Genomic DNA, 115,343 nt, shown 5'->3' on the forward strand with positions numbered 1-115,343 from the left:
GTGGCGGTTTCACTTTGGCAGCAATGTATCGGACGACTACAGGACGAGCTTTCCGCTCAGCAATTCAGTATGTGGATCAGACCGTTACAAGCCGAAATGGATGGGGAAACTCTAGTGCTGTATGCACCGAATCGATTCGTACTCGATTGGGTGAGAGATAAGTACCTCAATACCATCAATCAGTTCTTCACCGAACAGATGGGTAGCGACGCCCCCAAGCTGCGTTTCGACATCGGCAGTCGCCCTGCGAGCAAACCGGCTGCGCCGGCTGCCTCGACCAAGAGCCCAGTTGCACCCGCGGCAAAATCCGCAAGCAAGCCGTCATTTAATAGCAACGAACCCGCGGCCACGGCGAATCATAGAAGCAATATGAACCCCACCTACCAGTTCGACAACTTCGTCGAGGGTAAGTCTAACCAGCTGGGTAAGGCGGCCGCCTTGCAGGTGTCTGAAAATCCAGGTGGCGCCTATAATCCCTTGTTCCTCTATGGTGGCACGGGTCTGGGTAAGACCCACCTGCTGCACGCTGTAGGTAATGGCATCATCAAGAACAATCCGAATGCCAAGGTGGTCTACATGCATTCCGAGCGCTTCGTGCAGGATATGGTGAAGGCGCTGCAGAACAACGCGATCGAAGAGTTCAAACGTTACTACCGTAGCGTCGATGCGCTGTTTATCGATGATATTCAATTCTTTGCTAACAAAGACAGATCCCAGGAAGAGTTCTTTCATACCTTTAATGCCCTGCTAGAGGGTAATCATCAGGTGATCCTGACTTCAGATCGCTACCCCAAGGAGATCGACGGGGTGGAAGATCGCCTCAAGTCCCGCTTCGGTTGGGGTCTGACGGTGGCCATCGAGCCACCCGAGTTGGAGACCCGCGTGGCGATCCTGATGCGTAAGGCCCAGGAGAGTGGTATCAACCTGCCCGATGAGGTGGCCTTCTTTATTGCCAAGCGTCTGCGATCTAACGTTCGTGAGCTAGAAGGCGCGCTGAATAGGGTGATCGCCAACGCCAACTTTACCGGACGTCCGATCACTATCGATTTTGTGCGTGAAGCCCTAAGAGATCTCTTGGCTCTGCAGGAAAAATTGGTCACTATAGACAACATTCAGAAAACCGTAGCTGAATACTATAAGATCAAGATGGCCGACATGCTGTCGAAGCGCCGCTCACGCAGCGTTGCCAGACCGAGACAGATGGCGATGGCGTTGTCGAAAGAGTTAACTAACCAGAGTTTGCCCGAGATTGGCGATGCCTTTGGTGGCCGTGATCATACGACAGTGCTACACGCCTGTCGCAAAATTGCCCAGCTACGTGAAGAAAGTCATGACATTAAAGAAGATTATGCTAACTTAATCCGTACGCTATCTTCATAAACTCTGGGAAATTGAAACTGATGAAATTTTCAATTGATAGGGATGCCCTATTAAAGCCGCTTCAACTCGTGAGTGGGGCGGTGGAGAGACGACATAACTTACCTATTCTGGCAAACCTTTTAGTTGAAGTAAGTGATCACTCACTTAAGTTGACCGGTACCGATTTAGAGGTCGAATTAGTCGGCCAGGCACAACTGCAGGGCGAGGTCCAAGAGGGTCGCACCACAGTACCGGCAAAGAAATTTCTCGATATCGTTAAGTCTCTTCCCGATCAAGTCGAACTCAAGATAGAGCAGCAGGACAACCGTCTATTGCTGCGCTCGGGACGCAGCCGTTTTACCCTGGCGACCCTACCGGCCGAAGAGTATCCCAATGTGGATGCCTTCCAGGCCGACATCGAATTTACCCTCAAGCAGGGCACCCTGAAGTCGCTGATCGATGCGACTCAGTTCTCCATGGCTAACCAGGATGTGCGTTACTACCTGAATGGTCTGCTGCTGGAAACCGAAGGCAACGTGCTGCGTGCCATCGCCACCGATGGTCACCGTCTGGCCTTGAGTCACCGCATGGTGCAAGACTCTCTGCCGGAGAAGCAGGTGATCGTGCCGCGCAAAGGCGTATTAGAGCTGCAGCGTCTGTTCGAAGGTGAAGATCTGGATGTGACCCTGTCTATCGGTGAAAACGCCATTCGTGCCACGACTCAGAGCGCCGTGTTTACCAGTAAGCTGGTGGATGGTCGCTTCCCTGACTATCGTCGTGTGTTGCCTAAGGGCGGTGACAAGATCGTTATCGCCAGCCGTAACCATCTCAAGCAGGCGCTGCTGCGTGCCTCTATTCTCTCGAACGAGAAGTTCCGCGGTGTGCGCGTGCAGCTGGAGCAGAACCTGATTAAGATCACCGCCAACAACCCCGAGCAGGAAGAGGCGGAAGAGATCCTCGATATCGAATATGACAACGCACCGCTAGAGATCGGCTTCAACGTCAGCTATCTCCTGGACGTGCTCAACAACCTACCATCGGATGACGTGCGCATCACGCTGATCGATGGTAACTCCAGCGCCCTGATCGAAAATCACGTCGAAGAAGATTCTATGTACGTCGTGATGCCGATGCGTCTCTAGTCTTAAGTTATGCACGCCCGCAAGGGCGTGCATCTTCTTAGATGGCCCTTGAGCCATTGCCATGAGTATTAGATGAGTTTATCTCGCCTTCATATCGATTCCTTTCGTAATATCGCCAGTGCCCAGTTGCAGCTCGGTGACGGCCTGAATCTAATCTATGGCCAGAACGGCAGCGGTAAGACGAGTATTCTCGAGGCCATCTTCTTTCTGGGGATGGGGCGCTCCTTTCGCAGTCACCTGTCTCAGCGAGTAATTCAGAACGATCAGGACAAGCTGACCCTGTTTGCCCAGCTCGAGCAGGGTGAGCAGGAGACCAAGATAGGGCTTAGGCGTTATCGCTCGGGTGAAACCGAGGTCAAAATGAACGGCGAAAAGGTGAAACGTCTGTCCACCTTAGCCGAAACTTTGCCCATTCAGGTGATCACGCCGGAGAGTTTTTCATTGCTTTTTGAGGGGCCAAAATCCCGTCGTCAGTTTATCGACTGGGGCGCCTTTCATACCGACAAGAGTTTCTATACTGCCTGGGCAAATGTAAGGCGAATTTTAAAGCATAGAAATCAGATGCTTAAAAGCGAAACCCCTTATCAACAGATTCAATTTTGGGATAAGGAATTGGTGCGCTATGCCGAAATCGTGACTGAGATACGAAAGCGATATGTAGGCTCGTTAAATGAACGACTTAAGGGTATAATCGAAGAGTTTTTACCTCAGGTTGATGTTAAGGTTTCCTTTACCCGAGGCTGGGATAGTAAAACTGATTATCAGACCCTGTTGCAGGCACAATATCCCAGAGATTTAGCGGCGGGACACACGGCCAGTGGTCCTCATAAGGCCGACCTGAGATTAAGGGTCGGCACTTTGCCGGTACAAGATGCCCTGTCCCGAGGGCAATTAAAGTTGCTTGTATGCGCACTGCGTATTGCACAGGGAAAGTTGCTCAAACAACAAATAGATAAAAACAGTATTTATCTGGTGGACGATCTGCCATCGGAATTGGATGCTAGGCACAGGCAACTCTTGCTGCAGCAGCTAAGCGATACGGGCGCACAAGTCTTTGTCACCGCCATCGAGCCTGCGGCAATAATGGATTCGTTAAACACGCCACCCGTTAAGGTGTTCCATGTGGAACAAGGGCGTGTAACGGTAATTGAATAACCGACGAGAGAATAATATGTCAGAGAATAGTTACGATTCTTCGAGTATTAAGGTACTAAAGGGCCTTGATGCGGTACGGAAGAGACCTGGGATGTATATTGGTGACACCGACGACGGTACGGGTCTGCATCACATGGTGTTCGAAGTGGTCGATAACTCTATCGATGAGGCGTTAGCGGGCTACTGTAATGACGTGATCATTACTATCCATGCCGACGGTTCGGTATCGGTAAAGGATGACGGACGTGGTATTCCTGTTGCTATCCACCCAGAAGAGGGGGTATCGGCGGCTCAGGTTATTATGACGGTACTGCACGCCGGCGGTAAGTTCGACGATAACTCTTATAAAGTATCTGGTGGTCTGCACGGCGTGGGTGTGTCAGTGGTTAACGCCCTGTCTGAGAAGCTTAAGCTGACCATTCGCCGTGACGGCAAGCTGTATGAACAGTTCTACACCATGGGTGAGCCCGATGCGCCTATCGCCGAGATAGGCGAAGCCACCAATACGGGTACTGAGATCCGTTTCTGGCCAAGTGCCGAGACCTTCTCGGACACTCTTTTCCATTTCGATATTCTGGCTAAGCGTGTTCGCGAGCTGTCATTCCTTAACTCGGGCGTAGGTATTCGCCTGATCGACGAGCGCGACAACAAGGATGAGTTTTTCAAGTATGAAGGCGGTATCAGTGCATTCGTCGATTACCTCAATCTGAACAAGACCCCGGTCAACAAAGAGATCTTCCACTTCGTGCAGGAGCGTGAAGACGGTATCACAGTAGAAGTGGCGATGCAGTGGAACGACGGCTTCCAGGAAAACATCTTCTGTTTCACCAACAACATTCCTCAGCGCGATGGTGGTACTCACCTTGCCGGTTTCCGTGCCGCCTTAACCCGTAACCTCAACAGTTACATGGACAAGGAAGGCTTTAACAAGAAAGGCAAGACCTCTGCCACCGGCGATGACGCCCGCGAAGGTCTGACCGCCGTTATCTCGGTTAAGGTACCTGATCCTAAGTTCAGCTCTCAGACCAAAGATAAGCTGGTATCGAGCGAAGTGAAGTCGGCCGTTGAGCAGACCATGGGCGAGAAGCTGGGTGACTACCTGCTGGAGAATCCTAACGAGGCTAAGCTGATCGTCGGTAAGATCATCGATGCGGCCCGTGCCCGTGAAGCGGCGCGTAAGGCCCGTGAGATGACCCGTCGTAAAGGCGCATTAGATTTAGGTGGTCTGCCAGGTAAGTTGGCGGATTGCCAGGAGAAAGACCCAGCGCTTTCTGAAATTTACATAGTGGAGGGTGACTCTGCGGGTGGTAGTGCCAAGCAGGGTCGTAACCGTAAGAACCAGGCAATTCTGCCGCTTAAGGGTAAGATCCTTAACGTTGAGAAGGCCCGTTTCGACAAGATGCTCTCTTCACAGGAAGTAGCGACCCTGATCACTGCCTTGGGCTGTGGTATCGGCCGCGACGAGTATGATCCCGACAAGACGCGTTATCACAACATTGTCATCATGACAGATGCTGACGTCGACGGCTCGCACATTCGTACCTTGCTGTTGACCTTCTTCTTCCGTCAAATGCCAGAGCTTATCGAGCGTGGCTATGTATTTATCGCCCAGCCGCCACTGTACAAGGTGAAGAAGGGTAAGCAGGAACAGTACCTGAAAGATGATCCGGCACTGACCGAATACCTGACTAACCTGGCCCTGGACGGTGGTGAGATCCATCCGTCTCAAGACGCACCGGCCATGTCTGGCGCGCCACTAGAGAAGTTGGTGTATCAGTACCGCGAAGTGGAAGCGATTTTCGATCGTCTCGAGCAGCGTTTCCCTATCATGTTGACCGAGCGCATGCTGTATCAACCTGGCTTGAGCAATGATATCCTGGCCGACGAAGCCAAGGTGAAACAGTGGTGCGACAACTATGTGGCAGCCCTGACGGAAGCAGAATCGGGTGGCTTCATCTTCAGCGCCGAGGCTTTCCTCGACCCAGAGCGTCAGGTCTATCTGCCTAAGGTGACGGTACGTAAGCATGGTATCGATACCCACTACCTGTTCTCTTATGACTTCCTGCAGTCGAGCGACTACCAGCGTATGACGGCCCTGGCCGAGGCGCTTGAAGGTCTGATCGAAGAGGGCGGTTATGTGAAGCGTGGCGAGCGCATGAAGGAAATTTCTTCATTCGTCGACGCCCTGGATTGGCTGATGAACGACTCTAAGCGTGGCCTCTACATCCAGCGCTACAAAGGATTGGGTGAGATGAACCCAGAGCAGCTGTGGGAAACCACCATGGATCCTGAGTCGCGTCGTATGCTTAAGGTGACTATCGAAGATGCCATTGCCGCCGACCAGCTGTTTACCTGTCTGATGGGTGATCAGGTTGAGCCGCGTCGTGACTTCATCGAGTCTAACGCCCTTAACGTGGCCAACCTGGACGTATAACGGCTAGCGAGTTTTAAAAGCCCCGGTCTTCCGGGGCTTTTTTGTATCTGCGCCAAGGCTTTACATCTTAAGACTTGCCTATTAGGTTAATCTATTGGGTTTCGCGAAAAGGATGTCGACGATGAAAAATGCTTATCTTGCCGTGCTGTCTACCTTGTTACTCGCCTTAGGCTTTGGCCTGTTCCTTGGCGATACAGATAAAGGGGTCACGAGGGAGCAAGGTGCGATGCAGGAGCAGGTAAAACATCTGCATGCACAGGATGAAGCCGACATTAAGGCAGCTATCGTAGACAATCAGTCTCCATTAGAACAGGACTCAAAGATCAGCCTGTCAAACGGTCAGCCTGATGCTGATTTAGCATCGGCAGATCAGCAGAATAGTTCGACAAGGTCCACTTCTTTATCCTCTTACCGAGTAACGCCCTCTCAGGCGGAATATGCCAGCTTAATGGAGCTGTACCTGGCAGCCGAGGGCCCTTTCATGCGAGAGGGGACCGCCTACTTTTACGTTGCCAATCAGCAAGAGCCCTATTTCTTGGCATCACCCCCAGAGCTTAACGATTTAATGGCTAACGATACCGACCAATACATAGAGCTTAAGGTCGAGGAGTTTAACCAGATTGATGAGGCCTACGGCGACAATTGGGGTGGTGACTTTACCGAGTTAGTTGTGAATTATCACTATTGCAAGCAGAGTCGCTGTCTGCTGCGAGCCAGTCATGAGTCGGTAACCTTTCTTCGCGATTATGTCGCCCGCTATGAGCAGAGTCATCCGGAGTTAGAGGTCGATAGTATGACAACAGCTGGTGGCGATCTGCTGCTGATTTATCGCCGCCGCTAATTTGTCTTAGACCTTGTCTATATCGAACCTTTGTTAATGATCTAGGCTGGCGCGAATTGCCCTGGCGAACTCAAGTGCCTTCGGGGTGTCACCATGCAGGCAGAGGCTGGTGGCCTGGCAGCTTACCGATTCACCCGTTACCGCCGTCACTTTCTGCTCTTCGACTATGGAGTTAACCTGTTCGAGTACCTTCTGGGCATCTTCGATGAGGGCGCCAGGCCGTGAGCGGGGAGCGAGCCGACCATCGGCGAGGTAGCCGCGATCGGCGAAGGCCTCTTCGATCACCTCAAGGCCGGCGCGTCTCGCCTGAGTCACCAGGGGGCTACCCGCTAGTATCATTAGCTTAAGTCTTGGATTGATTGTCTCTATGACCCGAATAAGAATATCGCCTAGGGTGGGATCCTGGGCCGCATCATTGTACAGGGCACCGTGAGGCTTCACGTGGTGGAGATCGACGCCTAGCTCGTCGCATACGGCCTTTAAGGCGTTAATCTGTTGTAATAGCGAGTTAAAAAGCGGTTCCGCCTCTATGGCTATAGATAGGCGGCCGAAATTGACTCTGTCGGGATAGCTGGGGTGAGCGCCAACCTTTACATGGTGCGCTTTTGCGAGTTTGACCGTCGCCAGCATGCTCTGGCGATCGCCGGCGTGACCGCCGCAGGCGATATTGGCCGAGGTGACCAGTGTCAGCAGCGCCTCGTCTTGTGGGCCTCCCTCGCCGAGGTCGGCGTTGAGGTCGATTCTTAGCGGCTTAACTTCCATCCATTGCCCTTGCTAAACGATAGAAATAGTGTTGCCATTCAAGGTTAGCATCTTCCACCTGATTGGGACTGACATGCTGGAAGCGGATCGCTTGGCCTGCTCTGGCCTGGGCCAGTTTCCAGCGGTCGGCCTCGATCACCATGGCCATTCTCGGGTAGCCGCCGCTGGTCTGGGCATCGGCCTGTAGCACAATAGGTTGGCCACCCGGCGGCAACTGTACCACGCCCGGCAGCACGGCGTGGGAGCGCAGACTCAGATGTTTACCAGAGTCCAGAGACTCGCCTGTCAACCGGGCGCCCATGCGATCATTCTGGGGCGAAACGGTCCAGTGGCCATGCCATAAGGACTTGCGATCTTGCTCGCTGAACTGGCTCATCTCTGGCCCGGGCAGGGCGCGCAGTATGCCGTCGTTGGCCCTGTGCACCGCACCGACCGGGCGACTGAAGTTTGCTTCAGTATGGGGATTCAGGCTAAGAGTATCGCCCGAGGCGAGTTGTCGCCCCTGATGGCCACCGAACCGTCCTGCCAGGAAGGTGCCGTGACCGCCGAGAACCTTGGGGATCTCTATGCCGCCGAGGACTGCCAGGTAGCCCCACACGCCCTGCCTTGGTCCTTTGAGCATCAGGCGTTCCCCCGGATTGACCCGGCCGCGCCAGCCGTGCCACAGGGGTCGGCCGTTTACCTTGCCTTTTATCTCACTCTCTATTCTAGCCTCGAAGGTGGCGCCGCACAGGGCGACCCAACTCGAGGTCTCGAAGGTGATCTCATAGCTGCCGCTGGCGAGTTCGATGGCGGGGGCGTTATCCTCATTGCCCAGCAGGCGGTTGGCCAGGATCAGCGAGAAGCTATCCATGGCGCCGCCACTCGGTACGCCAAGGTGCCCCAGTCCTTGCCTGCCAAGGTCTTGAATGCTGGCCAGGCCGTTTACCCTATCGAGCCGTATCATAGCGCTATCTCCACAGGGGTGAACCGCACTCTGTCACCCGGCTTGAGTAGGCATGGGGTATCGCTGGTGGGATCGAATAGTGCCTGCTGGGTTTGGCCTATGATCTGCCAGCCACCCGGGCTCGCCAGTGGGTAGATACCCGTCTGCTCGCCGCCTATGCCAACGCTGCCTGCGGGAATGGTTAATCTGGGGGTCGCCAGCCTGGGCGTGTGTAAGTGCTTGGGCAGGCCTTCGAGGTAGGCAAACCCTGGTTGAAAGCCGATGAAGAACACCTGATAGCTGGCCTGGCTGTGAAGCTTGACCACTTCTTCTGGGCAGAGGTGATGAAACTGGGCAACAGAGAGCAGATCCGGCCCCCCGTCGCCGCCATAACTTACCGGGATCTCTATGGTGCGGCTGTCGATCTCCTCAGTTGGCGCGCTGTGCCAAAGGGAGTCGAGTTTTGCCTGCAGGGCTTTTAACTGCCTGGTCTCTCTGACGACGATCGTCAGGTTGTTCATGCCCGGGATAGCCTCTTCGACACTGGGTAACTGGCGCAGCTGCTCTGCTATCCAGCACAGCTTAGATTGCACGGCCCAAGAGAGTGCGGCATCGGGCGTGGGATCGAGTACCAGGGCGCGCTCGCCCAGGGGATAGATATTGATCTGCAAAGAGGGGATAAACCTATGACTGTCTCTCATCATTTGAGTCTAACGAGCTTGAGGCGCAATAGCCATCAATAGCATGTCCGGACATAAAAAAACGCACCCCTGAGGATGCGTTTTTTGTTTTTAAGCAGTAACTTATTGCAGCAGCGAGATATCGGCGGCGTGCAGGAACTGGGCTCTGAGCTTAGACAGCAGCGCCAGACGGTTCTGCTTGAGGGCCTCGTCGTCGGCCATCACCATCACATCTTCGAAGAAGGTGTCGACGCTTTCACGCAGGCTAGCCAGTAAGGCCAGTGCCTGTTGGTAGTCGGCGTTGGCAAATAGCGGCTCCAGTTGTGGCTGTAGCTCGTTGAGCTTGCTGGCCAGTGCCTGTTCGGCGCTCTCTTGTAGCAGTTTGCTGTCGATATCGCTGGCGATCTCGCCCTCGACCTTGGCCAGAATGTTCGACACACGCTTGTTGGCTGCGGCCAGTGCGGCGGCCTGTTCTAGGCTTCTGAAGTGAGTAACTGCCTTGATGCGGCTGTCAAAATCGGCCGGCGAGGTTGGACGACGTGCCAGTACCGCCAGGATCACATCGACGCTGATGCCTTGATCTTGGTACCAGGCGCGGAAGCGGCCCATCAGGAATTCCAGTACTTGCTCGGCGGTGTCGGCGTTGCTCAGGTTAGCACCGTGAAGCTCCTGTGCCTTGGCAATCAGATCGACCAGGTCGAGTGGCAAGTTGTTCTCCACACAGATACGCAGGATACCGATAGCCGCGCGGCGCAGGGCGAAAGGATCCGCGGCCCCTTTTGGCGCCTGGCCTATGCCGAAGATACCCACTAAGGTATCGAGTTTCTCCGCCAGTGCGACCGAGATAGAGATAGGCTGAGTCGGCACGCTGTCGCCTGAGAACTTAGGCTTGTACTGCTCTTCGAGGGCAAGGGCAACCGCCTCGGTTTCACCGTCCAGGCGAGCGTAGTGCATGCCCATGGTGCCCTGTAGATCGGTAAATTCCATCACCATGTTGGTCATGAGGTCTGACTTAGAGAGCAGACCCGCACGGCCCGCCTGCTCGTTGTTGGCGCCGATACCCTGGGCGATGAAGGCGGCGAGGGCAGAGATGCGCTCTACTCTGTCTTTGATGGTGCCAAGCTGCTGCTGGAACACTACGGTTTCCAGGCTGGCGAGACGAGATTCCAGGCTATGCTTCTTGTCGGTCTCGAAGAAGAATTCGGCGTCGGCAAGACGTGGACGAACCACCTTCTCGTTACCCGCGATGATCTGTGCCGGATCCTTTGATTCGATATTCGATACGAAGATGAAATGCGGCAGCAGGGTACCCGCCTTGTCGAATACCGGGAAGTATTTCTGATCGCCTTTCATGGTGTAAACCAGGGCTTCGGCCGGTACGTCGAGGAACTTTTCTTCGAAGTTGGCAGTGAGCACTACCGGCCACTCGACCAGAGAGGTCACCTCTTCCAGCAGATCTTCATCGATCTCGGCGATGCCGCCCATGGCGTCGGCTGCCGCCTGAGCGTCGGCCTTGATGATGGCCATGCGCGCCTGATAGTCGGCCATCACCTTGCCCTGGGTTTCCAGCGCGGTGAGGTAGTTATCGGCATGATCCAGTTCCAGAGTGTCGACACCCATGAAGCGGTGGCCGCGGATGGTGCGCGCCGATTCAATGCCCAGCAGTTCGCCAGGGATCAGCTCGTCGCCCATCAGCATGGTGACTGTGTGTACCGGACGGATAAATTGGGTCTTGTTGCTGCCCCAACGCATAGGCTTAGGGATAGGCAGCTTGTCCAGGGCGCGCTGGGCCATCTCGGCTACCAGCGACTTGGTTTCTACACCGACGACCTTGGCCTTGTGTAGTAACCACTCGCCCTTGTCTGTGGTAAGACGCTCGGCCTGTTCGACCGTGATGCCGTTACCACGGGCCCAGCCCATGGCGGCCTTGGTTGGGTTACCATCGGCATCGAAGGCCTGGGCGATTGCCGGACCGCGCTTCTCGACAACCTTGTCTGCCTGGGCGGTCACCAGGGCATTAACCTTTAGGGCCAGACGGCGCGGCGCAGCATACCAGGTTGCCGACTCATAGCTAAGTTCGGCCTTCTGCAGCTCTTCTTCGAAGTTAGCCAGAAAAGATTCGGCTAAGGTGCGCAGCGATTTTGGCGGTAACTCTTCTGTGCCTACTTCAATGAGTAAGTTTTCAAATTTCATCTTAATATACCTCTACTTACACATTGGGAAGCCGAGTGCTTCACGGGCTTGGTAATAGGACTCAGCCACTGACTTGGCCATGGTGCGCACACGCAGGATATAGCGCTGACGCTCGGTGACCGAAATAGCATGACGGGCATCGAGTAGGTTGAAGGCGTGAGAGGCTTTCATTACCTGCTCATAGGCTGGCAAGGGCAGTGGCGTCTCGAGTGCTAGCAGCTCGTTACAGGCCTTCTCACAATCGTCAAACTGCTTGAACAGTACTTCTACGTTGGCGTGTTCGAAGTTATAGGTCGATTGCTCAACCTCATTTTGATGGAACACATCGCCGTACATGATCTTGCCCATAGGACCGTCGGTCCACACCAGATCATAGACGCTGTCGACTTCCTGGATATACATGGCCAGACGCTCGAGACCATAGGTGATCTCACCGGTTACAGGGCTACACTCCAGGCCGCCTACCTGTTGGAAGTAGGTAAACTGAGACACTTCCATGCCGTTTAGCCAGACTTCCCAGCCCAGTCCCCAGGCACCGAGGGTAGGTGATTCCCAGTTGTCTTCCACGAAGCGTACGTCATGGATATTCATGTTGACGCCTAAGGCCTCAAGAGAACCCAGGTAGAGTTCCTGGATATTACTTGGCGACGGCTTAAGTACTACCTGGAACTGGTAGTAGTGCTGCAGACGGTTAGGGTTTTCACCGTAACGACCATCGGTAGGACGACGACATGGCTGAACATAGGCGCTGCTCATCGGCTCAGGGCCAAGAGAACGCAAGAAGGTCATAGGGTGGAAAGTGCCCGCGCCTACTTCCATGTCCAGCGGTTGAACGATGGCGCAACCTTGCTGCGCCCAGTATTCCTGCAGGGTTAAGATGAAACCCTGGAATGTTTTTACGTCATGTTTCGTCGTCATGTCTACTACTGTCAGCTTGTGATAGAAAATGGTTTCGATTATACCTTGTTGAAAAAGGCTTATGTAGGTTATTTTTTACCTTAACGGCGGAAAAATAGGAAAAAACACCATGGATGTAAAGCGTTGTGGCTGGGTCGGCGAGGATCCGCTATATAAGGCGTATCATGACGAGGTTTGGGGACGTCCCGTGTATGACAGTCGGGAGCTGTTTGCCAAGCTCTGTCTCGACGGGCAGCAGGCCGGTCTCTCCTGGATCACCATACTCAAGAAGCAGCAAAATTATGAGGCGGCCTTTGCCGATTTTGACCCCTATGTCATAGCCAAGTTCGACGAGGCAAAGGTAGAGGAATTACTACAAAATCCAGGCATCATTCGTAACAGGCTCAAGGTCAATTCCATCATCAAGAATGCCAAGGGTTACATCGCCTTCGTGGAGCGGGGCAACGACTTCTCCGAGTTTCTCTGGAGTTTCGTCGACGGCCAGCCCAAGCTGAATCATTTTCAACAGCTGGATCAGCTGCCGGCACAGACCCCCGAGTCGGAAGCCATGTCAAAGGCATTGAAAAAGCTTGGATTTAATTTTGTCGGCCCGACTATCTGCTATGCCTTCATGCAGGCGGTGGGCATGGTCAACGACCACACCGCCGACTGTTTTTGTTACCAAGATAAGTCTAACTAAGGTGCTTAGTAACCTTTAAAGCGCATGGTGGAAGGGTCATCTGTCTGTAGGTAGATGGCCTGAAACTGTGTCTCACCCGTGTCGAGTTGGGTCTGCTTGATAAATGCGTAATTTTTATCAAATTCACTCAATTTATCAATGCTTTGTTGGCTGATAGTGTCTGTTGTAAGGCTTAGGGCGCAGATTCTGTCTCCGCAGGCATATTTTTCACTGTATATTGTCTCCGGCAAATGGGTGAGTCTGTCCGCCAGTGCCGTCTGGCGCTGTTGGCTGGTGGCATCATAGTTGTCGAGGGAGTCGATGAGATCGACATAGGCTTCCAGGTCTTTATCAAATAGCTTTTTAATCTGCTCACCATCAACGACCCCCTGTGCGTCAATGATTTGCGCCACCAGCAGCTTGGCCGAGATCTGCTTGTCGTCCTCAACCTCATTCGATTCGGGTGTATCTGTATCGATCTTATTCCCGCCGTCGGTGTCACTCATAAGGCTTACTGTTTCTACCTTGCTGCTTGTTTGAGTCTGGGCCGGAGACTGATGTTGAGCACTCCTGTCCTGGTCAGCCTGAGCGATAGGAATCTTTGGCTCATCTCTTGGCTGAGCATGGTCTGCCTCTAGCATCAAATAGGCGATGGCCGAGGCGGATAATAGTATGAGTAGGGGGAGTTTTAGGGATTTCATTTCCAGCGTCCTTTTGGTTGTGCTCTTCCAGATTGAGCTTTGGTCGATTAGCTTAGGCTAATTTGCTGGCGAGTGTAAATGCAAGATATAAAAAAAGGATGTTCCACGTGAAACATCCTTTTTGCTTTTTAGGTCATTTTTGATCTGTTTTTAAATTTTTCTGAAATTAAAATTTGTGGCTTATCTCTGCCAGATTTTAAAATTGAAAACGTTTAAATTTCGAAGAAAAATGGCTTACGTTTGGTCTTGTCACCATTGAGTTGATTCATCGACTCGGCATCGAACAGCTTACCGTTGACCATGGTGTAACTCACCTTATCTGTGACACGGATATTCTCAAGGGGATTACCGTCGATAACAATCAGGTCGGCAAGCTTACCTGTCTTGATCGAACCGAGTTGATGATCCATGCCGAAGGTTTCCGCCGGGTTGATGGTTGCCGTCTTCAGCACCTCCATGTTGCTCATGCCACCCTGGGCAAACATCCACATCTCCCAATGAGCGGCTAAGCCTTCACGTTGACCGTGCGCACCAATGTTGGGTTTCACACCCAGCTCGTTGAGTTCGTTGGCGACTCTGGCAACGTTGAAGTGGTTATAGTGAGCATCGGGCGCGGTAGGGCGACGCATAGAGCGGGCCTGCAGCAGATCGCTCGGCACATACTTAGACAGGCGAGGGTGAGCCCAGACATCTGTCTTATCGTACCAATAGTTCTCGCCCGAGATACCACCGTAGGCCACGACCAGTGTCGGCGTGTAGTGAACCTCTGTCTGGCTCCAGAACTGTTTGATGTCGCTGTAGATGGCCGCGGCGGGCAGCGAATGCTCTACCGTAGTGTGGCCATCGGCGATCATGGTCAGGTTATGCTGCAGCAGGCTGCCGCCTTCCGGGACTACCATCATCTCGAGTTCTCTAGCTGCGGCAATCACCTGTTGACGCTGGTTGCGTCTTGGCTGGTTATAGCTCTTCACACTGAAGGCGCCCACCTTCTTGAGGCGCTCCAGATGGAACTTGGCGTCGTCCAGCGAGTCGATGTGCGAGGTATAGCCAGGCATGTTGGCACCATAGAGAATCGTCCCGGTAGAGAAGATTCTCGGCCCGACGATATTACCGGCCTTCTGCTGCTCTGAGGCGGCGAAGATCTCTGTGGTGTCGTTTGAAGGGTCGTGAATACTGGTTACCCCAAGTGCCAGATTAGCGTAGAGCTCCCAGTTCTGCTGTGGAATGATCTCATTCTCGCCCTGAGCGCCGTGGGCGTGGGCATCGAACAGGCCTGGCATTATGCTCTTACCCTTGATGTCGATAACCTGTGCACCCTTTGGCACCTGAGTGTTGGCGTCGCCGACGGCGACGATTTTGTTATTCTCGACGATCACCACACCGTTTTCGATCACCTTGTCATCTTCCATGGTGATCACTCGGCCACCGACGAAGGCTATGGTTCCACGTGGAACATCAGCTTGCTTCTCGAAACCAATCTGAGTGATCTTAGGTTCGATAGTCGGCGTTTTCTCATCGGTCTGATAGTCGACGTCGACATCCATCTGGTACAACTCTGGGCCTAGGGTCCAGTAGAGCTGGTCGCTGTCGCCGTTCCAGCTAATGCTTTCACCGGCGCGCACGCTGAGCTGAGTCACAGGGAGATTATCGGCCTTAGGACCTATCTCTATGGTCTCGCCATGCTTGGCAAATGGGGTAACCCACACCTTGAAGCGCTCGGCAAAGGCGAGTTGCTTGCCGTCTGGAGAGACCCTGAATTCGGTGGCATGCTTGCTGGTGTAGTGCACCCGTTTCTGGAAGCCATGCAGGTTGATCGAGGCGAACTGAGGTGTCTCGCCATGATCCATGAAATAAACACGGTCGCTGTCGGCACCAAACTGTGGCTGATAGCCATCGGGGGTGATCTTACGGTTTTCCTTACCCTTGATGTCGACTACATAGAGGCCGGGTTCCTGTGACCAGGTGCGTGGCGTGATATAACCGCCCTTGATCTTACGATAAACCACGAGTTCACCATCGGGCGAGAAGGTGGGCTCTACATATTTGCCTGGTTCTTGGGTCAATGTTTTGCTACGACCGCCTCTGGCATTGATGACACGAACACTACCCTGTTGGTCGTCGTCCCAGGTGGTGAAGACAATCTTCTTACCGTCGCGGGACCACTGAGGATAGAGTTCTCTGACCTGGTCGTCCAAGTCCGTCAAGCGGCTAACCTTACCCTCGGGCAGACGCTTAACCCAGAGTTTGCCCAGGGCTTCATATACCACCTTGTCGCCGTCCGGTGATACCTGCGCCATGCGCAGCATCTTCACGTCGAAGCTATCTTGATCGATATTCTGCTTGAAGCGTACCGATGGCTGTACCGCCAGTTCGGTTTTCACCTTGAAGGGGATCTCTTTGACCGATTTGCTCTCGACGTCCAGACGATTGATCTTACCGCCAGCCCAGAAGACTAACTCCTGGTTGTCGGCTGTCCAGCTCATGGTTGGGTAGACGCCATGGATGGCCCAGGTTTCCTGCATGTCACGATCTAGCTTGTCGTAAAGCTTGGTCTTCTTGCCAGACTTTAGATCCAATAGATAGAGGGTAGATTGGAAACCATCACGTTTGATGTAGGCGAGCTTAGTGCCATCAGGGCTCGGGGTTGGGCGAATCGCGCCGCCAGTGCCTTCGATCAATACCTCTATGTCACCAGTCTGGGTGTCATAGCGTTTGATCTTATAGATGCCTTTCACCGAGTCCTTGGAGTAATGGAAGGTCTTACCCGGGGTGGCATCCTGGCTGAAGTAGACGTAGCGGCCATCTGGTGAGTAGGCGGGTTCGCCTAGGTCTTTCTGCTCGTTGGGGCGCTCTGTTAGCTTAACGCCTGTACCGCCGGCAACGTGATATAGCCAGACTTCGCCAGCTCCCAGGCTGCGGCTGCCGGTAAAGTGTTTGCGGCCTATGAGATATTGAGAATCTGGGCTCCATGCCGGGCTATTGAGCAGGCGGAAGGTTTCCTTGGTGACAGGGCGGGGATCTGTGCCGTCGGCGTTCATCACCCAAATATTGTCGCCGCCATCTTCATCTGAGGTGAAGGCGATGTATTTGCCATCCGGGCTATAGACGGGTTGCATCTGCCAGGCGATACCTTGAGCCAGGGGCTTAGCTTCGCCGCCTTCGATGGGCATCTGATAGATATCACCCAGGAGGTCGAATACTATCTGCTTGCCATCTGGGCTGACACTGACGTTCATCCAGGTGCCTTCGGTGACATCTATCTTAACCTGTTCCAGTGGGGCTTTGGCGGGTGCATTAACCTGCCAGGCCGGAGGCGCATCTTTGTCTGCCGCCCAGGTCGGCAGGGCAAGTGTGAGGGCAATTGCCGCGCATATGGGCGTTAATTTTTGTTTTAGCATAGGAGTTCCCAGTTTCATTATTATCCTTGGTTGGGCGCCTTCGAGTGGCTACAGAGAGGTAGTTGTATACAATCAGTACTAGTTATCGCACAAATTCGATAACAGTAAAACCTAAATTCTGTGACATTTGGTGAATGGTGAGGATAGCCTGGATGGCTTAAATTGGGCTTAAGTTAGATAGGCTGAAAGCCTTGATGAATATATCAAGGGATGGCTAAGTCGGTATTACCTAGCTGCTAAAGTTGTGTAACCGGAAGTGAAATCGGGTTAAAAGTATAAAGACAGCCTAGGTGGCTGCCTGTGGAGGAGATAAAGCTGGGCTAATCGGCTAACTGTACGCTATCGCCGATGCTGATCTCGGCATCGTTGAGTACGCGACAGGTGACGCCGCCGCGCCAGTCTGGTCGCAGGGCCGCCTCGAGTCCAGCATAGGCCATCTCCATTTTCTTACAGGGATCGGTTTCGCCTGTGATCTCCAGTTGTAAGGCGCCTACGTGAATCACCTTGCCGAGATCTTTTTCGCTGAAGCTAATGCCATCTATGAGTAAGTTGGCTCTGCGGGTGGTCCAGGGAAGTTCGGTATCGAGTGCCTCGCAGGCGGCGAGCCATTGCTGCGCCGACAGTAGGGTGACCTGACGTTTACCTGGCTTTCCAAATACATCTTGTGCAACCCCTGTGCTGGTGGTGACGAGTGCCGCCGAGGTTTCCAGCATGGGTCCACCTTTGACTACCTTGTAGCTAATGCCTTGTAAACTTGCCATTTCTATCAATCCTTTTGAATGCCGAATCTCAGTGTAAACCGTGACTCGAACCGCTGGCAAGGGGAATCGGCTGGGGGCCGAGTGCGCATAGGCGCTGGGGAAGGTGCGGGTCGATTAAGGCAGAAGAGCGTGAGCGACTGCCTTAATCGGTGGAACTTGAGTTGGGTTAGAGACCCTTCTTGATCAGATATTGATAAGGCGTCGACTCGGTCTGGCTGGCGATCAGGGTGTGATCCATAAACTCGCAGAAGCTGGGAATGTCACGTGTGGTCGCCGGGTCGTCGGCGATGATCAGCAGGGTCTCTCCCTCGTTCATCTTGCGCACCGATTTTCTCACCATCATCACAGGCTCGGGACAACGTAGTCCCAGGGCGTCGAGTTGGTGTTGTGCTTGTGCGAAAGGGTCGCTCATATCGTAAACCTTAATTGAAGTGAGACCGGATAAAATCGAGGGGGCTAATATTACGCTAGCCGGGCGTTTAAGCCAAGTCGTGCTCCCTGGGTTTGTGATCCTATAAAGGATGTTTCACGTGAAACACCCTGGATTATACCAGAGAGACGAAACGCGCCTGAGTAACATCTTGCAGAGCCGTTGGGGTGAGTTCGATATCCAGGCCGCGGCGTCCACCACTGACATAGATCTGCGCCAGCTGCTGGGCGCTCTCGTCGATAAAGGTGGCAAGTCGTTTCTTCTGCCCAATAGGGCTAACGCCACCTAACACATATCCTGTGCTGCGCTGTACCTTTTCCGGCGCGGCCATGGCAGCCTTCTTGGCTTTCGCCGCCTTCGCCAGTTGTTTCAGGTTGAGCTTCTTGTCTACCGGGATGATGGCGACCACCAGGGTACCGTTATCGAGCTCGGCGACCAGGGTCTTAAAGACCCATTCAAGTGGAAGCTGAAGTTTCTCTGCCGCCTCCAGTCCATAGGCGCCGGCATTGGCGTCGTGTTGATATTCATGGAGACGATAGGGGATCTTGGCCTTATCGAGCATCTTAGTTGCGGGTGTCATGATTCTCTCTTTCTAAGGATTTACGCATCACGCTGACCAATAGGTCTGAGTAGGGAAGTGTAGCGACAAGCTGCCAGCCTAGGCTGTGATAGAGGGCGAGGTTTTTGGCTTCGGTTTGCAGATAGAGGTCGTCTGCATCGAAGGCTAAGGCATATTGTTCGGCAACGGCGATTAACGCTTTAGCTATGCCGAGACCTCGATAAGAGGGGCTTACATAGATGCCGCCGAGCCAGACGCTATCGGCAGGATATTGAGTGCTTTCCTGATACCTGAGCTGGATGGCTCCGACGGGAACATTGTCGTTCATGGCGATCCAAAGTTGGGGAATGCCGGCCAATTGCAGATATTGGCTCAGAGTGTGGGTTAATTCGGCTTGGCTGCGATTCGGCCCCAGGTGACCCCATTCTTCATGATACCAGGTGGCCACTTGGCCTATGGCCTCTGGCTTGTCGATTAACCGAATAATGTCCATATGCCTCCATCTTAAATCAAGCGCCTGATGTTGATATTACAGCAGTGGTGGCGAAGTTAAAGCCAGAAACTATCTTATACCAATCGTATTAAGTAGTTGTTCATTCTAGCTTGTTAAAATGCGCGATAACGGCGTTTGTATTTTTGATTGTAGAATAACTACTTATCTAAAAATCCTGCCTTGTTCTCACGCGTTTTCCCTACGCTATTTCTGACCATCTACTTACTGTGATTGGTATTAGTCGCTTGAGGCGTAAAAGGCCTAATGAGGTAAGTGTGGTCTTGGTGTTTCACGTGAAACAAAAAAAGGAGCGACTGGGTCGCTCCTTTTCTTAGGCAAAACGGTAATGGACGCGTTAGGCGCGTTCGAATACGGTTGCTATGCCTTGGCCCAGACCGATACACATGGTCGCCAGACCTAGGGTCGCATCTTTGCTTTCCATCAGGTTGATCAGCGTGGTCGAGATACGTGCGCCCGAGCAGCCCAGTGGATGTCCCAGGGCGATAGCACCACCGTTGAGGTTCACCTTCTCATCCACCAGATCCATTAGACCAAGATCTTTCACACATGGCAGTGACTGCGCGGCGAAGGCCTCGTTGAGCTCGATAAGGTCGATGTCGTTCATGGTGAGGCCTGCGCGTTGCAACGCCTTCTGGGTGGCTGGTACTGGACCATAGCCCATGATGGCGGCGTCACAACCAGCAACCGCCATAGAGCGGATACGTGCGCGGATTGGCAGACCCAAGGCCTTGGCTTTCTCTTCTTCCATGACCAACATGGCCGAGGCGCCGTCAGACAATGCCGAAGAGGTACCCGCGGTGACAGTACCATTGGCTGGGTCGAATACCGGACGCAGGGTCGCCAGCGATTCAAGAGAAGTCTCGGGACGAATCACCTCGTCATGCATTACCTTGATCAGTGCGCCGTTGGCATCGTGCCCCTCGATAGCATGGATCTCGTTGGCAAAGCGGCCTTCGACCGTTGCCGCGTGGGCACGTTGGTGTGAACGTACCGCAAACTCATCTTGCTGTTGGCGTGTGATGCCGTGCATCTTGCCTAGCATCTCGGCGGTGAGGCCCATCATGCCTGAGGCCTTGGCGACGTTGGTGGCCAGGCCTGGATGGAAGTCGACACCATGGTTCATCGGCACGTGGCCCATGTGTTCGACGCCGCCGACGATAAAGGTATCACCCATGCCTGTCATGATGGCGCGAGCCGCCTGATGAATGGCTTCCATGGAAGACCCACACAGACGGTTTACCGTCACCGCTCCGGCCTGTTTCGGAATGCCCGCCAGTAGCGCCGCGTTACGTGCGATGTTGAAGCCCTGTTCCAGCGTCTGTTGCACACAACCCCAGATCACGTCTTCAATAGTATTAGGATCGAGTTGAGGATTGCGAACCAAGAGGGCCTTCATCAGCTCGGCAGAGAGCGACTCGGCGCGCACGTTTCTGAATACCCCAGCCTTAGAGCGGCCCATGGGAGTACGGATGCAATCTACAATAACTGCTTGTTTCATTATTCTATTCCTTCCGGGTGATTAGGCTAGGTAGTAACTGCCGTTGGTGGCAGCCAGTTCACGCATCTTGTCGGTTACCTGATACAGGCCGCCTAGGTGGGCGTACTGGTCGGCAAGGGCGACGAAGTTAGCGACACCTAAGGTGTCTAGGTAGCGGAACACACCTCCTCTGAATGGAGGGAAACCGAGTCCATAAACAAGTCCCATATCGGCTTCGGCCGGCGTGGCTATGATGCCTTCTTCCAGACAACGAACCGTCTCGATGATCATAGGGATCATGGTGCGGGCGATGATCTCGTCGCTGCTGAACTCCTTCTGCTCACCGAAGGCGTTGCCCAGTAGTTCATAGCTGAGTGGGTCGACCTCTTTCTTCGGCTTGCCACGACGATCTACCGAATATTGGTAGAAGCCTTTGCCATTCTTCTGACCGAAGCGCTCGGCTTCGAACATGACGTCGATGGCGTCTTTGCCTTCTTTAGCCATTCTGTCAGGGAAGCCTTCGGCCATAACGGCCTGGGCGTGATGACCCGTGTCCAGACCAACGACGTCTAGTAGGTAGGCGGGGCCCATAGGCCAACCGAACTGCTTCTCCATCACCTTGTCGATGGCAGCAAAGTCGGCGCCATCTTCTAGCAGGCCGCTGAAGCCGGCGAAGTAGGGGAAGAGTACACGGTTAACGAAGAAGCCTGGGCAGTCGTTGACCACGATAGGCGTCTTGCCCATCTTGGCGGCGTAAGCCACGACAGAGGCAACTGTCTCTTCAGCGCTATGCTCGCCGCGGATCACCTCAACCAGTGGCATCTTGTGTACCGGGTTGAAGAAGTGCATGCCACAGAAGCGCTCTGGTTTCTGCAGGCTCTTGGCCAGCAGATTGATTGAGATGGTGGAGGTGTTAGAGGTGATGATGGCATCTTCGCCCACGACCTGCTCGACTTCCGCCAGTACGGTCGCCTTCACCTTAGGATGTTCCACCACGGCTTCGACCACGACATCGGCTTGCTTGAGCGCGTTGTAGTCCAGGGTTGCCGTGATGTTGTTGAGTACGCCCGCCATCTTGGCCGGTGTCGAGCGACCACGATTGATCTGCGCCGTGAGCAGCTTGGCTGCCTCGTTGAGCCCAAGATCCAATGCCGCCTGATTGATATCTTTCATCACGATCGGCGTGCCCTTGCTGGCGCTTTGGTAGGCGATACCGCCACCCATGATGCCAGCGCCCAGCACGGCGGCTGAGTTAACCGCTTGTGCCTGTTTGGCAGCCTTCTTGGCCTTGCCTTTAACCAGTTGGTCGTTAAGGAAGATACCGATAAGCGCCTTGGCCACGTCTGTCTTGGCTAGCTTGATGAAGGCCTGATGTTCTACCTGTAGTGCCTCGGCGCGCTCGCTCAAGGCGGCCTTCTCGATCACTTCGACAACAGCCATAGGCGCAGGATAGTGTTTACCGGCAACCTTGAACACCATGCCCTTGGCGGTGGCAAATGACATCATGGCTTCCAACTTAGGCAGGGTCAGCGGTGACAGCTTACGCTGACGACGGGCTTGCCAGTCAATCTTCTCGCTGATGGCATCTTGCAGCATCTGGCGCGCCGCCGTTTCCAGCAGTTCTGGGGCAACTACGGCGTCGATGGCACCAACCTTGAGGGCGGCTTCTGGGCGCTGATCTTTACCTGTGGTGATCCACTCAAGTGCGTTGTCGGCACCTATCACGCGAGGCAGACGCACTGTACCGCCAAATCCAGGAATGATGCCCAGCTTTGTCTCTGGCAGGCCGATACGCGCCGAGGTGTCGGCGATACGTAAGTCTGTGGCTAGGATAGTTTCGCAGCCGCCGCCCAGGGCGAAGCCCTTGATGGCCGAGATAGTTGGGAAGGGCAGATCTTCGAGCTTGTTGAACACCTTGTTGGCGTCTTCCAGCCAGCCCTGTAGCACGTTGTCGTCTTGTGCAAAAAGTCCCAGGAATTCTGTGATGTCGGCGCCTACGATAAAGGCATCTTTGCCCGAGGTGAGCATCAGACCCTTAACCCCTTGGGTTTGTGCTAGGGCATCGAGTGCGTCGTTAAGGGAGTTGAGGGTCTCTCGATCAAACTTATTGACTGAGCCCTCGGCGTTAAAACAGAGCCGAGCGATATTGTCTTCAAGTAATTCCACTTGAATCGTAGGACTTTGGTAGATCATTGCTTGCTTCCTTATTGCTTAAAGAGCGCCACCCACTATTAGAATCTTATAGCGTGGGTAAAAATCTCTATCTTACAGCAGGCCATCATTTGACCAGTTGCTGCTCAGTGTGCGTCTAAATCAGATAAATTTCAACACCCAATTTAAACACTTGTTTAATTTTGTTCGATTAGGGGGATTTTTGCCCTTATGTTAGACTCACTAGATCATAGTCGCTGTGCTAAAAATAGGGCCTTGGGATCGCGTTTTTCATCCAAAAGAATGGGGTGCAACCTAGGGCCACAGAAGAATAACAGGAAGCTTATTATGGAAAACTTAGCCACCCTCTATCCCGCCCACATTATTGAACTGAACCGGCGCGTCGCCGAGATCACCGCAAGAGAGCAGTTGGCCGGCTTAGTGATTCATTCGGGTCAGCCTCATCGTCAGTTTCTCGATGATCTGGATTACCCCTTTAAAGTTAATCCGCACTTCAAGGCCTGGCTTCCGGTCATCGATAATCCCCACTGCTGGCTGATCGTCAACGGCCGTGATAAGCCGCAACTCATCTTCTATCGTCCTGTGGATTTTTGGCATAAGGTCGCCGATCTATCAGAGGATTTTTGGACGACCGAGATAGAGATTAAGGTGCTGACCAAGGCCGACAAGGTGGCAGATCTGCTGCCGGGCAAGTTGCAGGAGTGGGCCTATATTGGCGAGCATCTGGATGTCGCCGATGTGCTGGGCTTCGGTAGCCGTAATCCCGAGGCTGTGATGAGCTACCTGCATTATCACAGAGCCAGCAAGACAGCCTATGAGTTGGCCTGCATGCGCCGGGCGAGTGAGATCGGTGTGCGTGGTCATGTGGCGGCCAAGAGTGCCTTCTATGCGGGCGCGAGCGAGTTTGAGATCCAGCAAGCCTACCTGGCCGCGACCGATATGGGCGAGAACGATGTGCCCTATGGCAACATTATCGCACTGAATCAAAATGCCGCCATATTGCACTATACGGCGCTGGAGCATGTGTCGCCCAAGCAGCGACTCTCCTTCCTTATAGATGCCGGTGGTAGCTTCCACGGCTATGCCTCGGACATCACCCGTACCTATGCCTTCGAGAAGAACCTGTTCGGCGATCTGATTGCCGCCATGGACAAGTTACAGCTGGCCATCATCGACATGATGCGTCCGGGCGTGAAGTATGTGGATCTGCATCTGGCGACGCACCAGAAGCTGGCGCAGCTGCTGCTGGACTTCAAGCTGGTGCAAGGCGATCCCCAGGGGCTAATAGAGCAGGGTATCACCAGCGCCTTCTTCCCCCATGGTTTGGGGCATATGTTGGGCCTACAGGTACATGATATGGGCGGCTTCCTCCACGACGAGCGCGGCACCCATATCGCGCCGCCGGAGGCGCATCCCTTCCTGCGTTGTACCCGCACCCTGGCCGCTAACCAAGTGCTGACCATAGAGCCTGGGCTTTACATCATCGACAGCCTGCTCAATGAGCTGAAACAGGATGGTCGCGCCGATTGGGTTAACTGGCAGATGGTGGATCAGGTGCGCCCCTTCGGTGGCATTCGTATCGAAGACAATGTGATCGTCCATAGCGATCACAACGAGAACATGACTCGCGATCTGGGTCTGCACGGTTAACAGGTAAGGCGTTTTTGAGCGAGAGTTATCCCATTCCGGCCAAGCCGATCACCATAGAAGAAGAGATAAAGCATAGCCGCTTTATCTCTTTTCTATTTCACTGCCCATCGGAAGATACGCTGAAGTGTGCGCTTACTAACATTAAGGCCGAGTATCCGGGGGCGAATCACTATTGCTACGCCTTTATCGCCGGAGCGCCGGACAATAATGTGGCCATGGGCAGCAGCGATGATGGTGAGCCGTCCGGCAGCGCCGGGCGTCCTATGCTGGCCAGCCTGCAGGGTGCCGAGATAGGCGAGATAGGCGCCGTCGTGGTGCGCTATTTTGGCGGTACTAAGTTGGGTGTTGGTGGCCTGGTGCGCGCCTATAGCTCTGGCATCAAACAGGGGCTGGCGCAACTGGAGACTGAGATAAAGCAGATCCGCTATCCGGGGCGGCTGGCCTGTGACTATCATCAGCTCAAAGATGTGGAACACTTTCTCGAGCTCTGTGAGGGGCTGATTGTCGATAAGGTGTTTACCGACAGGGTGAGCCTGAGCTTCGAGATGCCCAAGGCGACTCAGAGACGTTTCAATCAGGAGCTGGCGACCCTGAGTCAGGGACGCCTCAAGGCTGAGTTTTCTGACTGATGCCCAAGGGGAAGCGAGAGCGGGCTAACATGTTCGCAAAGGGCTTTTTGCCTTGGGTCACAAAGCGCCAATAAATTTTATACAACTGCCGGGATAAACTATGCGAGAATGCGCCAGTGCGTCTTCGCAAACGGAATAATAAAAACGCCCTAATGCAATATAGAACCATTATAAGAATTACAGGCCTACTCATGGGGCTGTTTTCTTTGTCGCTTCTGCCGCCAGCGCTGGTTGCCGTGATCTACAAAGATGGCGGGGGCACCGCCTTTCTGCAGGCCTTCTTCCTCAGCTTGTTACTCGGCTTCGTGCTCTGGTATCCCAACAGGCGCCACAAGAAGGACCTGCGCACCCGCGAGGGCTTCATGCTGGTGGTGCTCTTCTGGGGCGTGTTGGGCTCCATAGGTGCCGTGCCTTTTATCTTCTCCAGTCAGCCCGATCTCTCGCTCACCGACAGCTTCTTCGAGTCCTTCTCGGCGCTCACCACCACAGGGGCGACCGTGCTGGTGGGGCTCGATAGCCTGCCCAAGGCGATCCTCTTCTATCGCCACCTATTGCAGTGGCTCGGCGGCATGGGGATCATCGTCTTGGCGGTGGCCATCTTGCCTGTGCTCGGGATCGGGGGGATGCAGCTCTATCGAGCGGAGATCCCCGGGCCGGTGAAAGACAGTAAGATGACGCCGCGAATCGCCGAGACGGCCAAGGCGCTCTGGTATATCTATCTAGCGCTGACCATCGCCTGCGCCTTCGCCTACTGGGTCGCCGGCATGGATGTGTTCGATGCCATCTGTCACTCGTTTTCTACCATCGCCATCGGTGGCTTCTCCACCCATGACGCCAGCATGGGCTACTTCGATAGCACGGCGATCAACATGGTGTGTGTGGTGTTTCTGTTGATTGCGGCGCTGAACTTCAGCCTGCACTTTGCGGCTTTTACCCGCCGCGGCATTAACCTCAAGGTCTATCTAAGAGACGCCGAGTTTAAGGCGCTTATCGTGATCCAGCTGGCGCTGACGCTGATCTGTTTTGCGACCCTGTACCATACCGGCATCTATGACAGCGCCGAGGAGACCTTCGACTTCGCCCTGTTCCAGGCGGTGTCTATCTCGACCACGGCCGGTTTCGGTACCGAAAGCTTCCACATGTGGCCGCTGTTCCTGCCTATGCTGCTGATCTTCTCCAGCTTCATCGGTGGCTGTGGCGGCTCGACCGCTGGGGGCATCAAGGTGATGCGGATGATCTTACTGCTGCTCCAGGGCTCCCGTGAATTGAAACGCCTGGTGCATCCCAGGGGCATGTTCTCCATCCGTATCAATGGCAAGGCGCTGCCGGATCGCATCATAGATGCGGTATGGGGCTTCTTCTCTGCTTACGCCCTCGTTTTTGTGGTTTGTATGTTGATCCTGATGGCGCTGGGCATGGATAATATCACCGCCTTCAGCGCGACTGCGGCCTGTTTGAATAACCTGGGGCCTGGGCTAGGTGAGGTGGCCAGTAACTATGCCAGCATTGGCGATGGCGAGAAGTGGGTGTTGGTGGTGGCCATGCTATTCGGCCGATTGGAAGTGTTTACCTTATTGGTGTTGTTTACACCGACTTTTTGGAAGAATTAATGAGTCGTACCCTAATTATCTATTCGACCGTAGACGGTCAGACGAAAGCCATCTGTGATCAGATTGCCGAGCAGTGCAAGTCGGATACCCAGCTGGTGACCATGGTCAGCCTGGAAGAGGCGCAGTCGGTCAATCTCTCCTATTTTGACAAGGTCATCATAGGGGCGAGCATTCGTTACGGCAAACACAGACCCGAGCTGTTTCAGTACGTGAATCGCCACAGAGCCGTATTAAACGGCAAGAAGAACGCCTTCTTTACCGTGAACGTGGTGGCGAGAAAGCCGGAGAAGAATACGCCCGAGACTAACCCTTACATGAAGAAGTTTCTGCAGCTGTCGCTGTGGCAGCCTCAGCAGCTGGGGGTCTTTGCGGGTAAGATCGATTATCCCAAGTATCGTTTCTTCGATAAGTTCATGATCCGTTTCATCATGTGGATCACTAAGGGCCCCACAGATACCTCGGGTACCTATGAATTTACCGATTGGGATAAGGTGCAGGAGTTTGCGAAAGCCTTTAGCGAGCGTTAAAGGCTTTCATCTTCGCAGGAATTATACGCAGTAACGCTTGTAGAGAATCGAGATCACCTCGGTGACCTGCTCGTTCTTCAGTGTGTAGTAGACGATCTGTGAGCTCTTGCGGGTCGCCACCAGATCTTCGGCGCGCAGTACCGCCAGGTGTTGTGACAACGCAGACTGGCTCAGAGGCACGTTTTCATTTAGCTGTGTCACGCTCAGTTCATTGTCGAGTAGCTGGCACAAGATCATCAATCTATAGGGATTGGCTATTGCCTTAAGCCACTTGGCTGCGCTCTGGGCATTGGTGACCATTGCATCTACATCAATATCTTTTTGCATACGGCAACTCTCTTGTACTTGATTAATTAGATTATTCTAATTGAATGGGGAAGTGAAAGCAATGATACTCAGCCAGCCTGGGTAACTCAATGGGAGCCGACCTGTGTCCTTTTAGGATTGCTCATGATTTTGTAGTTATTTTACCCCGAGTTAAATATCCAATTGGTGGTGTATTTCACAAAAACCTTAACTAAATTGTGATCCAATTTGGGGTTTCTCTGGCACTTTGCTGCAACAATGTGGCTCTCTTTTCCGATACAGATGAGTCGCTTATGGCTTCAGTACTAATTGTTTACTATTCTCGCGGTGGCCATACGGCCAAGATTGCCCAGGCGATGGCGGCGCACTTGGACGCTCAAGGGCATAATTGCGACGCCCTGCGTATTGGCGAGTTTGAGCATATTGATTGGGAAAAATACGACTATGTTGCCGTGGGCGCCTGCGTACTCTATGGCAGCTACCATAAGTCTGTGTTCGAATTTGTCACCCGCTACCAGGCCGAGCTGGCGGCCAAGCCTAACAGCTTTTTCAGCGTCAACGTGGTGGCCCGTAACCCCGAGAAACGGATCCCCGAGAACAACAAGTATCTGCAGAAGTTTATTGAGCTCTCTCCCTGGAAGCCGAATGACGTTAAGGTGATTGCCGGCAAGGTGGACTACCCCTCCTGGCGTTGGTATGACAGGTGGATGATCCAGCTGATCATGAAGATCACCGATGGCCCAACCGATCCTAAGGCGGTGATCGATTACACCGACTGGGAAGACGTTAAGCTATATGCCGAGCACTTGCTGACTCTCAAGGATTAGCCTCAACTCTCTATTCATCGCGCCCTGGCAACAGCCCTTGCCTCGGCGCGATCTTGCTTGTCACCTGGTCTGACCTCTGGTAGCCTTTGCCCTTCATTTAAGGGAGCCGGGTGAGATGAACCTCTATTTTCGTTTGTTTTGGTTGATGTTTTGGCGGGTACGCCATTGTCGTCGTATCGATTTTCTGGGCACGAGTACTATCAGCTATCGTGCCTTGCCGCTGGATTGCGACATTAACCTGCACCTGACTAACTCCCGCTATCCCGCCCTGATGGATCTGGCCCGTACCTACATGTTGGCCGAGATGGGGCTGCTGAAACGCTTCTTGAAGCTCAAGTGGTTGCCGATCGTCAACGCCGCCGAGTTCACCTATATTCGCGATATCAAACCCCTGTGTAAATTCGACATTCAGAGTCGAGTGGTGGGCTGGGACGAGAAATACTTCTATGTCGAGCAGCGCTTCGTCAGCGGCGACACCCTTCACTGTATCGTGCATGTGCGTGGCGTGTTCGTGAACAACCGCAAGCAGGTACCGATTAAGGAGATGCTCAAGGAGGCGGGCTTCGATGGCCCCGAACCTTGTTTACCGCCGGAAATCGAGAAGTGGAAAGCCTTCCTCACGCTGAAGAAAGAGCGCAACCTGCCTGCTTAACTTTTTTTGGAATTAGGGTTTAGGGAATGGGGCGGAATCCGGCCTGCACCGCGGCGCGGGTGAGTTCTATCTCTTCCTGTACCTGGATCCAGGCGCCTCGGGTGTTGGCCTGATTCAGGTATCTGTCGATGGGATCCAGTTGGTACAGCTTGAGGCGATTTCTGGCGTGGATCAGGCAAGGGATCAGGGCGCAGTCCGCCATGGTAAAGGCATCGCCGCAGAGCCAGTGATGCCGCTGCAACTTGTCGTTCAGCTCATTCAGTAGCAGCATGATCTCCTTCTCTAACTGCCTCACCTTAATCGGATTGTCCTCTTCACGGGCTTCCATCTGTTCCAGCAGATAGAGAGGATTGTTCAGGTCGTTGTCGATGAGGCGATCATATAGGCGCACCTGCAGGCGCTGAGGGTAATCCTGTGGCAGTAGCCGGGTGCCGGTGGCAAATTCATGGTCTATGTAGTCTATGATGATGCTGGATTCGGGCAAGAGGTCGCCGGTGCGTGTCTTGAGCAGGGGTAATTTTCCCAAGGGATACTGCTGCTTAAATTCGTTGCGGGAAAAGGGATCGCTCAGCTCTATCACCCTGGGATAGAAGTTGGCCTGTTTCTCGTAGAGGGCGATCAAGACTTTTTGGGAATATCGTGACAGGGGATGGTAGAAGAGTTCCATCAAATGCACCTCCCATTTGCCCAGAACCAATAAGCTAATATTAGTTCGAAATCCCGCATCTGGCCTGCTTTTTAGCCTGTCTTATGCTGCCGGTGTGAGTCGCTCGGTCAGCAGTTCGATAAGTGCCCTGACTCTTGGCGGGATCACCTCAAGATAGGGATGTACCAGGTAGAGTGCACCACGCCCCAGATGATAGTCGGGCAGCAGCTGTACCAGCTGGCCATTGGCAAGGTGCTGGCTTATCAAGGGGGAGGGCAGCAAGGCAACGCCCAGCCCCTGCATCACCAGGCCTAGGGTTCCCTGTAGGCTGTTGCAGTTGATAAAAGGGCTAAGCTGCAGGCGGACACGCTCGCCTTCGCTGTTTTCAAACTGCCAATGTCTGGGGAGCCTGTCGCCCGCCAGGCCTATCCAATGATGATGGCTGAGATTGTCCGGATGCACAGGCGCGCCATGGTGTGCAACATAGTCAGGGCTCGCTACCAGATACTCATCGAAGCGGCCCAGCCTGGTCTCGTTGACACTGGGCTGACTGGCGGCGCCTATCTGAATCGCCACATCTATCTGATGCTCGGTGAGGTCCAGCTGTCTGTCCTGGATCAGCAGGGAGAGATGCACCTTGGGATAATGCTGGTGAAACGCCTTGATGGTGGGGGCTATCACTCCATCGCCTAGCGCCTGGGGGAGGGCGAGGGTGATGCTGCCTTGCAGCTCGGCATCTGCTGGCTGCAGCGAGGTTTCCGCCTGCTTGGCAAGTTTGAGCAGCTCGGCGCAGTAACGGTAAAATGACTGGCCCTCCTGGGTGAGCGACAGGCTGCGGGTGGTCCTGTTTAAAAGACGCGACTGGCATCTGTGCTCCAGTTTCTTTAGGTGTTGACTCACCATGGAGCGGCTAATGTTTAGCGACTCGGCGGCGCGGGTCAAGGAGCCCTGCTCGACCACACTGGCAAAGACCAACATACGATAGAGTTGTGATGCGTCCATAATTAACCTCAACGGCCTCTCATCGGTCTAAGTGCAAGCCAATTGCAATCATCTTTGGTTATTGTTTACTAATATTGTAAAAATAAACCCATATATGGGTTATTTATTGTTCATGGTAACCAATATGTCAAAGTTGGCTGGGGTCGTCTCGAGCCGTTTGGCGGGTGATCGACATGGCTGCATGGCACGTAATCTGTATTCAACAAGCATTTAAGGAGCTGCTTACACTATGGCGCGATTAGAATCGTTCGACAGTATTTACCAGCGCGCCTGTGAGCGCAAAGGTGGCGAAGCAGGCTTGGCCGCTCGCTTGCCTGAGGTGTTATCTCAGGATCTGATTGCCGAGTATAAGGATGCCGAGTTGCTGTCAGAGCTGAGTAAGAAGGTGTTTCAATCGGGATTTGTATGGCGCATCGTCGACAATAAGTGGCCGGCTTACGAGGCGGCCTTCTTCAACTTCGAGCCCCACAAGATCTTGATGCTATCGCCTGAGCAGATCCAGCAGCGTGCCAGCGACCCCGAGTTGATCCGCCACCTGAAGAAGACCATGGCGATTTATGACAATGCCCTGATGGTGCATGATTTTAAGCTCGCTCACGGCAGCTTTGCCAAGTTTATCGCTCGGTGGCCCAGCGATAATACCGTGGGACTCTGGGCCGAGCTGAAACGCCTGGGCTGCCGACTGGGTGGCAATACCGGCCCCTATTTTCTGCGCACCATAGGCAAAGATACCTTTCTGCTGACCGAAGATATCAAGGGATATTTTCAGGCTCACAAACTGATCGATGCCGGTTTTACTTCTAAACGTGGTTTGACCCAGGTGCAGGAGGTGTTCAATGAATGGCAGGGGCAGTCGGGCCGGTCTCTGGCGGAGATCAGCCGTATCCTCGCCTGTGGCGTGGGTGATAACCGGATATAACCTAGCTCCGTCAAAAAACCTAGGATAAGTATTCTGGCCCCATGGATGGGGGAAATGCCAAAAAATGTCGGGAACATTTTTGGCCATGTATAAATCCCCTCTATGCTCATCCCTGAGCACCGGGGATAAGTATATCCCTATACAAAAAAGCCAGCCCGAGGGCTGGCAAAGACGTGCAGAGATTGGAAACTGCTGTGCTTAAAAACTCTTGCTGACGCCGATAACGACTCGGTCATCAAAAATCTTAGTTTGTGTACCGTACACCTTGTGGCTCTCATCCACTGTGCTGCCGTGGTATCTGAGATCGAAACTCAGGCCGGCGAAGGTTTTGCTGACACCCAGGTTCCAGTGGCCCCAGCCTTCGGCGCCGTTACCATCCAGATCCTGATAGCCGACGCTGGCAGACAGGTTAATGCCATTGTCGAACTGGTAGCTTGGATGGATGGCGTAGTTCACGCCTTGCCAGCCATCGACACCGAACCAGTCATCGACCGTCGGGGTCACTTCCAGTTGTAGGTTAGTGCGGCCGAACTGCTTACCTACCTTGAGCCATAACTCTGTGTAGTTAGAGTATGAGGCGCCCGGGTAGAGGTAGGAGAACAGCATGACATCATAGGTGATACCAGAATCGCCGAAGGTGCCCGCCTTACCTATGTAGGGTGCAGTAACGATTTCAAGATTTGGATCGGCAAACTTGATGTTGGAGGCATACACACCGCCGTACCAGCCTTGATCATTTCCCCATCCCAGCGTGCCTTGCACGACGGGGACGTCGCCATCCATGGTTTCTGACTCACCACGAAAGACATAATCTGAGGCAAAGGTCAGCTTGCCTGTGATATTGCCGCCTAAGACTTGGGTGTCTTGCGCTTCGGCCATGACGCCGCTTGCGGCTAACAGGCTGCCAAGGAGTATCGAGCATTTTAACTGGGTTAAGGTCTTCATCATCTTCATCTCATCTAGCTGTTGTTTGGCTGATGAGGCGACTATAGGCGCAAGATGTGAATGGCCTTATCGGCACAAATGAACTGATCAAATAAAGATGTGAACAATTATGAATAGGTCTGAATTAACCCCATGTTTCATATGGTGTTAGTTTTCATCATGCCTGGATGACAGCGATCACATTTTAGACACAAAAAACGCTAAAACAGGGTGAAAACACGCAATTTTTAACTGTTTTTTAACAAGAAAACATGATTAAAAATAAAAATTTGCATTAACTTACAATATCTCTGCCCACATCTTCTTGTTGACCTTGGCTAGGTGTGAGATAAATAGTTTCTAAATCTTTTTTTAATTTTGCTTCCTCAAGATACCCCATAGCGCCTTACCCGTGCATGGGTGTTTTTTGTTGCGGCTTTGATTAGGAGTTCTCATGCGGCAAATAGTAAAAATTGCCTCGTTAGTTAGTGTGGCGTTATGGATAACAGGTTGTGGCCAGGACGAGAACCAAGGTCATTCGGCAGCAGCCCCAAGAAGCATGGAGGTTGGGGTGGTTCAGGTTGTCGAGCAGCCCCAGGCTATTCAGGTTGAGCTACCGGGTCGCAGCAAGGCATATCTTGAGGCCGAGGTGCGTCCTCAGGTGTCGGGTATCATCACCGAACGCGGCTTCGTCGAGGGTGGTGAGGTAACCGAAGGCCAATCTCTCTATCAGATCGATTCGTCGACCTATAAGGCGGCGCTGGTCAGTGCCGAAGCCGATCTGGCCCGTGCCAATGCCAGCCTGGTGTCTGCCAAGGCCAAGGCGGCCAGATATAAAGCCTTGATCAAGACTGATGCCATTAGCCAACAAGATTTCGACGAGGCAGATGCCCTCTACAAAGAGGCGTTGGCTAACGTGACCGTGGCCAAGGCGGCGATTAACACGGCTAAGATCAACCTGGAATACACTCAGGTGAAGGCGCCTATCTCAGGCCGTATCGGTAAGTCTTCCGTGACTGCCGGTGCCCTGGTGACAGCGAATCAGAGCGCCGCACTGGCGACGATTCAACAGCTGGATCCTATCAACGTCGATATCGCCCAATCTAGCGCTCAGCTGCTACGCCTCAAGGCCAAGCTTAAGCAGGGACAGCTGCAGGCGGCAGACAATGCCGATGTGCGTCTGATCCTGGAAGATGGCACGGCATACGAGCACATGGGCTCGCTCAGATTCGCCGAGGTGAGTGTCGATGAGAACACGGGTTCAGTAACCCTAAGGGCCGAATTCCCTAACCCGGATGGTGTCTTGCTACCTGGCATGTATGTGCGCGCCGTATTGAACGCGGGTACAGATCCTAAGGCGATTCTGGTGCCGCAGAAGGCTGTTACCCGTAATACCAAGGGTCAGGCCGTTGCCATGGTGATAGGTGCCGAGAGCAAGGTCGAGCCAAGAGTCGTGACGACTGCCGAGGTGATCGATCATCAGTGGCGCATCACCAGCGGCTTGAAGGCTGGCGATCAGCTGATTGTCGAGGGATTACAGAAGATACGTCCGGGCGCCCCTGTGGTGGGTAAACCACTCAGCGAGATGCAATCAGACAAGCAACCACAGAAGTAAGGTAAAGTTATGGCTCGTTTTTTCATCGATCGCCCTATCTTTGCCTGGGTGATTGCAATTATTGTTATGTTGGCCGGGGTGCTCTCTATCATGAAGCTTCCCGTGTCGCAGTACCCGAGTATTGCGCCGCCGACCGTGGTGATTAACGCCATCTATCCGGGTGCGTCTGCCAAGACTATGGAAGACACTGTGACCCAGGTGATCGAGCAGCGCATGACGGGTATCGACCATCTACGTTACATCTCGTCTACCAGTGACAGCTTTGGTAACGCGCAGATCACCCTGACGTTCAATGCCGAGGCCGATCCCGATATCGCCCAGGTTCAGGTGCAGAACAAGCTGCAGCTGGCGATGCCGCTGCTACCTCAAGAGGTGCAGGCGCAAGGGGTTAAGGTCAACAAATCCAGCTCGGGTTTCTTGATGGTATTGGGCTTCGTGTCTCAGGATGGCTCGCTGGAGAAGAATGATATCTCCGACTATGTGGGCTCTAACATCTTAGACCCTATGAGTCGTGTGCCTGGTGTGGGTGAGATCCAGCTGTTCGGTGCCCAGTACGCCATGCGTATATGGCTAGACCCGCTCAAGCTGACGCAATACAACCTCACCAGCCTGGACATCATGGCCTCGATTCGTGAGCAGAATGCTCAGGTGTCTGCGGGTCAGTTGGGCGGCGCGCCTTCTATTGCGGGTCAGGAACTCAACGCCACGGTAACGGCTCAGAGTCGTCTACAGACGGCCGAAGAGTTTAGAAAGATCATCATCAAGTCCGATCCGTCGGGCGCCAAGGTTTACCTGGAAGATGTGGCCCGAGTCGAACTGGGCTCGGAAAGCTATTCGGTAGAGTCCTTCTATAACGGCCGTCCGGCTGCCGGTCTGGCGATCAAGTTGGCCACGGGGGCTAACGCCCTGGCGACCGCCGAGCGCGTGCGTGAGAAGGTCGATGAGATGAAGCCCTTCTTCCCCCAAGGCCTGGAAGTGGTTTATCCCTATGACACCACCCCCTTCGTCGAGAAGTCGATCGAGGGCGTAGTGCATACCCTGCTGGAAGCCGTGGTACTGGTATTCGTGATCATGTACCTCTTCTTGCAGAACTTCCGCGCGACCCTGATCCCGACCATCGCGGTACCTGTGGTACTGCTGGGGACCTTCGCCATCCTGTCGGCTACCGGCTTCTCGATCAACACCCTGACCATGTTCGCCATGGTATTGGCCATCGGTCTGCTGGTGGATGACGCCATCGTGGTGGTAGAGAACGTCGAACGTGTGATGTCCGAAGACGGCTTGAGCCCGATTGAGGCCACCAAGAAGTCGATGGACCAGATCACCGGCGCCCTGGTGGGTATCGGTCTAACCCTGTCGGCGGTGTTCGTGCCTATGGCATTCATGTCGGGTTCGACCGGTGTGATCTATCGTCAGTTCTCCGTGACTATCGTATCGGCCATGGCGCTTTCTGTGCTGGTGGCGATCATCCTGACGCCGGCACTGTGTGCCACCATGCTGAAGCCGATTGCCAAGGGCCACCATGCGGTGGAGACCGGCTTCTTCGGTTGGTTTAACCGCACCTTTGACAAGATGACCTCGCGTTACGAGGCTGGCGTGGCGGCGATGATCAAGCGCGCCGGTCGCGTCATGTTGATCTACGTGGCCCTGACGGTTGCCGTGGGTTGGATCTTCATGCGCATGCCGACCGCCTTCTTGCCGGACGAAGACCAGGGTATCTTGTTTACCCAGGCTATTCTGCCGACCAACTCGACCCAAGAGAGCACCAAGAAGGTGATGAGCAAGATCTCCGACTTCTATCTCAACGAGACGGGCGACAGCGTCAAGTCGGTATTTAGCGTATCAGGCTTCAGCTTCGCCGGTAGTGGTCAAAACATGGGTCTGGCCTTCGTGGGCATGAAAGACTGGTCTGAGCGTACCGGCCCGGGTCAAGACGTTAAATCGGTCGCCGGACGTGCCATGGGTATGTTCATGCAGATGAAGGAAGCCTTCGTGTTTGCCTTCGTACCGCCTGCGGTGATCGAGCTGGGTACGGCAAACGGTTTCGATTTCTATCTGCAAGACAGAAATGGCCAAGGCCATGAGAAGCTGCTCGAGGCCCGCAACATGCTGCTGGGCATGGCATCGCAGAATCCTAACCTGGTGGGCGTGCGTCCAAACGGTCAGGAAGATGCGCCTATGTATCGCATCCATATCGACCACGCTAAGCTTCGCGCCCTGAGTATCGATATCGATGCGGTCAACAGCGTGCTGGGTACTGCCTGGGGTGGTAGCTATGTGAACGACTTTATCGACCGTGGTCGTGTGAAGAAGGTCTACGTACAGGGTGATGCCCAGTACCGTATGCAGCCGGAAGACCTCGATACCTGGTATGTGCGTAACAGCCAGGGTGAGATGGTGCCTTTCTCGGCCTTCGCCACAGGTACCTGGGAATATGGTTCGCCGCGTCTGGAGCGTTTCAACGGTCTGCCTGCGATGAACATCCAGGGCGGTACGGCACAAGGTTATAGTACGGGTGCGGCCATGGCCGACATCGAGGCTATGGTAGCCAAGCTACCGCCAGGATTCGGCGTTGAGTGGAACGGCCTGTCATACGAGGAACGTCTCTCGGGCAACCAGGCACCGGCGCTGTATGCCCTGTCTATCATGGTGGTCTTCCTGGTATTGGCGGCCCTGTATGAGAGCTGGTCTGTGCCGTTCGCGGTGATCTTGGTAGTGCCATTGGGGATCATAGGTGCCTTGCTGGCGATGAACGGTCGCGGTCTGCCTAACGACGTGTTCTTCCAGGTGGGTCTGTTGACTACCGTAGGTCTGGCGACCAAGAACGCCATCCTGATCGTCGAATTCGCCAAAGAGTTCTACGAGAAGGGCGCGGGTCTGGTGGAAGCGACCCTGCATGCGGTGCGTGTGCGTCTACGTCCTATCCTGATGACCTCGCTGGCCTTCGGTCTGGGTGTTGTGCCACTGGCCATCAGCTCGGGCGTAGGCTCGGGTAGCCAGAACGCTATCGGTACCGGCGTATTGGGCGGCATGATGAGTTCGACCTTCCTGGGGATCTTCTTTATCCCTATCTTCTTCGTGATCGTCGAGCGCATCTTCAGCAAGCGCGAGAAGAAGGGCGCCGAAACTCAGGCTGCCGACTCGACACCGCAAGAATAGGCATTAGCCATTTCGTCAAAAAGCCCGGTAATAACCGGGCTTTTTATTGCCTAACATATTGCACTTGCTGGCTATTTATTGAAAGATAATCGGCTAATAATAAGCCGTTAGGTAACTTAAGATGTCCCTATATTCTCGCGCTACGCTCCTCTGTCTCGCCGCCTTCGGCGCATCCGCCATGGCAGAGACCAGCGGCCCTCAACCGGCCCAAATCTCGTTAAATAACACTTATATCAATGATGCCATCTTGCCGCCGAGCATCACCTGGCACGGCGCCAGCGAAGCCTTGCTGCGCGCTGCCGATGATCCCTGGGCGACCCCCTTCGAGCAGGGCGGCCTCAAGTCCAGCCCCAGCTATGACGACACCTTCGCCTGGCTGGATAAGCTGCTCGCCACCAGCGATAAGCTCCACAAGGTTTCCTTGGGTAAGAGTCTTCAGGGGCGAGATATCTGGATGATAGTGGCGAGCCAGGAGGGCGCGGCGACGCCCGAGGCCCTGCAGGCCAATGGTAAGCCAACGCTCTTGGTGCAGGCGGGGATCCACTCGGGCGAGATAGATGGCAAGGATGCGGGCATGATGTTGCTGCGCGACATGGTGATGGGAGACAAGCAGGCGCTGTTAATCGGTGCGAACCTCCTCTTCGTGCCTATCTTCAGCGTCGATGCCCACGAGCGCAGCGGCCAGTTTAACCGGGTTAACCAGAGGGGCCCGGTGGAGATGGGTTGGCGCACTACGGCCAATAATCTCAACCTTAATCGCGACTATGCCAAGGCCGATACCCTGGAGATGCAGCATATGTTGGCGGCGATTAATCGCTGGCAGCCGGATCTCTATATCGACGTGCATGTCACCGACGGCATAGATTATCAGTATGATGTCACCTTCGGCTATAACCTGGCCCAGGGGCTGAGTCCCACCAGCTATCGCTGGCTTAACGACAAGTATCGTCCCAAAATCGAGCAGGCGCTCAGCGCGCAGGGACATGTGCCCGGCCCCTTGGTGTTTGCCATCGATAATCGCGACTTGAGCCAGGGGCTCTCTCTGTGGAATGCCAGCCCACGCTATTCAAACGGTTATGGCGATGCCCGTCATCTGCCAACAATATTGATCGAGAACCACAGCCTCAAGCCCTTCAAGCAGCGAGTGCTTGGCACCTATGTGATGCTGGCCTCGACCCTGGAGGTGTTAGGCGAGCAGGGCACGGCGCTGCGCAGCGCCATCAAGCAGGACAGTTATCGCTACAGCGACCGCATCACACTGACCTGGCAGTCGGAGACTCAGCCTAAGGGATGGGACTTCAAGGGGATAGACTATCGCCTGGAGCAGAGCCCCATCAGTGGCGAGGCGGTCGTGCGTTGGACCGGCGAGCCTAAGCTGTACCAGAACCTGCCCGTGATAGGTAAGACACGCGCAGACATTAAGGTGAATCGTCCCAAGGCCTACTATATTCCGCCTCAGTGGCTGGAGGTGATCGAGCGTCTAAGCATTCATGGCATACGCTTGACGCGTCTGGAGCAGCCTAAGACCTTGACCCTGACTCAATATCGATTCGGTGAGCCCGCGTTCGATGCCAAGGATTACGAGGGACGCCAGCGGGTCTCAGCCCCTGTGTCGAGCCATAAGGCTAAGGTGGCGCTGCCGGCGGGCACTGTGAAGATCAGCACACAGCAACCCCTCGGCGATCTGGCTATCCTCTTGCTGGAGCCGCAGTCACCCGACTCGCTGCTGCAGTGGGGCTTCTTTAATCCTATCTTTACCCGCACCGAATATATCGAGCACTACGCGGTAGAGCCGCTGGCGGTCAAGATGCTCAAAGAAGATCCCGCCTTGGCCGCCGAGTTTGAGGCGGCGCTCAAGGATCCTGAATTTGCTAAGGATGCCGAGGCGAGACTGCGCTGGTTCTACGAGCGGAGCCCCTATTTTGATAAGCAGTACAGGGTCTATCCCGTGCTCAGAGACTAAACAAAAAAGCAGGCCAGGCCTGCTTTTTTTATGTTGTTTATTTATCCCTGAGAGAAGGATTACTCAGGTTTACGGGCCGACAGGCTGTAGACCATGGGAATAGGTTTACCCTGATACAGCTGATAATACCTGGGCCTGTCACTTGAGAGCCCCAGGCTCTCGCCCGTCACCAGGTTGTCGAAGGCATCATAAGGGCTGAAGGGATACTCCTGAATCGCCTCTATCTTGAGTCCGGCTTGGATGAGCGCCCCTATCACATCGGCCAGGGAGTGGGGCCAGGTCACCATGGTGTGTTTGGTGTCACTGGCGTTTTCCGTATAGGTGCCTTCCTCCTCAATATCCGGCTCCTGCTGGGCAAAATAACTGTAACCCTCCATCATTGCCTGCACGGGATGAAACTCCACCATATAAAACTCACCACCGGGTAGCAGCGCTTCATAAATCAACTCTGCCCAACGACCTAGATCCGGCAGCCAGCAGAGGGCGCCATAGGAGGTGTAGACCACATCGAATTGCTGCTGCAGCTGCGCGCCCGCTTGGTAGAGATCGCTGCAGATAAAGTCGGCCTTAAGGTCGCAGGCCTCGGCCAGTCGCTTGGCATGATGGATAGCGGTGTCGGAGAGATCCACGCCAGTAACCTCGGCGCCCAGGCGAGCCAAGGAGAGGGTGTCCAGGCCGAAATGGCATTGCAGGTGCAGCAGGCTTTTTCCCTTTACCTTAAGGTCGGATTGCTCTATCTCCTGCAGCGAGCTGTTGCCGGCGAGAAAACCGTCCACATCGTAAAAGCTGGAGTCCAGGTGTTCTAGGGTCCTGTGATTCCAGGCCGTTCGATTTAGGGTCAGATAATCCACTGCGCGCCTCATAAGTTGATGAAGTATTTCACTAAATAGTAACTAATCCTACGAATCTGGTGGTGGCATCACCATCCAAAAATCGGTTAAGCAAGATAATAACATAGCAAAAACAATTAGATAACTTGTTGGCATGTTATCTGCTTAGTTGGGCTATCTAAGCCGCCGCGTCGAGGTGGTTCAAATGACTTTAACAGAGATTAAGGAAGGTGTTTATGTTGGCTCGTGTAATGACTATGGTGACGGTACTGGTATTTGGCCTCACTGGTTGCATAGTAAATGTGAACAGTGCGGGAAGGGACGATTTCGACTATCACAAGCAGACGCAGCTGACGCTGGATGCTCAGTCGCTGGAGACACTGGTCGCCGATACCGGCGCCGGTAGCCTGAAGATAGTGGGCGACGCCTCGGTTGAACAGATCACCCTGGATGCCGACATCTATGGTTTTGATGGCGCCGAGCCCGAACTGACCCTGACTCGCTCGGGTAACAAGGCCAAGCTGGTCGCCAATTTCGATGCCTTTCACCGCGCCAGCTTCTCAAATGGTAAGTCGCCCTACATAGATCTGCTGGTGAAGGTGCCGGCGGGAATCAAACTGGATATCCATGACGGCTCAGGCAGCATTGTCATTCGCGGCGTGCAGGCGGATATGGAGATCCAAGATGGCTCGGGTGCTATCGAGATAGATGGCGGCCAAAAGCTCACCATAGATGACGGCTCGGGCAGCATTACCCTCACCAATGTGGCGGGCGATATCCAGGTTAAGGATGGCTCAGGCAGCCTTACCATAGCCTCGGTACAAGGAGATGTTGAGATAGACGACGGCTCTGGTGCCATAGAGGTCAGAGGCGTTCAGGGCAAGGTCACCATAGACGATGGCTCAGGCGGCATCCGTGTGGTGGACACCCAGGGGCTTCACATCATAGACGCGGGCTCAGGTAGCCTAAGCTTCGACAATATTCAGGGCCAGGTCAGCATAGACTAAGGCCAGGACTTCCCGGCGCAGAGGCTAATCTCGGGGTCGCACGAATCCGTGGATTAGCCGATGCCCACCCCATTAAGACTCTAAAAGGCTTAGGCTCTGACCCACTTACGCGGGACGAGCGGCTGACGAGACTGTAGGTATTGGCGAAGCACTAGCATGCCGGCCAACAGCAGGAGTCCCCAACGAAGGCCAATGATCTGCCAGGCCATCTGTGAAGAGGTCTCCTTGTACTGGCATACCACCAACGTTAGCAGCAAGATGCCCACCAGGATTTTCCAGTGCCTTGGCGACAGACACATCAGGGGAACATAGGAGGCGACATAGGCGCAGCTAAGCCCCAACAGGGCGCCCGCCAGCGTGTCTACCGGCCAATGGGCGCCGACCAGGATGCGTGACAGCGCCACCATGGCCGCCCCCATCAACAGGAACCACTTACTCTTCTTATCCTGCATCACCATCAGCAAGGTGCCGGCGAACAGGAAGGCGCTGGTGCTATGGCCTGAGGGAAAGCTGTGATGCAGACGCGTCTCGCCGACGATATAGAGAAAATCCAGGGTTGCCGCCGGTCTGGGGGCATCGAAATACTGTTTTAGCAGCGGGACCAAGATCATCGACAGCAGGCTGGCGGTCAGTACCCGCGGCATCAGCTCGGGGCGACGCAGCAGACAGATGAGTACGATAGTGCCTAGGGTGCTGCCGTGGCCGAGATCGGTTATCCCCAGTTGTAGCCATTGTGGCAGGCTAGGTGAGAGGCCGTTGATGGCACGAAAGAGGCTCAGGTTGAGATCTTGATTCAGGCAGAGCAGTGCCAGCATGCTGACCAGCAGGATCAGGGCGCCATAGCGGCTGCGATCTGTGGTCATCGTCAGGGCGGTTTCTCTGGTGGTCTGAGCCTGGGTCAGTCTGAACATGGCGCACCTCTTCATCTTAGGAGCCTCCAGTGTAGGCACCTAAGTGTGAAGAAAGCGTGAATGTTGGTGAAAGTCTTACGCCTTTTGGGCAGTTAACCTTGAAACGCCAGCCAACGTCTTACCCTGTGCATCGCGCCATATTCGCGCCAGATCAACAGGGCGGCTGTGGCAATTAGGCCCCATCTGAGCATGAGGATCGGCCAGATATGATCTTTGTCGAAACTCTTATCCAGCTCGCTCACCACCAACACACACCAGAGGAAGGCCAAGATGAGCGCCTTGTGGAACTGGCTGAGCTTGACCAGGGGGCTATGGGCCGCCGCATAGGCGCAGAAGAGACCGACGAAGGCGCCCATGATCACGTCCTCTGGCCAGTGCGCGCCGACGACGATGCGAGACAGGCCCACCAGGCTGGCGAAGCCGATTGCCAGGCATTTAATCTGGGTCTGCCGATAGGCGAAGAAGAGGGTGCCGGCAAACAGGAAGGCGGTGGCGGTATGGCCCGAAGGAAAACTGTGTTTAAGGCGGATCTCACCGACGATATTCAGTGTCTCTAATATTACTGCCGGACGAGGCGCATCGAAGGTCTGCTTCAGCAGGGGCACCAAGATCAGCGACAGCACGCTGGCGATGACGACCCTGAGCAGAAGCTCTGGCCGTTTCACCAGACAGCAGAGAGTGATCACCCCGAGGGTGATGCCATCGCCTAAGTCTGTGATCAGCAGGAGGAGATCGGCTGGGGCGTAGGCCGCAATGCCGTTAAAGAATCGAAATAGGGATAGATTGACTGCCGAGTTCAACACCAAGAGGTGCAGACAGAGCAGAAACAAGAGTAATCCAATAAAGCCGCGTCCCTGGTACTTGTCTTGCGCAGGCATTCCCATTGCCTTTGCTTGTTGTTGTAAATTCATAGTCTTTCCACATAAACGCGCCCGCCTAAGATAGTGGTTTGTTATGGGTAAGTAAAGACGTTTAACCTGAGGTAAATCTGTGGTTTACATCTTGTTGAGCCGGGCCGGTCTGGTTTGTTCTGGCCTTAGCCTATGATTTACGGCTGCTTTCCCCTGTAATTTTTAGGGGCATTCGCCATTTGCATCAAAGTGTATTAGGGCGACTTTTTGCGTTTTTGTGAGCCTTTTCACGGCGATCTCCCGCTTCAGGGCATCCGAGCGGCTGCCGATCCGCTCGCGATAGACCAGGGTCAGCGGCCCCTTGCCCCTGAGATACTTGGCCGTCTTGGGGCCATTGTCGCTATGTTCCTTGAAGCGGCGGTCGATATCTGTGGTGATCCCCGTATAGAGATGGCCGTTGGCGCAGCGGATCATGTAGAGGCTCCAGGTGGTACTAGCTAACTTCTCCTGGGTCATCTTAGGCGAGTCCCAACAGGCCGAGGAAGAAGGCGTACTCTTCGGCCGTGTCCTCAAAGTGACGATAACGGCCGCTCTTGCCGCCATGGCCCGCCTCCATGTCGATATGAAACAGCAACAGGTGCTCGTCTTGTTTATATTCTCTGAGTTTCGCCACCCATTTGGCGGGCTCGAAATATTGCACCTGAGAGTCGTGCAGGCCTGTGGTGACCAGCAGGTGCGGGTAGGCCTGACGGCTGATGTTGTCGTAGGGCGAATAGCTCAGCATGTAGCGGTAAGCCTCGGCCTGATTCGGGTTGCCCCACTCATCATACTCGTTGGTGGTCAGGGGCAGCGACTCGTCGAGCATGGTGGTGACGATATCGACGAAAGGCACGTGGGCCGCCACGGCCAGATAATGCTGCGGCGCCTGATTGATCACTGCACCCATCAGGAGGCCACCGGCACTGCCGCCACTGGCAACCACCTTATCCCGGGCGCAGTAGCCTAGCTCCACCAGGGCTAGGGTGACGTCGATAAAGTCGTTGAAGCTGTTCTGTTTTTGCATCAGGCGGCCGGCGTCGTACCAGGGGCGCCCTAGCATCTCGCCCCCCCGCACGTGGGCGACCGCATAGACGACGCCGCGATCCAACAGGCTAAGGATGGCGCTGTCGAAGTCAGGTTCTATGGTGTAGCCGTAGGCGCCATAGCCATATTGATACAAGGGGTTGCTGCCGTCCTGGCGGAACTTGTCCTTGCGATACACTAGGGTCACGGGCACCTTGGCGCCGTCTCTGGCGTCGATGAAGAGCCGCTCTGTCTGGTAGTGTTGGCTATCGAAGCCGCCGAGTACTCGCTCCTGTTTCAGCAGGCGTCTCGGGCTGGCTTGGGTGAGATCCACCAGGTAGATGGACTCGGGCGTCGATGGGCTGGCGTAGTAGATGCGCAGATGATGGCTATCCTGAACCGGGTTAACGTCCAGACCTACCACGTAGGCGGCATCGTCGAAGCCGAGTTCATATTCCGGGGCGCCGTTGAGGGGCAGGATGCGGATCTGACTCAGCCCCTGCTGGCGATACTGCACCACAAGATAGTCTTTTAACACCAGCAGATCTTCCAGGCGGCGCGACTCATCTGCGGGGATGATCTCCTGCCAGCTGCGCTTATCGGCGAAGCTCGACTCTGTGGCCTTCATCAGACGAAAGTTTACCGCCTGCCAGTTGGTGAGTATGTAATACTCCTCACCGCGTTTAGCCACAGAGTATTCGTGCCCCGGCTCCCGTGCAAGCAGTGGCTTAAAGCATGCCTCAGGTTGGTTGGCATCTAAGATGGACACCTCGCTGGTGAGCGTACTCTCGTGGGTGAGCAGGATGCGCGACTCATCCAGGCTCTTGCCGATCGACAGGTAGAAGCTGTCGTCTGTCTCCTGATACATCAGGCGGTCATTGGCCTGGGGATCACCCAAGCGGTGGCAATAGACGCGGTTGCCCAGCAGGGTTTGAGGATCCTTGGCGATATAGAAGAGGTGCTGGTTATCCTTGGCCCAGACGATCTCGCCATCCGTGTCGCTAAGGCTGTCGCTGAGCCATTCATCTGTGTCCAGGCGCTTGATGCTGATGTGATAGAGGCGCCGACTCAGGGTATCTTCGCTGATGGCCAGCAGCGTCTCGTCTGGGCTAACGCTCAGCCCGCCCATGCTATAAAACTCTTTACCCTGGGCGCGCTCGTTGGCATCGAGCAGTAACTGCTCCTCACCCTCCAGCTCGCGTTTGCGGCCAAACAGCGGGTACTCCTGCTTTCCCTGATAGCGCTTGTAGTACCAATGTTGGTGCCAGCGATAGGGGACGCTCGACTCATCCTTGTCGATTCGGTCGATAAGCTCCTGAAACAACGTCTGCTGCAGTGGCTCGAAGGGGGCAAAACAGGCCTTGTGGTAGGCGTTTTCCGCCTCCAGATGAGCCAGCACCTCGGGGGATTGGCGCTCGTCATCTCTCAGCCAATGATAGTCATCGATACGTTCATTGCCGTGATGCTTGAGCGGGTGGGCTTGTTTGCGTGCGACCGGGGGCGTTATCCCTGACATTGGACTGACCTTATTCTGAGCCGAAAGTGAGCGGGTACTGGAGCAAGAGCTTAGGTGATCTGGCTTATATTTGTCACCCCTAGCGCTTGTACTTTGATGGTTTTAGGGGCACCATAGCGGCGCTTTCCATCAAAGGAGAGTACATTCTCAGGGCGGGGTGAGACTCCCCACCGGCGGTAATCATCCTATGGGATGTCAGCCCGCGAGCGCCTATTTGCATCTAGAGATTAGTTTGCAGCTAGGGTCAGCAGATCTGGTGAAGTGTGCAACAAGCACTCTATTCCAGAGCCGACGGTAATGAGCACCGAGTGCACTAAGTCCGGATGAAAGAGAATATAAGATAGCGTGACCGCGAGAAGATGAGCCTAGCCTCATACTTTTCTCGTGCCTGCACACCTCTTATTCGGCGAGCCTGGATATCTTTTCTAAAGAGACTCCAAGGCGCGTCATTTTCTGCATGCCCTGATTCTGGAAAAACCATTTTATTAGTCTTACTAAGGATTTAACCATGAATCAGTCTCTACTTTCTCCCTTTGGCGATGCCATCACTCGCGTCGAAGCAGCCCTCACCGCGCTTAGAGCCGGTCAAGGCGTGCTGGTGGTCGACGATGAAGATCGCGAAAACGAAGGGGACCTTATCTATAGCGCAGAACACCTGACCCAAGAACAGATGGCGCTGCTGATCCGCGAATGTAGTGGTATCGTCTGTCTCTGTCTCACCGACGAGCGGGTGAAGCAGCTGGAGCTACCGCCCATGGTGGAAGATAACTCTAGCCAATACGGCACTGCATTCACCGTGAGTATCGAAGCTAAGGTGGGGGTGACCACAGGTGTGTCGGCGGCCGACCGCGTGACCACCATCAAGGCCGCCATCGCCGATGATGCCAAGCCAAGTGACCTGGCGCGTCCCGGCCATGTTTATCCGCTGCGGGCGCAGCCTGGTGGCGTGCTAACCCGTCGTGGCCATACCGAGGGCACCATAGATCTGATGAAGCTGGCGGGGCTTAAGCCGGCGGGCGTGCTGTGCGAAGTGACCAATGTCGACGGCACAATGGCGCGTCTACCGGAGATCATCGCCTTCGGCGAGCAGCATAAGATGCCTGTGCTCACCATCGAAGATATCGTCTGCTATCGCAAGTCATTGCTGGAAAAGGCAAGCTAACCCAAATGCGTTAGCGCAAATCAGTTAACTCATATGAGCCAACTAGTTTGTCATGTATAACTAAACAAACAGTCAATTATTGGCTATTTGTTTATTTGAAATCGATAAAAAGGCCGATCTCATCGGCTTTTTTTGTGTCAATCCCTGTGCCAGCCTCGCTCTGCTTGCACCGAACGCCTTCCTGCAAAATCTTCTCGTCAATTTAAATGTTAATAAAAAATAAAGGCTTATCTAATAATTCACCATCGAAGCGTTAATTTCGTGACCTAGATTAGACTTTGGTGAAATAGGTATGACGGCGGGGGTTAGGCTATGTTACTACTCTCAGACCCTAAATTCCTCGCGTCTGCTTTTGTGATAATCGAGCAAGGAGCGCTTAAGATGTCATCTATGCTGAACCGGTATAGTCTGAGCCAGAAATTAATCTTGCTGGCGACTATCCCCATGTTGCTGCTGCTGATCTTCGGCAGCTTGCGCATGCTCGATCTGATCGAGCGCCAGCAGACGGCTCAGCGCAATGCCCTGGGGGTGATGATCACTGAGCAGACCCAGAAGCTCATCTTCGCCCTGCAGAACGAGCGTGGCCTGTCGGCCGGTTTTGTCGCCAGCCAGGGCAAGCGATTCGAGCGGCGACTACAGACCCAGCGGCGCCAGACAGATAAGGCATTGCAGGAGTTGTTGGATGCCCCCAATATCGCCAACCTGCATCTCTCCCTCAGCGACATAGACAGGCCCAGCGTCAACCTGCAACAGAGTGTCGATACCATTCATGCCTTGGGCGCCCGCCTCAAGCAGGTGCGTCAGGGAATAGATAGTCGCACTGAGGGAAGCGGCTTTAACTTCTACAGCGAGTTCACTCAGCACCTCTTGGTGCTCATCTCCCAGATCCAGTCCCAGGTGCAAAACACCCTGCTCGCCAAGGCCTATAACGACCTTATCCACATGCTCAAGTTACAGGAGCTGGCGGGTAAAGATCGCGACCTGCTCAATCGTCTGCTGGCCGCCGACAGCCTAGATCATCAGGCTTATCTCGCCCAATACTCGATGCAGGATGACCTGTTGGACGCCTTTCACGAAATGCTCTCGACCACTTCACCGGCGGATCTTGCCCTGATCAAGGAGACCCTAGATAACGAGGCGACCCAGGAGCTGCTGCTGATGAAGGGGCGGGTGAAGGCGCAGGTGAACCTTATTCTGCTGGCCAATCGCCTCAGGGAGCGGCTGGGGTATGGTGGCCTGATCGATCACTATCAGGATTACCTGCTCTCGGGCGAAGAGACCAACATCATACTGTTCGAAGAGGACTGCCTGGCCATACTGGGGCTTCTGCAACAGGCCCAGAAGCTGCCCCATGTGACCTCACCACAGCGCGAGGCGCTAGCCCAGATAGATAATACCGTGGAGCAGTATCGTCAGGCGGTGGATGTCCAGCGCCAGCAGAGGCTATCCGGTCATGCCGGACCCCTGCCACAAGAGGGGCGAGCCATCATAGCCGACCAGGCCATGTTGGCGGCCCTGTCTCAGCTGCAACACCAACATCCGGCGGTAGCCAGCGAGGCCTGGTGGGGGCTGGCCACTGAGGCCCTAGGCCAGATGAATCAGGCGAGCCTGATCCTGAGCAATAACATAGCTAACTTGGTGCAGCGTCAGGGGCGCGAGGCGCTCAGCTTCCTGGTGTTAGGCATCATGGCGGCCATGTGCAACTTTTTGTTTTTGATCGTCTTGGGTCGTCTCATAGTCAATAACCTGGTGACCCGAATCGGCACCATAGCCTCCCTGATGCAGCGCATGGCGCAGAATACTCAGCTGCAGCTGTCTGTGCCCGTGGATGGGCGAGACGAGGTTGCCAAGATGGCGATGGCCCTCAACGCCATGTTGAGTGAGCGCCAGGAGGCCAACCGTGAACTCTCCCTGGCCTCGGCGGTGTTTGAATACTGCGCCGAAGGGATAGTGGTCACCGACAAGGACAATCTGATCGAGGCGGTAAACCCCGCCTTTACCCAGATCACCGGCTATACCCTGGAGGAGGTGAAGGGGCGCAGCCCGGCCGTCCTCAATTCCCATCAGCAGCCCCATCACTTCTATGAACAGATGTGGCAGTCGCTCAAGCAATACGGCAAGTGGCAGGGGGAGATCTGGAACAAGCGCAAGAATGGTCAGATCTATCCCGAATACCTGGCGATTACTGTAGTGAAGGATGACAAGGGGCGGGTGGTGCAACATATCGGCCTCTTTCTGGATATCAGTAACCGTAAGAAGTACGAGCAGGATATCTGGTACAAGTCCAACTACGATGCCCTGACCAACCTGCCTAATCGTCAGCTCTATACCTCGCGCCTGTCGCAGATGCTGCAACTGGCCGAGCAGCGTTGCTGCTCTGTGGCCGTGCTCTTCATCGATCTGGACAGGTTTAAATACATCAACGACATCTATGGCCATGCGGTGGGCGATGAACTGCTGCAGGTGGCGGCCGCCAGGCTGGAAGCCCTGCTGGAACAGCATGACTTTGTCGCCCGTCTCAGCGGCGACGAATTTGTGGTGGTCATGGGGCACACCAAGCATCAGGGGGAGATAGAGCAGCGGGCGCAGCATATATTGCAGCACCTGTCGTCGCCTTTTGGCATCAATCGCAACGAGCTGCTGATCTCCGCCAGTGTCGGCATCAGCTGTTACCCCAGCAACGGCACCAGTGTCGAGGTGCTGACCCGTAACGCCGAGACCGCCATGTATCAGGCGAAGCAAGATGGCCGCAACTGCTTCGGCTACTTCTCTCCCGACATGAACAACAACATGCTGGCACGTATCACCCTGGAGCAGTCGCTGCGCAGCGCCGTGCTGCAACACGAGTTCTGCCTGCATTATCAGCCGATTGTCGATACCAGTAGCGGCGAAGGGGTCGCCCTGGAGGCCTTGCTGCGATGGCGTCATCCTCAGCGAGGCCTGGTGCCTCCCGACGAGTTTATCCCCATCGCCGAGGAGACTGGGCTTATCGAGCCAATCGGCGAGTGGGTGATCCAGCAGGCGCTGCGTGATCTGCGCCAGTGCCATAGCCAGGGGATAATGATCAACATGGCGATCAACGTCTCTGGTCGTCAGCTGGCCCACGGCGATCCCAGCCATTTCGCCTGCATGCTCAACGGCTTGCTGCAGAAGTATGATGTGGCGCCCCAATATGTCCACATAGAGATCACCGAATCGATTCTGATGGCCGACACCGAACTGTCGCTCGCGGCCTTGACGGCGATTCGTCACCTCGGGGTGGAGATCTACCTGGATGATTTCGGTACAGGCTACTCCTCCCTCAGCTATCTGAAACAGTTCCCCATCTCGGTGATTAAGATAGACAAGAGTTTCGTCGATAACATGCTGGAAGATAGGGCGGATGCCAACCTGATCAAGGCGATCATCACCATGGGGCAGAGCCTGGATATGCGCCTGGTGGCCGAAGGGGTGGAGAGCGAGCCGCAGCGCAGCTTCCTGCAGGGGTTAGGCTGTGACTTCGTGCAGGGCTATCTTGTGGCCAAGCCCATGCCGCTCAAGGAGCTTGAGCCCTTGCTACGCCGCATCGTCAGGGAGAAACCGACCTCATTGCTTTGACCCATTAACTCTGTCGCTGCCGATAGCCAGATTGCTTAGAAACGGTTTGGGAGAGGCGCTCGGGTAGTAGGCTTGAGACAAAGCTTGTTGGGTGAGTGCCTTGTGTGGCGTTTTTGCGAAGACCATTTACAGAAAGTCTAACGGGGGAAAGGCGGGGCGTCATGCCCCGCACCTGGCTTATTCGCCGACTGTCATCACGCTGGCAGACTCCTGCTGAGCCATCTGCGCCAGATCTTTATCGACGAAGAAGAGCGCCTTGCCATCTTCACCTACCAGACGGATCTTATCGACGATAGACTTGAACAGCTTCTCCTCTTCGTGCTGCTCAGACACATACCATTGCAGGAAGTTGAAGGTCGAGTAGTCCTGATTGGTAAAGGCTGTGTGGGCCAGCGCGTTGATCTTGCTGGTGATCATCTGCTCGTGCTCATAGGTGTATTCGAACAGGGCCAGTAGCGAATCGAACTGTGACTGCGGCGCCTCGATCGCCCCCAGCAGCGGCATGCCGCCGGTTTCGCTCACATAGGTAAACAGACGATGCATGTGCTGCATCTCCTCTTCGGCGTGAGCACGCATAAATTTCGCGGCACCCTCAAAGCCCTTGTCTTCACACCAGGCGCTCATCTGTAGGTAGAGGTTAGAGGAGAAGAACTCCACATTAATTTGCGCGTTCAACTGATCTATCATCGTTTGTGCCAGCATAGTTACTTCCTTTAATTAAGTCATTTCTTGGTGCTAGGGCCTGTTCACCTTTCAGGTTTAATTTTTGTTCTATCTAAACGCGTTTTGCTCGAGGCGAGAGCAATGAAGCATAGTTGCACTATGTAAATTGCGAACAACATAGGGCAGGGCGCGTTTAGATGAACCCTTTGGGCAGTGTTTGTAGGCCATTTCTACTGCGTTATCGCCCGTTTGTGTAGAACCACTACACGACTCAGGCTCTGCCTTGTATCAATCACCTTCAAACTGCTGCAAAAACAAACAGGAAAGGTCAATAGGCCCTATTTATTGTGTTTAACCCCCCAGTGAATTGCAACCATCTTTACTTAACTCAATGTTTTTAAATGCAAATAATTATCGTTAATGGCCTAATGGGGTGCATTCATGTCTGCTTGTTACATTTGCTAACCAAATCAGGCGGATTTATTAACATTTTGTCTCTAGGCTTTAGGGTCAAGAAACTAAGCTCATAACCCCGGCCGGGTCTGACGTGCCTGGGGTGGGACAATCGATGAACCTCACCAAATTAAGCACCAATAACCCTGCCGGCACCCTAGTGGCCCTATTGCTGATCGCCATATTCGGCGTGTTAGCCATAGGCAAGTTGCCGATCCAGCTGCTGCCCGACATTCAGCGGCCGCAGATCTCCGTCTTCAACAACTGGCGCTCGGCGGCGCCCCAGGAGATGGAATCCAACATCATAGAGCCTCAGGAAAATGTGCTGCGCCAGGTACCCGGTGTGGTTGAGATGACCTCAAATATCTCCCAGGGCTTTGGCGGTATCACACTGACCTTCGAGGTGGGCAGCGACATGCAGGCGGGGATGATCAATGTGATCAACGCCCTCAACCAGACGCCGCCAAGGCCGCTGGATGCCAACGAGCCCTTCATCAATGTCGGCGGTGGTAACGGCGCGCCCAATCTGGCCTCCCTGCTGATCCGTATGGCGCCGGATAATCCGGCCACCGACTTCGCCCAGTACCAGAAGCTGATCGACGATGTGGTCGAGCCCAGGCTGAGGCTGATTTCCGGCGTGGGCTCGGTGCGCCTGCAGAGTCGCCTGCCGAAAGAGTTACATATCGAGTTCGATCCCTATCGCGCCGCAGCGCTGGGGATCACTCTGGATCAACTGCGCAGCACACTGTCGCGGGCGGCGGATATTTCGGGCGGCACAGCTAACGTGGGTCGTCGCCAATATACGGTGCGTTTCATCGGCCAATACACGCCGGAGAATCTGGGCAATCTCATCGTCACCTACAACGAGGGGCGTCCCATCTACCTCAACGAACTGGCGGATGTGGAAGTATCGAGCGCCGATGTGCAGGGTTTTACCAAGCGTAACGGCTATCCTGCCTACTATATGACGGTGGAGGGAACCTTCGATGCCAATACGGTTAAGGTGCTTGATGGCGTCAACGAGGCGATTGCCGAGCTCAATCAGGGGCCGCTCAAGGAGGCGGGGTTGGTGTTGGATCTCTCCTTTGACGCCTCTGTGCATATCAAGCGGGCCATCTGGCTGGTGAAGGGCAACCTAGCGATCGGTGTGGTGCTGGCGCTAGTGATTCTCTATGCCTTCCTGCGCAGCTTCCGCGCGACCCTGATGATCGCCTCGACTATTCCCGTCGCCCTGCTGATCGCCTTCTTCTTCCTCGAGATGATGGGACGTACCCTGAACGTGATCTCCCTAGCGGGTCTGGCCTTCGCCGTCGGCCTGGTGCTGGATGCGGCCATCATAGTGCAGGAAAATATCGTGCGCATCCTGCAGCAGGGGACGCCGATCCGCGAGGCCATCGCCAAGGGCACAGATCAGGTCAAGGGCGCCTTGTTGGCCTCCACCGCCACGACGGTCGCCATCTTCCTGCCGATCCTGTTTATGCCCGGGGTGGAGGGGCAGCTGTTTTCTGATTTGGCGCTTACCCTGTCGGTGGCCGTAGTCTCCTCCTTTATCAGTGCCATCACCCTGATCCCAGTATTTAGCCTCTTGTGGCTCAAGCTCTCGCCCCAGGATGATGGCCAGCAGAGCGGCCGCCTGTGGCGCTGGATCTCGGCAACCGTGCAGCGCCTCACCGGCGACACTAAACGTGCCGTCTTCTGGTGTATCACCCTGATCCTAGGAGCCGCCATGCTGACGGCGGTCCTGATGCCGAGACCCGACTTTCTGCCCCAGGCGCGCTCGGACGGCATATTTGCCTTCTTTGCCCTGCCACCGGGCGCCAACGTCAAGACGCTGGAGAAGGAGGTGGGCGATGTGATCATAGAGCGCCTCAAGCCATACTATGACAAGGAGAAGCAGCCCTATATCAAGGGATATAACTTCTCCATGTACAGCGCCTTCAACGTGCTATTTATCTACCCCGAAGATCCATCCCAGGCCGATGCCATGATAGAGCTGCTTAACAAGGAGATCTTGGTGGGCCTGCCCGATACCCAGGCCTTTACCAACCGCGGCTCCCTGTTACAGTTTGGCTTTAACGGCGGCCGGGCGATCAATATCGACCTTCAGGGGGCCGACATGGAGGCTCTGATGGAGACGGCTGGCAAGGGGATGGGGCTCATTCAGGAGGCGCTGCCCGGCGCCGTGGTTAGGCCGATTCCAGGCCTCTCCATGGCACAACCCGAGCTGCAGTTGATTCCCAACGAGCGTCGCTTGGCCCAGGCGGGCGTCGACCGGATTCAGATAGCTAACGCCATTCGCGCCTACACCTCTGGCTTGTTTGTGGGTGAGTATTTCGACGGCAACGAGCGCATGGATGTACTGCTCAAGGGGCCCAAGTGGCAGGTGCCCGAGCAGCTGTCGGCGACTCCTGTCTATACCCAGGCCGCAGGTATTCAAACCATAGGCGAGCTGGCGACCCTCAAGCGAACTGTGGGGCCGACCCAGCTGCAGCGAGTCAACGGCAAGCGCAGTGTCAGCCTGCTGATCTTCCCGCCGGCGGATATGTCCCTGGATGAGGCGCTGGAGAAACTCAATGAGTCGGCGGTGCCGACCCTGAGAGCCAGCCTGCCGGAAAACAGCTCACTAGGCTATCGTGGCAGCGCCGACAAGCTCGACAGTACCATCAAGGATATGGGCGCCAACTTCGCCCTGGCGGTGGTGATCCTCTTCCTCTTGATGGCCGCCATGTTTAAGTCGGCCAAGGATAGCCTGCTGGTCTTGCTCTCTATGCCGCTGGCGATCTGTGGCGGCGTGGTCAGCCTGCGGCTGCTAAACTTGTTTAGTTTCCAGAGCCTGGATCTGCTGACCATGATAGGTTTCATCATCTTGCTGGGGCTGGTGGTCAATAACGCCATCCTGCTGGTGGATCAGACCCGCCAGAGTTATCGCGAGACGCCGGATATCGACCTGGCCATCGCTCAGGCCGTGGCGACCCGAGCCCGCCCCGTGTATATGAGCACCCTGACCTCCATCTTCGGCATGCTGCCGCTAATGCTGGTGCCCGGTGTCGGCAGCGAGATCTATCGCGGCCTGGCGGCGGTTATCGTCGGCGGCATGACCTTTAGCGCCTTGTTTACCCTTATTTTGATGCCCAGCCTGTTGCGTCTGACCCATAGGCGGAGCCCAGTTACCAATAGGCTGGCCGACGAGCCTGCCCTCGCATCCACCACAGGAGTGAAGTCATGAGATCCTTAATTGCCGGCGTGCTGGCGCTCTCTCTAATCGGTCCCATGAGCTGGGCCCAGGGCGAGGCGCCCGAGCGTCTGGTGCAAGTGGTTCAGGTTGAGAACCGCGCCCTGTCGCCCAAGATCATGGTGATAGGATCTGTGCACTCCCGTAACTATGCCGAGCTGACCGCGGGCATCGAGGGTAAGCTCGAGTGGGTGATCGAGGCCGGTACGCTAGTGAAGGCGGGTGAGGTGGTCGCCCGCATCGAGAAGACTCGCCTCGAGCTGCAGAAGGCTCAGCAAGAGGCGCAGATAGAGTATGAGACTGTGGGGCTGTCTAGGCTGAACCGCGAGCTGAAACGCTTGCAGAAGCTGATGGCCAACAAGAACGCCTCGGAGACCGAGCTGGACAAGGCGCGCTCGGATCGCGACCTGGCCGCCGCTAACCTCAAGCTGGCACAGATTAAACTTAAGATGATCCTCGATGATATTGCCCGCACCCAGGTGAAGGCGCCCTTTGCCGGCATCATAACAGCGCGTCAGCGTCAGGCGGGCGAGGATATCAGCCGCGCCGAGTCTATCGTCGCCATCACAGACCCGGACAACCTGGAGATCAGACTGCATGCGCCGCTCAAGCACAGCCGCCGGGTGAAGGTGGGGGATGAACTTAGGGTCTATCATGGTCTGGGAGAGTTCTCTGCCCAGATCCGCAGCCTGATCCCTGTGTCAGACGTGCGCTCCCAGACCTTCGAGGCCCGCATCGATCTGCCGCTCGAGCGTCAGGATATGCTCAACGTCGGCGAGCTGGTCTCCCTGGCATTGCCAATTGCTCCTAAACAGCTGACCACCTTAGTGCCCCGCGACGCCGTGGTGCTGCGCTCCGCCGGTGCCTTCGTGTTCAAGATAGATGAGAGTAACAAGGCGGTGAAGGTGGCCGTAGAGCTGGGTGATGGTGAAGGGGAGTGGATCGCCGTCAAGGGGGAACTCAGCGACAGCGACCAGGTGGTGATCCGCGGCGCCGAGACGCTGCAAGATGGCCAGCAGGTCAAGGTGCAGGCCAATAGCCTGGAGCTGAGTGCCGGTTAATCTATACCTTTGGAGATAGCCGAGCCGACATCCGCCCCGCTGGTGTCGGCTTTTTGGTTGAATCTCGGCGGATTGCGGCCAAAAACTGCCGTCGAGATCATAGTCTTCTGATCTCAGCGTGGCATAATGAGCGGCAATATTCGCTTTTACTCATATCCTACAGTTAACGCTAAGGTACTCTATGTCTATGCAAGCCGATCCCTGTGCAAAACCCAGCCTAATGCATCCCGATGAAGCCATCATCAAGCTTTTGGAACAAGTTCGTCCACTGGAAGAATCGGAAATGGTGCAGCTTCCCCATGCGCTGGGACGTGTGCTGGCCGAGGATCTGGCCTCAAGCATAGACCTGCCACCCTTCGATAACTCGGCGATGGACGGCTATGCCTTCCGTTTCGAGGATCTGGCCCAGGGCAATCGTTTCACCCTCATAGGCCACTCCTTTGCTGGGCATCCCTTCGAGGGCGAGGCCAGTGCCAATACCTGTGTACGCATAATGACGGGCGCCCCCGTGCCGCCGGGTTATGACACAGTGCAGATGCAGGAAAAAGTCGAGATCGATGGCGACAGCATAATCATCGAGGCCCCCAAGGCGTTAGGTGCCAATGTGCGTCGTCGCGGTGAAGAGGTGAAGACGGGGGGCAAGGTGCTCTGCGCCGGCACTCAGATCGGCGCTGCCGAGATGGGCGTGCTGGCTACCATAGGCGCCAGCCAGGTGCGGGTGACCCGACTGGTCAAGGTGGCCTTCTTCTCCACCGGTGACGAGCTGCGCCCGGTGGGCACAGAATTGGCGCCGGGCCAGATCTACGACTCCAACCGTTACAGCATTCAAGGCCTATTGAGCCGCGCCAATGTCGAGTGGATAGACCTTGGGGTGATCGAAGACGACCCCGAGGCGATCCGCGCCGCGTTTCGTAATGCCGCGGCCAACGCCGACATGGTGATCACCTCGGGCGGCGTCTCGGTGGGCGATGCCGACTTTACCAAGCAGATCCTCGACGAGGAGGGTGAGATCACCTTCTGGAAGCTGGCCATCAAGCCGGGCAAGCCCTTCGCCTTCGGTCGTATTGGCGAGGCGGTCTTCTGTGGCCTGCCGGGCAATCCAGTCTCCTCCATGGTGACCTTCTACAAGCTGGTGTGGCCGCTGCTCAACAAGATGCAGGGGCTGCCTCAGGTCAAGCCACTATTGTTGCAGGCCAAGCTCAAGGGCGACCTGCGTAAGTTCCCGGGCCGCGTCGAGTATCAGCGTGGCGTGCTGAGTCAAAATGCTCAGGGTGAGGCCGAGGTGAGTGTCACCGGCGGCCAGGGCTCTGGCATGCTTACCTCCATGAGTCTGGCCAACTGTTTCATTATCCTGGCGCAGGAGCAGGGCGATACGCCTGACGGTAGCCTGGTGACAGTAGAACTCTTCAACTCAGTGCTGGCACTCTAGGGGCAGGGCAGATGGAACCTAATACCCAAGAAGAGATCCTCTCCGACGCAGAGATCTTGCGCTATAGCCGTCATATCTCCATCAAGGCGATGGACTTCGAAGGCCAGGAGCGACTCAAGCAGGCAAAAGTGCTGGTGATCGGTGCCGGCGGCTTAGGCTGCGCCTCTACCCAATATCTGGCGGTCGCCGGAGTGGGTCAGCTGACCCTGGTGGATTTCGATACCGTCGAGCTGTCGAACCTGCAGCGGCAGGTGCTGCACCACGACGCCACTATCGGCCAGCCCAAGGTGGAGTCGGCCAAGACCTCCTTGATGCAGCTCAATCCCCATCTCAGGGTCGAGACCATCAACGCCGTGCTCGACGATGAGCAGATCCTGGCGCTGGTGGCCGAGCATGATCTGGTGATGGACTGCACCGACAACATAGTGGTGCGTGAACAGCTCAATCAGGCCTGCTTCAAGCACAAGGTGCCATTAGTGTCGGCCGCCGCCATCCGCATGGAGGGTACGGTTACCGTATTCGACTATGGTGAGCAGAGCCCCTGTTATCATTGTTACAGCAAGCTGTTTGGCGACCAACAGCTGACCTGCGTCGAGTCGGGCATTCTGGCGCCCGTGGTGGGTATGATAGGTTGCCTGCAGGCGGTGGAAGCGATCAAGGTGCTGGCTAACATGGGCAAGATCCTAAGCGGTCGCATCCTGATGATAGATGCCATGACCATGGAGTTTCGCGAGATGAAGCTGCCTAAGCAATCTCACTGTCAGGTATGTGGTGTGTGAGTGTTTACTTACTTTTTTGGTGGTTTGATCTAGGTAGTTGAATAGGAAGCGAGGCTAAGGCCTCGCTTTTTTGTGTCTCATCGTTAGTCTCTCGCTCAGCGGCGATATCAATCAGCAGCCTATTTCAGCTGCCGGCCACCATCCAATGCCAGGGAACGCCCCGTCACATACTGGCTCTGCATTAGGTAGTCGATCGCCTGCAGCACCTCTGCCTCGCCACCCTCTCTGGCTAATACCGACTTGGCCCTGGCTTTCTCGCGATAGGCGGCATCGTCATGCTCGTTGAAACAGATCAGCGCCGGGGCGATGGCGTTGACCTTCACCTTTGGGGCTAACTTGGCGGCGAAGGAGAGGGTCATGTTTTCCAGCGCGGCCTTGCTGGCGGCGTAGGCGATATGTTTCTTGCTGCCCTTTTGCGCCACATAGTCGGTGATATGGATGATATCCGTCATGGCCTGCTGGTTTTGCAGTAGCGGTGCTAGGGCGAGGTTGAGCTGGTAGGGCGCATAGACATGAACCTGCATCATCTGGGCGATCACCTGATCGGCGCCCGCTGGGTCATTGTCATCTAGCCAGAGCGAGGCGTTGTGGATCACCGCATCTAGCTGACGATAGTTCTGCTTCAGCGTCTGGATAAGCTCTTCGAGCTGGCTTTGAACGGTGAAGTTACAGGGGTAGAGGTCGGCGCCCAGTTCTGTGAGGGCATCTATGCTGGGGTAGTGGCTGCGATAGGTGCCTATCACCTTGTGTCCACGGGCGAGAAAGGCCTCGGCCAGATAGAGGCCAATACGCTTGCCTACGCCTGTGATGAGTATGGTTTTTTGCATCCTGATGCACCCTTTGATTCCCGATATTGCAGCCGATAGTAGCTTTCGCGGCTCGACGGATTCAAGTGTTTTTAGGGAATATGAGTCCTATCCTCGGCCTGATTCATGTGAATAGTCGTAAGTTTAATCTCTATCCATAATCACCTTTATTGTTTGTATTCAAATCAATGTGTCGTTCATCCATATGCAGTATAAATCGGGTTTTTAGCGCTTAAATTGGATCTAAATGGTCGAAAACTGGCTGTAATTTGGAATAAAAGCGCTATGGCGTTACAATAGTGCCGAATATTTCTATTGTATTGCTATGAGTTCAAATCATTTTAATCAAATCTAAATGATGGCCTGGTGGCGATTCTTTGAGGTCTTAACGGAGAGAATCGATGACGAAAGGTATTGATAAATACAGCATTGAAAGCACCGACTATACGATCGGCCAGGACAATGTGCAGAAGTGGGGGTTCGATGTACACAACCCCGTATTTGGGGTGAGTGCCGGGCTAATTGCCGCCTTCCTGCTGGCGACCCTGTTGACCGATGCCGAGACAGCCAAGTCTGTGCTCGATGGCATCAAGTGGAAGATTATCGGCGCCTTCGATTGGCTGTTTATCTGGTCGGGGAATATTTTCGTGATCTTCTGCCTGGGCCTGATCCTCTCGCCCTACGGCAAGATACGTCTCGGCGGTAACGAAGCCACCGCGGACTACTCCTTTCTCTCCTGGTTATCCATGCTATTTGCCGCCGGTATGGGGATAGGCCTGATGTTCTGGAGTGTGGCCGAGCCCGTGGCCTACTTTACCGGTTGGTATGAGACGCCGCTTGGGGTCGAGCCCAACACGCCGGAGGCGGCCAAGTTGGCGCTGGGGGCCACCATGTTCCACTGGGGCCTGCATCCCTGGGCCATCTATGGTGTGGTCGCCCTGTCGTTGGCCTTCTTCACCTATAACAAGGGGATGCCCCTCTCTATCCGCTCCATCTTCTACCCTCTGCTGGGTGACAGAGCCTGGGGCTGGGCGGGACATATTGTCGATATCCTGGCCGTGCTGGCCACCCTGTTTGGTTTGGCGACCTCGCTAGGCCTAGGTGCCCAGCAGGCCGCCAGCGGTATCCACCATGTGTTTGGCATAGATGCCGGCCTTGGGCTGCAGATGATAGTTATCGTCGCCGTGACCCTGTTGGCCGTGGTCTCTGTGGTACGCGGGATCGACGGCGGCGTTAAGGTGATCAGTAATATCAATATGATAGTTGCCTTTGCGCTGCTGATCCTGGTGGCTATGATCGGCTACGCCGTCAGCCTGGGCAGCATTCCTACTACCCTGATGGCCTATGTGGAGAACATCATTCCCCTGAGTAATCCACATGGGCGCACCGATGAGGCCTGGTTCCAGGGCTGGACAGTATTCTATTGGGCCTGGTGGATCTCCTGGTCACCATTCGTGGGCATGTTTATCGCCAGGGTCTCTAAGGGGCGTACCGTGCGTGAGTTCATCACCGCCGTGCTGCTGGTGCCGACCGCTGTGACCCTTATCTGGATGTCGGTATTTGGTGGCATGGCGATCGATCAGGTGGTCAACAAGGTGGGTGAGCTGGGGGCCAAGGGCCTGACCGACGTGCCTCTGGCCATGTTTGAGATGTTCGATGTGCTGCCGTTCGGCACTCTGCTCTCTATCATCGCCGTGGTGCTGGTATTGGTGTTCTTCATCACCTCGTCGGATTCTGGCTCTCTGGTGATCGACAGCATCACCGCCGGCGGCAAGATAGACGCGCCTGTGCCACAAAGGGTGTTCTGGGCGCTTCTTGAGGGCGCGATTGCCATGGCGCTGCTGTGGATCGGTGGTACAGAGGCGATTCAGGCTCTGCAGGCCGGGGCTATCTCGACTGCACTGCCCTTTACTGTGATACTGCTGCTGATGTGTGTCAGCTTGCTGAAGGGGATGCGCACCGAGCGCTTCTAACGCGGGAATCGTGGAAAATAGAGGAGGCCGTTGGCCTCCTTTTTTATTGCCTGCGCCGATGTCAGAGCAAGTATAAACGCCAATACCAGAGCTTAGACAAGTGCTAGCACCAGAACTCCTTGATGGGGCGGTTGGGGTCGAAGTGATGGGCTATCTGTGCCTGCAGCAGCTCGGCGGTGGCGATGGCGTCGGTCAGGGCGTTGTGGGGCGGATAGCTGGGCAGGCCGTATCTCGAGCGGCTCTGGCTCAATCTCACCGAGCCTGGCTTGTCGCCCTTGAGGCGCTGTAGCAGACCGCCGTGTTGGCGCTTCTGTATCTCAGACTCCAGCGCCATAGTATCTATCAGGGGAAACTCTATCCCTTGGTGGATGCGGCGGATCAGCGCCCGCTCCAGGAACAGCCTCTCAATCGCCTGATAGTGCACCACCATGATCTTGCCCGCCATCTGCTCCAGCACCTGTTCGAAGATGGCGGAGAGATCCGGCGCGTCCAGTATGTCGCTGTGGGTGATGCCGTGGATGATCACCGACTCCTCGGCCAGCTGTTCTCTGGGCCTGACGGTCCAGTGCTGGGCGCGATTGAGAAAGATGCGCCGAAGTGTAAAGGGCACTGTGCCTATGCTGACGATATCGTCCTTGTCGACGTTCAGGCCCGTGGTCTCGAAGTCCATCGCCAGCAGCTCGACCTCCGCCAGCGGCGTGTCGGGGTCCGGCAGGCCGCCCAGATAATACTGGCGTAAACCCTGATGTTCCGTGGTCTTGAGCCTCTGCTCAAACTTACCCGGCCAGTCGATGCTCGGCGGTGACAATAGCTTCTTCAGCATCTTAGGCTCACTTAAACTGGTTGCTGGCGTTGTAGCGGAACTTGAGGAAGTTCTGGGCGTTACTCAAGATCTGAAAAGCATCCTTGAGGTTGCGGCGCTCGAAATCCGACAGGTGCTCTGGCTCTATGTTGTTGTCGGGATCGATTCCCTGCTCCACGTCTAAGGCCTGATGGCGGATGCGGACCATGGAGATGAACTCCATGGCGTCTCGCAGATCCTCGCCGCGTCCCTTGGGTAAGATGTTGGCGTCTATGATGTCGTCCAGACGCTCGAAGGAGTTGCGGGCGCGTGAGCCCACCGCCAGGGCATGTACCCGGATGAGATCCGCCAGCGGCGCCGTGCCGCGGCGCTTGAGGTTGATGGAGTTGTTGTGACGGCCATCTTTCTCCATCACGAAATCTTTGAAGAAACCCAGCGGCGGGGTGCGATTCAGGGCGTTGCGGGCGAGGCAGGCCAGGAAGCGGTTGTTCTTGCGTGCCCGGCGTACGATGAAGCCGTTGAGCTGCTCGGCCCACTTGAGGCGGCCATAGACGCCGTCGAGATCGAAGAAGATGGAGGCATTCAGCAGCGCCTTGGGGTTTGGATCGTCTATCCAGTCGGCGAAACAGGCCTCCCATTCTTTGCGTGTCATGCGCCACATGGGGTTGGTGGCCATGATATCCCCGGTGCAATAGCTGTAGCCGCAGCTATCCAGCCCATCGCAGACGAAGTTGGCCAGCTGGCTGAAGTAGTGGTCGTGCTTTGCCTTGTCGAAGTCGTCGTCGAGTATGATGGCGTTGTCCTGATCGGTCACGATCAGCTGCTCGTCGCGGCCCATGGACCCTAGTGCCAGGAAGCAGTAGGGGATGGGCGGTGGACCGAGTTTCTCTTCGGCCAGCTCGAGTATTCGCTGCTTGAAGCTGCGGCCGATCACCGACATGGCGCTGCCCACCATGTGAGAGTTGGCGTCTTCGTTCACCAGGCGCACGAAGCTGTCTTTGACCTGGGTGGCGAGGGCGGCCAGCTCCTCCAGACTCTGTTGCTGGAAGATGCTGCTCACCAGCAGCAGGGAGTTTTGCGACTCGTATCTGACGATATCCGTGGCTTCGATTATGCCTATGGGTTTGCGTCCCTTGCACACAGGCAGATGATGCACGTTGTAGCGCAGCATGGTGAGCATGGCCTCATAGACATAGGCGTTATGATCTAGGGTGATCACCTCTGTGCTTACCACGCCGGCCAGCTCGGTGGCCGGGTCTATCCCCTCGGCCACGACTCGGGTGCAGAGATCCCTGTCTGTGATGATGCCAAGCAGTGGGCTGGTGTCGCCGTCTTCATCCTCCAAGGCATCTGGGTCGATCACCAGGAGGGCGGAGACATTCTCCTGGGCCATCATAATGGCGGCTTGCTGTATGCTTTCTCCTTTGTGGATCACAGGGGCGTCGCGGGTGAGCAGTGTCTTCACCTTAGAGGTGGTCAGGTCGTTCTGTTCGCTGGTGTTAGAGACTGTCTGGCGCAGGCGGGCACTGTCCTCCACCTCGACGAAGTCGGCAAAGGTGTCGTACTCATCATACAGCTGCTGGAAGATCGCCTCTGGGATGCAATAGACCAGGGTGTCCTCGATCGCCTTGACCGGGAAGCGTACCTTGTTGTTGGTCAGCAGGCCCATTTGGCCGAAGAGATCGCCGCTGTCCAGGCGGTTATAGAGTTCGCCCTTGCGGCGGTAGACCTCTACCACGCCGCTGCGCACCATGTAGAGGTCATGGATCTGATCGCCGAAGTGGATGATGGGGGTGTCTTGGCGGTAGTAGGCGATCTCAACATGGTGGCTCACCATGGCGACCACCTCGTCGGGCAGGGCGTTAAACGGGGGATATTGGCTTAAGAAGTTTTGGATCTCGTTTAACTCTGCTTCCATAGATCTGCCTGTGGCTGATTTTCTCCTGTCATGGCTAACATACTACCCCATAGACCAGGCTATGTGTGGCGCCTGGCCTAAAAAGATCCCTTAGCTTAGTGGGCCGTCCACAACATCTGGCCGCACTGGCTGAGATCATAACCGCCCAGCTGAGCCGCCAGTTGGCGGGTCTGGGTGCTGCCGAGCATCTCGAACAGGGCCTGGAGCTGACGACGGAAGTAGATCCCTTGGGGCATCACGAAATCGAAGGATTCGGTCACCAGAGGCACGAAGCTTAGGCCGCTCTCCAGCGCCACCGATTGACAGCCGAAGCCGATGTCGGCCTCGTTACGGGCGATGAAGCCCGCCAGTTCACGCTCGCTATAGGCGGTGATCTGCGGATTGAGCTGCTCTATGCTGGCACCTTGCTTGATCAGCCAGTGTTCCAGGTGTTGCTGACTACCTGCGCCGGCTTGGCGGCCGACCCAGCGCCAGGGCAGGCCGATCACTTTCTCCTCTTCCTGACATCTGTGGTGCATCTCGCTGCGCATCATCAGCCCCTGCTGACGGGTGTAGCCGTGCACCATCACCCACTGCTGGTGGTTGGGGTAACCCTTGAGCAATGCCGGGTGACGTATGTTGCGCTCCTCCACATTGCCCCAGTGCAGGGTACAGACGTCGGCGTAGCCGCGCGACAGGAGATCCAGCCCCATGCGGGAGCCGGTTGAGCTGTAGCTAATCAAGTCGCTCTTGCCTATCTTTGACATGAGACGGGCCACCAACATGGAGAGCAGGGGATCGTCGCTGCCGGTGATATGCATGCGATCTGACAGCATGCCGCTATGGCAGGAGTCCATGACCCAACGGTCTATCAAAATCTTGGGAAACAACCATTTACCCGTCACCTTGGTGGCGGGCAATATGCGGTCGTTGGCCATGGAGTAGACCTTCTTCTCGTTCAGATCGAGATATTCGGCGACCTGTTTGGCGCTCATATAGACGAGTTCGCTGGGTTCAGTCATGGATAATCCTTTAACCTTCGCCGTTAACCTAGGTTACGTTTCGGCGGTGTGGCATCAAATTCGATATTTTCCGCACCATGATAGATGAGAAAGTGGCGCCCCTTGGCGCGGGCGATCATGGTGATCCCCAGCTTCTGGGCCAGTTCCAGCCCCATCTGGGTGGCACCGCTGCGCGACAGCAAGACAGGAATGCCCATCTTGGCCACCTTGATCACCATCTCTGAGGTGAGACGGCCCGTGGTGTAAAACAGCTTGTTGCCACCGCCCTGCTGCTTGAGCCACATCTCGCCGGCGAGGGTGTCGACCGCGTTGTGACGGCCGACATCTTCGACGAAGCCGATGATCTGATCGCCCTCGCACAGGCCACAGCCGTGTACGGCACCGGCATTCTTATAGGTCTCGTTGTAGGCGCTGATGTTGTTAAGCAGGCTGTAGAGCATGCTCTGTTTCAGCTGCGGCGTGGGCAGGCGGATATCCTCGACGCCATCCATGAAGCCGCCATAGACGGTGCCTTGGCCGCAACCTGTGGTGACCGTCTTCTCCGCCAGTTTCTCCTCCAGGTGCGCCGTCGACTCCTTGGTGATCACCGCCGCCGAGTTGACCTCCCAATCCACAATCACAGACTCGAGCTGATGGACGTCGCTGATGAAGCCCTGGTTCTTCAAATAGCCCAGAGCCAGCGCCTCGGGACGGGCACCCAGTGTCATCAGGGTCACTATGGGTCGCCAGTTTAGATAGAGGGTGAGGGGGCGCTCGCAGGCGATATATTTGTCGACCACTTCGCCCTGCTCGTTGATGGCTTTCACCGCCATGGTGAGTGGGGCATCGGCTTGGGTCTTGACCAGTGTGGGGTGTTTGAAACTTGTCATTGCTCTCGTCTTATTGCATTGGGGGCGCACTGAGCATAGCAAGTATCGTTCCCACGCAAGGATTTCGAGTGTAAATGCGTGATCCAGGCGTCGACTTTGTGCTATGTCGCCCTTTTCTGTCCCGGCCAAAATGGCTTTTAGGACAAATTGTCCTACGCTTGTTAGGGATTTGATGATCCAGTTCAAACTATTCCCCTTCTAGCGATGGCATGTAAATTGCTTTGTTAGGTCTATCGCTAACCCAATGCCCGGCGAATCAGCAATACGCCGGCCTGCTAGGCAAAACGGAGACGCAATGCAACATACCGAAAGTCAATGGCCCATGTATGTCTCACTGAAAAAGGTGGAGAAACAGATGGGGCGCTGGACCGCTGAAAGTTGGGAATTAGATCAGATAGTTCCCGCCACCCAGCCCGCACCAGCCGGGGCCCACATAGTGATGCTTGAACTCTACAAAGATGAGCGCGGCAGCTATCGCATCAACCTGGATATGGACAACGCCATGCTCTACGTGGTGTGCGACGAGCTGGAAGATGGCACCTGGGTGCCCGCCTATATCTCGGCCGACCAAAATGTCGCAGCCGGTTGCCTGGAGGGGGACACCCCAGTGCTGAACTTCCCCATGCCCAAGGCGATCGCCTGCTGGATCGAGGCCTTCATCACCCGCCACGGCGAGGTGGAGATCTGCGCCCATAGGCGTAAGCATGTCAATCGCCGTAAGAACGAGGGGCCGAGTACCAATCCGGATCGGGGGCTAGTGTCCTGATGAGTGATAAGCCAAGCGGACTCTTCGCACGCTGGACCCAGCGTCGCCAACAGGTGCAGGCCGAGGAAGAGGCGGCGCGTCTGGCCGAACAGGCCCATGAAACGCTGGTCGAGCCATCGGTTGAGGCCGAAGGCGCGGACGGTGTTGAAGCTAGCGACCAAGTCGCTCCCGAAGAGAAGAAGATACTGACCGCCGAGGACCTGCCGGATCCCGAGAAGATAGAGGTGGGCGGCAGCTTCGCCAGCTTCATGGCCGACAACGTCGATCCCGATGCCAAGACGGCGGCCCTGAGGGCCCTGTGGAAGCAGCCACACTATCACGAGATCGATGGCCTGCTGGAATATGCCCTGGACTATACAGATCAGCCCAAGTTGACCGCCGAGGTCTCGGCCGAGCTAGCCAAGAAGGTCTTCAGGCATCTGACCAAGGATGAAGAGACGGTCGAGGCGGCTGCCGAGACGGCGGAAACCCAGCTGGCACAGCAGGAAAATGCCACGGCGCAGGTCGAGGACAATTTGGACAGGGCATCCGATGAGGTGTCCCAAAATGAACCAGAAATACAGGCCTCAACCAAGCCTCCTGTTGTTTAAGGTAAGTTTAGAGTGCTTTTAAATCCATAAATTTGGTACGTGAATTGCTGTATTAACGACAATTAACAACGAGTTAGATAATCGTTGAACTTAGGGTGAAGCTGGCGCAACAAGCGCATGCCGTCAGAGCACAACAGCCACCCGGCTGATACAGCAGCCAAATACTGCTTAGGAACGCAATGTGAGCATGCATTTAGAGACGAGCGACAATTTGGCCCACCTGAAACAGGTGCGCCAGCAAGTGTTGGGACAGACACAAATTCTGCAAAACCTGATCCCACCCACAGTGAGTTACACCACAGAGGGCAATGTGTTGATCATTGGCCCGGAAGACTTGGCACGCCTGGCGGCCGACAAGCTGGCCAACATGGGTCAGCGCGCCATTCTGGCCAACGAGTCGATCACCAGCCAGGATGAAGACCACCTGGAGAAGGTGATGAACGCCGCCGAAGATGTCGAGAGCTATTACAACAAGCTCGTCGAGATCAAAGGCTTCCTGGGTCAGTTCCAGGTCAAGGTTGAGCATGACAATGGCACCGCCGATCTCAGCCTGGTGGCCATTCGTAAGGCCCATTTCGACCTGATCCTCGACCTGAGCCAAGCACCCTGCATCAACCTCGAGATGCTGCCGCCGGGTTACTTCTACGTGGGGCAGGATGAGGCCAAGTTGATGGATGCCATCGCCCAGCTGCCCGAGCTGATCGGTGAGTTCGACAAGCCGCGCTACGTCAAGGTGAACAGCGATATCTGTGCCCACCACAGAAACGGTATCGATGGCTGTAATCGCTGCCTCAACTTCTGTCCCGCCGATGCCATCGCCAGCGTGGACCATAAGATAGAGATCGACCCTTACCTCTGCCACGGTGCGGGCAGCTGTACCAATGCCTGCCCGACCGGCGCCATCAGCTATGACCTGCCGACGCCACAGGCGCTGCACTCCTACCTGAACAAGTTGGTGACACGCTTCCGTAGTGCGGCGCAGACCGCGCCTGTGATTTTATTCCACGATGCCAGCCTGGGAGCTTCGCTGATCGGCGACGAGCTGCCCGGTGCCATCTTGCCGGTGGAGCTGGAGGAGATCACGGTCGCCAGCATGGATCACTGGATGGCGGCCCTGGCCTGGGGCGCGCGTCAGATCTTGGTGCTCAACACAGAGGCCACGGCGCCAACCCTGACCCAGATGCTCAACGGCGAGCTCAAGCTGGCCAACGAGATCCTCGACGAGATGGGTCAGCCACAGCGTGTCAGCGTGATTGAGGCCAGTCAGATTGCCGACCTGGCCACATTGATCGAGCCGAGCGCCAGCTGGCCCATGATAGTGCCGGGCGAATTTGCCGCCACCACCAAGCGTGAGACTCTCTACGCGGCGATCGATCACCTCAACAGCCAGGCGGCCTCTACCGATGCCTGCCTGAGCAAGAGTAATATTCCTTACGGTAAGGTGAGCGTTAATACCGATAACTGCACCCTGTGTCTCTCCTGTGTGTCGACCTGTCCGACTCAGGCGCTGACCGACGGCGGTGAGAAGCCGGCGCTCTATTTTGTCGAGCAAGCCTGTGTGCAGTGCGGCTTGTGTGAGTCGGCCTGTCCGGAGAAGGTGATCAGCCTGACACCACAGATTAATTTCGATGCGACTGCTCGTCAGAGCCGTCAAACCCTGAATGAGGAGGCCCCGTTCGAATGTATTCGTTGTGGTACCCCATTCGCCACCCAATCCATGGTGCAACGGATGCTGGATGTAGTCGGCGGACACAGTGCCTTCAGTGCCAATACCGAGCGTCTGAAGATGTGTAGCGACTGCCGGGTAAAAGACATGTTTGAAGACATACTTCAAGATCCTGAAAAGCAACTGCGATAAGAGTTTAGCCATGACCGAATTAGTAAGAGAAGTTTCAGAAAACGATCAGTTAAGAGCCGATATCTACCAGCTTTTGGCGGCGCTTTTACGCAAGCAGCCAAGTGCTGAACTATTGCAGTTCCTTTCCACCCTGGAGATAGATGCCGACGATGACAGCGACATGACCAAGGCCTGGTTGGCGCTGAAATTGGCGGCGGAGCAGTTTACCCCTGAGCAGCTGGAAGATGAGTACTTCAACATCTTCCTCGGCGTGGGTAGCGGTGAGATCTTGCCCTATGGCAGCTGGTTCATGACGGGCTCGCTGATGGACAAGCCGCTGGCCCTGCTCAGACAGGATCTGGCTCAGTTGGGGTTTGAGCGCAGCGAAGAGGTGAAGGAGCCGGAAGATCATGTGGCCGCCCTGTGTGAGGTGATGGGCACCCTGATCCTCGAGGCGCCTGGCTTCCGCCAGTTGGCGTTTTACCAACGCCACATCGGCAGCTGGATCGAGCGCTTCTGTGACCACCTGGGACGGGCGCCGAGCGCGGCCTTCTATGCCACCGTGGCCCAGCTGGCGAAGGCGTTTTTCGTTATCGAAGCCAACGAATTTGAACAACTTAAGTTAGATATTCCGGTGAACTGCCCTGGCAGCGAAGCGGAGAAGATTGAACCGACAGCCAGCGAACTCGCGTCCTAGGTTGTGGTTTAGCTTAGTGGTCGGCGCCAGCGCGCCGACATATTGAAACCGAGGGGCAACCCTCACCAAGCGTCGGGTTCTGGTCTTAGTGTCGATAGGCTGCAAAGCCAAATCGACCGAGATGATGAGACTAGAGCCTAAATTGAGTCAACATCAAGGAGACACTATGAAGAAGCAAGCTTCTGATATGGGTCGTCGTCAATTGCTAAAAGCATTAGCCCTGGGCAGTGCAGCGGGTGCCGTGGCAACCGTGAGCGGCCAGGCCGCGGCGGCAACGCCTGCACCTCAAAAAGATGCAGCGCACGGCGATGGTTACCACGAGACAGATCATATTCGTAGTTATTACGCGTCTTTACGTACCAAGTAAGCCTTGGACGAGTAATTACGCAGTAATTCAATAACATTAGGAGAGTGTGTGATGCGATTAACCCGCAAAACAGACCAGGCAGAAGTCGCTAAAAAGCCTGCCCTGGGTCTAAGTCGTCGTCAGTTCCTTCAGTCTGCAGGTCTTGCTACTGGTGGTATTGCCGCGGCCTCTATGCTTGGCGCTGGAATGATGCGCAAAGCCGAAGCGAAAGAAGTGCCACATGATGCGCCAACTGAAGTGAAGCGTACCATCTGTTCTCACTGTTCAGTGGGCTGTGGTATCTATGCCGAAGTACAAAATGGTGTGTGGACAGGCCAAGAGCCAGCTTTCGACCATCCATTCAATGCCGGCGGCCACTGTGCCAAGGGTGCGTCTCTACGTGAGCACGGCCATGGTGAGAAGCGTCTCAAGTACCCCATGAAGCTAGAAGGTGGTAAGTGGAAGCGTATCTCTTGGGATCAGGCTATCGAGGAAGTGGGCCAGAAGGCGCTGGATATCCGTAAGGAATCAGGCCCGGATTCAGTCTTCTTCATGGGTAGTGCCAAGTTCTCTAACGAGCAGGCTTACCTTTACCGTAAATTCGCTGCCATGTGGGGCACCAACAACGTCGACCACTCGGCACGTATTTGTCACTCTACCACTGTAGCCGGTGTTGCCAACACCTGGGGCTATGGTGCGCAAACCAACTCGTTCAACGATATCCGCAACGCCAAGGCGATGATGTTTATCGGTTCTAACCCTTCAGAAGCGCACCCGGTTGCCATGCAACACATTCTGGAAGGTAAAGAGCGCGGCGCGAAGATTATCGTTGTCGATCCTCGTTTCACCCGTACTGCGGCTAAGGCCGACGAGTACGTGCATATTCGCCCTGGTACCGATATTCCTTATATCTATGGTCTGCTGTGGCATATCTTCGAAAACAAATGGGAAGACCAGACCTTCATCGATCAGCGTGTCTACGGCATGGAGCGTATCCGCGAAGCGGCCGCTAAGTGGAACCCTGAAGAAGTTGAAAACGTGGTCGGTGTGCCTAAAGAGCAGATGTACCGTGTGGCCAAGACACTGGCCGAGACTAAGCCTGGCACCATAGTCTGGTGTATGGGTGGTACTCAGCACCACATAGGTAATGCCAACACCCGTGCTTACTGTATCCTGCAGTTGGCCCTGGGTAATATGGGCGTCTCTGGTGGTGGTACTAACATCTTCCGTGGTCACGATAACGTACAGGGCGCTACCGACTTCGGTCTGCTGTTCGACACCCTGCCTGGTTACTATGGCCTGAAGACAGGTTCTTGGAAGCACTGGTGTAACGTATGGGATCTGGACTATGAGTGGGTGAAGGCTCGCTTTGACCAGGAACAGCGTCTGGGTCAGGATCCTATGACCTCTACCGGTATTCCTTGTTCTCGTTGGCACGACGGCGTGCTGGAAGACAAGTCTAAGATCGCTCAGAAAGACAACATCCGTATGTCATTCTTCTGGGGTCAATCGGTCAACACCGAAACCCGTGGCCGTGAGGTGCGTGAAGCACTGAATAAGATGGACACAGTAGTGGTTGTGGATCCATTCCCAACCATGGCGGGTGTGATGCATACCCGTAAAGACGGCGTCTATCTGTTGCCGGCGGCGACTCAGTTCGAGACCTATGGTTCGGTATCTGCCTCTAACCGCTCACTGCAGTGGCGTTCACAGGTGATCGAGCCGCTGTTCGAATCTAAGCCTGACCACGTCATCATGTACAAGTTGGCGAAGAAGTGGGGCATAGAGAAAGAACTGTGTAAGCATATCCAGGTGAACGGTGACGAGCCGTTGATCGAAGATATTGTCCGTGAATACAACAAGGGTATGTGGACCATTGGTTACACAGGTCAGAGCCCAGAGCGTCTCAAGATGCACCAGGAAAACTGGGGCACCTTCGACATCAAGAGCCTGGAAGCACCGGGTGGTCCAGCTAAGGGCGAAACCTACGGTCTGCCTTGGCCATGTTGGGGCACACCTGAGATGAAGCACCCAGGTACCCAGATCCTCTACCGTACCGACCGTGAAGTCCGCTTCGGTGGTGGTAACTTCCGTGCCCGTTACGGTGTTGAGCACGATGGTAACAACATCCTGGCCGAAGGCTCTTACTCTAAGGGCAGTGAGATCAAGGACGGTTACCCAGAGTTTACCGACAAGATGCTCAAGCAACTTGGCTGGTGGGACGACCTGACCGCAGAAGAGAAAGCGGCTGCCGAAGGTAAGAACTGGAAGACAGATATCTCTGGTGGTATCCAGCGTGTCGCCATCAAGCACGGTTGTATCCCATTTGGTAACGCTAAGGCCCGTTGTATCGTTTGGAACTTCCCTGATGATATTCCGGTTCACCGTGAGCCTCTGTATACGCCTCGTCGCGATCTTGTGTCTAAGTACCCAACTTACGATGATCGTATGGTTGCGCGTCTTCCTACCCTGTACAAGTCAATTCAGGATCAGGACTTCGCCAAAGAGTTCCCACTCGCCTTGACCTCTGGTCGTCTGGTTGAGTACGAGGGCGGTGGTGAAGAGACACGTTCTAACCCTTGGTTGGCAGAGCTTCAGCAAGAGATGTTTATCGAAATCAACCCTGCTGATGCGGCGGATCGTGGTCTACGTGATGGCGATGTCGTATGGGTTCACAGCCCAGAAGGCGCCAAGATCAAGGTGCAGGCAATGGTGACACCGCGTGTGATTGAAGGTGAGTGTTTCATGCCGTACCACTTCGCGGGTATGTTCGAAGGCGAGAGCCTGGAGAAGAGCTACCCAGAAGGTACAGTGCCTTACATCATTGGTGAGTCGGCCAACACCGTATTGACCTATGGCTATGACGTGGTGACCCAGATGCAAGAGACTAAGTCTAGCTTGTGTCAGATCACTAAAGCCTAACGGAACTTGATGAGGAGATAAGCCATTATGGCAGTCATGAAATTTCTATGTGACACCAAACGCTGCATCGAGTGTAACGGTTGCGTCACAGCATGTAAGAACGAAAACGATTCCGCTCTCGAGTGGGGTATCCAACGCCGTCGCGTCGTGACCATCAACGATGGTCAACCTGGTGAAGCCTCGATCTCTGTGGCTTGTATGCACTGTACCGACGCCCCTTGTCAGGCCGTTTGCCCAGCAAACTGCTTCTACAAGACGGAAGATGGCCTAACACTACACAACAAAGATACCTGTATCGGTTGTGGTTACTGCCTATACGCCTGCCCATTCGGTGCGCCTCAGTTCCCTAAGAAGAGCACCTTTGGCAGCCGCGGCAAGATGGACAAGTGTACTTTCTGTGCCGGTGGCCCAGAAGAGACCTTCTCCGAAGCCGAGCGTAAGAAGTACGGCGCTAACCGTCTGGCCGAGGGTAAGTTACCTATGTGTGCCGAGCTTTGTTCAACCAAGGCACTGCTCGCCGGTGATGCGGAAGTGGTTTCCAACATCTACCGTGAGCGTATTGCGGCCCGTGGTAACCCTAATGCGATCTGGGGCTACACCCCTAAGACTGGCGTTTAAAGTGAATGGTACCGTAAGCCTTCGGGCTTACGGTCTGTAAAGGAGTGACTATGTTATTAAAATCACTGCGCAGCCTATTCACTGTGTTGTTATTGCCATTGGTCTTGGCAATGGGCTTAGGCTTGACGACGTCAGCCTATGCCGTTGACGAACAGACCAGTCAACAGATGGCAAATACCAGCGACGCTGAGCTATGGCGAGCCGTGAAGTCAGGAGACAAGGGATACACCACAGCCAAAGGCGCTGAGGGTGGGGTCATGATTAACGTGTCGGCTATCGAAGGCACTAACGTTAAGAACGACTATCTCACCCCTGTGATGGCGCTGGCCGTTTGCGGTGTGTTCGGTGCTTTCTTGATCTTCTATCTGGTGAATGGCCCTTCAAAGCTAAGTCATGGTTTCTCTGGCAAGATGGTATTGCGCTGGAGCAAGGCCGATCTTTGGATTCACTGGGTGATGGCGCTTTCCTGCCTGGCGTTGATCTTTACCGGTCTTAACATCATGTTGGGTAAGCATGTGCTACAACCCTATGTGGGCACAGGCATTTGGGGCTCGCTGATCTACGGCAGCAAGACGATCCACGATTACGCGGGTCCCTTGTTCATCGTGGCCTGGGCTATCTGTGTGGTTAAATGGATGCCGTTGCAGACATTTAAGCTGTATGACCTTAAGTGGTTCCTGGTGGTTGGTGGCTACATCAACTTCGGACCCTTCAAGGGCAAGCACCCAGACAGCGGCTTCGCCAACGCCGGTGAGAAGATGTGGTTCTGGACGCTAACCCTGTTCGGTCTGTTTATCGCGGTATCCGGTATCATGCTGGTGATGCCTGGCCTGGAACTGCCACGTGAAGCCTCTATGGCGGCACTGCTGGTTCACGGCCTCAGCGCCATCATCATCATCGCCTTTACCATAGTCCACATCTGGATGGCGACGGTACTGAGTGAAGGTGGTATGGAGTGCATGAAGTCGGGTTACTGTGATGAGAACTGGGCGGTACAGCACCACAACCTTTGGTACGATGAGATCAAAGATAACGGTACCCTGACTTACAGGGACTAGACCTACAGCGACTAGACTCAAAACGCAGACGCGTTATTGAATAAAAGCGCATAGATGAAGCACCCCACCTAGGCACTAGGCGGGGTGTTTTTTTATGGTTAAAGGTTGAGAATTTCAGCGGATCTAGATCACCTTTGGCTGTTTTTTGAACGCGCTTTTTATTTTCAATAACAACAACTTCATTACATCTACTGGATCCCGGTTTTAGCTATTTTTAGGGATTGCCAGCAAAGTGTATTGGCTAAAGTATGACTGGCTTAACACTTTGGCCATTTATTCATTTTTTCCGCTTATTGACCCCTGTTTAGATCAATATCTCTGCCTCGCTTCTTACCTATATTGCAACGGCAATTAAATCGGATGTTTTTAAAAAACATAGCATTTTTACCAAACCGCCACCTGTGAATAACATTGCCTTAACCAAGGTGCCGATGGCGGTTTTGAATAAATCATCCCTACCAATCGAAACTTCCTAATCCACTAGGAGCAAGAATGAAGAAGCAACAGCCCGATCTGAATCGCAGATCTTTGCTGAAAGCACTCACCATAGGTGGTACGGCCGGTGTGGCCATCGCCGCGAGTGGTGTGAGTGTTGCCAATGCAACCGAAAGTAAATCTCAAGAAAAACATGCCGATGGCTACCATGAAACTGCACATATCCGCAGTTATTACAATAGCTTGCGTAGCTAATTAGGAGAATTTGAGCGATGAAGTTAACGCGCAAAACAAACGAGGCAGTCGCCGCGGCTAAGCCAAGCTTAGGCATCAGCCGTCGTCAATTCATGAAGCATGCGGGTATCACAACCGGTGGTATCGCAGCAGCCTCTCTTCTCGGTACCGGCATGATGCGCCGCGCCGAAGCGAAAGATATTCCACACGATGCCCCAATCGAGATCAAGCGTACCGTATGTAGTGCCTGTGCTGTGGGTTGTGGTCTGTATGCCGAAGTCCAAAATGGTGTCTGGACGGGTCAGGAACCAGCATTCGATCACCCATTCAACGCCGGTGGTCACTGTGCCAAAGGTGCTGCGCTGCGTGAACATGGTCACGGCGAGAAGCGTCTTAAGTACCCAATGAAGCTGGTCGACGGTAAGTGGAAGAAGCTTTCTTGGGAGCAGGCCTTCAACGAAGTCGGTGACAAGATGCAGAGCATCCGTCAAGAGTCTGGCCCAGATTCACTCTACTTCATGGGTAGCGCTAAGTTCTCTAACGAAGGCTGCTACATGTACCGTAAATTTGCGGCCATGTGGGGTACCAACAACGTCGACCACTCGGCACGTATCTGTCACTCTACCACTGTAGCCGGTGTTGCTAACACCTGGGGTTATGGTGCGCAAACCAACTCTTTCAACGACATTCAGAATGCGAACGCGATCTTCTTCATCGGTTCAAACCCTGCCGAGGCACACCCTGTTGCCATGCAGCATATTCTGATTGCCAAAGAGAAGAACAACGCCAAGATCATCGTGGTTGACCCACGTTTCTCTCGCACCGCGGCTCACTCAGATCTGCACTGTGCACTGCGTCCTGGTACCGATATTCCGTTCATCTACGGTATGTTGTGGCACATCTTCGAAAACGGCTGGGAAGACAAGACTTTCATCCAGCAGCGCGTGTTCGAGATGGACACCATCCGCGAAGAGGTGAAGAAGTTCCCACCACAAGAAGTGGCTAACATCACAGGCGTGAGCGAAGAGCAGGTTTACCAAGCGGCTAAGCTGATGGCCGAAAACCGTCCTGGTACTGTGGTTTGGTGTATGGGTGGTACCCAGCACCACGTTGGTAACGCCAACACCCGTGCCTACTGTATCCTGCAGTTGGCTCTGGGCAACATGGGCGTATCTGGCGGCGGTACTAACATCTTCCGTGGTCACGATAACGTACAGGGCGCAACCGACTTAGGTCTGCTGTTCGATACCCTGCCTGGCTACTATGGCCTGAAGACAGGTTCTTGGAAGCACTGGTCACACGTTTGGGATCTGGATTTCGACTGGGTTAAGGGTCGTTTCGACCAGAACGAATACCTGGGTCGCATCCCAATGAACACTCCTGGTATTCCATGTTCTCGTTGGCATGACGGCGTATTAGAGACGCCTGAGAAGCTGGCGCAGAAAGATCGCGTGCGCATGGCCTTCTTCTGGGGTCAATCTGTTAACACAGAAACCCGTCAGCGCGAGGTGCGTGACGCCCTGGATAAGATGGACACAGTCGTGGTTGTGGATCCATTCCCAACTATGGCGGGTGTCATGCACCGTCGTAAGAATGGTGTCTACCTACTACCTGCGGCGACTCAGTTCGAGACCGAAGGTTCGGTATCTAACTCTGGCCGTAGCCAGCAGTGGCGTGAGAAGGTGATCGAGCCACTGTTCGAATCTAAGACAGATATCGAGATCATGTATCGCCTGTCGCAGAAACTCGGTTTCGACAAGGAATACACTAAGCGCATCGCTAAAGATGCCAAAGACATGCTAGTGATCGAAGACATCACCCGCGAGATCAACCGCGGTATGTGGACTATCGGTATGTCTGGCCAAAGCCCAGAGCGTCTGAAGCTGCACACCCAAAACTGGGGTACCTTCAGCAACAAGACGCTTGAAGCAGAAGGCGGCCCAGCCAAGGGCGAAACCTATGGTCTACCATGGCCATGTTGGGGCACACCAGAGCAGAAGCACCCTGGTACCCAGATCCTCTACAACACAAGCAAACACGTGCTGCAGGGCGGTGGTAACTTCCGTGCCCGTTATGGCGTCGAATACCAAGGCAAGAACCTGCTGGCCGAAGGCAGCTTCTCTAAGGGCAGCGAGATCCAAGACGGTTACCCAGAGTTCAGCGACAAGCTGCTCAAGCAACTGGGCTGGTGGGACGACCTGACCGCCGAAGAGAAGGCGGAAGCCGAAGGCAAGAACTGGAAGACCGACCTTTCTGGCGGTATCCAGCGTGTGGCCATGAAGCACGGCTGTATCCCATTTGGTAACGCTAAGGCCCGCTGTATCGTGTGGACCTTCCCGGATCAAGTGCCTGTACACCGTGAGCCGCTGTACACGCCGCGTCGCGATCTCGTGTCTAAGTACCCAACCTACGACGACATGCAGGTTCATCGTCTGCCTACGCTGTACAAGTCTATTCAAGAGAAAGACACGGCAACCAAGTACCCACTGGGCCTGACCTCTGGTCGTCTGGTTGAGTACGAGGGTGGTGGTGAAGAGTCTCGCTCTAACCCATGGCTGGCCGAGCTGCAACAAGAGATGTTTGTTGAGATCCATCCAGGCGATGCCGCCGACCGTGGTATCCGCAACGGCGATACCGTATGGCTGGAAGGCGCCGAGGGTGGCCGCATCAAGATCAAGGCCATGGTTACCCCTCGTGTTAAGCAAGGTGTTACCTGGATGCCATACCACTTCGCCGGTGTGATGCACGGTGAGAGCCTAGAGAATAACTATCCAGAAGGTACTGTGCCTTATGTGATTGGTGAGTCTGCGAACACGGCATTGACCTATGGTTATGACCCTGTCACGCAGATGCAAGAGACCAAAGCGTCGCTTTGTCAGATCACTAAAGCTTAAGTATCGGGAGATTTGCCATTATGGCTACAATGAAATTTTTATGTGATACCAAGCGCTGCATCGAATGTAACGGCTGTGTCACGGCATGTAAGAACGAAAACGACTCTGCGCTGGAGTGGGGTATTCAACGTCGCCGCGTGGTGACCATCAACGACGGTCAGCCAGGCGAAGCCTCTATCTCTGTGGCTTGTATGCACTGTACCGACGCCCCTTGTCAGGCGGTTTGCCCGGCTAACTGCTTCTACAAGACGGAAGATGGTCTGACGCTGCACAACAAAGACACCTGTATCGGTTGTGGCTACTGTCTGTACGCCTGTCCGTTTGGCGCGCCTCAGTTCCCTAAGAAGGGCGCCTTCGGCAGCCGCGGCAAGATGGACAAGTGTACCTTCTGTGCCGGTGGTCCTGAAGAGAATCACTCAGATGCAGAGCGTCAGAAGTACGGTTCTAACCGTATTGCCGAAGGCAAGCTGCCTATGTGTGCCGAGTTGTGTGCGACTAAGTCGCTACTTGCCGGTGATGCTGAGGTTATCTCAAACATCTTCCGCGAGCGTGTTGCATACCGTGGTTCGAAAAATGCGATTTGGGGTTAATCCCCAGCTTGTATAAGGCCACAACAATCCACACCGGGCTCGCCCGGTGTGGACGATAAGGATGTAATATGAACAAATGGTTCAAACAATTTAGCGTGATCTTAGCGCTAGTGATAGGTACCACCTTCAGTGCCCTGTCGTTCGCCCATGGCGACGCGACCGACCATACCCATGCCGCCACCGAGGGGCAGATCTGGTCAGAGATTCAGGCAGGCGCCACCGGATACACTACCTCTCACGGTCAGTTCCACAACCAGCCAATCAACAGCTATGATCTGCGGGTTCTCGAGCTTCGCAGCGACTGGCTCGCACCTGCCCTGATGGCGGCGCTGTTTGGCATGATCATCATCTTCGTGCTGTTCATCAAGGTGAACGGTATCTCCAAGTTGCATCACGGCTTCTCGGGCAAGATGGTGTATCGCTGGTCGAAATTTGATGTCTCTATCCACTGGTTGGGGGCTATCCCTTGTCTGCTGCTGATCCTCACGGGTTTGACCCTGCTGGCGGGACGCTTCTTCTTCCAGCCATACCTGGGTGAAGGCTTCTGGGCCGGTCTGGTCTATGGCGCCAAGCAGATCCATGACTATATGGCGATCCCCTTCATGATTGGTTGGGCGCTGATGACCACGCTGTGGGCTAAGAATCAGCTGCCTAAGATGTATGATGTTAAATGGTTCCTGGTGGTTGGTGGTTACATCAACTTCGGTCCCTTCAAGGGTAAGCACCCGGATGCAGGCTTTGCCAACGCCGGTGAGAAGATGTGGTTCTGGGCCTTCGCCTTCTTTGGACTGATCATCTCGGCCTCTGGCATGTTGCTGCTGTTCCCGAACCTGTTCGAGCCTAGCCGCACCCTGAGCCTGATCGCCCTGGTACTTCACTCTGTCAGTGCCATCGTTATCTGCGCCTTCTCTATCGTTCACATCTTCATGGCGACCGTGATGTCAGAAGGTGGTATGGAGTGTATGGTGTCGGGTTACTGTGATGAAAACTGGGCGACCCAGCATCACAACCTTTGGTATGACGAGATCAAGGCCAACGGCACGCTGAAGTACAAAGCGTAAGGCGTTCGTCGCACGCATCAGCGTTTCTGTTACCATGGAAAAACACCTCACCGGGTTGCCGGCGGGGTGTTTTTTTATGCCTGCTGTTTAATGCCTGAAGCAGAGAGTCGCTGCTAGTTAGAGTAGCTTTTAGCAACATTAGCCGGTAGAAATATTAGTCATTGAGAATGTTGACAATAACCGCAAAGCCACTAAGTTGTGAGAAAAGCAATTTCACCATAATGGAGCTGAATATGATCAGAAGGATCTTGATGGCGCTCGCCCTGAGTCTGAGTGTTAGTTTGAGTTTAAGTGTTAGCTTTAGCAGCCTTGCCGATACTTTTCGGGTGACCTCAGAGGTCAGCCTGCAAGGCGAGGTGCTTGGCGCGCCGACGCTAGTGATTGATAAGGTTGAGGCCGAGCGGGTGATGCTGGCGGATAAGTACCAGTTCAGCGTTAAGGTTACGCCACACGATGAGGCTCAGGTGTTGGTGGATTTTAGCCTGAGTGGCGAGGGTTATGAGACAGAATCACAGGCGATAGTCGACCTGGACAAGGCCGCCTTGCTCACCTTTGGCGACCAGACATTTATCTTTCTCATCAACAGGGTAGGCGACTGACTTAACAGTCGTTGTCCATGATTTTGGTGGTCACGCTATCGGCAGTCGTGTCGACCCTCAAATAGCAGGCGAGGGCGCCGTCTGCCATGAGATCTCCAGGGGTCTTATACAGGCTGCGATCGCCGATGCGCAGCTCGATATCTTCCACCGTCCAGCGCCCGCCATAGAACCATTCACTCATGGTGACCGTCAACAGCTGAGTTACCGCATCGCCGCCCCATACCGGGTTGCCATATCTCACCTGGATTTTTTGGCTGTCGCCTGGGTTGAGGAAGAAGCTGGCCTTAGGCTGTTTCTCTAGCCCCTGGATGGCCGAGCGGGCATAGACAAGTTGATTTGCGGCCCGCACCGAGGCCTCTAGCTGCTTGAGCTGGGCGATCCTCGCCTCTCGCGTCAGGCTTATCCACCTGCTGGCGGCCGCTACGCTGAGAATAGCCAGTATGATGATCACCACCACCATCTCTATCAGGGTAAAGCCAGAGGCTCCTTTATGTCTCATGGTTACTCGCATCTACAGGTTAACGCTTGGCATTAAATAAAGTGGAGGCAGCCTAACTGCTTGAGAGACATTTGCAAGCGAAATTGAGTCGATTCTTGCAATAACATATTGAATGATAATGGGTTGTTTGTTAGCTGTTGCGGTTAGGTTTGCGCCGTGTTGCCGGGTCGCGACCCGGCAGAAATTGACCTAAGATCAAGCTAGTCTCAATAAGCAGGAGAGAGAGATGGAGAGTAAAGCGGTAAGCGACAGCATGGGCGATCTCAATATTCCCGCCGATGCCCTCTACGGCGCGCAGACGGCGCGGGCGATCAAGAACTTTCCCGTGAGCGGTCGTCCCATGCCCCGCAGCTTCATTCGTGCCTTGTTGCTGGCTAAGCTCGCCGCCGCCGAGGCCAACGCGGCACTTAGGCTGCTGCCGCCCAATATCGCCCCGGCGGTCGCCCAGGCGGTGCAGGAGCTGCTGGCGGATCCCCAGATGATGCGCCATTTCCCCATCGACATGTTTCAGACCGGCTCGGGCACCAGCAGCAACATGAACGCCAACGAGGTGCTTGCGACTCTGGTATCGAAGAGCCTGGGTCAGGCGGTGCATCCCAACGATGTGATTAACCTGGGGCAGAGCAGCAACGATATCATTCCCAGCGCTATCCATATCAGCGCTTTGTTGGCGGTAGAGCAGTCGCTGCTCCCCTCGTTAACCCTGCTGTCGCAGACCATCACCAATAAGGCGCAACAGCTGGCCGATGTCACCAAGACGGGGCGCACCCACCTGATGGATGCCATGCCGGTGCGTTTCGATCAGGTGTTGGGGGGCTGGGCGAGCCAGATCGACGATTGCCGCGAGCGGATCGCCAGCCAAGGCGACGCCCTGGCCCAGCTGCCCGTGGGCGGCACGGCGGTGGGAACCGGGGTCAACACCCACGAGGAGTTCTCCCGGCTGTTCTGCGAGAGACTCAGCGCCCTGACACGCACCCAGTTTCGTCCGGCGGATAATCTGTTTAGCCGCATGGCGAGCCATGATACCGCCGTCGCTCTCTCGGGCCAGCTGAAGACGCTGGCGGTGGCCATCATGAAGATCAGCAACGACCTGCGCTGGATGAACTCCGGCCCACTGGCGGGTCTGGGTGAGATTAGCCTGCAACCTTTGCAGCCGGGATCTTCCATCATGCCGGGCAAGGTCAACCCAGTGATCCCCGAATCCGCCTGTATGGTGGCGGCCCAGGTGATGGGCAAGGATATGGCGATCACTATCGCCGGTCAGTCCGGTAACTTCGAGCTCAACGTGATGCAGCCGCTGATCGCGGTTAACCTGCTAGAGAGCATAGAGATCCTCAGCAATGTCTCGCGCCTCTTGGCGGACAAGGCGATTGCGAGTTTCGTGGTGAATCGAGGCAAGATAGCCGACTCACTGCATCGCAATCCCATACTGGTCACCGCACTAAGCCCCAAGGTCGGCTATGTGCAGGCCGCTAAGATAGTCAAGCAGGCCTATCAGGAGCAGAGGCCGATACTCGAGGTCGCCATGGAGCTCACCGACCTTAGCGAGGAGGAGCTCAGGCGCCTGCTGGATCCCGAGCGCCTGACCCGCGGCGGCCTGACCTAGAACCTGATGCCGTCAAGCGATGGCAGCATAGCTCAGGGCGCCCGTCAGCGGATCTCTGTGGTGAGCCGATAGCGCGCCATCTCCTTTTGCGTCATCCAGTGGGCACCTTCAGACGGTGCCGAGGTGAGGGTAAACAGGTAGAAGGGGATCCCCTGTTTGCCCAGCATGCGGCTGAAATAGGTCGCCTGGCTGCGATGGGCGGCGTCGCTATAGGAGATCTCTGTGGCGTCGCGGCCAAGCTCGCCGTCGCTCCAGCTGTGTACGCCAACTTGCTGGTTTCCTGCGACACTAACCTTGGTATCTTGCAGCTCCAGGGTGCGCCTTACCCCGGCGGCAAACAGGTCCGTGGCACCGGAGAAGACACGTCCCGCGCGGCTGACCTTGGTATCCAGCCCCTGCTCGCGGATCAGCAAGCCGGTATACATGTTGACCTCATCGTCGGCGGAGCCGCCGACAAAGTTATCGAACACCAGCACCTTCTTCCTCTCGGGGTAATGATCCACCAGGCGTTTAAGCGCCTGATAGCTGGTGACCCCCAGGGTCGAGCTAACCGGGTTGTCGCAGTCCGCCGTGCACCACTGGTTGTTGATCAGCGGCTCGAAATAGTTGCTGGTGAGGATCTCGATGCCTGCGTCACCCTCCCGAGGCGAGAAGAGGGTCGAACCTATCGAGGAGGCGTACTCCAGCCAGTCGCTGACAAAGCTAAGGCGTAGGTATTGCTGCTTCTCGCGGGTGCGCAGCTCGAAGATGCTCTTGTCATTCTGTGTTAGTCGTTTGACGTCAGAGCAGTCGAAGCTGTCTATGCGGTGGGGGCCGGAAAAGATCTGACAATCCAGCAGCTGCAACTCGTCAAACTTGATCCCTAAGGTGAGGTTATGACCCTTCTCGCTGCTGAGTGCCAGCAGCAGATAAGGAATCTGTTTTTGGGTGTCGACGAAGATGTCGGCGTATTCCAGCCTGTCGTAGTGGGTGTGTTGGTACTCGAGTTGAATCGATGAAAATATCGGTTCGCGCTCCTGGATCAACGCCTCGAGTTTCTCCTGATTAAAGGCGAAGTTAGCCAGCGGCGGCTGCACTCTGGGTTGGTCGGCGTTACAGCCCAGTAGACTGCTGAACACCAGCAGCAGGGGTAGGATAAGGCGTGGCATGGCGGTCTCCTGCGATAAAAATATCAGTGTAATCAGGGCCGCGGGTGATTACTGTCAGCAGTTTGTATCGCTTTGTCAGTCGACCGAAATGGGGGAGGAATTGCTGGGAGGAGTTGCTGGAGGCGACATAGCAAAAAGGCATCCCTGAGGATGCCTTTATCGTGTGCTGTTTTGCGCCTTACCAGGCCAGCTGCAGGATCTCGCGGCTGATATCCAGGCCGAGATCGCCAGACTCTGAAAGGGCGGTCATGCCGTGGGCTTCAAGCGCCGCGACTATGTCGTCAATCTGCTCTTGGGCGATATCATAGTCGCGCAGACGGGTCTTGAGGCCCAGTTGTTGGAAGAACTGCTCCGTCTTGTCGATCGCCAGGTCGACGCGGCTGGCGTCGTCGCCCTCTGTGATGTCCCACACGCGCTCGGCGTATTGCAGCAGCTTGGCGTGCTTCTGGGTCTTGCGCACGCGCCAGACAGATGGCAACACGGCGGCCAGGGTCTGGGCGTGGTCGATGCCAAATTGGGCCGTCAGCTCGTGACCAATCATATGGGTCGTCCAGTCAAACGGCACGCCGGCGCCTATCATGCCGTTGAGGGCTGAGGTGGCACTCCACATCAGGTTGGCGCGGGCGTTGTAGTTCTCCGGCTCTTCCAGTGTGATGGGGCCAATCTCGATCAGGGTGCGCATGATCCCTTCGGCGGTTCTGTCCTGTACCCGACCATCCACCGGATAGGTGGCATATTGCTCCAGCACGTGGACGAAGGCGTCGACCACACCGTTAGCCACCTGAATCTTGGGCAGGGTGAAGGTCAGGGTCGGATCCAGCAGTGAGAAGGTTGGGTAGATGCTGGGATGGTTAACCGGGAACTTGCCGCCGTTATAGCTGACCACGCCGAAGGCGTTCATCTCTGAGCCTGTGGCAGGCAGCGTGGCTATGGTGCCCAGTGGCAAGACCTGATCTGCCTCGACCGGCACAGGGGCGAAACCGTGGAACAGCAGGCTGGCGCTGTCACCCTCGAAGCGTGTCGCCAGGGCGATGAACTTGGTGCCATCCATCACAGAGCCGCCACCGACCGCCAGCAGGAAGTCGATAGACTCTTCTCTTGCCAGCTTGGCCGCCTTGGCCAGGGTCTCATATTGTGGGTTGGCTTCGATGCCGCCGAATTCGACGACGGTGCGATCGCCCAGGGCGCTGAGTACCTTGTCTAGGGTGCCGAAGCGTTTCACGCTGCCGCCGCCATAGGTCACCATGACGCGGGCGCCGGCGGGGATCAGCTTGTCTAGCTCGGCCAGGCGGTCTTTACCGAAGACGATCTGTGTGGGATTGCGATAATCGAAGTTAAGCATGGGGATACCTTGTGTCACCTAATAATATGCTGCACATACTAGTCTCTTGGCGCGAGTTTTAAATACCTATTGCTGCACGACTCTTGCCTATTTCTGCTTTATTAAGTTTAAAAGGCATAAATTTGATAAAATTTGATGCCTTTTTCTGCTTGGGTGATATTATCGCCATCAGTTGAATCCTTATCCTGTCCCAAGAGGTGAAGTGTGAAGAGTATTGCCGAGTTGATGTCTGAGCTGGCCCCAGATGAGGGGATGAACGACAGCGTATTGCCAGGTATCAAGCTGTTTCGCTGCTCCGCCTACGGTGCCCGAGGCCCCTTGTGTTACTCCCAGGGGATCATGATAGTGGGGCAGGGCAAGAAGCGTATCTATCTGGATAACAGGGTGTTCGACTATGATCCCCAGAACACCCTGGTGATGACTGTGCCCATGCCGGTGGAGTGTGAGACCTTCGCCAGCAAGGAGGAGCCAGTGCTGGTGATGATGATAGATATCGATCTGGCGCAGCTTAATCGCCTCATCCCCATCATGGACAACCACCACAGGGTGCCCCAGGCCCTGAGTGAGTCGCGACTGCCGGGCTATTTCATCGCGCCGACCGGCGAGGCGATAGAGTGTAGCATTCATCGTCTGCTGCAGGCATTGCAATCGCCGCTGGAGGCCGAGGCGCTGGGTGAAGCCATGGTGCTGGAGATCCTATATCGCCTGTTGGCTTTGCCCAACGCGGCGCCCCTCTATGCCCTGGCACTGAGCCATACTAGATTGTCGCGTATCGACAAGGCGCTCAGCTATCTGCATAAACACTATGCGGCCAGCATTGAGGTGGATCAGCTGGCGGCCCTGGTGAACATGAGCCCCTCGGCGTTTCATCGCTGCTTCAAGGAGGTGACTGCCTCATCGCCCATCCAGTACCTGAAGAAGGTGCGCCTGAACAAGGCTAAGGAGCTGTTGCAGCGTCCCGGAGTGAAGGTGAAGCAGGCCGCCATCGAGGTAGGTTACGAGAGCCCGGCCCAGTTTAGCCGCGAGTTCAAACGTTACTTCAGCCACAGTCCGGGGGAATGTGCCAGATAAGGTTTCTTATTGCTTGATGCACTGCAATAGCACGACGAAAGGCGGCATATTGTTGTGGGCGACGCTGTGGCCTTCGGGCTCGGTGCGACGCTTCTGATGTTGGCGCATGCCTACGTCATCGCCTTCTCCGGTCGCGTATTCCGGCTCGTCTCCCGAGTCATAGTAGTACCAGTCGTCATAGACATGGGTGTGCTTGGGTAGCTCGGCGAGTGTCAGTTTATGTTTCTCTTCGCCGCCTTTGTCATTGAGCTTGCGTACCGACAGCGCATTCTCCTGATGATTCACGGCTAAGGTAAAGCGACCATGCCCTTCGGTATAGGGCTGCCACCCCTCGGGGCAAGCGGCTAGATCGAAATAGGCCACCGTCTTGGCAGGTATGATGCTGCCGGTTTCGGCGATCTGTTTGCTCAGGGCGGAGAGTCCTTGGGTGTTGGCGAGGTTGTTGGCCGCGAGTTCTGTGTATTTCACATAGCCAAAGAGTGCCAGCGATGCGGTGAGCAGCACCGAAACCAATAGATTCCATTTCATTTTTAACGTCCTTGTGTCGAATTGCGCTCCACTGAAACAGCCGGAGTCTATATCATTATTTTTATTAACTATTTAACCTACGCTATTTATTTTATCGCCGCAACAGGTCGATGCTTGCTGTTCACGAGACGCGTCATCTCTTTGCCACTATTGGGTCAAAATGGGCGATCACATTTATTCAACATTTCCTAAAACATGACATGCTTAACAATTCTTCGGCTAATCTAATGCTAGGTGTTGTAACTCCAAGCCAGTTCACGTTTTATATATTCCTTAAGTGATACTTTTGTGTTCCGCAAATGGATGTGTATCGCTTTAAGTCCTTATTTATTAAAAGGCTTTGTTCTCAAGGCCGGTTCAGCTAGGAATATCTATGTCTTCGTCTTCTATTATTCAAACGGCGCCAGGTGCATTGATTAAGCCGTACCAAGCTAACATTACCGTCCCTAACTGGATGCTGAGCTCGATGGAACGAGTGATGCAGTATTATGTCGACAAGAATCTGCGACTCGATACCCAGTCCGCCTCCATGATGCCGGCGCCCGTCGAAGGCAAGAAGTACATGCTCTATGCCCATGTGCCTTTCTGCCATACCCTGTGCTCCTTCTGCACCTTCCACCGTTTCCTGTTTAAGGAGGAGAAGGCGCGCGCCTATTTCGTCTCGCTGCGTAAGGAGATGGAGATGGTTAAGGCGCTGGGCTATGACTTCGAGTCCATGTATATCGGTGGCGGCACCACAACCGTATTAGAAGATGAGCTGGCGCGCACCATAGAACATGCCAAGACCCTCTTTCCCAACATCAAAGAGGTCTCCTGCGAGTCGGATCCTCAGCATCTGGACAGCCCAGGCTTTAAGCAGCTGGAAGGCCTGGTGGATCGTATGTCTATCGGGGTGCAGAGCTTCAACGATGACATCCTGGCGATGACAGATCGTCTGGAGAAGTTTGGCTCGGGTCAGCAGACCTTCGATAAGATCATGGCGGCCAAGGAGTTGTTTCCTATCATCAACGTGGATCTTATCTTCGGCTTCCGTGGCCAGACAGATGAGGTGATTCAGCACGATCTGGATATGGCCTCACGCCTGGATCCCCGCCAGATCACCACCTATCCGCTGATGATCACCCATCAGACCCGTAAGAGCGTCAAGGGCAAGCTGGCCGCGCCTCAGGGGGATATGGCGCGTCAATACCGCCAGATCCTCAACAGCCTGAATGGTCAGTACAATCAGCTGTCGGCCTGGGCATTTGGCAAGGCCAACAACGAAGGTTTCGACGAGTATGTGATCGATTATGACGAGTATCTGGGGGTAGGTTCGGGTTCCTTCAGCTTCCTCAACGACACCCTGTATGTGAACACCTTCTCCCTGCGCAAGTATCAGGAGAATATCGCCTCGGGTCGCATGGGCGTCGAGCAGCAGAAAAACTACAGCCAGAAGGATGTGATGCAGTATCGCTTCCTGCTGGGCATGTTCTCGGGTCGCCTGTCGCGCAAATATTTCCGTGACACCTTCGGCGTCAATCTGGATTGGGCCCTGTTTAAAGAGATGACCTCGATGAAGGCGATCGGTGCCATCAAGAACGACCCGAACGATCCCGATAACCTGATTGTCACGGATAACGGCAAGATGATGGGCCTCTTGATGATGAAAGAGTTCTACTCTGGCATGGACAACGTGCGGGCGCAGCTGCGTAAGCCGCTTAAGCCCTGCGATATGTAGCCATGTCATATGTAGCCCTGCGAGATGTAAGGGGCATTTGCTATCCGAGCGAAAGAGGCCGATCATAGATCGGCCTTTTTTATTGTCGGAGCCTTATCCATGCAGGCCTTTGAGTCGCTATTTTCCCAATTTGTTGCCGCCAGCTCACCAGCCGATGCCGCCCATGATCTCGCCCACGTTAGGCGGGTGGTGAAGACGGCCAAGCGCCTGTGCGATCTTGAATCTGCCTGCGCCGAGGTAGTAGTGCCAGCCGCCTGGCTGCATGACTGTGTCACCCTGGCAAAAGACGATCCGAGGCGCAGTCAGAGCTCTAGGATGGCGGCCGATAAGGCGATCGCCTTCCTCGCCGGCGTGGATTATCCGCAGCAGTACTTGGCCGCCATTCACCATGCCATTCTCGCCCATAGTTTCAGCGCGGGCATCGTCCCCGAGACGCTGGAAGCCAAGATAGTACAGGATGCCGACAGGCTCGATGCCCTGGGCGCCATAGGTGTGGTGCGCTGCCTACAGGTGGGCACTGCCTTGGGGCGGCCCCTGTATGCTGCGGAGGATCCCTTCTGTCGGGAGCGGACGGCAGATGACAGCCGCTACACCTTAGATCATTTCAAACAAAAGCTGTTTACCCTGGCGGATACCATGCAGACGGCGGCTGCGAGGGAAGAGGCGCGGCATCGCACCCGGGTGATGCAGGCCTTTCTCGACCAGCTGGCGCAAGAGATCTAGGGGCGCCGCTTGGGCGCCTGCTTGTGATTAACTTTAGCGCGGCGGGCTAACTTCTGCTCAAGCTGGCGAGCCTCCTGGCGTATCTGTTCGATAAAGAGATCTTGGTAGCCCAGCAGCTCAAATTCTCTCAGGCACTGCTGGTAGCGGCGCAGTTTTTCTGCCTTGCATAGGGGCTTATCCATCAGCTCTTCTAATGTCAGTATTGAGTCCATTCAATAACCTCACAACCTCTTGTGCTTGTTAGCCTAACGTCAAGTTGGCAACTTGTAGAGGTTGATTTTTATCCTAGAACCTCATAAGTCGAAAGGTTGACGAGTTTTTTGTCAATTTTTTCATATAGTTATTTCATTGCCAAGGTTGGCTCAGGTAAGAGGTCGTATATCACCTAAGTTAATATGGGCGATCGCTTACGCACTCATTGGTCGAAAAGCTCATAAGAGACGTTTGTGGAGCACCCGGTAATAGGGTAGCTTGGTGAATTGTTCATTTTGTACAGGGAAATCAGATGATAGTACGTATTGGCGAATTTCAGGCCGCGCCGGGCCAGGCCGAGGCATTGAAGGCCTTCCTCCTGTCATTGAGCGATTATATTTGCAACTCACCGGGTTGCCTCAGCTATGAGGTATTGTGTCCGCTCGACGAGGCGGACCGCCTGATGGTGATTGAGCGTTGGGAATCTGCCGAGCAGCACAGGGCGTCGGTGCAGGCCTATCCGAGCGATAAGATGCAGGCCGCCATGTCACTGTTCGCCGCACCGCCGAGCGGCGGTTACTATTCGCTGGCTCAGGCTCAGGCTTAGGCTTAGGCTTAGGCTTACGGCAGGGCTTTAGTGATGATCTATTTCGAGACAGAGCGGCTTATCTGCCGCGCCTTCGAGCGGGCCGATCTTCAGGCCTTCACCGCCTACCGCGCCGATCCTGAGGTGGCCCGCTACCAGAGCTGGCAAGATTACCAGTATCAGGATGCCCTGGCGCTGTTCGAAAATTTGCAGCAGACACCTTTTGGAACAATCGGTACCTGGATGCAGCTGGCGCTCGAGTGTCGTCAGACCCAGGCCTTGGTGGGAGATCTGGCGCTGCATTTCATCGATGCGCAGCAGGTCGAGATAGGCTTTACCCTGGCAAACGAGCATCAGGGTAAGGGGCTGGCCCGTGAGGCGCTGCAGGGGTTAGTTGTGTATCTGTTTGAGCGCCTGGGTAAGCACAGACTCTCGGCCATCACAGACGTGCAAAATCACGGCGCCTGGGGGCTGCTTGAGCGCCTGGGTTTTCGCCGCGAGGCCCATTTTCGAGATAACATCTTCTTCAAGGGCAGCTGGGGCAGCGAGTATGGCTATGGCCTGCTGGCGCGGGAGTGGCGCGAGGCGCAAGTGGGTGAGCCACTGCAGGAGTTTCGCCTGATCAAACGTGTGGCGCCTCTCAATGATTTCTTGCGCCTTAGGCAGATAACAGGCCTGACCCCAAGGTCTCGCGAGGCGGCAGAACTCGGCCTGCCTCTGAGTCTGTTTGGGGTGCATCTTTTGGCGGGTGACAGGGTGATCGCCATGGGCCGGGTGGTGGGCGACGGCGCCCTCAATTTCGAGCTGGTGGATATCGCCGTGGATCCCGAATATCAGGGGCGCGGCCTGGGCAGCGCTATCATGAGCGCCATCATGGCCTATCTCGACGAGACGGCGCCTAAGGGGGCCTACATCACCTTAATGGCTGATGTGCCTGCCCTTTATCTCAAATTTGGCTTCGAGTACTCGCGCCCGGCGAGCGAAGGCATGTATAAGTTACAGGCCTAATTGGTTGAGAAGCCCCGCGGGCCTTGATATAAAGGAGGCTCGGCGGGCCCCAAAGTATTAGGTTTCCGGGGCTAATTTTCTCAACCCGTTTAGGCGAGCTTCTTTTTCTCCTGATCCGCTGTTACTCGGAGCATGCATGGCCAAAATTCTGCTGGTAGCCAACCTTAATTGCGATCGTATTCTCAGACTCGATAAACCCTTGAAGATGGGGGGGCGGTTTCATTATCAAGATGGTGGCCAGCGCCTGGGAGGCGGCGGTGCCAACACAGGCATAGGCTTGGTGTGGTCCGGGCACGAGGTAGCCCTGGTGAGTCAGGTGGGCCGTGACGAGATAGGCGACTGGCTGCTGGCCGAGACCAGCACACTAGGTATAGATTGCCGCCTGATGCAGCGCTATCAGCAACATACCTGTGAGATGCTGCTGGTGATGACACCGGATGGCGAGCGCACCATCATACGTCCCGAGCGTCCTAGATTCGAACTGGCGGCGCCGCCTAATTGGCGCCAGTGGGATGCCCTCTATATCAACTCTTCCGCCGAAGGCGCTGTGAGCTGGGCCAAGACAGCCTTGCGCCACAGCCTGGTAGTGGCGCAGCTGGCCAAGGATAACCGTGAGCGTCCCTGTCACGTGTTGATTGCCTCGCGGGCCGACATGCAGGGTCGTAGCGAACTGTCGCCCTGGCAGTATGGCCTCTCCATCGCCGGAGACAGTCTGCAGGCCTTCATAGTGACAGATGGCGAGTCGGGCGCCATTCTCTATCAGGCAGATTCGCAGACCCATGTGGCGGCGGAGTCTGCCAGTGTGGTGGATACCACAGGGGCGGGAGACGCCTATGCGGCGGGCCTGATCCATGGGCTGGTGCGTGGCGATGAGTTTTGTCAGGCCATGGCCGAAGGTGCCCGTTGGGCCGCCTTTGCGGTAGCCACAGAGAGTTCGATACCGGGAGCAGAACTGAAAAACTATCTGGAAAATGAGCGAGCGAAAGAAGAGGTATAGCGGGCACAACTTGTCATCATAATGTCATTAACTCGGCTTAGAGTATCGGCATTGGTCGCAAGCAGTTCCCTGACCTTGTTTTGTGTAGCTTCTTTTCTAACATAGTGTGTTTTTCTGTTCTCTCGCCCCATCTTCTGGGGCTTTTTTTTGCCCGAAAAAAAGGCCCCGACCTTTTGGTCAGGGCTTAGGCCGAACGCTTGCTATTAGTTGTATTTAAATACCGGGATCATGCTGGTGCACTGGGTCTTGATCTTCTGATCTGGAGCCGCCAGGAAGGCCATGGTGATGCCGTCGATACAGTTGCGATAAGGGTTCTGTGAAGTCAGCTGTACGTGGCCACCCTGAGGGTTGGTGAACAGCTGGGCATTAGGCATGTTCTTCACCACTAACTCGCCCCATGCCGGTGGCGTCTGATGATCGTTGCCACCGTTGATCACCAGGATCGGCAGATTACTGGTCACGGCCTGGGTCTCTATGCCGTCGGCCGCGGCCACATCCCACGCCTTACAGCTGTCGATATCGAATCCCTCATGGAACATCTTGTTCACGGTCAGTGTGGTCGTGGTGGACCAGTTTTTGTCGTTGCGACCCTGTAGAGCCGTCTGGTTGAGGAAGGCATATTCCTCGGCGCAGACTACTGACAGGGCCATAGGGGCAAAGTAACCCTCAGCCTCTTCGTTGTCTTTCTCATTGATGATGATGTTCAGGTCCTTATCGATCGCCAGGATCAGGGGGACGACCCTGGCATCACCCGCTAGACTGGCGATGTAGTTGACGAAACGGATGGCTGCCTGCTCCTCCCCCTGATTCTGTAGTCGCTCGATGATAGATTCGATCATCGGCTTGAGGATCTCTGATGCACAATTAATCGAGGCATCGCAGTTGGCGACGATGCGATCCAGCGTGGCATAGGTGGCCCAGGGCGTGTCCGACAGGCCGTTGACCTCGATGGGGAATACACCGTCGAGGATGACGCTGCGAACCCCTTGGCTATCTTCGCGTATGATGGTCTCAGCTAAGCGGGTGCCGTAGGAGGCGCCGTAGAGATTCCAGCTGTCGAGCTTGAGTGCCTTTCTCAGCATGATGAAGTCGTGGGCGCTCTGTACGCTCTGATAGGCGCTGAAGTCGACGCCCTTGGCCTTGAGGCGAGCCTTACAGGCCTTGACCTGCTCGATTGAGCCCTTGACCGTGTTAAATTCGGTGCACTTGTAGGCGGGCTTGGCGTGGCCTGTGCCGCGCTGATCCACCAGATAGAAGTCGCGGTCGTTCCAGAGGTATTTCGCCTTGCTCTGGGTGAAGTCTTCCAGGCTGTCGATGGCCGAGTAGCCTGGGCCGCCCTGCAGGTAGACTACGGGATCGGCCTTGGCCTCAGGCTTAATCGCCGGGATCTTCAGCACGGCGATCTCCATGGTTGTCTTGGAGGCGCTCTGGCCCTTAAGGGCATGTTTTTCCGGGACCGTCAGATAGCCGCAGCTGGCGCTTTTGGGCAGATCCTTACTCTTGGTGAACGTGCTGCAGTCGACGCTGGCGTAGGTGCCCACCTTGCTGGCGACCTCCTTCTTAGTGTCAGACTTGCTCGATTGGTTACAGCCGCCGAGGAGGGCGGTTGCCATGACGAGTGTGCCAAAGGCCAATAGGTTGGGCTTGTGTGTCAGGCTCATATACAACTTCCTTATGGGTTACAGACGAAGGCAATGAACCTGGCGAGCCGCAGGGACTCGACGCCTTTGGGTTCTGTGCCGTGACTATCTGTAGCGCATTATGGGGAGGCGGGACCCTGGGAAACAGAAGCACTCTGTATGGCTTTGTCTCGGCTTTGTATCGGAAGGCTTTGAATAGAAAAGCGTTGAGCGGGATAGCACTAATTGGCTAAGTGCTAAATCGGTGAGTTTAGCTATCGTCTGGGCGCTGAGCCCTTAACGGGCTCATTCTGCCTTGGGCAGGCGCAGGGTAAAGCAGGGGCCGCCCAGCTCGCTGTCGCCCAGGGTCAGCTCGCCCTGGTGCTGACGCACTATCTGCTTGGCGATGGCCAGTCCCAGGCCGTGGCCGCCACTCTGCCTATCTCTGGCCTTATCCAGGCGCACGAAGGGCTCGAAGATAGATTGCCAATAGTCCCGAGGGATGGGCGGACCGTCGTTGGCGATCTCGATCAGCACGCTGGTCTCGTCGCTGCTAAGAGTCACGCTGACGCAGCTTTGGGCGTACTTGTAGCCGTTGCGTATGATGTTGCTGGTGGCCCGCAGCAGCAGGTGGTTGGCGATGGGAGCCATCAGGCTGTCGTCACCGCTAAGCTGCAGGCGTTTGGGGGTCTCGAACTGCAGGTGTTCCAGCTGGCTGGCCAGCAGCGGGTAGAGTCTGGTTGGTGTCAGGCTGAGTTGGGCGTCAGGCCTTTCCAGTTTGGCGAAGTGCAACAGCTCCTCGATCATGCCGCCCAGTTCGTTGAGATCTTCCTGAATTCCTTCAAGATACTGCATCTGTTCCGGGCGTACGCCCGAGTCGTCCAGCATGTCCAGGTTGCACTGGATGCGAAAGATGGGGGTGCGTGACTCGTGAGCGATGGCGTTGGTGAGGTTCTTGTGGCTCTGGATCAGCTGAGAGATGCGATCGGCCATGATGTTGAACGACAGGTTGAGCTGTCCCACGCTGTGAAGGCTGCTGGTGGAGGCGCGGGCGCTAAAATCGCCATAGGCGAAGGCGATACAGGTCTTCTCCAGTCGCGCCAGTCGCCGGGAGATCACAAACAGCACCATGATGCTGATAAGCGCCAGTGCGGCGCACAATTCGACGAAGACAAACCACTCTTTGCGGTTGAGGGTGTTGATAAAGGGGGAGTCCGGGTCGTTGATAATGCCATAGACTACCTCTGGGTTGCTCTTCAGGCTGAAGTAGGCCTGATTCTCGTCCACATCTTCAATGTAGAGGCCGTAGTCTTTAACCCCTTGTTTGATCGCCTCGCTCAGGGTGTCATCCTTGATGTCATAGCGGGTCAGCGCCAGGTGGATATCCTTGGCAAAGCCTTGCAGCGCCAACTCAGCCGCCTGCGCTCCCTGAGCCTCGCCTATCTTGTCTACCAAGTTGCGGGTGGCGGTGATCTCGTTGGCCAGCGAGGTGGCGTCCAGTGAGTCGGTGGAGAAGAGCTCAAACTGGTCCATGGCGATCACCGCAATAAAGAAGATCGCCAGGGCAGTGCTATAGATGAGGATAAACAGGCGCGTCACAGGGGATCACCAACGGTCGGGGACGAACAGATAGCCCCTGGCCCTGACCGTGATGATGCGCCGGGGCAGGGCGGGGTTGTCGCCCAGCTTCTTGCGCAGCACGACTATCTTGTTGTCTATGGTGCGGTCGATGCCGTCGTACTCTATGCCGCGGATCTGTTTGACCAGATATTCCCGGGTCAGGATCTCGTCGGCATGGGCGGCCAGCAGCCAGAGCAGGTCGAACTCGCTGGTGGTCAGGCTGACTTCTTCCCCCGCCAACATACACTGCTTGCGCTGCTGATTGAGCTCAAGCTCGCCGAAGCTGAGATGATGCTGCTCCTGGGGAGCTGACACCTTGGCCCGGCGCATCAGCATGCGGATACGTGCCAGCAGGACCCTGGGCTGTATCGGCTTGATGATGAAGTCGTCGGCGCCCATCTCCAGCGCGGCTACCTGATCCATGTCGTCCTCGCTGGCGGTGAGAAACAGTATCTTGCCATCGAAGACGGGCTGCAGTTGACGGCAGATGCTGAAGCCGTCCAGGTTGGGCAACATGAGATCTAAGATGACCAGATCCGGCTGCTCGGCCAGTATGGTGGCGACGGCGTCGGCGCCATCATGGACACAGACAGTCTCTATCTGCTGTATGGTCAGATAGGAGGACAGCAGCTGGCTGATCTTTTCGTCATCTTCAACGAGTACAACTTTGATGCTCATGTCGAGTGAGTCGTCGTGGGAGTGTGTTGATAAATCTAACATTATTTATCTAGCTCCAACAGGGACGAGTTCACACTCTTTTTGAGGACCTGGCCTACCATGTGAGGTGATCTATAAGGTAAGCGGCGTCATACACCTTGGTCGTCTGCATCGATGCTTTATCCTGCAGGCCGGTAACTTCGACGATCACCGAGGTCTCATTTTCCACTTTACCCAGGCCATAGCCCCAGTCCTTGTGGCCAAAACCCAGGGTGTCATTGCCGACCGCATCGCGGTGGTTCTGCTCTGTGGTGAGGGCAAAGTAGGGATAGCCATGGGCCTGGGCTATCTCGGCGGACTTGCGCAGAACATATTTGCGGGCCAGGGCGCGATCTGTCATGTCGTTGCCGACGAAGCTTATCTGCCAGCTGTCGTCGGCTATCTGTACCACGTCGAAGCCTTCGCCGAAGCTCCAGAAGGATTTTTCTGTATCGTAAGAGGTGGCGCAGCCGCTCAGCAGGAGTATGAAACTCAGTATGAAGACGGCCAATGGAGTTGTTTTCATGATATCTTTCCCAAGGAGAACTAAGCCGCTATTGTGCAGGGGCTATCCCCGGGGCGACAGAGGGAGTTTGTATTGAATTGTCTCGCCTTTGTCAGCGGGCGAGACGAGTAGGCAGTAGTCAGGGGGAGAAGGATATGACGCGTTTGGTAAACAAGATTTCGGGCCTGTATCGTGGCGACAAGGCCGAGACGTTCGAGGGAATACCCAGCATGATCGACGCCAAGCGGGCGTGCACTCGTTTGGTGGTGGGTGAGCTGGGCGTCGAGGGTGACGGCCAGGCGGATCCCAAGCATCACGGCGGCGCCGACCGTGTGCTACACCATTTTCCTCGCGAGCATTATGGTCAGTATCGTCGCAGGGACATGATGCAGGGCTTCAAGGATGTGCCCGCCATGGGCGAGAACATCAGTACCGTTGGGCTGGACGAGACCCAAGTAAATATCGGTGACATCATAGACATCGGCGAGGTGCGCCTGCAGGTGACTCAGCCGCGCTCTCCCTGCTTCAAGCTCAATCATCAGTTCGGTCATCCCGAGTTTGCCCTGGCCATGCAGACCAGCGGGCTGTGTGGCTGGTTCTATCGGGTGATCACGCCGGGTGAAATTAGTCTGGAAGACGATATCAGGCTTATCGAGCGCCGCACCGACATCAGCCTGCGCGAGGCGATGAGTATCTATTTCTCGCCCACCTTTGATGCCGGCGCCTACGATCGCCTTGCCAGTTGTGATGGGCTGGCGAAGTCTTGGGTAAATAGCTTGCAGCGCCGCCTGGAAAGTCGCAAGATTGAGCCTTGGGAAATGCGTTTATTTGGGCTTAACCGCCTGTAGCAATACGTAAAATTGATAATGAATCATCAAGGAGTGTAATTCGTGTCTGATATTGAACAACTGTCCCGTGACGATAGAAACATGGGCGTGGCGGTGCATCTGGCCAGCTTTTCCGGCTATCTGATCCCCTTCGGTTCTATCCTGGGGCCCCTGATTGTCTGGCTGATGAAGCGCGAGGAGATCGCCTTCGTCGACAGCTGTGGTCGCAACTGCCTGAACTTCAAGATAAGCGTGATGGTATATGCCATCATCAGCATGATCCTCATGTTCGTCGGCATCGGCTTTATCCTGCTGGGTGTGCTGGCGATCTTCGATATCGTGGTCACCATCATCGCCGCCATGAAGGCCAGCGAAGGCATTAGTTACCAGTATCCGCTGACGATCAAGTTTCTTAAGGCCTGATACCTATTAGCCAAAATAAAAAGCCCGCGATTGCGGGCTTTTTTGTGGCCGAAGCACTTTAAGCTGCGAACCGCCTAGACCTTGAAGCCAGCGACCAAGGTATCTAGCCTGTGGGCCAGCTGGTTGAGCGACTGGCTGGCCTGGGCCACCGCCTGGGAGGTCTCACTGGTGCGCTGGGTGATCTCGCTGATCTCCGTGACGTTGCGGTTGATATCTTCCACCACGGTAGACTGCTCCTCGGTGGCCGCCGCGACCTGAATATTCATGTCAGTGATGGAACCGATCTGTTGGCTGATCTCCGTCAGGGTATGGCTGGCCTCATCGACCGCCTGTACCCCTTCCTGGCTGCGGCTCTTGCTCTGGGTCATCGCCTCGACGGCGCGGGCCGCCTCGCTCTGCAGGTTGTCGATCATCTTCTGCACCTCGTCGGTCGACGCGGCGGTGCGTGAGGCCAGGTTACGTACCTCCTCGGCGACCACGGCGAAGCCTCGTCCAGCTTCACCGGCACGGGCGGCCTCGATGGCGGCGTTGAGGGCCAGCAGGTTGGTCTGATCCGACACGGCGCGGATCACATCCAGAATGCTGCCGATGGAGGTGGTATGGGTGGCCAGGGATTCGATCACATTACCTACCTGCTCTACATCCTGAGACAGCTGATTGATGGTGTCGCGCGCACGGGTCACCACTATCTGGCCGTTGCTGGAGGCGTTGTCGGCGTCCTTGGCGTTGTCGGCGGCCTGGGCGGCGTTGCCGGCGATCTCGTGCACGGTCGCGCCCATCTCGTTGATGGCGGTGACCACCATCATGGTCTGATCTTTCTGCAGCTGGCTGTCGTCCTGAGTCTGCTGGGCCTGATTGGCCACATCTTTGGCGGCGTGACTCAGCTGCACGCTGGTGTCTGTCACCTCTATGATGGAGTGCTGGATCTTCTCGATGAAGCTGTTGAAGCCCTTGGCAAGCTGCGCCAGCTCGTCGTTACCCTCGACTGGTAGACGTTGGCGCAGATCCCCTTCACCCTGACCTATGTCCTGCAGCATGTCGGCTACCTTGGCGATGGGCTGGCTCACCGAGGCGGAGACGAAGGTGGAGAGGCCGATAAAGGCGGCGGCGATCAGCACTGTCCAGATGAGGATCTGATAGGCCGACTCTTCGAGCAGGGCAAACACCTCGGCCCTGGGCACCTGGGCCACCAGATACCAGTCCATCGAGGGAATATAGCTGCTGGCGACCAGCAATGTCTCGCCGTCGAGCTCCGTCTGTGTCAGGCCAAAGTCGCCCTTGTTGAGCAGCTCTCTGGTCACGTTACCGCCATAGAGCGAGCTCAGGCTGGCCTTGCCTATCTGGCTGGTGTCCGAGTGCAGCTTGACGTCACCCTTGGCATCTACCAGGTAGACGAAGCCTGTGTCTTCGATCTTGAAGGATTTCAGCAGGCGCACCATGTCGTCCAGCGACTTGGCCAGACCCACCAGGCCGCGGTCGTTGGGCTGTTGGTAGTTGATGAAGAGCTTCACCTCGCCATTGGCCTCGGTGAACACGTTGAGCATGCGCTCTGTGCCGCTGTTTTTATAGTTGAAGAACCAGCCATCCTGATCCGGAGTGAGGATCCGCAAAAAGCCGTCCTGGGTGTAGTAGGCGGCGGTCTGTCTGTCGGCATAGGAGGCCTGCACCAACTTATATTGCTGTTGCACATCCTTGAGCTGGGCGATCACCAGGGGCTCTGTCTCGGCAGGGCGCCCCTCGACCAGCCACTGCTTGAGCATCTTGCTGCTGGCCAGCTGCTCTGCGGCGTTCATCAGGGTGGCGATGTCCATCTCCACCTTGTTGCGGATCGCCTGCAAGGTGTTGGGTAGTTCGGAGGTGAGCATGCGCTGCTCGACGACTTCCTTGGCGCTACGTTGACTCAAGACACCCACGAGCACGGTCGACAGCAATACTGCGACGGTAACCGTGAGTAAGATCTTCTGCTTGATGGTGAGCATGTTTAGTTTCATCGTTTATGACTCGCATCTACTCTGTCCGAGCATGCCTCGGATGTGTGAATACTAGATTATTAAGGTTAGTCGCTGTTTTCTAAACACGCTAAACCATTGAACTTTTTTGAGGGCAGGAGGATCCTTTAGGATCACTTAGTGCGTCTTGGTAACGCTTGTAGGTATGGCGCCATTATGGTGGCCTGGGATGTTAAGCGCAAGTAAAAACGCGCCCTAAGGCGCGTTTGAATCTGTCTGTTTGCCGAGCAACAAGGCCTGGCTTACATGTTCGGATAGTTAGGTCCGCCGCCGCCCTCTGGGGTGACCCAGGTGATGTTCTGGCTCGGATCTTTGATGTCACAGGTCTTACAGTGGATGCAGTTCTGACCGTTGATGACAAATTTCTTCTCGCCGGCTTCTTCCACCACCTCATACACACCCGCCGGGCAGTAACGCTGGGCAGGTTCGTCGAATTTGACCAGGTTCACCTCGATAGGGATGCGCTCGTCTTTGAGACGCAGGTGACACAGCTGATCTTCCTCATGGAAGGTGTTCGACAGGTAGACGGAGGAGAGCTTGTCGAAGCTGAGCTTACCGTCAGGCTTAGGATAATCTATCTTGCTGTAGGCGCTGACCTCGGCCATCTGGGCATAGTCGGCCTTCTCATCCCGCAGCGTGATAGGGAACTTGCCACCAAACCAGTTCTGGTCGATATAGTTGAAGGCGCCGCCCAGGTAGGCTCCGAACTTGTGCATCGCCGGGCCGAAGTTGCGTGAGCAGTATAGCTCATCCTGCAACCAGCTCTGTTCGAACTTCTCCTGGTAGCAGTCGAGATCTTTGCCGCCTTCTACGCCGGCATGCAGGGCGTGGCAGATGGTTTCGGCCGCGATCATGCCGCTCTTCATCGCCGTGTGGGTGCCCTTGATCTTGGCGAAGTTCAGGGTACCTGCGTCACAACCTATGATCAGGCCGCCAGGGAAGCTCATCTTAGGCAGAGAGTTGAGGCCACCCTTGGTGATGGCGCGGGCGCCATAGCAGAGTCGTTCACCGCCCTGTAGGTACTGGCTGATCACTGGATGTGTCTTGTAGCGCTGGAACTCATCGAAGGGGCTCAGGTGCGGGTTCTGATAGTTGAGATCTATGATGAGACCCACTGCGATCTGGTTGTCTTCCATATGATAGAGGAAGCCGCCGCCCGAGGCGCCGTCTGTCAGTGGCCAGCCACCCGTGTGAACTACCTTGCCTTGCTGGTGTTGCTCCGCAGGCACCTTCCAGATCTCCTTGAAGCCCAGGCCGTAGTGTTGCGGTGTCTTACCGTTGTCCAGATGGAACTTCTCGATCAGCTGCTTGCCCAGGTGGCCGCGGCAGCCTTCGCTAAATACAGTGTACTTGGCGTGCAGTTCCATGCCCGGTTCATAGCTGTCTTTGGGCTCGCCATCGGCGCCGACGCCCATGTCGCCTATGATGATCCCCTTGACGCTGCCATCCTCGTTAAACAGCAGCTCGCTGGCGGGGAAGCCTGGGAAGATCTCGACGCCCAAGGCCTCGGCACGCTCGGCCAGCCAACGGGCCAGGTTGCCGACGCTGATGATATAGTTGCCATCGTTGTGCATCGTCTTAGGGATAAAGGCATTGGGCATGGCACGTGAGGCCGAGTCTGAGCTAAGCATAAACAGCTCGTCATGGGTCACCGCCGTGTGCAGCGGTGCACCTTGTTCTTTCCAGTCACCAAATAGCTCTTCGAGCACCTTAGGTTCGAACACGGCACCCGAGAGAATGTGCGCGCCCACTTCCGAGCCTTTCTCGACCACACAGACAGTCAGCTCCTGGCCGGCGTCTTGTGAGATTTGCATTAGTCGACATGCGGTAGCCAGGCCAGCTGGGCCTGCGCCAACGATAACGACGTCGAACTCCATCGATTCGCGTTCCATCACTTCACCTCTTTTAGCTTTCCCCCGATTGAAACGGGTGTTTTATTCTTTGTCTCCACCTTACCCTAAAATAGCGAAATGGCACAGAGTTTAAGCAGTCAGGATAGACTAATTGATGGTATTTATCTTCGTGAGCGGTGTCACATTATGTTAACGCCCGATTGATCTTAAACAAAAAACGGGAAGTTTCTGCTATAAAACCCGGTCTATATCGGCCTATAATTGAGAAACGACGGTTCTCCGAGCTTTCTCTCCTACGTCCGCAGATAGGGAGATTAAGCCGTGGCAATTGTGCCACCGGGGTGAGGAAAGAAATTGACTCACCTCCCCTTACTTGGAAAGGTGATCATGTCTCAACTACAAGACAATTTTGGTCGAAGATTTCACTATTTACGGATGTCGGTAACCGATGTCTGTAACTTCAAATGCACATACTGCCTCCCAGATGGTTATCGCCCCGACGGTAAGCCTAAGTTTTTAGATCTCAACGAGATCGAGAATCTGGTGGGCGCCTTTGCCGAGGTCGGTACCCAGAAGATCCGCATCACGGGCGGTGAGCCCACATTGCGTAAAGATTTTACCGATATCGTGCGTATCGTCGCCGACAACGACAAGATCAAGACACTGGCGACCACCACCAACGGCTATCGTCTCGAGAAGCATGCCAAGGAGTGGTTCGATGCCGGTCTGAGACGCATCAACGTCTCGGTAGACAGCCTGGATCCACGCATGTTTTATCAGATCACCGGCGAGAATAAGTTCGACGAGGTGATGCGTGGTGTCGATGCCGCCCTGGAAGCGGGGTTTGAGCGGGTGAAGATCAATGCCGTGCTGCTCAAGGGCTTAAACGACAAAGACCTGCCGCGCTTCCTGCACTGGATCAAGCACACCCCAATCGACCTGCGTTTCATCGAGCTGATGGAAACCGGTCTGGGACGCGAGTACTTCAAGGCTCATCATCTGGCGGGCGCCGACATCAAGTCGCAGCTTGTTCAGGATGGCTGGCAGTTGGATCAGTCGGCGGTCGACGATGGCCCGGCGCAAAACTTCAGCCATGATGACTTCAAGGGACGCATAGGGCTTATCATGCCCTACGAGAAGAACTTCTGCGCCAGCTGTAACCGCCTGCGTGTCTCCGCCAAGGGGAAACTGCATCTCTGCCTCTTCACCGAGCACGGTGTGGATCTTAGGGATCTGTTGCAGTCCCATGAGCAGCGCGCTGAGCTGATCGAACGGCTCCATGGCCAGCTGAGGGCGAAGAAGGAAACCCACTTCCTCCACGATGGCATCACTGGCGTAACACAGCATCTGGCGTCTATCGGCGGCTAGAGGGCTTGCGCTAGCGCAAGAAGTTGCGTTCGCCGTGTGGGTATACTCTGCTCATATTCCTGTCGGCGCATCTGATAATCGCAAACCACACCAAGAGTGAAGAGAGACGTTATGGGTCATTGCACAAGAACTCAATTTGAACCGCTCAATATCGCGGTATTAACCCTGTCTGACTCCCGGGATCTGAGCCAGGACACCTCGGGACAATTTTTACAAGACGCCTTGTTAGAAGCCGGGCACAAGCTGGCGGAGCGCCGCCTGATTAAAGATGATAAGTATCAGATACGTTCGGTATTGTCTCAGTGGATCGCATCGAACGATGTGCAGGTGATCATCACCACGGGTGGCACAGGCTTTACCGAGCGCGACAATACGCCCCAGGCGGTCAGACCGCTATTCGATCGCGAGATTGAAGGCTTTGGCGAGCTGTTTCGTCATATCACCTATACCGAGCTGGGCACCTCGACGGTGCAGTCCCGCGCCCTGGGCGGCTTCGCCAACAAGACCGCCATCTTCTGTCTGCCGGGCTCAACCGGTGCCTGCAAGACGGGCTGGAACAAGATTTTAAGAGAACAACTGGATGCCACTCACAGACCCTGTAACTTTGTGATGCACGTGAAGAAGGTAGCAATTGATGAGTAGTGAATTTACCCATATTAATGCCGATGGCAATGCCCACATGGTGGATGTCACCGAGAAGGCGGTTACCGAGCGCGAGGCCCGCGCCGAAGCCTTCATCGAGATGGCACCCGAGACGCTGGAGATGATCATGAGCGGCAGCCACCACAAGGGTGATGTGTTCGCTACGGCCCGTATCGCCGGGATCCAGGCGGCGAAGAAGACCTCAGATCTGATCCCGCTGTGCCACCCCCTGATGCTGACCAAGGTCGAGGTGGATCTCGAGGCGCAGCCCGCACACAATCGAGTGCGTATCACCAGCCTGTGTAAGCTGTCGGGTAAGACTGGTGTCGAGATGGAGGCGCTCACCGCGGCCTCGGTGGCGGCGCTGACTATCTACGACATGTGCAAGGCGGTGCAGAAAGATATGGTGATCTCTCAGACTCGCCTGCTGGAGAAACGTGGCGGCAAGTCGGGGCATTTTAAGGTTTAGGTCAAGGTTTAGTTCAAGGTTTTAGCCAAGGTTTAAGCGACAAGTATTTAAGGTAAAGATTATGATAAATGTGCTGTTTTTCGCCCAGGTGCGCGAACTATTAGGTGAGAGCACCCTGGAAGTCGAGGCAAGCGAGCAGACCACCACAGCCGAAGGCCTGCGTGCCTTGCTGGCGGCCAAAGATGACAAGTGGGGCAAGGTATTGGCTTCCGACAAGCTACTGGTGGCGGTCAATCAGACCATCAGCAGCTGGGATACCCAGGTCGAAGATGGCGACGAGGTCGCCTTCTTCCCCCCAGTCACCGGAGGTTAAGATGAGCCAAGCGATCGATCGGGTATTGGTGCAGACCCAAGACTTTAGCGTTCCGGATGAATACGCCCGCATCACGGCGGACGACAGCGATGGCGCCGTGGTCACCTTCGTGGGTAAGGTGCGCGACTTCAACGATGGCAGCGCGGTGACCGATCTGACCCTGGAGCACTATCCTGGCATGACAGAGGCGGTGCTGAATCAGATCGCCGTCGAGGCAAGAGAGCGCTGGCCGCTTACCCATGTGACCATCATTCACCGGGTCGGCACCATGGCCCTGGGCGAGCAGATCGTCTTTATCGGTGTCACCAGTGCCCATCGCAAGGCGGCGTTCGCGGCCTGTGAATTCCTGATCGATTTCCTCAAGACCAAGGCGCCATTCTGGAAGTTAGAGGCGGGCGATCAGGGCAAGAACTGGGTCGAGGCGAAAGATGCCGACGAACAGGCGGCCAAGATGTGGGACAAGCAGTAAGCCGGGACGAGTGCCCGGTTGATGAGGGTTGAAATGGATTTACTCAGAGGTTTTGTTTTAGGCTGCCTGCTGCTGTTGGGAGTAACCCCAAGCTGGGCGGCCGAGGTGCCGGCCATCGCCGCCGCCTCCAACATCAAGTTTGCCCTGGATAAGATCGCCGCCGACTTTACTAAGGATACGGGCAAGCGGGTGCGCATCTCCTATGGCTCCTCGGGCAACTTCGTGGCGCAGCTGCGTCACGGCGCGCCGTTCGAACTTTTTCTGTCGGCAGACGATAAATATATCTATCAATTACATAAGCTTGGTGTAACTCAGAGCGACGGTGAGATCTACGCCATAGGTCGTCTGGCGCTGGCCGCGCCCAAGCGTTCGCCTTTGAGCCTAGATACCGAGCTTGTCGGCGTGAAGACCTTGCTTGAGCAGGGTGAATTGAAGCGATTTGCCATCGCCAACCCAGATCACGCCCCCTATGGCGAGCGCGCCCGGGAGGCGCTGCAACATCTGGGACTCTGGCAACCTCTGCAGCCTTATCTCATCTACGGCGAGAATGTGTCTCAGGCGGCGCAGTTTGCCCTGAGCGGTTCCACCGATGGCGGCATCGTCGCCCTGTCGCTGGCGATGGCGCCTCAGTTTCGCGCTGCCAGCCACTATGTGGCCCTGCCGAGCGAGTGGCATTCGCCCATGAATCAGCGCATGGTGCTTACGCCTAAGGCGGGGGAGACCGCCAAGGCCTTCTATGCCTACCTGTCGCAGGCGAAGGCGAGGGCGGTATTCCTCGAGTTTGGCTTCGGCCTGCCAGGTGACAGCCAGGGCGATGAAGTCGCTGATGCTGCTAACAAGTCGTCCGGAGACCACTGATGGATTGGCAGGCGCTGCTGCTTTCAATCAAGTTAAGTTGTGTCACTGTGCTGGTGTTGATCCCCTTTGCCATCTGGGCCGGCCGCTTCCTGGCGTACCGTCAGTTTAGGGGGAAGTCCTGGCTGGAGGCGCTGATCATGGTGCCTCTGGTATTGCCGCCGACGGTGATCGGCTACTACCTGCTGGTGGGGCTGGGCAGCCAATCCTGGCTGGGTCAGACGTTAGAAGCCCTGCTGGGGCAGCAGCTGGTATTCCATTTCTCGGGCCTGGTGGTGGCCTCAGTGCTGGTCAATATTCCCTTTGCCATACAGCCGATTCAGCGCGCCTTCGAGTCTGTGCCCGAAGAGGTACGCGACGCCGGTGCCTGCTGCGGCATGAGCCCGGCCAAGGTGTTGTTTAAGATAGAGCTGCCCCTGGTGTGGCCCGGTGTGCTAACCGCGCTGGTGCTCTGTTTCTCCCATGTACTGGGCGAGTTTGGTGTGGTGTTGATGATGGGCGGCAATATCGCCGGCGAGACCAAGACGATCGCCATCTCCATCTATGACAGCGTGCAGGCGTTCGATTTCGCCGCCGCCGGGCAGATGTCACTGCTGCTCCTGCTGTTTGCCATCACAGCGCTGGCGCTCACCACGAGTCTATCCCGTCGATTAGGAGGCGTGAGTGTCTCAAGACGTCGCTGATCTCAGTTGTAAGATCTTCCAGCAGGAAGGCATCGCCCTGGACGCCGAATTCGTCTGTAAGGCAGGCGAAGTGCTGGCGGTTGTCGGCCCCTCGGGCGGCGGTAAGTCGACCCTGATGCGGATGATCGCCGGCCTGACCAAGCCTGAGTCGGGCGAGATTCGCTATGGTGACAGTGTCTGGTTCAGCAGCGAGAGCGGCCGTTATCTTACGCCTCAGCAACGCCACCTTGGCTATGTACCGCAGCATTTTGGCCTGTTTCCCAACATGACGGCCCTGGCCAATGTGGTGGCGGCGCTGGATCATATTCCTAAGGCAGAGCGTGTCGCGCGGGCCAAAGACTGGCTCGAGCGGGTAAATCTTCACGGTCTGCCGGACAGGCTGCCGGCCAACCTGTCCGGCGGGCAACGCCAGCGGGTGGCCCTGGCCAGGGCCCTGGCCCGAGAGCCAAGAGTCCTGCTGCTGGATGAGCCTTTCTCCGCCGTCGACAGGGAGACCCGCGAGCGTCTCTATCTCGAACTGGCCCGGCTCAAGGAGCAGCTGGCGATCCCTGTGATCATGGTGACCCACGATCTCAACGAGGCGCTGCTGCTGGCGGATCGCATGATCCTCATCAGTCAGGGCACCTTGCTGCAGCAAGGCAGTCCGCGGGAGGTGTTGAGCCGTCCGCGCAACGAGGCGGTTGCCAAACAGATGGGGCTGAGAAACCTGTTCGACGCCCATGTGGTGGCCCAGGAGGCGGAGCGGCAGATCACCTGGCTCAGGTTTGGCGAGCATCTGATTGCCGGCAACTACTGCGAGCAGCTGGCCATTGGCGCCAAGGTGCGCTGGGTGATCCCCAATCAGGGGGTGAGGTTTAACTCCATCACCAAGGGACGCCTGTGCCGCAGTTTCAACAAGCTCAGCATCACCATAGAGTCCTGCCTCAGCATGGGGGAGACCATGCGCATCCTCGCTAGCATCAAGGGGGTGAAGCATCACCTCAATGCCGAGGTGCCGCTGCATTTCGCCCAGAAGATGGGCTTGGCGCCCGGCGTGGAGACGGAGGTGGCCCTCAAATCTGAGCTGATCCATATCCTGGAAAATGACTAAGCTGTTGCGCCGCTGAATAGAATATGATCAATCCTTAATACGGCTTCCATCTCCCCGATATTTGCCGTCATCTATCCTTGGGTATTAAGACTCGAGGAGACACATGATGCAGAAGAAACTCACCGGCACCCTAATCCTTTCTTGCGTACTCACCCTACCTGCCTTCGCCGCCTACAACGGACCCAAGGCGGGCGGCGTGATCCAGCAGGCTAGCGACGCCCACACGGCCAAAGATGACACACCAGTGGAGCTGACAGGCAAGCTGATCAAGAGCCTGGGCGATGAGAAATACCTGTTTCGCGACAGCAGCGGCGAAGTCGAGGTGGAGATAGACAATGCCCTGTGGCGCGACATTGAGATCTCCAGTGACACCACTGTCACCCTGAGGGGCGAGGTGGACGACGAATGGCGCGGTATCGAGATAGAGATCGACAGCATAGAGTTGGTGGATCAGACACATTAGGCCGAGACCAAAGCGCTGGCAGGGGTGAAATGGGCCAAATGAGTTTAAACTAAATTTAATCTTGAAAGCCCTAAGCCCCTCGTCTATCCCATTGGTACTGGGATTTTTTGCGTGTAAGATACCGATATTGAAGAATTTAATGGAGGAGCTATGGCTCGTTGGTTTATCAGTTTAATGCTGTTGTCTGGACTGGCGGGGGCGAATGCGGCCCAGGCCAATCCGGCAGTGCTTGAGTTGCTATCGGATAGCCAAAGCCTGACTCCACAGAAGATGATCCAGCAGGCGGAGAAGAGCTACCCTGGGGTGATATCCGAGTTTCAGATCGATGTGGAAAATGGTCAGTTGATCTATGAGATCAGCATGATCAACACCAAGGACGACACCATCAGCGAATTTGAGTTCTGGGCGAAAGATGGCCGACTCATTCGCCAGAAGGTGGAGGCCCTAGAGGCCGACGATAAGGATGAGCTCAAGGCGGTGCGCCTGCTCAAAGAGATGGAGCAGAGCTTCTCGCAACTGCTTAAGCTGGCCATGGGTGACAGCAACGCCCATATTCTCGAGGCGCAGCTGGATCACGACCTGGGCATCAGCTACTTGGAACTCAAGCTTATCGATGCCAACGGCAAACATAAGATAGCCTTCGATATCGAAAATCAGCGGCCTTTGCCCCTGTTGAAGTGGGATTAACAGATGAAAATATTACTGGTAGAAGATGATGCGACCACCACAGAGTATGTGGTCAAGGGATTTGCCGAACAGGGGCACAATATCGAAACCGCTAGCGACGGCCATCAGGGCCTGCTGCTGGCCACCAGTATGCAATATGACCTGGTGATACTGGATCGCATGCTACCGCAGCTCGACGGCCTCAAGCTATTGGCGGCGCTGCGCGCGACCGGCAACCAGACGCCGGTACTCATCCTGTCGGCGCTGAGCCATGTGGATGAGCGGGTCAAGGGACTCAGGGCCGGTGGCGACGACTACATGACCAAGCCCTTTGCCTTCTCAGAACTCCTGGTGCGCGCCGAGAAGCTGATGCAGCGTGGTAACTCAGCGCCGGCGCAGACAGAGCTTAAGGTGGGCGAGTTGGTCATGGAACTGCTGACCCGCAAGGTAACCTTGGCGGGCAGCGAGATCTTGCTGCAACCCAAAGAGTTTCAACTGCTCAAATACTTGATGGAACACCCTAATCAGGTGATCAGCCGCACCCTCTTGTTCGAGGCGGTGTGGGATTACCATTTCGATCCTCGCACCAATGTGATCGACGTGCATATCGCCAAGCTGAGACGTAAGTTTGAAGAGCTGGGCTTTGGCGAGCTGATCGAAACGGTTCGAGGGGCTGGCTATCGCCTCCGTCAAGGGCATTAGACCCTATCAGAGTAGTGCCTGGCGCATTACCATCATCTTCTCTGCCCTGGTGACCCTGATTATCGGCACCTTGCTGTTTGGCATGTATCGCCAATTGATCAACGAGCAGGAGCTGCAGACCAATCAGCACCTGGCAGCAGAAAAACTGCGTTATCAGCAGATGGCGCTCACCCTGGACAGACGCAGCTTTGCCACCCAGATCCGCACCGCCGACCCTAAGACGGCCCTGGTGGTGTGGCGTAGCTCGCTGGATCTGGTGGGGGCCTTGAGCCTGATGCCGGATGACATGCCGCTGCTGCCGGAGACGCGTGACTTTCCCATTCTTACCAGTGGGCCAGACAAGCTGCATATTCTTACTGGTGGCCTGGTGATCACCCGTTATGGTCCCGTACTGATCGCCACCCGTACCGATCAGCTGGCCACCCTTATCGAGCGCTTCGTCAACGCGGCCATCACTGCGCTGATGTTGACTATCGTGTTGACCCTGGCATTGGGCTACCTGTTTTCCAAGGCGATCCTGCGCCGCCTGGTGCAGTACAACCGCCTGAGTCGCCGCATCGAGCGGGGCGAGTATTCCACCCGTCTGCCAGTGAGCTGGCGCCAGGATGAGTTTGACATGCTGGCGGGCAACTTTAACCAAGTGCTGGACACCCTGGAGGCTAACCTGCACGCGGTGCGCGGCGCCACCGACAATATCGCCCACGATCTCAGGACTCCGCTGTCCCATCTGAGGATAGGCCTGGAGCAGTTACCACAGCGGCCCGCCGAGGAGCTGGACGAGGCCAGCGCGATTCTGATCGAGGAGCTGGATCACTGCCTGGCGACCTTCGATGCCATGTTATCTCTCACACGTATCGAGGAGGGGCAGCAGGATCTCGAGCTACAACCTTTGAGCCTTAACGACTTGTGTCAGGACTTGTTTGAGATGGCCGAGGCGATGGCCGAGTCCAATGGCCAGACCCTAAGCCTGTCACTGGACCAAGACTATAGCGTGATGGGGGATAAATACCTGCTGTTCCAGGCGCTGTTTAACCTGGTGGACAACGCCATCAAGTATTCCGGCGAGGGCGCCAAGATTGAGATAATCCAGCAAGGCAATGAAATTCTGATCCGCGATAACGGGCCGGGTATCCCTGATGATGCCACCGAGAAGGTGTTCGATCGTCTGGTGCGTCTGGACCCGAGCCGTCACAACAAGGGCACGGGATTGGGGCTTTCGCTGGTCAAGGCGATCCTGCAGCGTCATAATGCGCGCATCGAGCTCTCCGATAATCAGCCTGGGCTGCAGGTGAGCATACGTTTTTCATAGGGCCGACATTTCATGTACAAGATCATTGCCGACGAGACCGACTTTCTGGTGATCGACAAGGCGCCGGGCGTTCATTTTCATAGTCAGGACGGTAGCGCTGGCGTGATGGCGCAGCTGGAGCGGGATCTCGATATCAAGCTCTATTCTGTGCATCGCCTGGATACCATGACATCTGGCCTGCTGCTGTTTGCCAAGTCGAGCGAGGCGGCGGCAGCTTTTACCCAGCGCTTTAGCGAGCACAAGGTGCAGAAGTACTATCTGGCGCTGGCCAAGGGCAGGCCGAAGAAGAAGCAGGGCAGCATAGTGGGTGATATGGCCAAGTCCCGTCGCAGCATGTACAAACTGCTGCGCAGCAAGGAGAATCCGGCGATCACCCAGTTTTTCTCTCAGTCGGTGGCCGAGGGGCTACGTCTCTATCTGCTCAAGCCGCTGAGTGGCAAGACACATCAACTCAGGGTGGCGCTGGCCAGCCTGGGGGTGCCGATTCTCGGTGACCAACTCTATGGCGGTGAGGATGCCGACCGTGGCTACCTACATGCCTATGCCTTAGGCTTTGAGTGGCAGGGGCAGGCGTATGCCTATCATCAGGCCCCGGAGCAGGGCGAGGCATTTAGCCTAGATGGGGTAAAAAACCAGTTGCAAACATGGAGTAAGCCTGAGAAGTTAGATTGGCCAAAACGAAATTGATTTAATTAAGGAAGCCCGTCTATGGATACCAATAAACTACTGCTGGTCATCATCGCCATCCTGTTGCCACCGGTTGCCGTCTTCTTGAAGAGCGGTGTCGGCAAGGATCTGCTGATCAACATCATTCTCTGCCTGCTGTTCTTTATCCCAGGCCTGTTGCACGCCCTATGGGTGGTGACTAAGTCTTAGGTGGGCTAAGTCTTAGCTTGTTTGAGATTAAATGATAGCGCGGCCTAGGCTGCGCTTTTTTATGGCTAATTGTTACCCTTAACCTGAACTATGAGTTCAGGTGCCCCGCCTTTTTCTCTGCATCCTTAGCGGCCAGACTAACTTCTCTTAACGTGAATGAGGGAGAGAAGATGAATAAGATCTGGAGTCCGGATACCCTGGCGGCCCCTGCGGCCAACTACCATCAATGTGCGCTGGTTTCACAGCCCTCGCGCTGGCTGAATATTGCCGGACAGCTGGGCATAGACCAGCAGGGCAGACTTGCCCCCGATGCCGAGGGGCAGATAGTACAGGCGTGGGAAAATCTGCGCGCCGTGCTACAGGCCAACGACATGGATCTGCAAGACTTGGTATCGGTGCGGCTCTATCTGGTCGACCGCAGCGATCTGCCTGCTTACCAAGCCGCCAAGGCGCGTTTAGGCTTCGCTGTGGGCGGACTGCCGACCACCTTGCTCTTCGTTCAGGGGCTGTTCGACCCGCTGTGGCGGGTAGAGATAGAGGCGCAGGCGGCTAAGGCATTCGAGGGGGACTAGGCGGCTTTCGCTGTACACAAGCTGAACTGACTTGCGTTAAAATTGTACTGTTAACTTTCTGATAACCCAATGGGGCGGCGTTTTAGGCTATAATCGCCGCCATGAACAGAAAGAAGAAAATCAATCAAACACTTAAGGCCAAGGCGAAGAAGGCGAACGCTAAACTTCATCGCTCAGGTAAGCCTAAGTATATCGCCAAAGCCGAACGCGAACGACTCGCCGAGGCGGCAGAACCACCCGCTGAATTCGTCTCTTAGGTTAGAGACCTTCCTCAATCCATTTTCATTCGTCCCCTTGGGGCTTTTCGCCGACCTCTTTCCCTCGTTAGCCTTTGGACGGGCTACACTTTGGAGATATGTCCGGCGTGAGCGACCCAAGACCGGGTAATGATTGGGCGGCTGAACAGCCCACCCAATGACAAGGCAAGATAGGCCGGCATGGCTATCGCCTAATAAGGAGAACCATGAATACTGTTTATACCGTTGGAGAGCTGGAGTCATTTCTAGTGGCGATCTTAGTGCTCTTTATTGGCCATTCGGTTAATCGTCACGTGGCATCGTTTCGTAAATATAATATTCCCGAACCCATAGTGGGTGGTCTGCTGGTGGCGGCGGTGATCACCATACTGCACTCCTACAATATCTCGCTTGAGTTTTCTCTTTCGATGCAAAACAGCCTGATGCTGATGTTCTTCAGCAGCGTGGGGCTGGCGGCCAGCTACAAGCTATTGATGAAGGGGGGCAGCAAGGTATTCCTCTTCCTGGCGATCGCCTCGCTCTACATCATCATTCAGAATGCCGTCGGCGTTAGCATGGCGACGGCCCTGGGGCTGGAGCCACTGATGGGACTGATCGCCGGGTCGATCACTCTGTCAGGCGGGCACGGCACGGGAGCGGCATGGGCACAGACCTTCTCGGATCAATACGGCATCAACACCTTGGAGCTGGCAATGGCGGCGGCGACCTTCGGCCTGGTGATGGGCGGCATCATCGGCGGCCCGGTAGCTCAGCGTCTGATCAACAAGAATGGCCTGCTCTCCTCCTACGGTGTCGGGGGGAATCACCACAAGGACCATCCTGACTTGGTGACCTACGACCAGCTGGAAGAAGACAGGGTAACGGCCAAGAGTATCCTGGAGGTGCTCTTCATCCTGCTACTGTGTGTCGCCGGTGCCAAGTGGTTTGGCTCGCTGATCGCCTACCTGGATATCGGCTGGTTGAAGATGCCTGACTTTGTCTATGCGCTCTTCTTCGGTGTGGTGATCACTAACATCACAGAGGTATCCCGTGGCTTTAAGATCAACCGTGAGTGTGTCGACGTCCTGGGTACCGTCTCGTTGGCGCTCTTCCTCGCCATGGCACTGATGAACCTCAAGCTATGGGAGATCTTCGACCTGGCGGTGCCGCTGCTTATCATTCTCCTGGTACAGACGGCCGTGCTGGCGGTATTTGCCTACTGGGTCACCTTCAAGCTGATGGGTGCCAACTATGACGCCGCCGTCATGGCCGGTGGTCACTGTGGTTTCGGCCTGGGCGCCACGCCGACGGCCGTGATGAACATGGGCGCCCTGGTGTCACGCACGGGTCCATCGCCGCAGGCCTTCATGGTGGTGCCTATCGTCGGTGCCTTCTTCATCGACATAGTCAATGCCATCATATTGCAGGGTTATCTCAGCTTTATCGGCTAGCGCCAGTATCTGAGCAGCAAGTATTAAAAAAGCACCCTAGGGTGCTTTTTTGTTATTGATTTTGTGCCTGTGGATGATCCCGGCGATAGAGATCCCAGTGCTCGATCTGCTCACCACTTGGCAGGGTGCAGATGCCGCTGTCGAGGTCGAGCGCGCCGCCTAGAGAATCACAATAGACGGCCGCCGGGTTGGCCATAGACAGTGGTTTGGACTCTGCGGCGTCTTGCTCCTTGTCTACCTGCGTCTGACAAGCCGCTAAGCCAAGGGTGAAAAGCAGCGCCGCTATGGTGTGGGATATCTTCATGTCATTTTCCTATTCTCTGATTAGCGATTAACCCCTTATAACGTTGGCGCGTCGAAAAAGGGTTAAGTGCGAAGATCAATGTAGGGCCGGAATGAAGTAGAGGCTGTTGGCATACACCTTCTGCGAGCCAAGCCAGATATTGCGAAACAAGAGGTTATCGGCCAGGGCGACCAGGGCGCCCTTGCCGTGTCGCTCCACCACAATGGCTGGGGTCTGACTCAGGCTGCGCTGATATTCCTCGGCCAGGAAACCATCCAGCAGGGGCTCGTCGGCATAGCTGGCGGCCGTGATGAAGGGGGCCTGGCTCTTACTCAGACCAAACACCTTGTTCTTCAGCACGGGTAGGCGATTAGTACCCAGGCCGAAGGTGATAGGGTGGCTGGTGTCGAGATCCAGCGCCAATACGGCGCCGCCGATCGCCTGGCGGGCATCCAGCTTAGCTTTTTCGCCAAAAGAGAGACCATCGGTGGCAAACAGCTGGCTGAAGTAGCGCTTCTCTCTTATGTCGCTCTTGAGCAGGTTGCCCTTGGAGAGCCATTGCAGCGCGCCTTTCTGCGCGACGATCACCCCGCCTTCAATGGCGAACTGCCCAAGCTTACGGGCATACTTCTCATCCAGATTGGCATAGCTGCCATCCATCAAAAACAGATGGGTGTAAGCTGCCAGTTCTATACTCGGCAGGCGGCTGACATCTACCTGGATCAGGGGCGCGCCGATAAGATTGTCCATGAAATACCAGAGTTCACCCACCTCGGCCGATGAGGTGCCATAACCGGTGACAACCAAGGCCTTGATGGGGGCGATGTCATGAAAATCCGGGCTGCCAAGATCTATTCCTGAGCTGGCGAGTCCGCTATCGACACCCTGTAGCTGCACCCGATACTGCTTGGCGAGCGAAGTAAGCCTGTCGATCAGTTCCCTCGGCGTCATGGCGGCTTGGGCAACTGGGATCTGCAGGGTGCCGGCCTCCATGTTCAGGGGCTGGCCATCGACCTTAAGGCTGAAGGGCTTGGCGGCAAACTTAACCCGAACTCCCTCGCTAAGCAGGGTCTGCAGCATGGGCGCGGCGTTCTGCTGTCGCCAATCGATTAACACCGCGACGTTATTGCTGCTCAACATGCCGGGCGTTCTGGCTTGCGGCTCGGTGAGCAGGTCGTCGACATTCAGGTTAACGTTGCGGGCCATCTGCAGGTTATAGGAGAAGGCAAGGTTCCAGCTGGAGACGTCGTAGAAGGTGGCGTCTTCAAATTCGGTGCGCAGATCGAACATCGCCAGCAGCAGTGTCTTCTGCGGCTGATTGATGGGGACAAACAGGCTGTCGTCCTGGCTGTATTGGTGTCTGCCCTGTTGCATCTTGTCCTTGAGATAGAAGAAGACTATTCCATGACGGCTCAGTAGCTGGGCGAGATCATCGCGTCTGCCCGGATCCCCCGGCGCGCCGAGCAGGAAGCCGGCCTCTCGGCCCGAAGGTGGGTGTTTGTCCTTGCGCTGATAGAAGCGGCTCTGATACTGCTTCAGCTCATCTGCCAGTGCCAGGGCCCCCTTGAGGCTGGAGAAGGAGGTGGCGATCTGGTTGTCTATGGCCTGGCTAAAACGCAGCAGGCCGTTTTCAGAATCCTGCTGCTGGCCGCGCACGCTGGCCTGTTCAAACAGTATGCCCACGGCGCCGTTGATGTCTGGATAGGTCGAGCCCTTGCCATAGTAGAAGTCGTCAAACATCTGCTTGGTGAAATAGCGCTGCTTGCTCTCATCCAGCGCCTGGGCGTGGAAACTGGCGAGCTTTGAGGTTATCGCCTGATTCTCTTTGGGGGTCAGCGGATGGGTGCGTG

At 55.4% G+C, this 115,343-nt stretch carries 104 protein-coding genes, 1 pseudogene and 2 riboswitches (1 of these 107 running past the window's edge); of the genes and pseudogenes, 64 read left to right on the top strand and 41 right to left on the bottom strand.

The genetic code is table 11. The features are described 5' to 3' along the window. The 5 genes from dnaA to K0I31_RS00025 all read left to right on the top strand — a co-directional run bounded on the left by dnaA (position 1) and on the right by K0I31_RS00025 (position 6,931). Positions 1 to 1,380, top strand: a complete 1,380-nt coding sequence (gene dnaA / locus K0I31_RS00005; RefSeq protein WP_220079515.1) for a chromosomal replication initiator protein DnaA — start codon at positions 1 to 3, stop codon at positions 1,378 to 1,380. A gap of 20 nt (positions 1,381 to 1,400) precedes the next feature. After that, on the top strand, positions 1,401 to 2,501 hold the full coding sequence (gene dnaN / locus K0I31_RS00010) for a DNA polymerase III subunit beta (protein ID WP_220079516.1): 1,101 nt from the start codon (positions 1,401 to 1,403) through the stop codon (positions 2,499 to 2,501). A 72-nt stretch (positions 2,502 to 2,573) separates the two neighbouring features. After that, on the top strand, positions 2,574 to 3,656 hold the full coding sequence (recF, locus tag K0I31_RS00015) for a DNA replication/repair protein RecF (RefSeq protein ID WP_011863813.1): 1,083 nt from the start codon (positions 2,574 to 2,576) through the stop codon (positions 3,654 to 3,656). Positions 3,657 to 3,672: 16 nt separating this feature from the next. Further along, positions 3,673 to 6,090 carry a DNA topoisomerase (ATP-hydrolyzing) subunit B gene (gyrB, locus tag K0I31_RS00020; protein WP_220079517.1) on the top strand — a complete coding sequence of 806 codons (2,418 nt, stop codon included), beginning with the start codon at positions 3,673 to 3,675 and terminating at the stop codon, positions 6,088 to 6,090. Positions 6,091 to 6,211: 121 nt separating this feature from the next. Further along, entirely contained in the window at positions 6,212 to 6,931 is a 720-nt protein-coding gene (locus K0I31_RS00025; RefSeq protein ID WP_220079518.1) for a hypothetical protein, read from the top strand. A gap of 33 nt (positions 6,932 to 6,964) precedes the next feature. Here the strand turns inward: K0I31_RS00025 and pxpA are convergent, their stop codons facing one another. The 5 genes from pxpA to glyQ all read right to left on the bottom strand — a co-directional run bounded on the left by pxpA (position 6,965) and on the right by glyQ (position 12,409). Next, a complete protein-coding gene (gene pxpA, locus K0I31_RS00030) occupies positions 6,965 to 7,693 on the bottom strand; it encodes a 5-oxoprolinase subunit PxpA (RefSeq protein ID WP_220079519.1) in 729 nt (242 codons plus the stop codon). Next, complete coding sequence (locus K0I31_RS00035; protein ID WP_220079520.1) at positions 7,683 to 8,639, bottom strand: 5-oxoprolinase subunit C family protein; 957 nt, start codon at positions 8,637 to 8,639, stop codon at positions 7,683 to 7,685. The genes pxpA and K0I31_RS00035 overlap by 11 nt, the downstream gene beginning before the upstream one ends. Continuing rightward, positions 8,636 to 9,322 carry a 5-oxoprolinase subunit PxpB gene (pxpB, locus tag K0I31_RS00040; RefSeq protein WP_220079521.1) on the bottom strand — a complete coding sequence of 229 codons (687 nt, stop codon included), beginning with the start codon at positions 9,320 to 9,322 and terminating at the stop codon, positions 8,636 to 8,638. Before pxpB ends, K0I31_RS00035 begins: the two co-directional genes overlap by 4 nt. A 99-nt stretch (positions 9,323 to 9,421) precedes the next feature. Beyond that, on the bottom strand, positions 9,422 to 11,491 hold the full coding sequence (gene glyS / locus K0I31_RS00045) for a glycine--tRNA ligase subunit beta (protein WP_220079522.1): 2,070 nt from the start codon (positions 11,489 to 11,491) through the stop codon (positions 9,422 to 9,424). 12 nt (positions 11,492 to 11,503) lie between these two features. After that, positions 11,504 to 12,409 (bottom strand): glycine--tRNA ligase subunit alpha, encoded by a 906-nt coding sequence (gene glyQ, locus K0I31_RS00050; RefSeq protein WP_220079523.1) that lies wholly within the window; start codon positions 12,407 to 12,409, stop codon positions 11,504 to 11,506. Positions 12,410 to 12,518: 109 nt separating this feature from the next. On the opposite strand from glyQ, the gene K0I31_RS00055 reads away from it, so the two are divergent. Then, positions 12,519 to 13,088: a DNA-3-methyladenine glycosylase I gene (locus tag K0I31_RS00055; RefSeq protein WP_220079524.1), complete on the top strand. Its 570-nt coding sequence runs from the start codon at positions 12,519 to 12,521 to the stop codon at positions 13,086 to 13,088. Between the two features lie 5 nt (positions 13,089 to 13,093). Here the strand turns inward: K0I31_RS00055 and K0I31_RS00060 are convergent, their stop codons facing one another. The 8 genes from K0I31_RS00060 to fadB all read right to left on the bottom strand — a co-directional run bounded on the left by K0I31_RS00060 (position 13,094) and on the right by fadB (position 23,100). After that, positions 13,094 to 13,768: a hypothetical protein gene (locus K0I31_RS00060; protein ID WP_220079525.1), complete on the bottom strand. Its 675-nt coding sequence runs from the start codon at positions 13,766 to 13,768 to the stop codon at positions 13,094 to 13,096. Between the two features lie 212 nt (positions 13,769 to 13,980). Continuing rightward, the gene (locus K0I31_RS00065) at positions 13,981 to 17,166 is read right to left on the bottom strand and encodes an amidohydrolase family protein (RefSeq protein WP_220080744.1); all 3,186 of its coding nucleotides are present in this window, start codon (positions 17,164 to 17,166) and stop codon (positions 13,981 to 13,983) included. Between the two features lie 320 nt (positions 17,167 to 17,486). Further along, positions 17,487 to 17,927: an MOSC domain-containing protein gene (locus tag K0I31_RS00070; protein ID WP_011863824.1), complete on the bottom strand. Its 441-nt coding sequence runs from the start codon at positions 17,925 to 17,927 to the stop codon at positions 17,487 to 17,489. Positions 17,928 to 18,093: 166 nt separating this feature from the next. Continuing rightward, positions 18,094 to 18,339, bottom strand: a complete 246-nt coding sequence (gene tusA / locus K0I31_RS00075) for a sulfurtransferase TusA (protein ID WP_011863825.1) — start codon at positions 18,337 to 18,339, stop codon at positions 18,094 to 18,096. A 133-nt stretch (positions 18,340 to 18,472) separates the two neighbouring features. Beyond that, a complete protein-coding gene (gene ybaK, locus K0I31_RS00080) occupies positions 18,473 to 18,937 on the bottom strand; it encodes a Cys-tRNA(Pro) deacylase (RefSeq protein WP_011863826.1) in 465 nt (154 codons plus the stop codon). Continuing rightward, positions 18,921 to 19,409 carry a GNAT family N-acetyltransferase gene (locus K0I31_RS00085; RefSeq protein WP_220079526.1) on the bottom strand — a complete coding sequence of 163 codons (489 nt, stop codon included), beginning with the start codon at positions 19,407 to 19,409 and terminating at the stop codon, positions 18,921 to 18,923. Before K0I31_RS00085 ends, ybaK begins: the two co-directional genes overlap by 17 nt. A gap of 355 nt (positions 19,410 to 19,764) precedes the next feature. Further along, positions 19,765 to 20,928: an acetyl-CoA C-acyltransferase FadA gene (gene fadA, locus K0I31_RS00090; protein WP_144202293.1), complete on the bottom strand. Its 1,164-nt coding sequence runs from the start codon at positions 20,926 to 20,928 to the stop codon at positions 19,765 to 19,767. A 21-nt stretch (positions 20,929 to 20,949) separates the two neighbouring features. Further along, a complete protein-coding gene (fadB, locus tag K0I31_RS00095; RefSeq protein ID WP_220079527.1) occupies positions 20,950 to 23,100 on the bottom strand; it encodes a fatty acid oxidation complex subunit alpha FadB in 2,151 nt (716 codons plus the stop codon). A 306-nt stretch (positions 23,101 to 23,406) separates the two neighbouring features. Between fadB and pepQ the strand changes: the two genes are divergently transcribed. The 4 genes from pepQ (at position 23,407) to hemG (K0I31_RS00115) (ending at position 27,495) form a co-directional block, all read left to right on the top strand. Beyond that, complete coding sequence (gene pepQ / locus K0I31_RS00100) at positions 23,407 to 24,729, top strand: Xaa-Pro dipeptidase (RefSeq protein ID WP_220079528.1); 1,323 nt, start codon at positions 23,407 to 23,409, stop codon at positions 24,727 to 24,729. Between the two features lie 14 nt (positions 24,730 to 24,743). Then, a complete protein-coding gene (locus K0I31_RS00105; protein ID WP_220079529.1) occupies positions 24,744 to 25,358 on the top strand; it encodes a YigZ family protein in 615 nt (204 codons plus the stop codon). A 152-nt stretch (positions 25,359 to 25,510) separates the two neighbouring features. Next, positions 25,511 to 26,968 (top strand): TrkH family potassium uptake protein, encoded by a 1,458-nt coding sequence (locus K0I31_RS00110; RefSeq protein WP_011863832.1) that lies wholly within the window; start codon positions 25,511 to 25,513, stop codon positions 26,966 to 26,968. Next, positions 26,968 to 27,495, top strand: coding sequence for a menaquinone-dependent protoporphyrinogen IX dehydrogenase (gene hemG / locus K0I31_RS00115; protein WP_144202301.1), 528 nt, complete (start codon positions 26,968 to 26,970; stop codon positions 27,493 to 27,495). The genes K0I31_RS00110 and hemG (K0I31_RS00115) overlap by 1 nt, the downstream gene beginning before the upstream one ends. 21 nt (positions 27,496 to 27,516) lie before the next feature. Here hemG (K0I31_RS00115) and K0I31_RS00120 read toward each other — a convergent pair whose 3' ends face one another. Continuing rightward, positions 27,517 to 27,822, bottom strand: coding sequence for an ArsR/SmtB family transcription factor (locus tag K0I31_RS00120; RefSeq protein ID WP_011863834.1), 306 nt, complete (start codon positions 27,820 to 27,822; stop codon positions 27,517 to 27,519). A 272-nt stretch (positions 27,823 to 28,094) separates the two neighbouring features. On the opposite strand from K0I31_RS00120, the gene hemG (K0I31_RS00125) reads away from it, so the two are divergent. Further along, on the top strand, positions 28,095 to 28,628 hold the full coding sequence (gene hemG / locus K0I31_RS00125) for a menaquinone-dependent protoporphyrinogen IX dehydrogenase (RefSeq protein WP_220079530.1): 534 nt from the start codon (positions 28,095 to 28,097) through the stop codon (positions 28,626 to 28,628). Positions 28,629 to 28,743: 115 nt separating this feature from the next. Beyond that, the gene (locus K0I31_RS00130) at positions 28,744 to 29,280 is read left to right on the top strand and encodes a thioesterase family protein (protein ID WP_220079531.1); all 537 of its coding nucleotides are present in this window, start codon (positions 28,744 to 28,746) and stop codon (positions 29,278 to 29,280) included. Between the two features lie 19 nt (positions 29,281 to 29,299). On the opposite strand, the gene K0I31_RS00135 is transcribed toward K0I31_RS00130, so the two are convergent. Both K0I31_RS00135 and K0I31_RS00140 read right to left on the bottom strand, forming a co-directional pair. After that, the gene (locus tag K0I31_RS00135; RefSeq protein WP_220079532.1) at positions 29,300 to 29,947 is read right to left on the bottom strand and encodes a glutathione S-transferase family protein; all 648 of its coding nucleotides are present in this window, start codon (positions 29,945 to 29,947) and stop codon (positions 29,300 to 29,302) included. Positions 29,948 to 30,028: 81 nt separating this feature from the next. Continuing rightward, positions 30,029 to 30,928: a LysR family transcriptional regulator gene (locus K0I31_RS00140; protein ID WP_220079533.1), complete on the bottom strand. Its 900-nt coding sequence runs from the start codon at positions 30,926 to 30,928 to the stop codon at positions 30,029 to 30,031. 229 nt (positions 30,929 to 31,157) lie between these two features. Between K0I31_RS00140 and K0I31_RS00145 the strand changes: the two genes are divergently transcribed. Next, positions 31,158 to 31,847, top strand: coding sequence for a DNA-3-methyladenine glycosylase I (locus K0I31_RS00145; RefSeq protein WP_220079534.1), 690 nt, complete (start codon positions 31,158 to 31,160; stop codon positions 31,845 to 31,847). 198 nt (positions 31,848 to 32,045) lie between these two features. Here the strand turns inward: K0I31_RS00145 and K0I31_RS00150 are convergent, their stop codons facing one another. Further along, positions 32,046 to 32,801 (bottom strand): TorF family putative porin, encoded by a 756-nt coding sequence (locus K0I31_RS00150; protein WP_220043811.1) that lies wholly within the window; start codon positions 32,799 to 32,801, stop codon positions 32,046 to 32,048. A gap of 424 nt (positions 32,802 to 33,225) precedes the next feature. On the opposite strand from K0I31_RS00150, the gene K0I31_RS00155 reads away from it, so the two are divergent. The 3 genes from K0I31_RS00155 (at position 33,226) to K0I31_RS00165 (ending at position 39,508) form a co-directional block, all read left to right on the top strand. Next, positions 33,226 to 34,386 (top strand): efflux RND transporter periplasmic adaptor subunit, encoded by a 1,161-nt coding sequence (locus tag K0I31_RS00155; protein WP_011863841.1) that lies wholly within the window; start codon positions 33,226 to 33,228, stop codon positions 34,384 to 34,386. 9 nt (positions 34,387 to 34,395) lie between these two features. Then, positions 34,396 to 37,545, top strand: coding sequence for an efflux RND transporter permease subunit (locus tag K0I31_RS00160; protein ID WP_220079535.1), 3,150 nt, complete (start codon positions 34,396 to 34,398; stop codon positions 37,543 to 37,545). A 121-nt stretch (positions 37,546 to 37,666) separates the two neighbouring features. Beyond that, positions 37,667 to 39,508, top strand: a complete 1,842-nt coding sequence (locus tag K0I31_RS00165; protein WP_220079536.1) for a M14 family metallopeptidase — start codon at positions 37,667 to 37,669, stop codon at positions 39,506 to 39,508. Positions 39,509 to 39,567: 59 nt separating this feature from the next. On the opposite strand, the gene K0I31_RS00170 is transcribed toward K0I31_RS00165, so the two are convergent. Beyond that, positions 39,568 to 40,359 carry a class I SAM-dependent methyltransferase gene (locus K0I31_RS00170; protein WP_220079537.1) on the bottom strand — a complete coding sequence of 264 codons (792 nt, stop codon included), beginning with the start codon at positions 40,357 to 40,359 and terminating at the stop codon, positions 39,568 to 39,570. Positions 40,360 to 40,574: 215 nt separating this feature from the next. On the opposite strand from K0I31_RS00170, the gene K0I31_RS00175 reads away from it, so the two are divergent. After that, a complete protein-coding gene (locus K0I31_RS00175) occupies positions 40,575 to 41,345 on the top strand; it encodes a DUF4097 family beta strand repeat-containing protein (protein ID WP_220079538.1) in 771 nt (256 codons plus the stop codon). Positions 41,346 to 41,434: 89 nt separating this feature from the next. Here K0I31_RS00175 and K0I31_RS00180 read toward each other — a convergent pair whose 3' ends face one another. The 4 genes from K0I31_RS00180 to K0I31_RS00195 all read right to left on the bottom strand — a co-directional run bounded on the left by K0I31_RS00180 (position 41,435) and on the right by K0I31_RS00195 (position 45,685). Continuing rightward, positions 41,435 to 42,256 (bottom strand): phosphatase PAP2 family protein, encoded by an 822-nt coding sequence (locus K0I31_RS00180; protein WP_220079539.1) that lies wholly within the window; start codon positions 42,254 to 42,256, stop codon positions 41,435 to 41,437. A gap of 92 nt (positions 42,257 to 42,348) precedes the next feature. Beyond that, a complete protein-coding gene (locus tag K0I31_RS00185) occupies positions 42,349 to 43,167 on the bottom strand; it encodes a phosphatase PAP2 family protein (protein WP_220079540.1) in 819 nt (272 codons plus the stop codon). 162 nt (positions 43,168 to 43,329) lie between these two features. Beyond that, positions 43,330 to 43,710, bottom strand: a complete 381-nt coding sequence (locus K0I31_RS00190; RefSeq protein ID WP_434086904.1) for a GIY-YIG nuclease family protein — start codon at positions 43,708 to 43,710, stop codon at positions 43,330 to 43,332. Beyond that, positions 43,625 to 45,685 (bottom strand): S9 family peptidase, encoded by a 2,061-nt coding sequence (locus K0I31_RS00195; RefSeq protein ID WP_220079542.1) that lies wholly within the window; start codon positions 45,683 to 45,685, stop codon positions 43,625 to 43,627. The genes K0I31_RS00190 and K0I31_RS00195 overlap by 86 nt, the downstream gene beginning before the upstream one ends. A 139-nt stretch (positions 45,686 to 45,824) precedes the next feature. After that, positions 45,825 to 46,024, top strand: a riboswitch (FMN riboswitch). A gap of 169 nt (positions 46,025 to 46,193) precedes the next feature. On the opposite strand from K0I31_RS00195, the gene ribB reads away from it, so the two are divergent. Both ribB and K0I31_RS00205 read left to right on the top strand, forming a co-directional pair. After that, on the top strand, positions 46,194 to 46,847 hold the full coding sequence (gene ribB / locus K0I31_RS00200; protein ID WP_220043821.1) for a 3,4-dihydroxy-2-butanone-4-phosphate synthase: 654 nt from the start codon (positions 46,194 to 46,196) through the stop codon (positions 46,845 to 46,847). 390 nt (positions 46,848 to 47,237) lie between these two features. Then, positions 47,238 to 50,444: an EAL domain-containing protein gene (locus K0I31_RS00205; protein ID WP_258406545.1), complete on the top strand. Its 3,207-nt coding sequence runs from the start codon at positions 47,238 to 47,240 to the stop codon at positions 50,442 to 50,444. 177 nt (positions 50,445 to 50,621) lie between these two features. On the opposite strand, the gene ftnA is transcribed toward K0I31_RS00205, so the two are convergent. After that, positions 50,622 to 51,146: a non-heme ferritin gene (gene ftnA / locus K0I31_RS00210; protein WP_011863852.1), complete on the bottom strand. Its 525-nt coding sequence runs from the start codon at positions 51,144 to 51,146 to the stop codon at positions 50,622 to 50,624. 529 nt (positions 51,147 to 51,675) lie between these two features. Between ftnA and K0I31_RS00215 the strand changes: the two genes are divergently transcribed. The 4 genes from K0I31_RS00215 to moeB all read left to right on the top strand — a co-directional run bounded on the left by K0I31_RS00215 (position 51,676) and on the right by moeB (position 58,061). Next, a complete protein-coding gene (locus K0I31_RS00215; RefSeq protein WP_220079544.1) occupies positions 51,676 to 54,786 on the top strand; it encodes an efflux RND transporter permease subunit in 3,111 nt (1,036 codons plus the stop codon). Then, the gene (locus K0I31_RS00220; protein WP_220079545.1) at positions 54,783 to 55,853 is read left to right on the top strand and encodes an efflux RND transporter periplasmic adaptor subunit; all 1,071 of its coding nucleotides are present in this window, start codon (positions 54,783 to 54,785) and stop codon (positions 55,851 to 55,853) included. The genes K0I31_RS00215 and K0I31_RS00220 overlap by 4 nt, the downstream gene beginning before the upstream one ends. A gap of 181 nt (positions 55,854 to 56,034) precedes the next feature. After that, positions 56,035 to 57,282: a molybdopterin molybdotransferase MoeA gene (gene moeA / locus K0I31_RS00225; protein WP_220079546.1), complete on the top strand. Its 1,248-nt coding sequence runs from the start codon at positions 56,035 to 56,037 to the stop codon at positions 57,280 to 57,282. Positions 57,283 to 57,293: 11 nt separating this feature from the next. Continuing rightward, positions 57,294 to 58,061 carry a molybdopterin-synthase adenylyltransferase MoeB gene (gene moeB / locus K0I31_RS00230; protein ID WP_220079547.1) on the top strand — a complete coding sequence of 256 codons (768 nt, stop codon included), beginning with the start codon at positions 57,294 to 57,296 and terminating at the stop codon, positions 58,059 to 58,061. A gap of 119 nt (positions 58,062 to 58,180) precedes the next feature. Here moeB and folM read toward each other — a convergent pair whose 3' ends face one another. Then, positions 58,181 to 58,888 (bottom strand): dihydromonapterin reductase, encoded by a 708-nt coding sequence (gene folM / locus K0I31_RS00235; protein ID WP_220079548.1) that lies wholly within the window; start codon positions 58,886 to 58,888, stop codon positions 58,181 to 58,183. Between the two features lie 380 nt (positions 58,889 to 59,268). Here folM and K0I31_RS00240 point away from each other — a divergent pair, with 380 nt between their 5' ends. Beyond that, entirely contained in the window at positions 59,269 to 60,840 is a 1,572-nt protein-coding gene (locus tag K0I31_RS00240; protein WP_220079549.1) for a BCCT family transporter, read from the top strand. Between the two features lie 103 nt (positions 60,841 to 60,943). On the opposite strand, the gene K0I31_RS00245 is transcribed toward K0I31_RS00240, so the two are convergent. From K0I31_RS00245 to K0I31_RS00260, 4 genes are all read right to left on the bottom strand, one after another. Further along, positions 60,944 to 61,663 carry a 3'-5' exonuclease gene (locus K0I31_RS00245; RefSeq protein ID WP_220079550.1) on the bottom strand — a complete coding sequence of 240 codons (720 nt, stop codon included), beginning with the start codon at positions 61,661 to 61,663 and terminating at the stop codon, positions 60,944 to 60,946. Between the two features lie 7 nt (positions 61,664 to 61,670). After that, positions 61,671 to 63,560, bottom strand: coding sequence for a putative nucleotidyltransferase substrate binding domain-containing protein (locus K0I31_RS00250; RefSeq protein ID WP_220079551.1), 1,890 nt, complete (start codon positions 63,558 to 63,560; stop codon positions 61,671 to 61,673). A 95-nt stretch (positions 63,561 to 63,655) separates the two neighbouring features. Then, entirely contained in the window at positions 63,656 to 64,561 is a 906-nt protein-coding gene (locus tag K0I31_RS00255) for a substrate-binding domain-containing protein (protein ID WP_220043831.1), read from the bottom strand. Between the two features lie 23 nt (positions 64,562 to 64,584). Further along, a complete protein-coding gene (locus K0I31_RS00260; protein ID WP_011863863.1) occupies positions 64,585 to 65,430 on the bottom strand; it encodes a formate dehydrogenase accessory sulfurtransferase FdhD in 846 nt (281 codons plus the stop codon). Between the two features lie 295 nt (positions 65,431 to 65,725). On the opposite strand from K0I31_RS00260, the gene K0I31_RS00265 reads away from it, so the two are divergent. From K0I31_RS00265 to K0I31_RS00325, 13 genes are all read left to right on the top strand, one after another. Further along, positions 65,726 to 66,196, top strand: coding sequence for a DUF3305 domain-containing protein (locus K0I31_RS00265; RefSeq protein ID WP_144202355.1), 471 nt, complete (start codon positions 65,726 to 65,728; stop codon positions 66,194 to 66,196). Beyond that, positions 66,196 to 66,786, top strand: a complete 591-nt coding sequence (locus K0I31_RS00270; RefSeq protein WP_220079552.1) for a DUF3306 domain-containing protein — start codon at positions 66,196 to 66,198, stop codon at positions 66,784 to 66,786. The genes K0I31_RS00265 and K0I31_RS00270 overlap by 1 nt, the downstream gene beginning before the upstream one ends. A gap of 187 nt (positions 66,787 to 66,973) precedes the next feature. Next, entirely contained in the window at positions 66,974 to 68,644 is a 1,671-nt protein-coding gene (locus K0I31_RS00275) for a 4Fe-4S binding protein (protein WP_220080745.1), read from the top strand. Positions 68,645 to 68,654: 10 nt separating this feature from the next. Next, a complete protein-coding gene (locus K0I31_RS00280) occupies positions 68,655 to 69,320 on the top strand; it encodes a TorD/DmsD family molecular chaperone (protein WP_011863867.1) in 666 nt (221 codons plus the stop codon). Between the two features lie 166 nt (positions 69,321 to 69,486). Then, the gene (locus K0I31_RS00285; protein WP_011863868.1) at positions 69,487 to 69,687 is read left to right on the top strand and encodes a twin-arginine translocation pathway signal; all 201 of its coding nucleotides are present in this window, start codon (positions 69,487 to 69,489) and stop codon (positions 69,685 to 69,687) included. A gap of 51 nt (positions 69,688 to 69,738) precedes the next feature. Further along, the gene (locus K0I31_RS00290) at positions 69,739 to 72,588 is read left to right on the top strand and encodes a formate dehydrogenase subunit alpha (RefSeq protein WP_220045179.1); all 2,850 of its coding nucleotides are present in this window, start codon (positions 69,739 to 69,741) and stop codon (positions 72,586 to 72,588) included. 27 nt (positions 72,589 to 72,615) lie between these two features. Beyond that, positions 72,616 to 73,206, top strand: coding sequence for a formate dehydrogenase FDH3 subunit beta (gene fdh3B, locus K0I31_RS00295; protein WP_011863870.1), 591 nt, complete (start codon positions 72,616 to 72,618; stop codon positions 73,204 to 73,206). A gap of 50 nt (positions 73,207 to 73,256) precedes the next feature. Continuing rightward, the gene (locus tag K0I31_RS00300; RefSeq protein WP_220043834.1) at positions 73,257 to 74,264 is read left to right on the top strand and encodes a formate dehydrogenase subunit gamma; all 1,008 of its coding nucleotides are present in this window, start codon (positions 73,257 to 73,259) and stop codon (positions 74,262 to 74,264) included. Between the two features lie 492 nt (positions 74,265 to 74,756). Further along, entirely contained in the window at positions 74,757 to 74,954 is a 198-nt protein-coding gene (locus K0I31_RS00305) for a twin-arginine translocation signal domain-containing protein (protein ID WP_011863872.1), read from the top strand. A 17-nt stretch (positions 74,955 to 74,971) separates the two neighbouring features. Beyond that, a complete protein-coding gene (locus K0I31_RS00310; protein ID WP_220072735.1) occupies positions 74,972 to 77,827 on the top strand; it encodes a molybdopterin-dependent oxidoreductase in 2,856 nt (951 codons plus the stop codon). Positions 77,828 to 77,847: 20 nt separating this feature from the next. Next, positions 77,848 to 78,417 carry a formate dehydrogenase FDH3 subunit beta gene (fdh3B, locus tag K0I31_RS00315; protein ID WP_011863874.1) on the top strand — a complete coding sequence of 190 codons (570 nt, stop codon included), beginning with the start codon at positions 77,848 to 77,850 and terminating at the stop codon, positions 78,415 to 78,417. A 68-nt stretch (positions 78,418 to 78,485) separates the two neighbouring features. Beyond that, positions 78,486 to 79,478 carry a formate dehydrogenase subunit gamma gene (locus tag K0I31_RS00320; RefSeq protein ID WP_011863875.1) on the top strand — a complete coding sequence of 331 codons (993 nt, stop codon included), beginning with the start codon at positions 78,486 to 78,488 and terminating at the stop codon, positions 79,476 to 79,478. A gap of 233 nt (positions 79,479 to 79,711) precedes the next feature. Next, positions 79,712 to 80,077, top strand: coding sequence for a hypothetical protein (locus K0I31_RS00325; RefSeq protein WP_220079553.1), 366 nt, complete (start codon positions 79,712 to 79,714; stop codon positions 80,075 to 80,077). Between the two features lies 1 nt (position 80,078). Here the strand turns inward: K0I31_RS00325 and K0I31_RS00330 are convergent, their stop codons facing one another. Next, entirely contained in the window at positions 80,079 to 80,576 is a 498-nt protein-coding gene (locus K0I31_RS00330) for a type II secretion system protein (protein ID WP_220079554.1), read from the bottom strand. Positions 80,577 to 80,802: 226 nt separating this feature from the next. On the opposite strand from K0I31_RS00330, the gene K0I31_RS00335 reads away from it, so the two are divergent. Then, a complete protein-coding gene (locus K0I31_RS00335; protein WP_220079555.1) occupies positions 80,803 to 82,182 on the top strand; it encodes a class II fumarate hydratase in 1,380 nt (459 codons plus the stop codon). Between the two features lie 44 nt (positions 82,183 to 82,226). Here the strand turns inward: K0I31_RS00335 and K0I31_RS00340 are convergent, their stop codons facing one another. Next, a complete protein-coding gene (locus K0I31_RS00340; RefSeq protein ID WP_220079556.1) occupies positions 82,227 to 83,330 on the bottom strand; it encodes a hypothetical protein in 1,104 nt (367 codons plus the stop codon). 178 nt (positions 83,331 to 83,508) lie between these two features. Further along, positions 83,509 to 84,672, bottom strand: a complete 1,164-nt coding sequence (locus K0I31_RS00345; protein ID WP_220079557.1) for an iron-containing alcohol dehydrogenase — start codon at positions 84,670 to 84,672, stop codon at positions 83,509 to 83,511. Between the two features lie 204 nt (positions 84,673 to 84,876). Between K0I31_RS00345 and K0I31_RS00350 the strand changes: the two genes are divergently transcribed. Beyond that, positions 84,877 to 85,743, top strand: a complete 867-nt coding sequence (locus K0I31_RS00350; RefSeq protein WP_220079558.1) for an AraC family transcriptional regulator — start codon at positions 84,877 to 84,879, stop codon at positions 85,741 to 85,743. 6 nt (positions 85,744 to 85,749) lie between these two features. On the opposite strand, the gene K0I31_RS00355 is transcribed toward K0I31_RS00350, so the two are convergent. After that, positions 85,750 to 86,271, bottom strand: coding sequence for a hypothetical protein (locus K0I31_RS00355; RefSeq protein ID WP_220079559.1), 522 nt, complete (start codon positions 86,269 to 86,271; stop codon positions 85,750 to 85,752). A 373-nt stretch (positions 86,272 to 86,644) separates the two neighbouring features. Between K0I31_RS00355 and K0I31_RS00360 the strand changes: the two genes are divergently transcribed. Together K0I31_RS00360 and K0I31_RS00365 are read left to right on the top strand one after the other, a co-directional pair. Further along, on the top strand, positions 86,645 to 87,988 hold the full coding sequence (locus tag K0I31_RS00360; RefSeq protein ID WP_220079560.1) for a coproporphyrinogen III oxidase family protein: 1,344 nt from the start codon (positions 86,645 to 86,647) through the stop codon (positions 87,986 to 87,988). Positions 87,989 to 88,087: 99 nt separating this feature from the next. After that, positions 88,088 to 88,711 (top strand): HD domain-containing protein, encoded by a 624-nt coding sequence (locus tag K0I31_RS00365; protein WP_220079561.1) that lies wholly within the window; start codon positions 88,088 to 88,090, stop codon positions 88,709 to 88,711. Here K0I31_RS00365 and K0I31_RS00370 read toward each other — a convergent pair. Beyond that, positions 88,708 to 88,923: a hypothetical protein gene (locus K0I31_RS00370; protein WP_220079562.1), complete on the bottom strand. Its 216-nt coding sequence runs from the start codon at positions 88,921 to 88,923 to the stop codon at positions 88,708 to 88,710. The two genes, K0I31_RS00365 and K0I31_RS00370, sit on opposite strands and share 4 nt — an antisense overlap. Before the next feature lie 293 nt (positions 88,924 to 89,216). Between K0I31_RS00370 and K0I31_RS00375 the strand changes: the two genes are divergently transcribed. The 4 genes and pseudogenes from K0I31_RS00375 to K0I31_RS00390 all read left to right on the top strand — a co-directional run bounded on the left by K0I31_RS00375 (position 89,217) and on the right by K0I31_RS00390 (position 91,494). Continuing rightward, positions 89,217 to 89,510: a putative quinol monooxygenase gene (locus K0I31_RS00375; protein ID WP_220079563.1), complete on the top strand. Its 294-nt coding sequence runs from the start codon at positions 89,217 to 89,219 to the stop codon at positions 89,508 to 89,510. Positions 89,511 to 89,543: 33 nt separating this feature from the next. Then, a pseudogene (locus tag K0I31_RS00380) lies at positions 89,544 to 90,068 on the top strand (GNAT family N-acetyltransferase); the annotation flags it as partial. A 153-nt stretch (positions 90,069 to 90,221) separates the two neighbouring features. Next, positions 90,222 to 90,497, top strand: a complete 276-nt coding sequence (locus K0I31_RS00385; RefSeq protein WP_258406226.1) for a GNAT family N-acetyltransferase — start codon at positions 90,222 to 90,224, stop codon at positions 90,495 to 90,497. A 136-nt stretch (positions 90,498 to 90,633) separates the two neighbouring features. Then, entirely contained in the window at positions 90,634 to 91,494 is an 861-nt protein-coding gene (locus K0I31_RS00390; RefSeq protein ID WP_220079564.1) for a PfkB family carbohydrate kinase, read from the top strand. Between the two features lie 203 nt (positions 91,495 to 91,697). On the opposite strand, the gene K0I31_RS00395 is transcribed toward K0I31_RS00390, so the two are convergent. The 4 genes from K0I31_RS00395 to K0I31_RS00410 all read right to left on the bottom strand — a co-directional run bounded on the left by K0I31_RS00395 (position 91,698) and on the right by K0I31_RS00410 (position 95,955). Beyond that, positions 91,698 to 93,155 carry an alpha/beta fold hydrolase gene (locus tag K0I31_RS00395; protein WP_220079565.1) on the bottom strand — a complete coding sequence of 486 codons (1,458 nt, stop codon included), beginning with the start codon at positions 93,153 to 93,155 and terminating at the stop codon, positions 91,698 to 91,700. A gap of 264 nt (positions 93,156 to 93,419) precedes the next feature. Beyond that, positions 93,420 to 94,712 (bottom strand): ATP-binding protein, encoded by a 1,293-nt coding sequence (locus tag K0I31_RS00400; protein WP_220079566.1) that lies wholly within the window; start codon positions 94,710 to 94,712, stop codon positions 93,420 to 93,422. Positions 94,713 to 94,718: 6 nt separating this feature from the next. Continuing rightward, a complete protein-coding gene (locus K0I31_RS00405) occupies positions 94,719 to 95,453 on the bottom strand; it encodes a response regulator (protein WP_258406546.1) in 735 nt (244 codons plus the stop codon). Between the two features lie 52 nt (positions 95,454 to 95,505). Then, positions 95,506 to 95,955, bottom strand: a complete 450-nt coding sequence (locus K0I31_RS00410) for a CC0125/CC1285 family lipoprotein (protein ID WP_220079567.1) — start codon at positions 95,953 to 95,955, stop codon at positions 95,506 to 95,508. Between the two features lie 134 nt (positions 95,956 to 96,089). Here K0I31_RS00410 and K0I31_RS00415 point away from each other — a divergent pair, with 134 nt between their 5' ends. Beyond that, positions 96,090 to 96,782 carry an MOSC domain-containing protein gene (locus K0I31_RS00415; RefSeq protein ID WP_220079568.1) on the top strand — a complete coding sequence of 231 codons (693 nt, stop codon included), beginning with the start codon at positions 96,090 to 96,092 and terminating at the stop codon, positions 96,780 to 96,782. Between the two features lie 81 nt (positions 96,783 to 96,863). Then, positions 96,864 to 97,184, top strand: coding sequence for a DUF4870 domain-containing protein (locus K0I31_RS00420; protein ID WP_011863893.1), 321 nt, complete (start codon positions 96,864 to 96,866; stop codon positions 97,182 to 97,184). 74 nt (positions 97,185 to 97,258) lie between these two features. On the opposite strand, the gene K0I31_RS00425 is transcribed toward K0I31_RS00420, so the two are convergent. Together K0I31_RS00425 and K0I31_RS00430 are read right to left on the bottom strand one after the other, a co-directional pair. Then, a complete protein-coding gene (locus K0I31_RS00425) occupies positions 97,259 to 99,175 on the bottom strand; it encodes a methyl-accepting chemotaxis protein (protein WP_220079569.1) in 1,917 nt (638 codons plus the stop codon). Between the two features lie 260 nt (positions 99,176 to 99,435). Continuing rightward, positions 99,436 to 101,085 (bottom strand): electron transfer flavoprotein-ubiquinone oxidoreductase, encoded by a 1,650-nt coding sequence (locus K0I31_RS00430; protein WP_011863895.1) that lies wholly within the window; start codon positions 101,083 to 101,085, stop codon positions 99,436 to 99,438. A 226-nt stretch (positions 101,086 to 101,311) separates the two neighbouring features. Beyond that, a riboswitch (molybdenum cofactor riboswitch) is annotated at positions 101,312 to 101,446 on the top strand. Here K0I31_RS00430 and moaA point away from each other — a divergent pair. From moaA to gltS, 17 genes are all read left to right on the top strand, one after another. Further along, the gene (gene moaA / locus K0I31_RS00435; protein WP_041406244.1) at positions 101,434 to 102,414 is read left to right on the top strand and encodes a GTP 3',8-cyclase MoaA; all 981 of its coding nucleotides are present in this window, start codon (positions 101,434 to 101,436) and stop codon (positions 102,412 to 102,414) included. It overlaps the preceding riboswitch by 13 nt. A 111-nt stretch (positions 102,415 to 102,525) precedes the next feature. Then, positions 102,526 to 103,056 carry a molybdenum cofactor biosynthesis protein B gene (gene moaB / locus K0I31_RS00440; protein ID WP_144202400.1) on the top strand — a complete coding sequence of 177 codons (531 nt, stop codon included), beginning with the start codon at positions 102,526 to 102,528 and terminating at the stop codon, positions 103,054 to 103,056. Further along, positions 103,049 to 103,525 carry a cyclic pyranopterin monophosphate synthase MoaC gene (moaC, locus tag K0I31_RS00445; protein ID WP_041509675.1) on the top strand — a complete coding sequence of 159 codons (477 nt, stop codon included), beginning with the start codon at positions 103,049 to 103,051 and terminating at the stop codon, positions 103,523 to 103,525. Before moaB ends, moaC begins: the two co-directional genes overlap by 8 nt. Positions 103,526 to 103,586: 61 nt before the next feature. Then, complete coding sequence (gene moaD, locus K0I31_RS00450; RefSeq protein WP_220072750.1) at positions 103,587 to 103,838, top strand: molybdopterin synthase sulfur carrier subunit; 252 nt, start codon at positions 103,587 to 103,589, stop codon at positions 103,836 to 103,838. A 1-nt stretch (position 103,839) separates the two neighbouring features. Further along, entirely contained in the window at positions 103,840 to 104,307 is a 468-nt protein-coding gene (gene moaE, locus K0I31_RS00455) for a molybdopterin synthase catalytic subunit MoaE (RefSeq protein WP_220079570.1), read from the top strand. A gap of 33 nt (positions 104,308 to 104,340) precedes the next feature. After that, entirely contained in the window at positions 104,341 to 105,165 is an 825-nt protein-coding gene (modA, locus tag K0I31_RS00460) for a molybdate ABC transporter substrate-binding protein (protein ID WP_220079571.1), read from the top strand. Then, positions 105,165 to 105,845, top strand: a complete 681-nt coding sequence (gene modB / locus K0I31_RS00465; protein WP_011863902.1) for a molybdate ABC transporter permease subunit — start codon at positions 105,165 to 105,167, stop codon at positions 105,843 to 105,845. Before modA ends, modB begins: the two co-directional genes overlap by 1 nt. Further along, entirely contained in the window at positions 105,826 to 106,935 is a 1,110-nt protein-coding gene (locus K0I31_RS00470) for an ABC transporter ATP-binding protein (protein WP_011863903.1), read from the top strand. The genes modB and K0I31_RS00470 overlap by 20 nt, the downstream gene beginning before the upstream one ends. Positions 106,936 to 107,038: 103 nt before the next feature. Then, positions 107,039 to 107,398 (top strand): NirD/YgiW/YdeI family stress tolerance protein, encoded by a 360-nt coding sequence (locus K0I31_RS00475; protein WP_258406547.1) that lies wholly within the window; start codon positions 107,039 to 107,041, stop codon positions 107,396 to 107,398. A gap of 150 nt (positions 107,399 to 107,548) precedes the next feature. Then, a complete protein-coding gene (locus K0I31_RS00480) occupies positions 107,549 to 108,085 on the top strand; it encodes a PepSY domain-containing protein (protein ID WP_144202406.1) in 537 nt (178 codons plus the stop codon). 3 nt (positions 108,086 to 108,088) lie between these two features. After that, positions 108,089 to 108,766, top strand: coding sequence for a response regulator transcription factor (locus tag K0I31_RS00485; RefSeq protein WP_011863906.1), 678 nt, complete (start codon positions 108,089 to 108,091; stop codon positions 108,764 to 108,766). A 49-nt stretch (positions 108,767 to 108,815) separates the two neighbouring features. Then, on the top strand, positions 108,816 to 110,075 hold the full coding sequence (locus K0I31_RS00490; protein ID WP_011863907.1) for a sensor histidine kinase: 1,260 nt from the start codon (positions 108,816 to 108,818) through the stop codon (positions 110,073 to 110,075). Between the two features lie 12 nt (positions 110,076 to 110,087). After that, the gene (locus tag K0I31_RS00495; RefSeq protein WP_220079572.1) at positions 110,088 to 110,762 is read left to right on the top strand and encodes a TIGR01621 family pseudouridine synthase; all 675 of its coding nucleotides are present in this window, start codon (positions 110,088 to 110,090) and stop codon (positions 110,760 to 110,762) included. A gap of 21 nt (positions 110,763 to 110,783) precedes the next feature. After that, the gene (locus K0I31_RS00500) at positions 110,784 to 110,951 is read left to right on the top strand and encodes a YqaE/Pmp3 family membrane protein (RefSeq protein WP_011863909.1); all 168 of its coding nucleotides are present in this window, start codon (positions 110,784 to 110,786) and stop codon (positions 110,949 to 110,951) included. Between the two features lie 170 nt (positions 110,952 to 111,121). Next, positions 111,122 to 111,523, top strand: a complete 402-nt coding sequence (locus tag K0I31_RS00505) for a RidA family protein (RefSeq protein WP_220079573.1) — start codon at positions 111,122 to 111,124, stop codon at positions 111,521 to 111,523. A 101-nt stretch (positions 111,524 to 111,624) separates the two neighbouring features. After that, the gene (locus tag K0I31_RS00510) at positions 111,625 to 111,780 is read left to right on the top strand and encodes a DUF2986 domain-containing protein (RefSeq protein WP_220072757.1); all 156 of its coding nucleotides are present in this window, start codon (positions 111,625 to 111,627) and stop codon (positions 111,778 to 111,780) included. A 206-nt stretch (positions 111,781 to 111,986) separates the two neighbouring features. Beyond that, positions 111,987 to 113,210, top strand: coding sequence for a sodium/glutamate symporter (gene gltS / locus K0I31_RS00515; protein WP_220079574.1), 1,224 nt, complete (start codon positions 111,987 to 111,989; stop codon positions 113,208 to 113,210). A 52-nt stretch (positions 113,211 to 113,262) separates the two neighbouring features. Here gltS and K0I31_RS00520 read toward each other — a convergent pair whose 3' ends face one another. After that, complete coding sequence (locus K0I31_RS00520; RefSeq protein ID WP_220079575.1) at positions 113,263 to 113,514, bottom strand: putative hemolysin; 252 nt, start codon at positions 113,512 to 113,514, stop codon at positions 113,263 to 113,265. A 75-nt stretch (positions 113,515 to 113,589) separates the two neighbouring features. Next, positions 113,590 to 115,343, bottom strand: the 3' portion of a protein-coding gene (locus K0I31_RS00525; protein WP_220079576.1) for a M14 family zinc carboxypeptidase. The gene runs 784 nt beyond the window's last position; 1,754 of the gene's 2,538 nt are visible here — the last part of the coding sequence; its start codon lies beyond the right edge, outside the window — the gene reads right to left on this strand; it ends in the stop codon at positions 113,590 to 113,592.

Origin of the sequence: Shewanella spartinae (assembly GCF_019457555.1) — a bacterium.
Taxonomy (GTDB): Bacteria; Pseudomonadota; Gammaproteobacteria; order Enterobacterales; family Shewanellaceae; genus Shewanella; species Shewanella loihica.

Coding starts and splice junctions, on each gene's coding strand:
- K0I31_RS00320 (WP_011863875.1), top strand. CDS start 78,486: ATGAACAAATGGTTCAAACAATTTAGCGTGATCTTAGCGCTAGTGATA.
- K0I31_RS00130 (WP_220079531.1), top strand. CDS start 28,744: ATGAACCTCTATTTTCGTTTGTTTTGGTTGATGTTTTGGCGGGTACGC.
- K0I31_RS00360 (WP_220079560.1), top strand. CDS start 86,645: ATGTCTTCGTCTTCTATTATTCAAACGGCGCCAGGTGCATTGATTAAG.
- K0I31_RS00395 (WP_220079565.1), bottom strand. CDS start 93,155: ATGAGCCTGACACACAAGCCCAACCTATTGGCCTTTGGCACACTCGTC.
- hemG (WP_220079530.1), top strand. CDS start 28,095: ATGGCTTCAGTACTAATTGTTTACTATTCTCGCGGTGGCCATACGGCC.
- gltS (WP_220079574.1), top strand. CDS start 111,987: ATGAATACTGTTTATACCGTTGGAGAGCTGGAGTCATTTCTAGTGGCG.
- ribB (WP_220043821.1), top strand. CDS start 46,194: ATGAATCAGTCTCTACTTTCTCCCTTTGGCGATGCCATCACTCGCGTC.
- K0I31_RS00215 (WP_220079544.1), top strand. CDS start 51,676: ATGAACCTCACCAAATTAAGCACCAATAACCCTGCCGGCACCCTAGTG.
- K0I31_RS00150 (WP_220043811.1), bottom strand. CDS start 32,801: ATGAAGATGATGAAGACCTTAACCCAGTTAAAATGCTCGATACTCCTT.
- K0I31_RS00070 (WP_011863824.1), bottom strand. CDS start 17,927: ATGGCAAGTTTACAAGGCATTAGCTACAAGGTAGTCAAAGGTGGACCC.
- moaA (WP_041406244.1), top strand. CDS start 101,434: ATGTCTCAACTACAAGACAATTTTGGTCGAAGATTTCACTATTTACGG.
- K0I31_RS00510 (WP_220072757.1), top strand. CDS start 111,625: ATGAACAGAAAGAAGAAAATCAATCAAACACTTAAGGCCAAGGCGAAG.
- K0I31_RS00285 (WP_011863868.1), top strand. CDS start 69,487: ATGAAGAAGCAAGCTTCTGATATGGGTCGTCGTCAATTGCTAAAAGCA.
- K0I31_RS00135 (WP_220079532.1), bottom strand. CDS start 29,947: ATGGAACTCTTCTACCATCCCCTGTCACGATATTCCCAAAAAGTCTTG.
- ybaK (WP_011863826.1), bottom strand. CDS start 18,937: ATGACACCCGCAACTAAGATGCTCGATAAGGCCAAGATCCCCTATCGT.
- pepQ (WP_220079528.1), top strand. CDS start 23,407: ATGGAAAACTTAGCCACCCTCTATCCCGCCCACATTATTGAACTGAAC.
- K0I31_RS00175 (WP_220079538.1), top strand. CDS start 40,575: ATGTTGGCTCGTGTAATGACTATGGTGACGGTACTGGTATTTGGCCTC.
- ftnA (WP_011863852.1), bottom strand. CDS start 51,146: ATGCTGGCACAAACGATGATAGATCAGTTGAACGCGCAAATTAATGTG.
- K0I31_RS00410 (WP_220079567.1), bottom strand. CDS start 95,955: ATGAAAACAACTCCATTGGCCGTCTTCATACTGAGTTTCATACTCCTG.
- K0I31_RS00480 (WP_144202406.1), top strand. CDS start 107,549: ATGGCTCGTTGGTTTATCAGTTTAATGCTGTTGTCTGGACTGGCGGGG.
- K0I31_RS00340 (WP_220079556.1), bottom strand. CDS start 83,330: ATGCCACGCCTTATCCTACCCCTGCTGCTGGTGTTCAGCAGTCTACTG.
- fadA (WP_144202293.1), bottom strand. CDS start 20,928: ATGAAACAAGCAGTTATTGTAGATTGCATCCGTACTCCCATGGGCCGC.
- pxpB (WP_220079521.1), bottom strand. CDS start 9,322: ATGATGAGAGACAGTCATAGGTTTATCCCCTCTTTGCAGATCAATATC.
- K0I31_RS00500 (WP_011863909.1), top strand. CDS start 110,784: ATGGATACCAATAAACTACTGCTGGTCATCATCGCCATCCTGTTGCCA.
- modB (WP_011863902.1), top strand. CDS start 105,165: ATGGATTGGCAGGCGCTGCTGCTTTCAATCAAGTTAAGTTGTGTCACT.
- K0I31_RS00375 (WP_220079563.1), top strand. CDS start 89,217: ATGATAGTACGTATTGGCGAATTTCAGGCCGCGCCGGGCCAGGCCGAG.
- K0I31_RS00220 (WP_220079545.1), top strand. CDS start 54,783: ATGAGATCCTTAATTGCCGGCGTGCTGGCGCTCTCTCTAATCGGTCCC.
- K0I31_RS00300 (WP_220043834.1), top strand. CDS start 73,257: ATGTTATTAAAATCACTGCGCAGCCTATTCACTGTGTTGTTATTGCCA.
- K0I31_RS00180 (WP_220079539.1), bottom strand. CDS start 42,256: ATGTTCAGACTGACCCAGGCTCAGACCACCAGAGAAACCGCCCTGACG.
- fdh3B (WP_011863874.1), top strand. CDS start 77,848: ATGGCTACAATGAAATTTTTATGTGATACCAAGCGCTGCATCGAATGT.
- K0I31_RS00140 (WP_220079533.1), bottom strand. CDS start 30,928: ATGGACGCATCACAACTCTATCGTATGTTGGTCTTTGCCAGTGTGGTC.
- K0I31_RS00280 (WP_011863867.1), top strand. CDS start 68,655: ATGACCGAATTAGTAAGAGAAGTTTCAGAAAACGATCAGTTAAGAGCC.
- K0I31_RS00475 (WP_258406547.1), top strand. CDS start 107,039: ATGATGCAGAAGAAACTCACCGGCACCCTAATCCTTTCTTGCGTACTC.
- modA (WP_220079571.1), top strand. CDS start 104,341: ATGGATTTACTCAGAGGTTTTGTTTTAGGCTGCCTGCTGCTGTTGGGA.
- moeA (WP_220079546.1), top strand. CDS start 56,035: ATGTCTATGCAAGCCGATCCCTGTGCAAAACCCAGCCTAATGCATCCC.
- K0I31_RS00055 (WP_220079524.1), top strand. CDS start 12,519: ATGGATGTAAAGCGTTGTGGCTGGGTCGGCGAGGATCCGCTATATAAG.
- K0I31_RS00145 (WP_220079534.1), top strand. CDS start 31,158: ATGGCGCGATTAGAATCGTTCGACAGTATTTACCAGCGCGCCTGTGAG.
- K0I31_RS00065 (WP_220080744.1), bottom strand. CDS start 17,166: ATGCTAAAACAAAAATTAACGCCCATATGCGCGGCAATTGCCCTCACA.
- K0I31_RS00355 (WP_220079559.1), bottom strand. CDS start 86,271: ATGAAATGGAATCTATTGGTTTCGGTGCTGCTCACCGCATCGCTGGCA.
- K0I31_RS00270 (WP_220079552.1), top strand. CDS start 66,196: ATGAGTGATAAGCCAAGCGGACTCTTCGCACGCTGGACCCAGCGTCGC.
- K0I31_RS00495 (WP_220079572.1), top strand. CDS start 110,088: ATGTACAAGATCATTGCCGACGAGACCGACTTTCTGGTGATCGACAAG.
- moaC (WP_041509675.1), top strand. CDS start 103,049: ATGAGTAGTGAATTTACCCATATTAATGCCGATGGCAATGCCCACATG.
- K0I31_RS00025 (WP_220079518.1), top strand. CDS start 6,212: ATGAAAAATGCTTATCTTGCCGTGCTGTCTACCTTGTTACTCGCCTTA.
- K0I31_RS00265 (WP_144202355.1), top strand. CDS start 65,726: ATGCAACATACCGAAAGTCAATGGCCCATGTATGTCTCACTGAAAAAG.
- K0I31_RS00260 (WP_011863863.1), bottom strand. CDS start 65,430: ATGACAAGTTTCAAACACCCCACACTGGTCAAGACCCAAGCCGATGCC.
- tusA (WP_011863825.1), bottom strand. CDS start 18,339: ATGAGCGACCCTTTCGCACAAGCACAACACCAACTCGACGCCCTGGGA.
- K0I31_RS00185 (WP_220079540.1), bottom strand. CDS start 43,167: ATGAATTTACAACAACAAGCAAAGGCAATGGGAATGCCTGCGCAAGAC.
- K0I31_RS00415 (WP_220079568.1), top strand. CDS start 96,090: ATGACGCGTTTGGTAAACAAGATTTCGGGCCTGTATCGTGGCGACAAG.
- K0I31_RS00305 (WP_011863872.1), top strand. CDS start 74,757: ATGAAGAAGCAACAGCCCGATCTGAATCGCAGATCTTTGCTGAAAGCA.
- K0I31_RS00205 (WP_258406545.1), top strand. CDS start 47,238: ATGCTGAACCGGTATAGTCTGAGCCAGAAATTAATCTTGCTGGCGACT.
- K0I31_RS00120 (WP_011863834.1), bottom strand. CDS start 27,822: ATGCAAAAAGATATTGATGTAGATGCAATGGTCACCAATGCCCAGAGC.
- K0I31_RS00390 (WP_220079564.1), top strand. CDS start 90,634: ATGGCCAAAATTCTGCTGGTAGCCAACCTTAATTGCGATCGTATTCTC.
- K0I31_RS00430 (WP_011863895.1), bottom strand. CDS start 101,085: ATGGAACGCGAATCGATGGAGTTCGACGTCGTTATCGTTGGCGCAGGC.
- K0I31_RS00240 (WP_220079549.1), top strand. CDS start 59,269: ATGACGAAAGGTATTGATAAATACAGCATTGAAAGCACCGACTATACG.
- K0I31_RS00290 (WP_220045179.1), top strand. CDS start 69,739: ATGCGATTAACCCGCAAAACAGACCAGGCAGAAGTCGCTAAAAAGCCT.
- glyS (WP_220079522.1), bottom strand. CDS start 11,491: ATGAAATTTGAAAACTTACTCATTGAAGTAGGCACAGAAGAGTTACCG.
- K0I31_RS00325 (WP_220079553.1), top strand. CDS start 79,712: ATGATCAGAAGGATCTTGATGGCGCTCGCCCTGAGTCTGAGTGTTAGT.
- moeB (WP_220079547.1), top strand. CDS start 57,294: ATGGAACCTAATACCCAAGAAGAGATCCTCTCCGACGCAGAGATCTTG.
- K0I31_RS00335 (WP_220079555.1), top strand. CDS start 80,803: ATGGAGAGTAAAGCGGTAAGCGACAGCATGGGCGATCTCAATATTCCC.
- K0I31_RS00255 (WP_220043831.1), bottom strand. CDS start 64,561: ATGACTGAACCCAGCGAACTCGTCTATATGAGCGCCAAACAGGTCGCC.
- K0I31_RS00155 (WP_011863841.1), top strand. CDS start 33,226: ATGCGGCAAATAGTAAAAATTGCCTCGTTAGTTAGTGTGGCGTTATGG.
- K0I31_RS00035 (WP_220079520.1), bottom strand. CDS start 8,639: ATGATACGGCTCGATAGGGTAAACGGCCTGGCCAGCATTCAAGACCTT.
- folM (WP_220079548.1), bottom strand. CDS start 58,888: ATGCAAAAAACCATACTCATCACAGGCGTAGGCAAGCGTATTGGCCTC.
- recF (WP_011863813.1), top strand. CDS start 2,574: ATGAGTTTATCTCGCCTTCATATCGATTCCTTTCGTAATATCGCCAGT.
- K0I31_RS00420 (WP_011863893.1), top strand. CDS start 96,864: ATGGGCGTGGCGGTGCATCTGGCCAGCTTTTCCGGCTATCTGATCCCC.
- moaD (WP_220072750.1), top strand. CDS start 103,587: ATGATAAATGTGCTGTTTTTCGCCCAGGTGCGCGAACTATTAGGTGAG.
- K0I31_RS00505 (WP_220079573.1), top strand. CDS start 111,122: ATGAATAAGATCTGGAGTCCGGATACCCTGGCGGCCCCTGCGGCCAAC.
- K0I31_RS00330 (WP_220079554.1), bottom strand. CDS start 80,576: ATGAGACATAAAGGAGCCTCTGGCTTTACCCTGATAGAGATGGTGGTG.
- K0I31_RS00250 (WP_220079551.1), bottom strand. CDS start 63,560: ATGGAAGCAGAGTTAAACGAGATCCAAAACTTCTTAAGCCAATATCCC.
- hemG (WP_144202301.1), top strand. CDS start 26,968: ATGAGTCGTACCCTAATTATCTATTCGACCGTAGACGGTCAGACGAAA.
- K0I31_RS00370 (WP_220079562.1), bottom strand. CDS start 88,923: ATGGACTCAATACTGACATTAGAAGAGCTGATGGATAAGCCCCTATGC.
- moaE (WP_220079570.1), top strand. CDS start 103,840: ATGAGCCAAGCGATCGATCGGGTATTGGTGCAGACCCAAGACTTTAGC.
- glyQ (WP_220079523.1), bottom strand. CDS start 12,409: ATGACGACGAAACATGACGTAAAAACATTCCAGGGTTTCATCTTAACC.
- dnaN (WP_220079516.1), top strand. CDS start 1,401: ATGAAATTTTCAATTGATAGGGATGCCCTATTAAAGCCGCTTCAACTC.
- K0I31_RS00085 (WP_220079526.1), bottom strand. CDS start 19,409: ATGGACATTATTCGGTTAATCGACAAGCCAGAGGCCATAGGCCAAGTG.
- K0I31_RS00405 (WP_258406546.1), bottom strand. CDS start 95,453: ATGTTAGATTTATCAACACACTCCCACGACGACTCACTCGACATGAGC.
- K0I31_RS00425 (WP_220079569.1), bottom strand. CDS start 99,175: ATGAAACTAAACATGCTCACCATCAAGCAGAAGATCTTACTCACGGTT.
- K0I31_RS00485 (WP_011863906.1), top strand. CDS start 108,089: ATGAAAATATTACTGGTAGAAGATGATGCGACCACCACAGAGTATGTG.
- K0I31_RS00365 (WP_220079561.1), top strand. CDS start 88,088: ATGCAGGCCTTTGAGTCGCTATTTTCCCAATTTGTTGCCGCCAGCTCA.
- moaB (WP_144202400.1), top strand. CDS start 102,526: ATGGGTCATTGCACAAGAACTCAATTTGAACCGCTCAATATCGCGGTA.
- K0I31_RS00190 (WP_434086904.1), bottom strand. CDS start 43,710: ATGGCGGCAAGAGCGGCCGTTATCGTCACTTTGAGGACACGGCCGAAG.
- K0I31_RS00110 (WP_011863832.1), top strand. CDS start 25,511: ATGCAATATAGAACCATTATAAGAATTACAGGCCTACTCATGGGGCTG.
- K0I31_RS00195 (WP_220079542.1), bottom strand. CDS start 45,685: ATGTCAGGGATAACGCCCCCGGTCGCACGCAAACAAGCCCACCCGCTC.
- K0I31_RS00275 (WP_220080745.1), top strand. CDS start 66,974: ATGCATTTAGAGACGAGCGACAATTTGGCCCACCTGAAACAGGTGCGC.
- K0I31_RS00345 (WP_220079557.1), bottom strand. CDS start 84,672: ATGCTTAACTTCGATTATCGCAATCCCACACAGATCGTCTTCGGTAAA.
- K0I31_RS00245 (WP_220079550.1), bottom strand. CDS start 61,663: ATGCTGAAGAAGCTATTGTCACCGCCGAGCATCGACTGGCCGGGTAAG.
- K0I31_RS00520 (WP_220079575.1), bottom strand. CDS start 113,514: ATGAAGATATCCCACACCATAGCGGCGCTGCTTTTCACCCTTGGCTTA.
- K0I31_RS00165 (WP_220079536.1), top strand. CDS start 37,667: ATGTCCCTATATTCTCGCGCTACGCTCCTCTGTCTCGCCGCCTTCGGC.
- K0I31_RS00160 (WP_220079535.1), top strand. CDS start 34,396: ATGGCTCGTTTTTTCATCGATCGCCCTATCTTTGCCTGGGTGATTGCA.
- K0I31_RS00310 (WP_220072735.1), top strand. CDS start 74,972: ATGAAGTTAACGCGCAAAACAAACGAGGCAGTCGCCGCGGCTAAGCCA.
- fdh3B (WP_011863870.1), top strand. CDS start 72,616: ATGGCAGTCATGAAATTTCTATGTGACACCAAACGCTGCATCGAGTGT.
- gyrB (WP_220079517.1), top strand. CDS start 3,673: ATGTCAGAGAATAGTTACGATTCTTCGAGTATTAAGGTACTAAAGGGC.
- K0I31_RS00060 (WP_220079525.1), bottom strand. CDS start 13,768: ATGAAATCCCTAAAACTCCCCCTACTCATACTATTATCCGCCTCGGCC.
- pxpA (WP_220079519.1), bottom strand. CDS start 7,693: ATGGAAGTTAAGCCGCTAAGAATCGACCTCAACGCCGACCTCGGCGAG.
- fadB (WP_220079527.1), bottom strand. CDS start 23,100: ATGATCTACCAAAGTCCTACGATTCAAGTGGAATTACTTGAAGACAAT.